The sequence below is a fragment of the Providencia burhodogranariea DSM 19968 genome, assembly GCF_000314855.2.
Taxonomy (GTDB): domain Bacteria; phylum Pseudomonadota; class Gammaproteobacteria; order Enterobacterales; family Enterobacteriaceae; genus Providencia; species Providencia burhodogranariea.
The window spans coordinates 1,866,445-1,981,787 of record NZ_KB233222.1 but is presented as its reverse complement, the minus strand read 5'-3'; the positions used below and the strand labels follow the sequence as shown (position 1 = coordinate 1,981,787).

The window sequence follows — 115,343 nt, the reverse complement described above, 5'->3', positions numbered from 1 at the left end:
ACAAGTCACTATTCGCCAAAACGGTTATGTAATTTATCAATCCTACGTTCCTCCGGGTGCATTTGAAATTAAAGATTTATACGCAACATCGAGCAGTGGTAATTTAGACGTAACGGTCAGTGAAAATAATGGCACTATCAATCAATTTACTGTCCCATATTCTGCTGTACCAATGTTACAACGAGAAGGTCGTATAAAATATGAAGTAACAGCGGCTAAATATCGCTCAGGTTCTTCATTGCAAACTGAACCTGATTTTTGGCAAGGCACTTTAAGTTGGGGATTACCAGAGAGTGTTACTGTTTATGGTGGTTCACAGTTATCTGATAATTATCGTGCTTTTGCAATTGGAGCCGGGAAAAACTTAGGCGCATGGGGAGCTATTTCAACAGATATTACACATGCGAATAGTCGATTGCCAAATGGTGAGCATAAAGACGGTCAATCAATACGTTTTTTATATGCAAAATCACTTAACCAATTAGGTACAAATTTTCAGCTTATGGGATATCGTTATTCCACTGCTGGATACTATACATTAAGTGAAACAAGTTACCGTGAAATGAGTGGTTATATTCTAAAAACCCAAGATGGGCCGATAGAAACAAAACCAGAAATATTTGATTATCATAATCTCTATTATACTAAAAAAGGCCGCTTTCAAGCTAATATTAGCCAACAAATTGAAGGTTATGGCTCAATATATATAAGTGCAAACCATCAAACCTATTGGGGTACTGATGAAACGGATCAATCTTTACAATTGGGTTATAACGGTAACTGGGAAGACATTAATTATGGTATCAATTGGTCGCAAAACAAATCAGTAGGTTTAAAAGAAACAGATAAAAGAATAGCAATAAATATTTCTATTCCTTTAACCAGATGGTTTGGTGGTGGCAAAGGCTTAGATATAACAAACTCGAGTAATAGTATTTACTCAACTTACACAATGACACGTGATAATAATAATAAAATGTCTCAGCAATTAGGTGTATCGGGTACCCTGCTAGAAAGCAATAATTTAAATTATAATATTATGCAGGGATATACGAATAAAGGTGAGAGTGCGACAGGGAGTGCATCGGCTAACTATCGTGGAGGCTATGGCGAATTAGGTGCGGGTTATAGTTATGGCAAAAATTGGCAGCAAATTAATTATAATATTAGTGGCGGCGTTATTGCTCACGCAGATGGTGTCACGTTAAGCCAACCTCTTGGTCGAACAAATATATTAATTGAAGCTCCAGGCGCTGATCACGTAGGAATTGAGAATGAAACTGGCGTTTTAACGGATTGGAGAGGATATGCTGTTGTTCCTAATGCAACAGCTTACCGTAGTAATCGTGTTGCTTTAGATATTACAAAATTACCTGATAATGTTGAACTAGAGAATTCAGTTACGAATGTAGTTCCGACTGAAGGTGCTTTAGTTAAGGCTAGCTTTAAAACGAATATAGGGACAAAAGCTCTTCTAACATTAATACAGCAAACCGGGGGAGTTGTACCTTTTGGGGCGATAGCTAAAGATGAAGCCACTGGTTCAGTTAGTATTGTTGCCGATGATGGCGCAGTTTATATGCCAAGTTTAGCTAACCACGGGAAAATAAAAGTTCAATGGGGTAACAATGAAACTCAACAGTGCTACGTTAACTACGCAATAGATGCCAGTAAGGTTAGTGGTATATTTAATGGCATTTTAAAATGTAAATAAAGCGAAAGGGTTTTTAGATGAAATTATATAATATTATTGTTATGTTGTTAATTATTTTTGGAATAAACAATAATGCAAATTCAGCCGCTTCATGTATTCAATGTGGCACAGTTACTAATACATTATCAACTACTTTAGTCAGTTCGGAAAATAATATAGGACAAGTTAAATTAACAAATAACATTGCAACCGGAGGGGCTAAATATAGCACAACAATTAATAAGGGAGGAGTGCAGTGGTGGTTGTCTTATAAAGATGAAGCTGTTATTCGGGCAGGAACGGCTACTTCTAATTGGAGCTATAGAGCTATTGATGAATATATTTCGTTAGCAGTAAGAGGTGTACACCCCGAATGTAATCGGACGTTTTATGCTCCCTTTAACGTTGAATTACTTACTAATGAAGAGTGTGCGGCAAGCCAGTATCCGCCAGGTGAAAGAGAATTTACCAGCATTAATTTACAAGCTCAAATTAAAATTACAAAAAAAATAGTAACAGGAGTATATACGAAAAATATTTATTATGCTGATATGGGAGTGTGTGAACCTCTTGGTTGTCAATCTAAACAAGCAATATTACAAAATCTATATATAAACTTAAATATTACCGTACCACAAACATGTTCAATTAATGCAGGGCAAACATTGACGATTGATTTCGGAAATATCTCTGTTGCTGCATTTAAAACAGCAGGAGCCAAAGCTGAGGGCGTTAATCCCAAAATAAGTACTTTAGCCATTACTTGCGATAATATTGCAGCGGGTACGAATTTAAATATGCGCTTACAGGCAAATAATGTTTCAGGTAATGTTGTTGTATCGAATAATAATGATGTGGGATTTATTGTAACTGATGCTAACGACAAACCATTAATACCAAATAATTTATCAAGCGTTATTCCATTTTATTTAGATAATAATGTCAAGGCTAATGCGACAATAAAAGTTTTTCCTGCAAGTGTCACTGGAATAAAACCTTCTGAGGGGGCAGTAACATCACAAGCTTTTTTACGAATTGATTTTCCTTAATTATTTTGGAGAGCAGTAATAATGCTAAATACAATAGGTAATAATCTCATCGGAATTAAACTGATGCCTAAGTTTTTTTGTTGTCCTTAATAATGTTATCGTTTTTGAGTAAAGCGGATATTGGGCAAATAAATTTAGTTATGAAAGCTAATTTAGTCTCGAATGCCTGCACTATTAGCCCTGAAACTGTAAATCAAACTGTTAATTTAGGCACATGGGCAACAAGGCAATTTAAAGAGACATATAAAGGTGTTCCACCCAAAAGATTTATTATTAATTTAATTGATTGTGGCCCCGCGGCCACAGGTCTGAAAGTGACCTTTTCTGGTGTTGTCGACCCGAATAATAATATGCTCTTAAAGTTAGATGCTGCAAGCACGGCCACTAATTTAGGTATTTCTATCTTAGATAGAAATAGAAATATGATAAAACCAGGCGTTGAAACGATAATTTATCCCGTACGTGCAAATTCAACAAATATACCACTTGAGTTTTATGCGCAGTATGTAGCAACGAATAAAAATGTTACAGCTGGAACTGCTAATTCTCAAGCTACGTTTGTACTTGAGTATCTTTAATTTTTTATATAGAACAAACTATAAAGGAATGTGTTAATGAAATTAAAATTATCAATAGGGTTAATCCCTTTAATTATTTCAGTTAATGCCTTTTCTGCTGAAGGTTCCGGAGTTTATATTTCAGCTAAAACAGGTATTTCTTTATTTAGATCGTTAGATAATCATGTATATGGCTCAGGTAATATCGCAAATGCTTTGTCATATGATGTAGAAAAAGAAAACCTAAAAAACTCATCAACGACAAATTTTTCACCTAATATTGCTATCGGATATAAATTCGCGAACGAGTTTCAACAGCCAGTTAGAGTCGAGTTAGCTTATCAATACTTTGGTAGTGATAAATCAAGTGCTAATATAGAACCATCGGCGGTAGGGTATTGGTCACCACAACAAAATGATTCTTTTCCATTACCAGCAAAAACTTCATTTTCTAAAAAAACAACAGTTAATACTTTAATGGTTAATACTTACTATGATATGCCAGTTAATGAATATGTGAGCCCGTATATTATGGCGGGAGTTGGCGCGGCTTTTCTTAAAAATTCGGCTAATATGCAAAGTAATGTCGCGGGGCAAGATATACAAAGTCATTCTACCAGTAATAAAACTAACCTCGCTTGGGCGCTAGGAACTGGAGTTTCTTGGAAAGTGAATGAAAATATTTCAATTGAAACTGGCTATACTTATACAGATGTGGGTAATATCAAAAATAGCCTAACAGGCCATAATGGTATTAATGCTAATCAATTTAATAGCAATACAAAACCTCAATTGCACACTCTTTTTGCTGGAGCATCGTATTATTTTAAATGATAAATTATACTGATACTAATATTTTATAGTATGTAGGTAAGAAATAGCTAAATCTACCTATGTTAAGGGAAATTAGTCATTATTCTTTCCTATTATTTGAAGTGTTATTATTTACATCCCCAAAAATTAGCAAGCATATCGACTAAAAGTGCATTTTATCTATTAATACATTGGATCCTGCATAAATAAAGAAACTTGTTGGTAACTGATGAGGCTATCCATATCAAACGCCGATGAACATAGATAGCTGTGTTCATCGGGGCGTTAATTTTATCTACACCTCAATCCAATCCATAATTTGAAATATATCAATTATATTGAATACATACTTAGTCAATAATGAAATCAATGACTCATTCGGAATTTTGTTTGAATTAATGAGCGTTTTCTATGACTACTGGAGGGTTATAGGGAGAGCGATGTATCTAGATTAATTAATATATATTTGAAACTATAGATAGCAAAAAGCCTGCTATATAAGCAGGCTTTTTAAATTTGGCTCCTCCAGCTGGACTCGAACCAGCGACATACGGATTAACAGTCCGCCGTTCTACCGACTGAACTATGGAGGAATTGATTGTTCCTGAGAACGATGCGAATATTAACGATATCGCCTCATGCTGTCAACGATAAAAACAGAAAAACAATGCGTTTGCTTAATCACTGCGCATTATGATTAACTTTTACTCTACCTTATTGATATTGCGCTTTATTCTGTGTTGTTAAGTGTGTTTTAGCTGGTGTCGGCACTTCGGGAAATGCAATGTGATAAATATCATAAAATGAAAGCATGCCTTTAAGATCCATTAAACGGGTAATTTCTTCTTTTATCGCACTATTAACATCTTTAGAATCAAGTATTTTCTGAATTGAAGAGCCAGAAACCAGTTCAGTAACAAACCATTCTCCGTTATAGCAAACACGTAAATCCAGTACCCCAATATCTTCAAATCGGTAAATAGGTTTGATATCAAATAGCAACACTCCAGCTAAGATGACAAATAATGCAGTAAAACCAATCATCCAGTAGAAGCCAAAGTAAGGAGCGTATAAGACTAAAATGGCTAAAGGGATATAAGCAGCAATCATACCAATACATAGGTAAGGATGATTGGCAATGAACTGGCTGTTAAAGTAAGGCTTACCATCACGTTTCTCATTTTTATTGATGGTGTCCAAATCTTCGATAAGTATTTGTTTGATAATATCCATGATGTGATAGCTCTCTGTAAGACATCTATATAATCAAGAGTATCATGCGTAAGTTGAATTGTTATATATCAGTTGTGAAAAAAAATGAGTGTAATTGTCACTATATCAGAATTTCCCCACTGAAAATTATGCGTATGTTTATCAATAAATTCTTTAAATTATCAATAAAATGCGAAATTTTTGTTAACCTTGTAAACTGAAAAGTGACGTAACCGAAAAAACGACATTTTTTTGGAGTTAATCCATATAAAATAGTTGCTATTATTCGTAACTCGTGAGTTAATGACTATCGGCCTGTGTAGCAGTCCTATTTGATGTACGATTACTAAGTTAGTGAGTTATAAGAATAAAGTTATCCCAGATAGCCTTTGACCTTAGTACTTCTCTTGGTGTTTCCCTGATTAAATAGTTGACTCCGGCCCATATATGCCGAAAAGGCAGTTTTTTTTGATGTTATATAGGAAAAGTCAAATGTCCGACAAAATGAAAGGTCAAGTTAAGTGGTTCAACGAGTCTAAAGGCTTCGGTTTCATCACTCCTGCTGATGGTAGCAAAGACGTTTTCGTTCACTTCTCTGCCATTCAGGGCGCTGGTTTCAAAACTCTGGCAGAAGGCCAGCAAGTTGAATTCACCATTGAAAATGGTGCAAAAGGCCCAGCAGCTGCTAACGTAACTGCAATCTAAGCTTAATTGCTTAACAAATTTTCTAAAGCCCGTCATTAATATGACGGGCTTTTTCGTTTACGTTAAACTACACTTCAGTATCCTATTTTTGCTGGAGATCCACCTGATGAAAATTCACGATCGTGTTTATGTAAAAACCGATGGTCAAGAACGCCGCGAAGGAAAAATCTTGCTTATTGAACCCTTTAATGAAGGAACGATGTATTTAGTTTCTCTACCGGATTACCCCGGAGGCATCTGGTTTTTTAATGAAAAAGAGGGTGAAAATGGAATTTTTGTTAGCCCAGTAGAAAGCGAAGCTTTTAAATAAAAGGATTATTTAAAAATAGTTTAAGCTTTACATCAAGATTTGCTCAATCTATACTCGACTCAAATTTTCTTAGAGGATAATTACTTGGATAGCCAGAGTTGTAATAAAAATCAAATTGTTTTGGCAAGTAATTAAGCATCTATTCTATTAACTGCTTGCCTCCATGGCGGGCAGTATCTAGTATTTTTTTCGTGATACTCCCTAATATAGAAATTGTATAACTATTGTTTATCAATGGTTTACTGTTGTTTTTTTGGGTGAGTATTATGCTGTTTTATATCTATTCATTATTCCCTCCCGGCAACAGCCTATAGCTTCTGAATATTTATTTATTCAGATTTAAGGCTATGTGCATTTTATATAGCACATTTTTTGTTATCCAGTTTATTAATTGGAGGGGCAATTATGTTATTTACTCCTGATATTTTGAATCTTGTTTCCGCGATGTGCTTAGGTGCATTGATTGGTGCGGAACGTCAATGGCGTCAACGAATGGCGGGGTTACGTACTAATGCATTGGTAGCAACCGGGGCAGCTGTTTTTATTCTCAGTTCTGTTGCGACTTCACCAGATAGTCCCGGGCGTATTGCTGCGCAAGTTGTCTCGGGGATTGGGTTTTTAGGTGCTGGAGTGATCATGCGAGAAGGCATGAATATTCGAGGATTAAATACTGCAGCTACGCTGTGGTGCTCCGCAGGCATTGGTGTGTTATGTGGCCTTGGTCAATATTCTTTAGCAACTATGGCTGCACTCCTTATTCTTTGCGCCAATATTTTACTGCGTGAAGCGGCACAACGTATTAACAAACAGCCTCAACAACAGGCGCTTGATATTGAACAACGTTATAAAATTAGCGTGATGTGCCATCAGGGCGATGAAATTTTAGTTAGAACACTGATTTTGCAAGCTATAAACGGCTTACATATTCGCCTGCAATCGTTAAGTAGTGCGGATACGCTTAAACCAGAACAGTTAGAGGTTTTCGCCGAGTTCTTAGCGACACCAGCGGAACAAAAAGAAATTGAAGCTTTGGTTTGCCGAATTAGCCTTGAACAAAGTGTCAGTGCTATTAATTGGAAAGTTGCATCAGAGCTACCCGCCTGAATGCTAATAATCATTAACTATAGGAGTTGAAATGAACGATCACCCTCCGTCATGGAGTCATAAACAGGAGCTATCTAACGATGAGTAAATAACTTTATTTTCAGTTGGATAGCGTTTAAATAAGCACTGTAAGTGCCGCATAGAGATAAACGTCATGGCTGAAATAAAGCATCAGCGTAAACCCGCAAACACGCCAGCTCGTCAAGAATTCATTGTTGGTGTACAAGCGAGTAAAACAATAGAGCAAGTACTCAATGAATATCAAACTAATCTATTAGGTTTAACGGATAACGAAGCATTAGACCGATTAGTAGATCAGGGCGAAAATGAAGTCGCTCACGAAAAAGCGCCTCCTGCTTGGAAGCAACTCCTTTCATCATTCAAAAACCCTTTTATTTTTGTCTTAATGACCTTAGCTATTGTTAGTTTCGTCACTGATTATGTTATTCCTAAGGAACAAGGTGAAGAAACTGATTTAAAAGCCGTCATTATTATTATTACGATGGTTTTGCTCAGTGGATTGTTACGATTCTGGCAAGAGTACCGAACTAATAAAGCGGCTGAAGCATTAAAATCATTAGTTCGTACAACCGCTACAGCTTATCGTCGGGATAATAAAACTGGGCGTTCAGTGCGCAAAGAAGTGCCGATAAAATGTCTAGTTCCTGGTGATATTGTGTTGTTATCTGCTGGCGATATGGTACCTGCAGATCTTAAGATTATTGAATCGCGTGATTTATTTATCAGCCAAGCCATATTAACAGGAGAATCTATTCCGGTTGAAAAATATGACACATTAGGTGATGTTAGCGCTAAAGGAATAGAACCTGTTTCAGCGACTGAAAATGAATTATTAGAAATGTCTAATATTTGTCTAATGGGGACTAACGTTACCAGTGGAACCGCAAGAGGTATTGTGGTTGCAACGGGTTCAAAAACTTACTTGGGATCACTTGCTAAATCCATTGTAGGGAGCCGTGCAAAAACTGCATTTGATCGTGGTGTTAACGGCGTAAGTTGGCTACTTATTCGTTTTATGTTGGTCATGGTACCGATTGTCTTATTGATTAATGGTTTTACAAAAGGAGATTGGTTCGAAGCCACTTTATTTTCTCTTGCAGTTGCAGTTGGTCTTACTCCTGAAATGTTACCTATGATAGTGAGTTCTAATTTAGCCAAAGGTGCAATCGCCATGTCGAAACACAAGGTTATTGTTAAAAGGCTCAATGCGATTCAAAATCTTGGTGCGATGGATGTGTTATGCACGGATAAAACAGGTACATTGACGCAAGATCGGATCATCTTGGAACATTATCTTGATAGTCATGGCAAAGTAGATAATACAATTTTACAGTTATCTTGGTTAAATAGCTTCCACCAAAGTGGTACAAAAAACTTGATGGATCAAGCTATTATTCGTCGTGGAAGAGGGAAGGATGAAATAAAACATTTACAGGCTTATCAAAAGATTGATGAGCTACCGTTTGATTTTATACGTCGAAAATTATCTATTACAGTGAGAACACCTGAAGGGAGCGCATTGCTTATTTGTAAAGGCGCCGCTGAGGAAATGTTAGCGATATGTACAAGTTACCAGCAAGGTGGTGAATCACAAACTCTAGATGTACAAGCGCGGGAGCGAATTACTGAATTAGTGAGCGATTATAACCGTCAAGGTTTCCGAGTATTACTTCTTGCAACCCGTTCGCTGAACAATGACGAAGCATGTTTACCACTTTCTGCATTATCGGAGCAGCATCTCGAATTAAAAGGAATTTTAACTTTCCTCGATCCTGCTAAGGAAAGTGCAATTTTAGCGATTGCAGCATTGCGTGAGAATGGTGTAGCTGTAAAAGTGCTTACCGGTGATAATGCTATTATTACCGAGAAAATTTGCCATGATGTTGGACTGAATGTGAGTGAAATCATGACGGGCCTTGATGTTGAGGCAATGTCAGATGATGCGTTGAAACAAAAAGTCGAGCAAATTTCTATTTTTTGTAAGTTAACACCATTACAAAAATCAAGGATTTTAAAGCTGCTACAAGCTAATGGTCATACAGTAGGTTTTTTAGGAGATGGTATTAATGATGCACCTGCACTGAGAGATGCTGATGTTGGGATTTCGGTTGATACAGGAACTGACATTGCGAAGGAATCTGCGGATATTATTTTATTAGAAAAGGATTTGATGGTCCTAGAGCAGGGGGTTATTAAAGGAAGAGAAACTTTTGGTAATATTATTAAGTACTTGAATATGACTGCGAGTTCTAACTTTGGTAATGTTTTTTCAGTTTTGATTGCAAGTGCATTTATTCCTTTTTTACCTATGCTGGCTATTCATCTATTAGTACAGAACTTACTATACGATATGTCCCAACTTGCATTACCTTGGGATAAAATGGATAAAGAGTTTTTAAAACGCCCACGTAAATGGGATGCTAAAAATATTGGCCGCTTTATGGTATGGATTGGTCCAACATCGTCGATATTTGATATCACGACTTTTGCACTAATGTGGTATGTATTCAAAGCTAATAGTATACAGCATGAAGCATTATTTCAATCAGGTTGGTTTGTTGAAGGATTATTGTCACAAACTTTAGTTGTTCATATGTTACGAACTCAAAAAATTCCTTTTATACAAAGCACAGCTGCATTACCAGTATTATTAACAACTGGATTGATAATGGCACTCGGTTTGTATATCCCGTTTTCATCACTTGGTGAAATGATTGGTTTACAGCCTTTGCCACTTGAATATTTTCCATGGTTAGTTTTAACATTGTTTAGCTACTGTGTTGTGGCGCAGTTGATGAAACAAGTTTATATAAAACGTTTTGGAACGTGGCTATAAAACGTGTTAATACTATCGTCAAAGTAAGTAGGGAGGTTAGTCTATCTCCTTACTTATATACTGTTGTTTGTTTACTACATATATGATTTAGCTTAAAACCAAAAAAGTTAATTATATTTAACTAAGTGTGTTTGTGACTTATTTGTTAAATGATAAATCTATAATGTTTAACCCACCAATTTAACATTGTAAAAATAATATGGTTTTTATTTTTAATAAAATATTAATAATTATTTAGTGGGTTTTAGAAGGGGGGATTAGGCTCAGGGGGATGCTGGCTTATAATATTACTTTCATTTCGAGGATACTAAATAAAATGTAAATAAGCAGTTGAAATTAAAAATATGTTTATTCAGAAGAGTTATTTACTATAGGAATAATTTTTTTGATATAAATGCCATATATAAAGTATGACATTTATATCATTTAAATGAAAAATGCTAGGCGATTATTGTAAGCCTAATGCTGTTTTCATCTGTTTCATTGCATCAATACCTTGTTGACAAGCTTTATCTTGCTCATCTTTAGGTAATGCAGCAACTTGTTTCTTACCTTCTTCCAGTTGACCTTTCATTGCATCTAACTGAGCTTTAGCTTGCGGGTTCTCAGATGCTTTTGCAATCAGACCATCAACTTCTGCAAAATATGCATTACAAGTTTCAGTTGCACCTGCAACTTGTGTTTTTTTATCTTCTTCTGAGCAGGCCGTTATTGCTAATGCAATGATACCCATACCACAAGCTAAAATTAACTTTTTCATAATTAACCTTAAAATTATTAGTTATTGAAGTAGCAAGTTGAGTATATAAGAGTTCGTTTTAATATCAAATGTAACAATTCCTAAAAACATGCTTTATGGGCCATAAGTTCCTACATTTCAATTTAGAATACTGACTTGTATCGTTGATAAAACGTATTGAATTTGGATATAGGGTTGAATATTCAGTGGCATTGCATTAATCACTGAAATGGTAAATCTAACAGGCAATGACCTAGTTCCAGCTATTTAAATAGTGATTCTTTTAAGTTTATACTCATCATATTTAAAGTGATATCTGACAAGCTAGCCTTATCACCTTTATTGTCTAGGAGGAATTGATCTTTGAAGATCAATTTTTATTCGGTTTAAAAGTCCTTACGTAAGGTAAATAGTAAGGTGAGTAATTCATCACTTAGTAGGTCAGATAAAAGACTTAACATAAGGAAAGTATGTTTAGTCGAATCCGAAGAGTGTTTTTATTTACTGTTTTTGGCTACAGAAATTTTTTAATTACCTTCGTAAATATTATGTTTAAATTGTGTTAAATTACTGGTATTTAATGTTATTTATATCATTTTTCTTCCTTTTGATAGTTCTGTTTATTTCTTATATATCACGCTAATTATTTTGTAGAACTATCAAAAATACGTTTAGGTTGTTTTGTGTGCAAGTCAATCAATGCGCCAGCACATCAACATCAGAGAAAGTTATCCACAGATTGATGGGGGTATTACCCACAGAAAATGTGGATGGCGTCAGTATTTGTATTACATACATCTATCATTTAGTAAGACGGTTTTGGTTTGAAGGGTTTGAAGGGTTTGAAGGGTTTGAAGAGCATATAGGGCAGAGTAATTACCCAAATTATAATTATTTTGCATTCGATGTTTTTCTCGAGGTGCATCTTTTATTTCAATTTTTTTGATTTAAATATTATTTAAAATAATAAAATATATTCTTATTTTATTAATTAAGTGTTTTTACTTAATTCATTTCGATGGGAAAGATAGTGAAGGAATTATTGAAATCATTATATGAAGAGATAACGGGTGTAAAGAGTTAAGTACATATAACTAGTTATAGTGAATAAAAAAAAGAGATGGCATAAAAGCTAATATAAATATGATTTTTGCTATAAACTATAACTAGTTTGCATATAATAAAAAAATAAATTTATAGCTTGAATTTGGCAATTATCGTAAATAATAGTTTACGATTATGAGTGAATAACAGCTTATCGTATATTTTAACTATTATGTCCTACGCAACAGACAGTTAAATTTTGGTTATGTTAAGTGAGTTAGGTCACATTTTTGCTATTTTAATTCATATTAAGCTATGAGTCTGATTTTTAAATCAAATTTTTATTGAATGAAGTTATGTTTATCAGGTAAAGTCTGTGACCTAGCGATTGATATAGTTGGTATCACATAATATTTTACGTTGTTTTAATTCCATATAAAGTCAATAAATGATTGGTTTATTAGGTTGACGCTAAATGAAATTAGTACCAGACTCTAGTCTTCGCAGAAATTCGCCAAAGAGTGATAGACGCGATAGAATGATATTCACAGAGGGAAAGAAGTTCTTACAACGTATTATCAGTATTAACTAACCCCTTAAGCGAAAGCAAAAGCGCTTGATACAGATTTATCCGTATCGTTATGCAACATGGCTGAAAATAATAATGCCATGGGCAAACTCAGTATGTAACGTGATTTACTATGTTACAATTTTATTTTTAGACTTACACACAGGGCTTATAATCATGTCTGCTTCTATTGTTAAGAAACGGCCGTTGAGTCGTTACATTAAAGATTTTAAACACAGCCAAACGCATTGTGCACATTGCCATAAAACACTGGATCGCATATCTCTTGTCTTTAACGATGCTATCTTAAATAAAGAAGCTATCGCTGAGATGACTCAACTTGTTGATGAAAGTGAATGGTTAGAGTTACAAGATAAATTTACTGCGCTTTGCCGTTTTTGTAGTGAAATTTACTGCAATAGCAATACTGAATTTTTTGACATTATGTCATTTAAACAGTATCTGTTTTTACAGACTGAAATGAGCCACAGCACAGTTCGTGAATATGTCGTCCGTTTGCGTCGTCTCGATGAGCTTTTATCGTCATCTAATTTCTCAATGAAAGAGTTTACGCCGGCTAAAATTCAAGAACAATTAAGTGACAAAATGACTGAATCTGCTTTCAGTAACTATAATATTGCTTTGCGTAAATATGAGCAATATTTGTCCTGGCAAGCGGAACAAAATTAATAATCGATATCCTCGAATAAGGAAATTACTTATTCAAAGCATAGCGATAATATCTATATCAGGTGTCCGTTGAGGGCACCTTTTTGTTTTGATGATCTACTATATTTAAATTACTGTTGATTATACATTCAGGTAAAGCCTGACAACGAAATCACAAAATTATCTATACCCTTCGAATTCTCTTCATTTGTTGTCGACATATAACTCTAATTATTTCAGAGGTAGCTTCGTTTGGTGTTTATATATGGTTGGATTATGATAATCGTATTGGCTTGATCTTTATTAGGCTAGGGGAAGTTACCTGAACCCAATATGGAATTGGGTTCAGTATAGTTGGTTAGCCTATTGTCATAAGACTAGCATTACCACCAGCCGCTGCGGTGTTAATGCTTAATGATCTTTCATGTACCAATCTCTCTAGCAGTAAATTAGTTTCATTACGCTCGAATCCTTGAACTGAAATAATAGGTCCTTTACGCTGAGCAACTACTTCACAAACTAGTTTGAGTTGGTCACTGTCACCGTGGTGGATAACAGCTTCGATATGTCCGGTATATTCCTGCCAGTTTTTTGTTATTAAAACTGCATTGCGTACTCTTTCGGGTAATGTTTGGTACAGTTTTTGGTGCATTTCACTTTCAGACCACAATGCTTGGCAGCCACTTGAAAGAACTCCAGCCAGTTGTACCAAGCAATCTTTTTCATTATCACTGATACATAAAATAGTTCCTCGAGGGTAAAGAGTATAAGTATTTTTTTCACCCGTCGGGCCTGGTAATAAACGCGAAGTCCCAGCCTGGCCATGGCGAGCAAACTTATCAAGAACTACAGGTTCAATGTATTCATTTTGCTTTTCCAACCAAGTAATTAAGGCATCAAAAGGTTCAAGCAAGGCTGGACGCGAACTTGCATCCATTGGCAGTTCATTATCTTGTCTTTCGAGTGTACGGCATACGGCATTGTCGGGACGTTCGCTAAGTAGTCTGTATAAATAAAGTGGTCCACCTGCTTTAGGACCCGTACCGGAAAGGCCTTCGCCACCAAATGGTTGAACACCAACAACAGCACCAACCATATTGCGATTCACATATAAGTTGCCAACTTTTGCTTTACTAATAACTTGATTGATAGTCTCATCAATACGTGTATGAACGCCAAGTGTAAGCCCATATCCTGCGGCATTTATTTGGTCGATAATTGAAGTAAGTTCTTCACGTTTGTAACGTACAACGTGTAATACGGGACCAAAAATCTCTTTTTTCAATTCACTAACATTACTCAATTCGATTAATGTTGGTTTTATATAAGTCCCTTCGGATTGTTCATTTAAATCTTCAATATTATTGAAAACTGCTTGGAATACATCTTTACCTTTACTACGCATTTGTTGAATGTGTTGTTCAATATTCTCTTTAGCTTCATTATCGATTACTGGACCAATATCGGTTGAAAGATGTTCTGGATTGCCCATTCGACATTCTTCCATCGCACCTTTTAACATACGGATAGTACGATCCGCCACATCATCTTGAATACAAAGAATACGTAAGGCAGAGCAACGTTGACCTGCACTATCAAATGCAGAAGCAACTACATCAGTCACAACTTGTTCTGTCAATGCCGATGAATCTACAATCATGGCATTTAGCCCACCCGTTTCTGCAACCAACGGTGTAGGGCGGCCTTGAGCATCTAGTCTTCCTGCTATGTTACGCTGGAGTAACCCTGCAACTGCTGTCGAACCAGTGAACATAACACCTCGAACTCTGGCGTCTCCTACTAATTTCGCTCCAATAGTTTCTCCTTTACCCGGAAGTAGCTGTAAAGCTTCATGTGGAATACCCGCTTGATGCATTATTGATACTGCAATGGAAGCGATTAGTGGCGTTTGCTCTGCGGGTTTAGCGAGAACGGTATTACCAGCGGCGAGTGCGGCGGCAATTTGTCCGGTAAAAATTGCCAGTGGAAAGTTCCAAGGACTAATACAGACGACAGGACCTAATGGACGGTGGGTATTATTATCAAAATCATCTCTGACTTGGGTTGCATAGTAGTTGAGGAAATCTACTGTCTCACGAACTTCTGCAATTGCATTTGCATAAGTTTTTCCAGCCTCACGTACTAATACATCGAGTAACGGTTGTAATTGTTGCTCCATAATATCGGCTGCACGCAATAGAATTGCAGCACGTTCTGATGGCGGAGTAGCAAACCAAATTGCGCCGGCATCGCTAGCGATATTCAATGCATAGTCAGTTTCTTCTAATGTTGCTTCACGAACATATCCGACAATATCTTTGTGGCGGGCTGGATTCACAATAGGTGTTGCAATAGGTGCAGTTTCTATTGCTTGATAATGGCCACCAAGTAATGGTTCAGCTAACTTTTCTTGCATAGCAGCAGTCAGAAGAGCACTAGAAAGTGAAGCTAAACGGTGCTCGTTTGACATATCTAATCCGATTGAATTCACTCGACGCTTACCGTAAAGGTCGCGCGGTAATGCAATTTTCGGGTGAGGCAAACCAATTTGACCTTCTACTTTTGAGAGTTCCAATACATCTTTAACTGGATCAGCGACGAGCTCATCGAGTGGTATGGTTGCATCTGCAATTCGATTAACAAATGAAGTATTCGCACCATTTTCTAATAAGCGGCGGACCAAGTAAGCGAGTAAGGTTTCATGAGTACCAACAGGAGCATAGATACGGCAAGGGCGATTAAGTTTACCATCTGCTACTTTTCCAACAACTTGGTCATATAGTGGCTCACCCATGCCATGTAAACATTGAAATTCATATTGGCCAGGGTAATAGTTTTTACCTGCAATTTGATAAATAGCGGCTAATGTGTGCGCGTTATGAGTCGCAAATTGTGGGTAAATAAGATTAGGAACTGACAATAATTTGCGAGCACAGGCAATGTAGGAAACGTCGGTATATATCTTACGAGTATAGACAGGGTAGCCTTCGAGCCCGTCCATTTGCGCACGTTTTATCTCACTATCCCAATAAGCGCCTTTTACTAGACGGATCATCAGTCGACGCTTGCTGCGTTCGGCAAGTTCAATAATTGAGTCAATCACAAATGGACAGCGTTTTTGATAGGCTTGAATAACAAAGCCAATACCATTCCAGCCTGCAAGTTGTGGTTCGAAGCAAAGTTTTTCAAGCAAATCGAGTGAAATTTCTAAGCGATCAGCTTCTTCAGCATCAATATTTATACCCACATCATACTGATGAGCTTGTAAAACTAATGATAACAAGCGTGGATAAAGTTCATCCATAACTCTTGAGTATTGCGCTCGACTATAGCGAGGATGCAAAGCCGATAGCTTGATAGAAATACCGGGGCCTTCGTAGATACCTCTGCCATTAGATGCTTTACCAATAGCATGGATAGCTTGTTGATAAGACACCATATAATCTTGGGCGTCTTTTTCAGTTAGTGCTGCTTCTCCAAGCATATCATAAGAGTAACGGAATCCTTTTTCTTCGAGTTTACGTGCGTTGGCTAATGCTTGCGCAATAGTTTCACCTGTGACGAATTGCTCCCCCATCAAGCGCATTGCCATATCAACGCCTTTGCGGACTAATGGTTCACCGCTTTTACTCAAAATACGGTTCAATGAGGTAGATAGCTTAGCTTCGTTGTGAGTTGAAACTAATTTTCCGGTGAAAAGTAATCCCCATGTTGCAGCATTGACAAACATTGAGCTGCTTTGTCCTAAATGAGACTGCCAGTTACCGCTACTGATTTTGTCGCGAATAAGTGCATCACGAGTTGCTTTATCAGGGATACGCAATAGGGCTTCAGCAAGGCACATAAGAGCAACCCCCTCTTGAGATGAGAGAGAGAACTCTTGCAGAAGTCCTTGAACTAGGCCTGCACGGCCAATTCCATTTTTTTGATTACGCAATTTTTCAGCAATAGAATAAGCCAGCTTATGTGCAGCATCTGCTTGCTCAGAAGGCAGTTGAGCTTGCTGTAATAGCATCGGAAGTGCTTGCGTTTCCGGAATACGGTAAGCAGATGTGATCGCTGAACGTTTAACTGATTGAGGTAAAATATGCTCTGCAAAATCCAAAAATGGTTGATAATTCGATTCAGTTAATGATTCTTCTTCTGATATTTGGCCATTTTTGCTATCTTGTCCTGCGGAAATTTCAGGGATAAATTGCTCATTATCAAGCTGTTCAAGATAATTAAATATGGCTTGCTTAATTAACCAATGTGACGTGCGATTAAGACGTTGAGCAGCAATTTTAATGCGTTCACGAGTCGCTTCATCAAGTCTCACACCCATAGTTGTCGTACTACTCATCCCATTTCCTCTAAATAATTAGGACTAAAAACAAAAAAGTTACACATCAATAGCATGATGTTGCAACTTTGTGCAACATAGTTGCAAGCAATTCTATATGAATTGTGAATGATATCTTACTTTTATTTGTTAATTAGCATGATTAAAAAACAAAGTAATTTTTATCTTTATTATTCATGCTGTTAATGGTTTTTTGTGATAATTGTTAAGTATTAATTACTTAATCAAATTATTGATTTCATATATTAATAATTTAACATTTGTGATATGGGTATCGTTTATAGAACAAAATAACGTTAATTTCTTGTTAAATACAAATGAGTTTGTCTAGCATACTAAAGTGATATCTTTAAATAAGTGCAACGTAACATAATTAAAATATACAAAAAAATTATTATTTAATCTGCACATGTGCAATTAATTGCAACAAATCTGAACGTGCAAGTTATTTAATAAATAAAAAATAACATTTAATAAATATAACTATTTTATGGAGAAGGTGGATGACTGCAAGCACACCGATGATTATCACGTTCGTGATATATATTACTGGTATGTTACTTATTGGCTATTTAGCATACCGCTCAACAAAAAACTTTGATGACTATATTCTCGGAGGACGAAGTTTAGGTAGTGTGGTAACCGCATTATCTGCTGGAGCCTCGGATATGAGTGGTTGGTTATTAATGGGTCTACCGGGTGCAATTTTCATCGCGGGAATTTCAGAAAGCTGGATTGCGATAGGGCTGACATTAGGTGCCTATCTAAACTGGCTTTTCGTAGCGGGGCGTTTACGGGTACAGACTGAAAAGAATAATAATGCATTAACATTACCTGATTATTTTACCAGTCGTTTTGAAGATAATAGTAAAATATTACGTATTATATCTGCCGTTGTTATTCTAGTATTCTTTACTATTTATTGTGCCTCTGGGGTTGTTGCAGGTGGATTACTCTTTGAAAGCACCTTTAATATCAGCTATGAAAAAGCAATGTGGTTAGGGGCACTAGCTACTATCGCTTATACCTTCCTTGGCGGTTTCCTTGCAGTAAGCTGGACTGATACTGTACAAGCATCATTAATGATATTTGCCCTGATCCTAACACCTGTTGTGATTATTCTTTCACTTGGCGGTTTTGATACCGCGGTTGATGTGATTAAAGCCAAAAATCCTGAATATCTCGACATGTTTAAGGGATTGAATTTTGTGGCGATTATTTCATTGTTAGGTTGGGGGCTCGGATATTTTGGTCAACCACATATATTAGCGCGTTTTATGGCTGCTGATTCACATCATACTATTCGTTCAGCTCGACGTATTAGCATGACATGGATGATACTTTGTCTTGGTGGAACTACCGCTGTTGGTTTCTTCGGTATTGCTTATTTTGAATTAAATCCGGCATTATCGGCATCCGTAATGGCTAATAACGAGCGCATTTTTATGGAGCTAGCGGGAATATTATTTAATCCATGGATTGCAGGTATTTTATTATCTGCGATTTTAGCCGCCGTGATGAGTACATTAAGTTGTCAATTATTAGTATGCGCGAGTGCCTTAACTGAAGATTTATATAAGCCTTTTATTCGTAAAACTGCTAGTCAAAAAGAATTAGTTTGGGTTGGGCGCTTCATGGTTCTATTGGTTGCTGCTATAGCTATCTATATTGCACGTGATCCTAATAGCAAAGTTTTAGCGCTAGTCAGTAATGCTTGGGCAGGCTTTGGTGCGGCATTTGGTCCAGTTGTCTTGATGTCCGTCATGTGGAAGCGAATGACGAGAACTGGAGCACTTGCAGGCATGCTGGTTGGTGCAGTGACTGTCCTTATTTGGATGAAATACAAATGGTTTGGTCTGTATGAAATTATTCCAGGATTTATTTTGGCTGCTCTTGCTATTTTGATCGTAAGTTTAATAACAAAAGCCCCAAGTGCTGCTGCTCAGATTCGTTTTGAAGAAGCGGAAGCAGAATACAAAACGAAATAAAATAGTGACTTGCAATAAAAACAGTAAAGGCCGAATAGTGATAGCTATTCGGCCTTTATTTTTATATAAAATCTATGATTTTATTGTTGTTTTTTACGTCTCTTCACAACGTTATAGCCAATAAATAAGATAATGAACCAAACTGGGGTCGCGATGAGAGCTTGTCTAGTGTCGTGTTGAAAGGCCAGTATAACAACCATAAAGGCAAAGAATGCTAGACAAATCCAAGACATCACGATACCTGCTGGCATTTTATAGTGAGATGCCTTATGTAATTGTGGACGATTTTTCCTAAATTTTAGGTAACTACATAAGATCATACTCCAGATAAACATGAATAGAATTGCCGATACGGTGGTGACAAGTGTAAAAGCATGCATGATATCTGGTATAAAGTAGATAAGTACAATACCAAAACTTAAACAAATACAAGTAAATATCAAGCCTGTTGCTGGCACTGCTTTTTTTGACAAACGGCTAAATTGCTTTGGCGCATTACCTTCTTTTGATAAACCGAATAGCATACGGCTGGTTGAAAATACCCCACTATTAGCCGAAGAAGCAGCTGATGTTAATACCACAAAGTTAACAATACTAGCTGCAGCTGGAAGGCTGATTAAAACAAACATCTCTACGAATGGGCTTTTATCGGCCAAAATAGTTCGCCATGGAGTGACTGCCATAATCACGATTAATGACAACACATAAAAAGTGATGATCCGAAAAGGGATAGCATTGATAGCTTTCGGTAAAGATTTTTCTGGGTCGCGAGTTTCAGCCGCCGCGGTTCCCACTAATTCAATACCGACGAAAGCAAATATGGCGATTTGAAAACCCGCAAAGAAACCACTGATCCCCATTGGGAACATACCACCATCATTCCATATATTGCTTAACGATGCAGTATGGCCTGCTGGAGATTGGAAATTCATCGCGATAAGTGTGCCTCCTACCGCAATTAAAGCAATAATGGCGACAATCTTTATCATCGCAAACCAAAATTCCATTTCACCGAAAAGTTTAACCGAAACTAAGTTAAGTGCTAATAGAGTGACAACGCAGATAAATGAAGTTATCCATTCAGGGTAACCTGGCGCCCAGAAGCTTACATAGGAAGTGATCGCGACTATATCTGCAATTCCTGTAATAACCCAACAAAACCAGTAGGTCCAGCCAACAAAAAAACCGGCCCATGGACCAATAAGGTCAGCAGAGAAATCACTGAAAGATTTGTAATTAAGGTTTGAAAGCAGCAGTTCTCCCATTGCGCGCATGACAAAAAATAACATGAACCCAATGATCATATAAACAAAGATGATAGAGGGACCCGCAAGGGAGATAGTTTTACCTGATCCCATAAATAGGCCAGTACCGATAGCGCCACCAATAGCAATAAGCTGAATATGGCGATTGCTCAGACTGCGTTTTAACTGATTTCTGTCCGCAGAAGAATTGATCTGCGTTGAGGGTTGGTTTTCTTCCATATCTTATCTGTCCAAGAAGGTTGGTAATGTGCAGTCACAGTGTATTTTTAGTTGTGTGACAGTGTTTGCATGAAATATTGTGACATAAATATCAATCGGAGTAAGTAAAACTTAACTTACTGTCATCGAAGTGGCGATTACTTAATCCAATGATAACATTTAATTAACATTGATAACTAAATTTTAATTATCTTAATAAAAATAGCAGAATAATATTGATTGCGCTAAATCTTAGGCGTTAAATAAAATTCATTAGGTTGTTAGGCCTAGTTGGTAGAATTTTCTGAGGATTAAATAAAAAAGTGGGGCATAGGCTCATCAGCGATGATTTTCTTCATATCTATTCAGTTTGAGCAACGCCGATATGAAGAATAAAAATTACCCGTAAAGCTTCAATGATTTCTACCAAGAAACTATTCTTTCGTATCTTTTAGAAGCGAGTGTACTAGGTAGAAAATACATTCTAGTTTTAATCGAGCCGCTTAACTAGATAAGGATATTAGAGGCAGATTGAAAAGCAAAAATCATCTTATGCCATTAAGTAGAACAGGAAAAAAACCGTCGTCACTCACTATAGTCTCTTTTCGATAACAAATTTAAAGAATGGACTCTACACTATTGTATAGACTGAGCCATAACAGCAATTGGAGAGTGTTGTGCATTTCGCTGTTATAAAAAATAGAAATTAAACTGGGTAAGTAGTCGAAAAATAGCAGCGTATTATCTGGCCTATAGTTAATTGAGTGGGGCTTTTATTTATTTTAAAAGTTGAAAATAGTGGTGTTATATTGAACTCTAAGTTAAATTTAAACGATATGGTATTTGTCGGTAAGTTGATTTTAAAAGGATTACGATTGTTTTTAATTGAAATAAATAAAAATCAATATCATTGAATTAAGAACTTTTTAAATTGTTAAATTCACAATATCTTATGCTTATTTATTTCATCTAAAATTAAATATTATTTAAAAGTAAAATAACAAATATTAAAATAAAGTTGGGCTTTATTTTTTAAAATAAAAACATCTTAAACTTTTAATTTTCGGCTGTTTTATTATGAAATAAAAAATAAAGTACGGACATGATTTTATATTTTGTTATATAAATGTCATAAATGAGCGTGGAATCACAGTAATTAATTCTCATTTAAGATTAGAATCGTTTTAATCTTCAGGAGGAATTCTATGATCTCAGGTTTTGCATCATTAATAAAAATAAGCTTTCTATTTTTGCTCTCTTTTGATTGCAAAGCTAGAGCTATTTTGAGCAAAATCTGTTGGTTTGTTCCTATTTCTTCTTTAGAAAACGATGAATCAACTAATGACCAACAGTTAGATATTGATATTTCAACTAATTGGTCTCAGTTATGGCTGAGTGCTCAAAAACTTTGTGTTTCATTGTGTTCAAATACAGTTGAAATTATTGAAAATAAAGTTTCATCTAAACAATTAACGTCGCTGAAAACTCGCAAACGTTATGAGTTATTATTTTTATCTCTTGTTTCAAGTTTACGCCAACTGATGGCTTGCCGTCACTCAAGTGGTGCACCTGGAAATATTGACTGTCCACTATCGAAGCTTTTAAAAGCACAATGCGCATTTTTGCCATTGTGCTTTTTTATTACCTAAATTAAATTTTTCAAGGAGTTGTTATGTTTATAGTTTGTGTCGCGGCATGCCCTACAGGAGTTGCTCATACTTATATGGCTGCGGAATCTCTTGATATTATAGGAAAAAAAAGAGGGCATGAAGTAAAGGTAGAAACCCAAGGAAGCATGGGTGTTGAAAATGAAATTACAGATGAGGATTTAGCGCGTGCAGATGCTGTTGTGCTCGCCGCAGATGTCGCCATTATTAATAGAGAGCGCTTTGATGGCATGATCAAACTTGAATGCAGTGTGGCAGACCCGATTAAACATGGAGATGCCATTTTTGATGCAATAGAGCAGGAGATCAATAATGGTGAAATTTAAAGGGGACTCAACACCAGGTATTGGTACTGAGATCAAAAATGCCATTATGACCGGTGTATCATGGATGCTGCCATTCGTGATTGCAGGGGCGGTGATTATGGGGATTTCTCGTATCGGCGCATCTATGTATGGCATTGATAATATTTGGGATTCAAGTCATGCAGAAGCAACCAATGTTATCATTCAGATGCTGCATAAATTTGATGGCTTTGGTGGATTAGCATTGTCATTAATGTTACCTATTGTCGCGGGTTACATCAGTTTTGCGATAGCCAATAAGCCAGGTTTAGCGCCAGGTATGGTTGGGGGATTACTGGCAAGCAATCTAGGAACCGGCTTTCTTGGGGCGCTAGCGGCTGGTTTTATTGCGGGATATATGGTTCGATTACTGGCTAAATATATCAAATTGCCAAAATCACTGGCCTCAGCAGGACCAATCTTTATCTTACCCGTGGGTGGAACATTATTAACCTGTAGTATCATGGCATTTGTGATTGGCGCTCCTTTAGCTGCGCTTAACCATGGGATGGAAAATTGGTTATTATCCATGTCTGGTTCTAACAAGATTATTTTAGCGATGGTTATTGGTGCTATGGTAGGTTTTGACCTTGGTGGGCCTATAAATAAAGCAGCCGTCACCACTGCTATGGCATTGCTAGCATCGGGAATTTATGAACCTAATACAGCGGCTCAAGTCGCCATTATTATTCCGCCGATTGGTATTGGTGTAGCAACTTTAATATGGGCAAAACGCTTCCCAGAATCTTTACGTGAAGCAGGAAAAGCATCGACATTAATGGGATTGATTGGTGTTTCAGAAGGTGCAATACCCTTTGCTTTAGCGAATCCAAAAATTATCATAATTAATATTATTGGTTCTGCAACTGGTGCTGCAATGGCAGTAGGCCTTGGTACATTAAATCATGCACCTATTTCTGGGTTTTATGGATGGCTAGCGGTAGATAAATGGCCGATATATGTATTATCAGTAGCCGTTGGCTCTGCAATTATTACAGTTGGATCATTATTAATTTTCCGTGGAGCTGAACCCGTTGAGACTAAAAAAACAGAAGCTGTTCCTAAATTTAAAGTAGGGCGTTAATCGCGTCATTATATTATTAAATTAATAATATGTTAATTAGCGTTTATAGCGTTATGAATCCGTTCATCCTAAAAAAAGATTATTTAAAGGTTATATAAATGAAAACCGTACATTTAATTCAACATACACACTGGGATCGTGAATGGTATTTCACAGAAAATGATTCTAAAGTTATTCTTTATTATTTTATGAATGATTTAATGAATCATTTAGAAAAAGACCTTTCCCTCGGTCCTTTTATTCTCGATGGACAAACGGTGGTATTGGAAGATTATTTACAAATTGCACCAGAACAGCGTGAGCGCTTACAACAATTAATTAAACAAGGTCGAATTATTATTGGGCCTTGGTATACCCAAACAGATTTTTTAGTTGTTGGTGCGGAGTCTATTGTACGTAATTTACTTTTAGGTCGAGCAGATTGTGAAGCTTGGGGCAGTTACATGCCTGTGGGCTATGTACCTGACTCATTCGGACAAAGTGCTCAGCTTCCTTTATTTTTAAATGAATTTGGCATTAAGCATGCTGTCGTATGGCGTGGATGGTGCGAACATGATGTTGCAAATAGTGAATTTATCTGGAAATCCCATTCAGGGCATCATGTTACGACAGCAGTATTACCCTGGGGATATGGTTGTGCCAAATGGTTGCCAGATAACACAGAAAAAGCATTAACCGTGCTACCAACGATCCTTGAAAAACAAGCTCGTTTTGTGTATTCAGACCAAATTTTATTACCAAATGGCAATGACCAATCGCCATTTGAATATGCGGTCCCCGCTATGTTAGAGCGCTTGAACGCAGAGCAAAAAGAGTATTATTTTGTGAAAAGTAGCTTCAGTACTTTCTTCGAAGCTTTACAAGCAAAAGGTCAACAACTGCCTGAATTTAGTGGGGAGTTGCTTAGCCCTAAATATATGCGCGTACATCGTGGAATTTTCTCCACCCGTATGGATATTAAATTACTCAATGCTCAGCTAGAGCAATTTGTGAGCCAGCAACTAGAGCCATTATTATCAATCAATTGGCGATTAGGGTTACCTTACCCTCATACAGTAGTGGAAAATATCTGGCGTGAAGCGATGCAATCCCATGCACATGACAGCATTGGTGGATGTAACTCAGATAGAGTCAACAGTATGGTTAAAGGGCGATTAAAAGATGGGTTAGAAAGCGCAAACCAATTGTATGATCTCAATATGAAAATGTTAGCGAGAGGGGTTGAAGCAACACAAGAAGGAAAAAAAATCATTGTTTTCAACTCACTGCCTCATAAGCGTGATGCTCAGGTTCAAATTACCTTATATACACCAGAAACTGATTTCTGCATCAAAGATCACAATGGTAAAGCATGTCGTTGGCAGTTAATTAAAGAACAACCACAAGATATGTCATTGATAGTTCAAGAACTAGCGAATAGCACGACAACAACGTGGTATCGCAAATGTGAAATCTTACTTGAAGTAACGGATTTACCTTCTTGTGGCTATCGCACGTTTTACCTTCAAGAAGGGCAAGCAGCTGGCTTTGAATTTGAGCCTCAAATACAAGAGCAAACCATATTAGAAAACCAATGGTTAAAACTCGAAATTAATCAAGGCGAACTGACATTGATTGATAAACGCAACAAGCAGTGTTATCCGCATATTTTACGTTTAATCGATGGTGGGGATTCTGGAGATAATTACAATTATTCACCTCCAGAAGAAGATTGGTTAATTAGTAGTGATGGGCATTTACATCAATTTGAATGTATTAGAGCACCATTAATGGATAGCTTTATCTTGAGCTGGAAAATGCCAGTACCACAAAATGCTCAGGCTCGCCAAGAACGCCAGTTAAATGCAATTTTAGAAACGACTATGAAGCTATCTTTACCACATAATAATCCGTGGTTAGATGTTGAAGTTATAGTCAATAACACGACCCAAGATCACCGCTTACAAGTTGAAATACCAACCGAAATCCAACAAGAGTTCCATTTTGCCGATCAACCATTTGGTTTGATTCAGAGGGAAAATCAGCCAGCAGCATTAGCGCTTTGGCAAGATGAAAATTGGACCGAAGCTCCGACAGCGCTATATCCAATGCAAAGTCTGGTTATGCAGCACAATGATCAACATGGCATTTGTATTGTCACCGAAGGCTTGCGTGAGTATGAAATTCCAGCCTCTCGTACAGATGTAATTGGATTAACCTTATTCCGTAGTGTTGGCTGGTTAGGTCAAGCAAATCTAACTTGGCGTCCGGGGCGGGCATCAGGCATGGTTTTACCATCACCGGATTCACAAATTCAGGGTATTCATCATTTTCATTTTGCTGTGTTGCCAATGCATCAAGGTCAACATACTGATTTTTGGCGCGATGTCGAACATTGGCGTTTGCCTGCTTTTGGTTATTTGGATTCAGGTTGGTCACAATTTAAGATGAATCCTCATGGCATTGTTTTTCCAGAAAATTATAGCCTTTTGACTTGGGATTGTGATTTACATTTTAGTACGCTAAAAAAAGCTCAAAATGAAGATGCACTAATATTACGCAGCTGGAACCCTAGTTTCGAGCTAATAACGTATGAGTCACCTAAGTTCAACACAAAGATTCAACAAGTTACGTTAGCTGAATCTGTGTGTACTAATACGGGTAGTGCAGCACCTTGTGCACCAGTGTCTTGGCTAATTAGTTAATTATTAAAGGTATCATTTATGCAAACATTTTCTTTTCGTTGCGAACTTCCCAATGGTATCCATGCTAGGCCTGCTAATGCATTGGAGCAACAGATCGCGAATTTTCAATCAGAAATAACATTATTTAATAAAAGTAAATCTCGTCAAGCTAATGCCAAAAGTGTTTTGGCATTAGTTGGTGCCGATGTCACGATGGGTGATGAATGTTATTTCCAAATAGAAGGAGCCGATGAAACTATTGCTTATGACGAGCTTAAATTATTTATTGAACAAGAGTTTATGCATTGTGACTCGCCAATAGTTCATGAACAGGCTACAGAGCAACAAGTACTTCCTATTTTTTTAAGTCGTTCAACATCACCTATTTTACGTGGGAAAGGTGTTAGTAAAGGGATAGCAAAAGGTCAGGTTGTCTTTATTCGTTCGCCAGACTTACAACATTTGGCTCAAGCTGAATCTGACGGTTCGTTAATACAGCAATCTGCAGCACTTAAAAATGCATTACATCTTGCACGCGAAAAACTTCGCCTTGATATTCAAAGTGTTGAAGGTGAGATTGCCAATATATTAGAGGCGCAAAGTCAGTTACTTGATGATGAAGACGTTGAAGCATGCTTACTTGGGCAAAATCAAGCACGTAATGAAGTAGAAGCATTGGCAATGGCAATTGAAGAGTTAAGCCTGCCATTCCGTGAAAGTAGTAGCGAATATTTACGCCAACGTGAATTGGATATTAAAGATTTAGGATTACGGATTGCAATAAATTTAAGTATTAAGGACATGATTCAACTGCCTGAATTAAAAGAAAATTCTATCGTTGTATGCCAAGGGCTGCTAACACCGGGGCAGCTATTGACATTGCAGAGTCATTATTTACAAGGTGTGGTAATGGCTCAAGGAGCAGAAAAGTCACATACTGTTATTTTAGCTCAAACAAATGCAATTCCGCTCTTATGTGCTAGTGGTGATGTAATTGAAACGCTAAAAAATGCACATTCCTTATTGTTGGATTCACGTTATGACGCGTTAGTTGTTGAGCCGGACACTCGTGCAGAAAATTGGTTAACGATTGAAAAAGAAAAGCAGTCTTGTTTGTTACTCTTAAATGAACAAAATGATCCTGATATATCGGTGTTAACTCCATCATTGGTTTTATTGGATAAAACGATGATGAGTAAAGATGACGTTATCAAGGCACTAACTGATAACTTAGAAATTAATGGTCGTACAGATTCAGGTTCACAAGTTGAATCGGCTATTTGGCAGCGTGAAGAAATTTTCAGTACTGCATTAGGGTTTTCCATTGCGATCCCTCATTGCAAATCATTAGCAGTTAAGCACAGCAGTATTTCTGTATTGAGATTATCTGAAGAATTGGCTTGGGGAGATAATGTTGATGTCAAATTAATCATTATGTTGACGATTAATGGAAATGAAGAAAATCAACATATGCGAATTTTTTCTTCGCTAGCTCGAAAATTAATGCACGAATCATTTCGTGAGCAAATAATGACAGCAGAAAGCCCAACCACAGTGGTTACTTTATTAAAAGAAGAACTAGAGTTATAGCAGGTTTATTTAAATAATAACCTTTTAAGATAAATATAAAAATATTGCTAAAGAAATTTGCAATTAAAAAAATGGCAATATTTAACTAATGAGTGATTCTTTTAAATTTAAAAATTAAAAGAATAGGAATGACTTTGTCAAAAAAATAAACTTAGTCATATGTCAATTAATAAAAAAGAGGAGTTTTAAATTAATTAACTAACCATAGTTCAAGCACACAGAAACAATATCATTATTAAAAACTACAACATATAAATTTATTATAGGAACAAATTAATGAAACATTTAGCCCTTGGTATCTCTACACTACTGATTTGCTCTACTGCTAACGCAACTTATATTGACTATCGCCATGAATGGTTAGGTGATGAACATCGTCATGAAGACCGAGTTAAAATTGGTCATAGTATGCAAAATGGTATCTATTTTAGCCTTGAAGGAAAATGGAGAAGTAAAGATGGTGGTTTCATGGAAAATTTATCTTCAAAAGGCAATGAGGTTGAGGTTGGTTATAAATATAAAGTTACAAAGGACTTTGTATTAACACCATCATTTGCACTAGACTCTGGTGAAAAAGATACAGCGTATAAATTCAGCGTTAAGGCTGCTTATAACCTGACGGATGATTTCAATATTGGAACACGTTTACGTTACGGTGAAAGACATTTTGATAATTCATATAAGCCTAAGAGAGATAACCAACATTATTGGCAAAGTAATTTCTATTTGGGTTATAAAATAAAAGATGTATCAATTAGCTATGATTTCGAATATAAATTTGATACAGATTATCCTGCATATAAAGGCAAAGAAAAAGATTACGCTCATAACGTGAATTTCTCTTGGGTTGGAAATAAAACCTGGGTACCTTATTTTGAGCTAGGATATGTATCCTATGATGATGGATCTTACGTGAAGAATGGGCAAACCTATCGCGATGCATGGCAAATGCGTTATCGCGTCGGTATTTCATATAACTTCTAATAGAAAGAGCGAACTATTTAAAGAGAATAAACATGAATAATAAAATTAAATACGGTCTTGCTTTTGCATTAATGTCGACAGGAAATATGGCGATAGCAGAGAATGCCGATAGTAAAACATATAACTATAGCGTTGCATTTATGCCTGATATTCACTTTCATGATGTTTATGGGCAATTTTCGGATGGATCATTCGAAGGATTAAAAAATAGTAAAAGTGGTCAAAATGCTGTTATTCGTTCTATGTATGCACAATTGACTTCAACACGTTTGTTTAATGAAAATTATTTTGCATTACGTGCCGCACTTGAAGATGCGGGTAGTAAAGGTATTAAACTGATCGCTTTACCGGGTGACTTTACAGATGACGGTCAACCAATTCATTTACGTGGTTTGGTCAAAGTATTACAAGAATATGAGCAAAAATATGGTATGCGTTTCTTTGCTACTCCAGGGAATCATGATCCTAACAGGCCTTTTGACATGCCAGCAGGAAAAGAAGACTTCCTTGGTGCCGATGGTAAAACTCAGCGTATTTTCAGTTTAGGTGCGAGTGAATGTACCGGTTATCAGGGCAATACCGCAGTTATTGATACTGGTGCAGAGCTGCCAACCATTTGTACTGAGGAAATGGTTTATAGTGGTTATGGGCGAGTGATGGATGCAATGAAATCCTTTGGTATCAATCCATTGCCTGAAGATATTTATTGGGAAACGCCATATTCTGATTATGGCTCAAAAGGTTATAGCTATGACGAAGCTGTCAAAGCCAGTGATTTTAACCAACGTCAGTATGAGATTTGTACTCAAGGAACCGGTGGTGAGTATAAACAAGAAGGCTACGGCCCATGCTTTAATGTTGCCGATAGTAGCTATCTTGTAGAGCCAGTTCCCGGTCTTTGGTTAATGGCAGTTGATGCCAATGTTTATGTTCCTTCTGAAAAAGCGGATATAAACAATCCTAAAGCACCGAAGAACTTTGCTGGTTCAGGTAACGCGGGTTATAACAAAATGCTAACGCATAAACAGCAAACTGTTGAGTGGATGACATCTGTTGCAAAACGTGCAAAAGAGCAAAATAAAACACTCATAACATTTAGCCATTTCCCAATGGTCGAATTTGATAATGGTGCTGCGGATGACCTCGAAACAATTTTTGGTAAAGGTAAATTTCAGCTAGAAAGAGCGCCAAAAGAAGATACCAGCCATGCAATGGCAAAAACAGGTATTGGTGTGCATGTTGGCGGTCATATGCATTTTAATGATACTGGTGTGCGTAAATATGATGATGGCAGCTTGTTGTTTAATATCCAAGCTCCATCAATGGCTGCTTATGTACCTGCATATAAAATTCTTAATTTTAAAAATGCTAATGAAATTGATGTGCAAACCATAGTGATCGAAGACGTACCACGTTTTGATGAGTTGTTTGAACACTATCAACAAGAGTGGGATCATTTAAAACGTACAAACTCTCCACATCTTTGGAATAGTGATATTCTTAAAGCCAATAATTATTATGATTTTACCAACTGGCATATTACTGAATTAACGCGTTTACGCTTTATTCCTGAAGAGTGGCCATGCGAAATACGTCAAATGCTATTTAGCCTCAATGGCGAGGAAATGTTGATCCTCAGCCAACTAAATAGTCAAACCGCATATAGTGAAGTATTGACTGCGCCACTAAGTGAAAATCATGACATATGCGCTAAAGGTGTTGATCCGAATGCAGTCGATGTCACCAAAATTTATCTGCAAAAAAATTCAAAAGCATGGAAAGCTGCAAGTAAGAAAGCTGCACTCGTGGCTAAAAATGCAGGGTTTAAGTTAGACGATTTTGCTAAATGGAATGGATTTGATCTCGCTGTTGATTTCTATCGCTTACGCAATGCGGATGAATTAGCATTTCAAGACATTCCTACTGAGCGATTAAATCAGTACCAAGTCCTGACTAGTACGCTGTATGAGGCATTACCAAGCTCGACCAATAAAATTACGGCAGATAGTTCATTTGATAGTATATTTAAATTAAGATTTGGCAGTATTTTCACCGTAATAGATAAATATTTACAAGGAAATCCTAGCCGTGATTTTTACATCAACGTAGAAACTGGTGAAATCAAACCAACCAATGCTGATGTAGTAAAAAAATAATTTAAGATAAGTTGTTTTTTTTGAAATAAACAATTATCCAAAATATTTCGAGTTGCATGTAGTCAACATCCATGCAACTTGAAGTATGGCGGGTATACTGAATCACTGGCTGCAATGTGTGGTTAGTGATTTTTTATTTTTATTGTTTGTTAACAGTGAGTTTGACTTCGTGACCCAATAAATAAAGTGCTTGCTCAAGTGTATCAACCTTAGATGCATGCTCAATATCGAGTAATCGGTCGATCTGCTGTGAATTTAAGTTTAATTTACGTGCTAAATCTGCTTTGCGAGTATCAGTTTGGATAATTGCATTATGTAGTGCAATTTTTAGGCAGCTCAATATAGGTAAATGAACTTCAATTGTCCCATTATCATTTTTTGTTGGCTCTGGAATTAATGTTCTTGAAGAAATAAAGTCAGCAAGCCCTGTTGTTAATGTATCAGCGGCTTCGAGTTCAATATCTTCCTCGCAGTAGGCAACACCTTGTATATCTGGAAAATCAACAAAAGAGATTTCATAACTGTTAGTTTCTTCGTCAAAATCAACGGTAGCTAAATAGTTGAACATGTATCACCCTATAAATATGATGTGTATGCTCATGATACTTCAAGTTGTATGGAGGAAGCTGCTCTTAATAGAGTGTTACTGTAGATCTAAGAGATATCTTCGCTGACTACCAGCCCACATCTTGAAATATTTTGAGTATAAGTGGTAAAGGTTTGCCTAATAACTAACCTAACGAAGATCAGCTTAACAGCAAAGGCCTCGATTCAGTAGAACATTAATCGAGTATTAATGTGTTACTTGATGGTCATTGTATCAATATAGTTTCTAGAAGTGTCATAAATAAGAAACCTCATTCTATTAACCGAATTTCCACATCATCGTCGATTCAATTTTTATCATAGAAGATTAGATACTCACCTAAATGCACCTTAAATGATTTTAGTGATAAATAAATTAGGTTAAATTTATCAAAATCTATCTAATATGAGCTGACACTGCTACTCCCTACATATCAAATTAGTCAGAAAATTTTCAGAAAGTTAAGTATTAAATGTGATATTAATCTCATTTTTAAGCATCAATCACGACGATAAAAAGTTACGAATTCAATTAGTACTCTTAAAATGAATTATTTTAAATAAGAATTGTTACTTACTCGTGATTTTTACCTATAGATAAGTGTTTCTACTTATTTCTGTGAGTGGGTTCTATCAATTTGTTAAAATAAAAACACATAGTGCAAATGGGTGATAATACCATTAGTTACTATATTTAATGTCTGATAATTGAAAGATTCATATTATTAAGATAGCACCTGTTACTAGAGATAGTCTGGAAATTATGATTAAAATTTAATCTTTACAAATAAATAATATCTGAAAAATAAAAAAATAAATGCAACCATGATTATGATTATGTTTTCCGGATCTTCGTTTTGAGTAGTGTTACAGGCTGGTAGGTTGATCATTTTATTTAAAAAAAAACACCTATTTGTTATTTCAACTACTAATAAAATATTTTCTAATAATAAAATAAACGCTCTGTCAATTAATGATAAAATAATGAATAACTATTATTAAAATAATTATTTTTTATAGTTTAATATGATTGGATATTAAAAAAATTAAGTGATATTTATTTTGTGATAAATAAAATAATTAAGTATTAATTATCTTCAACTTACGATGAATCATTAGAAAAATTAATTAAAATGAAAAATTAGTTTTGGTTAAGTAGGTTTCTTATGGCATAAAAAATGATGCAATAAAGTTGAGGAATTTTGAATAAGTAAGATATTTTGCATTGAACTTATTGAAAATCAATGGGTAAAATTTAAGTGTTATACCTCATTAATCTTTAATTTCACTTATTGCAGGTTGTGTTTTCCAAAAATATTTATTGATATGGATCAATATTCTGCTTTTAATCTAATAAGTGGTTATTTAAGTCGCTTGATTGGTGTATCGGTGTATGTTTTCTGGTTAAAATCCTGACATTTGATTTAGGTTGATCTTATCTATTGTGATTATTTTGGATATGTAAATACAAGATATAGTTATAATGCAGAATGATTAATGAATGGGTGGATAATCATCTATCGTAATAAAAAGAAACATAAGAGTCTTGAATAGTTAATTTTGTGGTGCATAATAAATGACGACTAGAATTGACATTAAATAAAAATTGACATTTCCCCTAATCTTTTTTTAGTCATAACATTATTGTTTGTAAGTATTCAGGAAATATATTTAATTTAAGTTTTTACTTTTGTATATTTTATACTCCTTACTAGGTATTTGCTTAATAAGTAACATGTAAAAGCAATTGAGGTTGTTATCTAGTGTATTTTTTTATTAAAAATTAGGTTACTGCAAGGCATACAAACTTCATGTTTGTTCTATTTGCTAACAAGATGTAGATAATACTCAAAAAAAGGAAAAAAAATGAGTTCAACGACTGATTTTCTGAAGCATATATACGATATTAATCTTTCATATTTGCTACTCGCTCAAAAACTTATATCCCAAGAAAAAGCTTCCGCCATGTTTCGTCTCGGTATTTCTGAAGCTATGGCAACTGCGCTAGGCGATCTTTCTCTTCCTCAATTAGTTAAATTAGCGGAAACAAACCAGCTTATTTGCCAATTTAGATTTGAAAATTGCCAGACAATAGAAACCTTAACTCGCGACTCAAGAGTAGATGAATTACAACAAATTCATACGGGTATCTTACTGTCAACACACTTGTTACAAATGCACAAAATAAATGATAAAGAAACAGTGAGAAAATGATGAGTACGATTGCTGGGAAAAGTATTGTTAAAGAAGCGAGTGATATTCGTCTTGCAATAGAACTCATTTCTTTAGGGGCTCGTCTCCAAATGCTAGAAAGTGAGACTCAAATTAGCCGCGGTAGGCTAATTCGTTTATATAAAGAATTACGAGGGTGCCCGCCACCTAAAGGAATGCTGCCATTTTCAACAGATTGGTTTATGACTTGGGAACAAAATATTCATTCATCCATGTTTTATAATGCTTATCGATTTTTGGCCAACACTGGGTATTGCAAAGGCATCGATGCTATCCTAAAAGCTTATCGGCTTTATTTAGAGCAATGTATCCCGCCGTCAGGGGAAAAACCATTATTAGCATTGACTCGCGCATGGACACTTGTGCGTTTTGTCGAAAGTGGCATGTTACAAAGCTCAGAATGTCATAGTTGCAATGGTTCTTTTATCACTTATGCCCATATTCCAGAAAATAGCTTTATTTGTAGTTTGTGTCAGCCACCATCTCGGGCGATAAAAAAACGTAAACTTTCCGACCATCTCGCCGATATAACGCTATATCGACAGGATGGCATTACCAAAGCGGTAATGTAGTTGAATTGATTGAGTAAACAGGTAACAAGGTTGCCTGTCCTTTCTCATAATTCTCTTTGACTGCCATCTGTTACATAACTGAGTTGAAGGGAATACGTGTGTTAATACTCATTGGATACATCATTGTTACAGGCACAGTCATCGGTGGTTATTTAATGCTTGGCGGTCATTTAGGTGCACTTTATCAACCCGCTGAATTTTTGATTATTTTAGGTGCAGGTTTCGGTGCATTTATTGTTGGTAACAGTGGTAAATCTATTCTGGCCTTATGCAAAGTATTACCGCTTTTATTTCGCCAATCTTCTTATAGTAAAGTGATGTCCATGGATCTTATGGCATTACTCTTTCAACTCTTGAATAAATCGCGTCAAGAAGGGTTGCTTGCCCTTGAGAAAGACATTGAAAATCCAAAAGAAAGTGACATTTTTTCGCAGTATCCACGGGTGATGAAAGATGATACCACATTAATGTTTGTGGTGGATTATTTACGATTAATGGTCTCAAGTAATCTGCAAAGTTATGAAATTGAAGCTTTGATGGATGAGGAATTAGAAACCTTTCGCCAGGAAAATGAAGTACCTGCATCTGGACTGAATATGGTTGGGGATTCTATGCCTGCATTTGGTATCGTTGCTGCTGTTTTGGGCGTCGTTAATGCATTGGGTTCAGCAGATAAACCCGCAGGTGAACTTGGGGCTTTAATTGCGCATGCGATGGTTGGAACTTTTTTAGGTATTTTAGTGGCTTATGGATTTATTTTGCCTCTAGCTGCATTGATTCGTTTGCGTAGTAATGAGCAACTGAAAATGATGGAATGTATTAAAGTGACATTCCTCTCTGCTTTACAAGGGTATGCACCTCAAATTGCCGTTGAATTTGGCCGCAAAGTATTATACAGCGCAGATCGGCCTTCTTTTTTAGAGCTCGAAGCTCGAGTTCGCGAAGTTAAAATCGGCAATCGGTCACAATCGCAAGACGAGGAATGATCGGTTAATGAGAGCAAATAACACCCAGATTATTCGTGTCAAAAAGCGTGTTGCAGCCCACGCAAATGGGCATAGCGGCTCTTGGAAAATCGCTTATGCAGATTTTATGACGGCGATGATGGCATTCTTTTTAGTGATGTGGTTGATTTCTATTTCGAGCCCACAAGAGTTAACACAGATTGCTGAATATTTTCGAACCCCTCTGAAAACGGCGATTAATCACGGTACAAAAAGTGGCGATGCCACTAATCCTATTCCTGGAGGCGGGAAAGATGTCATTTTTCGTGAGGGTGATATTTTACCGGAACCCAATAATAAAATAGAAGATCATGCAAATTATCGTTTTGAAAAACTTAGACAATCACTTGAACAAGCCATTCTCAAAGACCCCAGATTAAATGAACTCAAACCTCATCTGCTGATCGATATGCGTGATGAAGGTCTACGTATTCAAATTGTTGATAGTGCTAATCGACCTATGTTCATGGTTGGTTCGGCACATGTGGGATCTTATATGCGCGATATTTTGCATACGATAGCGCCATTGCTTAATGACGTTCCTAATAAAATAAGCATTTCAGGTCACACCGATGATTTACCGTATGCTAATGATGCCAATTATAACAACTGGGAATTGTCTGCGGATAGAGCAAATGCATCTCGCCGTGAACTAATTTCAGGAGGACTAAATCAAGAGAAAGTTCTCCGAGTTATCGGAATGGCATCCAGTATTCATATAGATAAACAGGATGGTTTAGCGCCAATCAATCGTCGCATTAGCATCATTGTGTTAAATGAAATTGAGACTGAACAAATTTTGCATGAATACGATGGCGCAATACCAATTAATGAAGTGTTAAATAAATAGCAATGATAGGCAGAATTATCGATGTATAAACGTGAGTAAGTTTAAGTGAAAAGTAACAAAAGAGCGATAAATCCCTCCCTCACCGTTAGCCATTTTTTTAACGTCATTTTAACTGTATTGCTAGAGGAGATCTTTGAAGAACAAATTTTTATTCGAATATTTTAATCATATCACGCAGTAAAAATAAGTAGTAAAGATCAACCGCCTCTAGATAAGCTGGTAGGCAGCATTAAGTTAAATTGGATGGGAACTATGGATATTACCGAGTTTTATCAAACCTTTTTCGATGAAGCGTATGAGCTACTTAGAGACATGGAACAACATTTACTTGAGCTCGATCCGGCTGACCCGGATAGTGAACAATTAAATGCAATCTTCCGCAGTGCTCATTCGATAAAAGGAGGAGCTGCAACCTTTGGTTTCACTCAATTGCAAAATACCACACATACATTGGAAAACTTGCTCGATAAAGCGCGTCATAATGAATTAAAACTCACATCAGAGATTATTGATATTTTTCTTGATACTAAAGATGTGATGGCGGAGCAGCTCGATGCTTATAAAAATAGTTTGTTGCCTGATGAAGAAAGCTTTATGCATATATGTGAAGTGCTTGGCAAGGTTGAGCATATAACTGAAAACTTAATTATTGATACTGATTTAGAGGTAGCATGTGGGCAAACGAATGTTATTACTCCATCGCTCAGCGAGTTGTATTCACATTATATTGTCATCACACTTAGCCAACTAAAAACAAATGAAATTGACTTACTCGCAAATGAATTAGCGTTGTTCGGAACGTTGTATAACACAGAAAAAAAAAGTGATAGCTTAATGGTCTGGTTGGGAACAAATTCGAATATTGATGATATTTGTGGCGTGTTATGTTTTGTGGTTGAAGAGTCACAAATTACTTATCAACTTGTTGATGTAGAAACATGTTTAAATTATCTCTCATCAAACATTCTTCCTATTATAGTGCCAAATGATTCAGCCGCTGTCGTGGAATCAATAATTAAACAAGAAATAAATCCAGAATCTAAATCTAAGGCGGTCATTGCTGCGCAACCCAAAGTAGCACCTTCAAAAGTAAAAAGTGATTCGAATAGTATTCGTGTTGCAGTCGAAAAAGTCGATCATCTTATTAATTTGGTGGGTGAGTTAGTCATTATTCAGTCTATGCTGACTCAACATAGCCAGCAGCTCGACCACAATGAATATAGCGATTTACTTAGCTCAATAGTACAGATCGAGCGCAATTCTAGAGCATTACAGGAATCTGTAATGTCAATTCGCATGATGCCGATGGATTATGTATTTAGCCGTTTTCCGCGAATGGTGCGTGATATTGCAACAAAGCTCCATAAAAAAATTGAATTAAAAGTCGAAGGGAGTGCTACAGAGCTTGATAAGAGTTTGATTGAGCGGATTATCGATCCACTTAATCATTTAGTTCGTAATAGCCTAGATCACGGTATTGAAAAACCAGAAATACGATTGGCGAATGGAAAGTCTGAAACGGGAACATTGATTCTTTCGGCGTCTCATCAAAGTGGCAATATTTGTATTGAAGTACGTGATGATGGTGCAGGTCTTAATCGTGAACGTATTTTAGCAAAAGCATATTCTCAAGGTCTGAATGTGCATGAAGGAATGACTAACGAAGAAATCGGTATGTTAATTATGGCTCCGGGTTTCTCTACTGCGGAAGTTATCACTGATGTGTCAGGGCGTGGAGTGGGAATGGATGTGGTAAAACGAAATATTCAAGGTATGGGAGGGCGCATTCAAATAGGTTTTACTGAGGGAAAAGGGACTATTATCAGGATTTTATTACCACTCACTTTGGCCATTCTCGACGGCATGTCAGTCAAAGTATCGAACGATATTTTTATCGTACCGCTTAGCGCCATTGTTAGCACATTGCAACCTCGTAAAGAGGATGTCTACCGCCTAGCTGGTGAGGAAAAAATGTTACTGGTTCGTGGTGAGTATCTACCGTTAGTCGAGTTATATCAAGTGTTTAGCATTGTTGGGGCTGAGGATGATTTCACTAATAGTATTGTGTTGGTCATTCAACACGCCGGGCATCGCTTTGCATTATTGGTTGATAAGCTTGTCGGACAACAGCAAGTGGTTGTCAAAAATATTGAAAGCAATTATCGCAAAATTCCCGGTATTTCTGCCGCCACTATTATGGGGGATGGTTCTGTTGCTTTGATTTTAGATGTTGCGGAACTACAAAAAATGAATAACAGCATTTTGCTTAAAAAAAAGCAGAAAATTGCATAACGTGTTATGTGCTAAATAGAGGTTAAATATCATGTCAATGTTGGATAATGATTTAAACAAACGTAACGAAGAAAAACAAGGAGAAGGCTATCTCATCTTTACGTTAGGTGAAGAGGAGTATGGTATTGAGATTTTAAAAGTGCAGGAAATTAGGGGATACGAACAAGTTACTCGCATTGCTAATACCCCAGACTTTATTAAAGGTGTAACCAATTTACGCGGTGTGATTATTCCTATTATCGATTTACGCGTCAAATTCTCTCACCAAAATGTCATCTATAACGATAATACAGTAGTGATTGTTGTGAATTTAAAAGACAGAGTCGTTGGTATTGTCGTTGATGGTGTTTCTGATGTATTGGTTTTAAATGAAGAACAAATTGCCGCGCCACCTGATTTTGCGGTCACTTTATCGACTCAATATTTAACTGGACTTGGTACCGTGGGGGAACGCATGCTTATTTTAATTGATATCGAAAAACTACTCACAAGTGACGAAATGGCACTTATTGACAGCTTGGCTGAGTAATATGCCTAAGCGTTGTTGACCTTTGCTGTTTTATTTCCACCGTGCTAATAATTTGAAATAACAGTACAGCTATCTATAACATATCAAAAAGATATAAAAATATTGCGAAAAAATTAATTACAAATAAAGAGCGTTCTTTAGATGGTGATTAAACATGATTTTTTGTGTTTAGTTGCATTTGCCTAGCTCATTAGCTGGTGAGTGGCACTACTTACTTTTTTACCTTTAGCAAGGTGTTTTAATTCTCATTAAATTTGATATTTAAAGTTCAGCAACACTTAGGTATTAACTATCTATGCTCATTCGCTAAAGTTTTTAGCTATGTGACCGATACCCAAAATACAACAACATTATGTCAGTAAAACGTTATGTATAGCCGAATTAAAATTGTATCAGGACTTTTTTCCGTTATTTTTGTTTTTATTTTGTTGCAATTAATATCCAGTGGTTTGATGTTTAATAAACTTGGTGATAATAGCAATAGTATTAATTATTTGAATTCACTCCAACAGCAAAGACAGGTGTTAACCGAAAGTTGGGTTAACTTATTACAAGCTCGCGCTAACTTAAATAGAGCAGTTAATGCTTTTTTATTAGAAGGGCGTTCCTATCAAGATGATGCATCTTCCCAAGATTTAATTGAAGCTGCAAATCGTCATTTTCAAGCAGCAGATAACGCCTATGAGCAATATAACCAGCTCATGGGGTCGACTTATTATGATAAAGCAAAGTTTGAGAAACTTTTTTCAGCATATGAAACTTATCGTAATGCACTTATTCAACTCGCTGAATATGCGAAAAAAGGCCAACTAGAAAAATTTTATGCGCATCGAACATCTGGGCACCAAGTTAAGTTTGAAGAACAGTTTAATGCTTACTTTGCGAATATTGCTACTGATTTCCAAAATGAAGTTAAACGTGCAGAAAACAACTATCACCAATCTGTTTATTTGAACTTCATTTTATTTATTGGACTGATATTAATTAGTTTCACAAGTTATTGCTATGTACGAAAAGGGATTATTGAACCATTAGGGCAATTAATTCAACGTATTAATATTTTTGCAGCCGGTGATTTAACCCCAAAAATCGCCACTACCGCCAATAATGAAATTGGTGAATTGGCGCATGGCGTGGAATATATGCAACAAGAGCTGGTTAATACTGTGCGAGGAGTCCGCGATGGTAGTGAAACTATCTATCAAGGAACTAGTGAAATCGCAGCGGGCAATAATGATCTTTCTGCTCGTACTCAAGAACAAGTTGCATGTTTAGAAGAGACGGCTGCGAGTATGAGTCAATTGACGGCAACAGTTAAACAAAATACCGAATATGCACACCAAGCTAGTGAGTTTGCAAGTCAAGCCTCTGAAATCGCAAAAGAGGGCGGTAAAGTAGTATCTAATGTGGTGAGTACCATGTTGAATATCGCAGATAGCTCGCAAAAAATCTCAGATATTACCGCGGTTATCGATAGTATTGCCTTTCAAACTAATATTCTTGCGTTAAACGCAGCCGTCGAAGCCGCACGTGCTGGCGAACATGGTCGTGGATTTGCTGTTGTTGCAGATGAGGTTCGTAATCTTGCTCAACGCAGTGCGAATGCTGCCAAAGAGATCAAAATCTTAATCGAAGATTCTGTATTAAGAACAGATACTGGCGCTCGTCAGGCTGAAGATGCAGGAAAAACAATGACAAAAATTGTTGCATCTGTCACTCGAGTCACTGACATCATGACACATATAGCCACGGCTTCTGATGAGCAAAGTAAAGGAATATCACAAGTCAGTATTGCTGTGGCTGAGATGGATAAAGTGACTCAGCAAAACGCATCATTGGTCGAACAATCTGCGGTAGCAGCCAATCTATTAGAAGGACAGGTAGCAAAACTTGCTCAACTAATATCTATTTTTCGTTTGCCGGCTTTGAAACAGCAAGATATGCAAATGGCTGAGCCAGTAACAAGAACGATATCAAACGTTGTAAAAACGCCCGATCTGAAAAAAATGGCATCTCATAACCCTCAAAATGATGACAATTGGGAAACGTTCTAAAGGCTTAGAGTCGCGTTGCCGAATCTTATAATTGATTGTATTTCTGAACATTACGGTAATAGAGATAGTAAAGCATGATTGTTTTAGCTGACGTAAGTGGGGATAAAATATGTTTGGTAAAAGAATACGGATTTCAGTCAGTTTATATTTACTTTTGATGATGTTTTGTGGAATGCAGATAGTCTCTAGCGGCCTTTCATTGGGGATAGTTTCTAGTGAACTCTCTTCTTTAGAGAGTGTCGAGCTTAGTTCTAAAAAAGGCGATCTACTTGAAAAAACATATGAAGATTTGATGCAAGCACGTAACACACTGACACAAATTGCGCTACTTATTAAAGTTAATTCTGATACATCAAGTATTGAAGAAGCTAAAAATCAATATGATCATTTTGTACTTAAAGCTACAGAGGATTATAAAAAATTCACAGCCCAACCACTATTGAGTGAACAAGAAAACCTCACAATAATTGATGAAAAATATAACGACTTTTTAATCATTATTAAAGAGTTAAGAATACTTATCGGTAACAATAATATTTCTGCGTATATGGACTTATCTGCACAACAATATCAAGAGCAGATGGCAAACGTTATTAGTCAGTATCTCGAATTACTTAATTCAGACAGGCAGAACTCGCTAGAGTCAGCCAATTTTTATTACAACATTGCATGGATTATGTTTTTTGCAGTGATCTTCACCATTTTGGCTATTTCTGGTTTTGCTCATTTCTGGATGAAACGTAAGATAATTTTTCCACTCATTAGTATGAGTGATTATTTTATGAAGTTGGCACAAGGCAAGCTGAATCAAAATATTCAAGTAACTACCCGAGATGAAATTGGTGAGGTATTAGAGCAACTGAAGTTGATGCAAGGATCATTCGCAGCATCCGTTTCTAATTTGCGAGCGAATACAGGCCAAATGTATACCGAGATTCGTGAAATTTCCTTGGGAAATAATAACTTATCTTCACGAACTGAACAGCAAGCGGCTTCATTAGAAGAAACAGCTGCGAGCATGGAAGAGTTAACAGCAATCGTTAAACAAAATGCGGATAATGCTCATCAAGCGAGTGAATTAGCCGTTTACGCATCAAAAACAGCAACGAAAGGTGGAGCGCTTACGGGTGATGTGATTAATACCATGACTGCGATTTCGCATAGCTCACAAAAAATCAGTGCCATTATCAGTGTTATTGATGGAATTGCTTTCCAAACCAATATATTAGCACTCAATGCTGCTGTTGAAGCTGCACGTGCTGGCGAGCAAGGTCGTGGATTCTCGGTTGTTGCTGGTGAAGTTCGTGCACTAGCGCAGCGTAGTGCCGAAGCCGCAAAGGAGATAAAAGCATTAATTGATGAGTCTGTGAGTTGTGTTAATCAAGGTTCTCAGCTCGTTAATCTAGCAGGAGAAACCATGAGTGAGCTGGTGGCTTCAGTAAATCAGGTCACTGAGCTAATGAGCAATATAGCATCAGCATCTAATGAGCAAAGTCGTGGCATTGAACAAGTGGCGACGGCAGTAAGTCAGATGGATTTAGTGACTCAGCAAAATGCTACATTAGTCCAACAATCAACGAGTGCAACTACTGCGTTGGAAGATCAAGCCAATAATTTAGTTAACACAGTTGCCTTTTTTGAAATTCCAGACGTAAAAATTGCCCACGTTAATTAATTATATTTTTTTAGATTAGAGGCTGTTTATCTTTGAAGGTCAATTTTTATTCGAATTACAGGTCTTGAGTTAAGACAAAAAGAAGCAAGGCGAGTGGCTCGCCCCCTAGTGAACTCGGCAAGAGTCGCTCAACACAGCGAAAAATCACGTTTAATCGAACCCGAAGGGCGTTCTTCATCTACGGTTTAGTTTTTTTTGTGATGTTTTTTAGACCTCTAAGTACGTGACATGAGTATATTGCTGTTATTTAAACCGATTAGTCCGGTAAAAATCAGCGGCAAAGATCAACAGCCCCTAGTGCTTGATAAGTAATCTTTGAGCCGATGTACGCTAGCTCTCTAGGGTTTACCAAATAGGATAAAAGTACGATGCTTTTTGCACCACAAGTAGAGTCATTGACTGATGATGAATTTGGTCGAGTTTGTCGATTTATTCATAAAAAATCAGGCATCGTTCTTACGATGAATAAAAAAAACATGGTGTATAACCGGTTACTCAAAAGATTACGTGACTGCAAAGTAAATAATTTTTCTGAGTATTTACATCTGTTAGAACGCGAGCCTTTGCACTCTGAATGGCAAGAGTTTGTGAATGCTTTGACTACAAACTTAACTGCATTTTTTCGCGAGCCACATCATTTCACGACCTTAGCAGATTTTATTCGTTCAAAGCGAAATAGCAATATCAATATTTGGTGCGCGGCTTCCTCTACAGGTGAAGAACCTTATTCCATCGCGATGACATTAAGTGATGTATTGGGCATGCAAGCTGCCAATGCGAAAATTATTGCTAGTGATATCGACACCGAGGTATTGAATAAAGCAGAACAAGGTATTTATCGTGTTGAAGAATTGAAAATGCTCTCTGTATTACAACGTCAACGCTATTTTATGAAAGGAGTCGGAGATTTTGCAGGTCATGCCCGTGTAAAGCAAACTCTCAAAAAAATGATTGAGTTTCGTTATTTAAATCTCAGTGATAGTGATTGGCAAATGCAACATCACTTCGACGCTATTTTTTGTCGTAATGTCATGATCTATTTCGATAAAAACATGCAAATCAAGCTACTAGAACAATTCGCACAATTACTTAAACCTGATGGCTTACTCTTTGTTGGTCACTCAGAAAATTTATCTCAATTATCACAACGTTTTGTGACTAAAGGGCAAACCGTCTATAGCATACAGGCTTAAAGGAGGGGAGTGGTGAAACAAATTAAAGTGCTTTGTGTCGATGACTCGGCACTAATGCGTCAATTAATGCGCGAAATTATTAATAGTCACTCCGATATGGTTGTGATAGATACAGCTCCCGACCCGTATGTAGCTCGTGATTTAATTAAACAACATAAGCCAGATGTTGTGACACTCGATATTGAAATGCCACGGATGGATGGGATTGATTTTTTAGAAAAATTAATGCGTTTACACCCACTGCCTGTTGTGATGGTATCGACTTTAACCTCAAAAGGTTCTGAAGTTACGTTGAAGGCTTTAGAGCTAGGCGCCGTAGATTTTGTAACGAAACCACAAATTGGTATCCGTGAAACCATGATGAGTTATCGTGACATGATTGGTGAAAAAATCCGCGCAGCAGCAATATCGAAGATCACGGGGCGTAATCAATTTGCTCAAGCAAAAAATGCAGATGCAAAGTCTGTCAATCTTGTAAAACCTCTTTCTTCATATATTTGCCAAAATCGAGTGATTGCTGTTGGTGCCTCAACAGGAGGTACCGAAGCTATTCGACAATTTTTGGAGATGCTACCACAGGAATGCCCACCGATAGTGATCACCCAACATATGCCCGCGGGTTTTACTCATTCATTCGCTGAAAGACTCAATAAATTATGCGCATTAACGGTAAAAGAAGCTGAACACAATGAGCCATTACAAAAAGGTTATGCCTACATAGCGCCTGGAAGCTCACACATGTTAGTTATTGATGAAGGTCGAGGTTATCAAATTCGCTTACAGCAAACAGAGCCGGTGAATCGCCACCGACCTTCTGTTGATGTGTTGTTTGATTCTGTCGCTAAATGTGTTGGGCGCAAATGTGTTGGTGTTATCTTGACCGGAATGGGTGTAGATGGTGCTAAAGGAATGCTCAATTTGCGTCAACAAGGAGCAGTGACCTACGCACAAAACGAAAATAGTTGCGTAGTATTTGGTATGCCTCGTGCCGCTATTGAGCTTGATGCTGTTGATGAAGTGCAAGATATCGCCAAAATTGCCCCAAGTATATTAGCTAGATTTTCATCTGTGTCCGTTTAATGGTTGCAGATTCACAATTACATTTTTTAAGGAGTGGTTATGGCCGCTAAAGATCTCAGTTTTCTTGTTGTAGATGATTTTTCCACAATGCGTCGTATCGTTCGTAATTTATTAAAAGAGCTTGGCTTTAATAAAATTGACGAAGCAGAGGACGGACTAGATGCTCTAGAAAAAATTCGGTCAGGTCATATCGATTTTGTAGTAGCTGATTGGAATATGCCAAACATGGATGGGTTAGAATTACTTAAAACGATCCGAACTGATGAGGCATTAAAACATATCCCTGTTCTAATGGTGACCGCTGAAGCTAAAAAAGAAAATATCATTGCCGCCGCGCAAGCGGGAGCTAGTGGTTATGTTGTGAAGCCATTTACGGCTGCCATATTAGAAGAAAAATTAAATAAAGTATTCGAAAAGATGGGATTGCAATAAACGCACCTGCTAAAGGAGAGTGAGATGACAGAAAAAATATTAGTGGCAAGCAATTCATCAGGTAATGAAGATTTAAAACAGATTATTACTCGGATTGGCACTTTGATGAGAACACTGCGTGAAAGCATGCGTGAACTTGGGCTTGAAAAAAGTGTTCAACAGGCAGTAGCAAGCATCCCCGATGGTAAAGATCGCCTACGTTATATTGCCCAAATGACAGCCCAAGCCGCTGAAAAAACGCTTAACGGTATTGATATCATTAAGCCACTACAAGCCGAGATGCATGATGAGGCTATTGCTATTCAACAGCAGTGGAAAAATCTTGAGTTTGAGCAAATTACACCTGAACTGTATCAATCAACAGGTGATTTTTTGACTCGTGTTATTAATAACAGTAATACCACTAAAGCTGAATTACTTGAAATTATGATGGCTCAGGATTTTCAAGATTTGACAGGTCAAGTAATTAAAAAAATGATGGAAGTGGTTGAAGAAGCAGAAAAGCAGTTACTAGCATTGTTAATGGAAAATACACCATCAGAAATGCGTGCTAAACAGCAAAATGATAACTTACTTAATGGGCCGCAAATTAATAAAGAAGGTGTAAATGTAATGGCATCTCAGTCGCAAGTTGATGATTTATTGGATGAGTTAGGGTTTTAATTATTCAATGATCTCCCCTTGCAATGATTTTGCTTGGGGCTATTACTTCTAAGTGAACAATACCTGCTCTAAACCATAAGTGATACAAATATTAAAATGATTTTAATCGATACAATGGATTTATAGGTAAAAAATATTTCCCATACTTGATGTTGAATCATTATTAATTGTGCCAGAATGGATAATATAAAAACTCAATTTCGCTAATAAACGTGTTGCGTGACATGTCACGATTTATAATAACCAGCCATTTATCACACGAGAATAATTAAAATATTGTTATTAAACTTCAATGTATTACAATTATTTGTTGTTTTTTTTAACTTTCATTGTAATTAAATAATTATATTATAATTTAAACTTTAAAATCATTGAACAACATCCACTGCTATTCATGTTTTAATGGTTTCGTTTCATCTTAATTATTGGGGGGTAGCTTTCACTACTAAAATATAAATGATTAATTTAATCAATAATTCAATTGTTGTTATTAAACATTGAAGATAAATTAATATTAAAGTGAAAGTGAAAGTGAAAGTGAGTTATTTAATCATCATTTATTATAAAAAATAATGAAGTAAATGATTAACCAACTAATAAACTAAGAAAATACCGCTCAATACAGCGAAAAATTACTCTTAATTAAATGTAAGAGGCATTTTTTGTTTTTTTGTCTCTATTTTTTAAAATGAATAGAAAGCATAATTAAGATGCTATTATTCCAAGTGTTTAGTATGTGAATGCGACCAATTCACTAGAGCTGATTTATCTATAAGTTAGTTTTAATTATATTGATGTAGATTAATGATATGCATTGTACTAATTGCATCGTAATGGTTTTCTTCAGGCTGATTTGGGCTTAAACCGTAAATAGTCACTTCCATAGGACTGCTATCAAATAAGGCTTGACGAGGGTAATACGGCTATAGACCCAAGCGAAATTGTCAGTAACCTGATCGATTGGCGTATACAGTTTGTTATCTAAGGAGTGCTGCATTAATTGTTGTTCGACGTTCATTTTGTTTGCAATACAGTTCCTGATAACTTTCGATTATAAGTATTCATTTATTGCCTAATCTCGTTTGTTTTTTTCCTTTTATTTACTGTAACGCCATTTTTTGATGGTATCTCGATGTTTTTAACATAAAAAACGATTTTATCGATGCCTTTCGCAAAACAAATGACAAATTACTCAATGGTTAAATAACCTTTGCGAACCTTATCTAATTTCTAGCATTGAATTTTTTACACTCTGTCATGCTATAGCACAAACTCCTAATTTGCGGATGAGCAAGGAAACGGCGTGTCTGACGACAGTGATGTAGAAAAAACAGAAGATCCAACGACCCATAAAAAACAAAAAGCCAAAGACGATGGGCAGATAGTTCGTTCGAAAGAGTTGAACTCAATAATGATGATGTTGGCAGGTATTAGTTTGTTATGGCTTAGTGGAGGTCATCTTGCGAATAAACTGCATCATATTTTCCGCCAAGGTTTTATTTTTGATGGGCACTATATTCAAAATGCAATGCTAATGGTGAGTTATTTCGGACGAATGGTGAGTGAGGCTCTATTTGCTTTATTTCCGGTTATTGGGGGGCTAGCCTTCGTTGGAATTTCAGCTTCATCATTAATGGGCGGCTTAGTATTTAATAGTAAGCTGATTAAATTCGATTTAAAAAAGCTCAATCCAGTAAAAGGTTTGAAACGAATTTTTTCGATAAATGCACTTTCAGAGTTGTTTAAAGCTATTTTGAAATCATTATTTGTTGGGCTAGGGGCAACCATTTTTTTATGGCAAAACGGGTCATCATTGTTGCATTTAGTGAATGAATCGCCAGTTACGGCATTAGCAAATGCACTGCATAAAGTCCTTTTCGCCGGTTATTTGATTGTTTTTTTATTGATCCCAATGGTGGCATTTGATGTGTTTTATCAGTTTCATTCTCATTTAAAGAAATTGCGTATGAGTCGTCAAGAACTTAAGGATGAATTTAAACAGCAAGAAGGTGATCCACAAATAAAGGCAAAAATTCGTCAACAGCGGCGTGCAATCGCCCGTAATCGAATGATGTCTGATGTGCTACATGCTGATGTGATTGTGACCAATCCCACTCATTACGCTATTGCATTGAAATATGATGATAAAAAAATGGGAGCACCCAAAGTACTTGCAAAAGGAGCAGGGGTATTGGCTCTACGAATTAAGACAATAGGGCAAGAATATCGAATTTTACAGATAGAAGCCCCCCCACTTGCACGGGCATTATATCGCCATGCAGAAATAGGGCAAAGTATCCCAATTGCTTTGTATGCCGCGGTGGCTGAAGTATTAGCATGGGTTTATCAACTACGGCGCTGGCGGCATGAAGGTGGTTTAAAACCAAGAAGGCCGAAAAATTTACCTGTGCCATTGGCACTAGATTTTGCTGGAGAAAATAATCACGATGGCTAACTTGGTTGAACTATTAAAATTGCCGAAAAATTTACAGGGTACCCAATGGCAGCTCCTCGCTGGACCGGTTCTAATATTACTTATCTTATCGATGATGGTACTACCATTACCTGCTTTTATATTGGATTTATTGTTCACGTTTAATATCGCTTTATCCATCATGGTGCTACTAGTTGCGATGTTCACAAAGCACACTTTAGAATTTGCGGCATTTCCAACTATTTTACTTTTTGCAACGTTATTACGTTTATCTTTAAACATTGCATCAACACGTATTATTTTACTCGACGGGCATACAGGACCTGATGCTGCTGGAAAGGTTGTCGAAGCTTTTGGTCACTTCCTTGTTGGTGGTAATTTTGCCATCGGTATTGTGATTTTCATTATTTTAATTTTGATTAACTTTATGGTCATCACTAAAGGTGCTGGGCGTATCGCCGAAGTAGGGGCGCGGTTTGTATTAGATGGAATGCCGGGCAAGCAAATGGCGATAGATGCCGATTTGAATGCAGGCGTTATTAATGATGAGGAGGCTAAAAAACGCCGTGCAGAAGTGACTCAAGAAGCTGATTTTTATGGTTCTATGGATGGTGCCAGTAAATTTGTGCGAGGTGATGCTATCGCGGGGATTATGATTATGGTGATCAACGTAATCGGAGGGCTGATTATCGGTGTTGGTCAGCACGATATGACACTCAGTGATGCTGCTAGCGTTTATACATTACTGACGATCGGTGATGGGTTAGTTGCTCAAATTCCAGCTTTAATAATATCAACAGCGGCAGGTGTCATTGTTACTAGAGTTGCAACTGACGAAGATGTGGGAGAACAAATGGTCTCCCAACTATTTAATAATCCAAGAGTTATGTGGTTAAGTGCTAGCGTATTAGGTCTTATTGGCTTAATTCCAGGTATGCCAAATTTTGTGTTTTTATTATTTACCGCAGCCTTAGCTGGCCTGGGTTGGTATTTAGTTCACAAAGAGAAACAGCCGGGGAGCCTATCTGATGATAGTCAGATGAAGCATTTCCAAGATGCAAATAAAGTCGTTGAAGCTACATGGGATGATGTCCAACTCGAAGATCTATTAGCCATGGAAGTTGGTTATCGTTTGATTCCACTTGTGGATAATGAGCAGCAAGGCGAGTTACTTGGGCGGATCCGCGGTCTTCGTAAAAAATTTGCACAAGAGGTTGGATATTTACCTCCTGTGGTGCATATTTGCGATAATTTAGAACTGTCCCCTTGTGAATACCGAATTCTCATTAAAGGTGCTGAAGTTGGTCGCGGTGAAGCACAGCCGGGGCGCTGTTTGGCTATTGATCCAGGAAATGTTGTTGGTACATTGCAAGGTGATATGACCAAGGAACCTGCTTTTGGTTTACCGGCAATTTGGGTCGATGATGATCTGCGTGAACAGGCACAAATTCAAGGTTATACCGTTGTTTCCGCGAGCACGGCAGTAGCAACTCATTTTAATCAAATTTTATTGCAAAATTCGAGTACACTATTTGGTCGCCAAGAAGCTCAAATGCTCTATGAGCGAGTGAAAAAAGAGATGCCAAAACTGGCTGATAATCTTATACCAGACACGATTTCACTCACTATTTTGCATCGAGTATTACAGAATTTATTATTAGAAGACGTAATGATCCGTGATATGCGCTCCATAGTTGAAACCCTAGCTGAAATGGTGGGAGAAAATGGCGAGCAAAAAGATACAGATTATTTGACCTCGCAGGTACGTATTGCATTAGGAAGAGCAATTACTCAGCAATGGTTTGGAAATTCAGAGGAAATTCAAGTCATTGGACTTGATGCTAATCTTGAACAAATTTTATTACAAACGGCTAAAAATGGCGGTGGTTTAGAGCCAAACTTGGCACAATTTATTCAAATACAAGCTGAAGAGGCAATAGGGCATCAAGAAGCTATGGGGTCACCAACAGTGTTATTGGTTAATCATGGATTGCGTTTAATTTTATCTCGTTTCCTGCGTCGAAGTTTGCCTCAATTAGTTGTGATGTCGAACCTTGAACTGAATGACTCCCGTAAAATTCGAATGACGTCGATGATAAGCGGAAGCTAGGAAAAATTGTTCTTTTAAGGTCAATTTTTATTCGAATTAAAAACCGAAGCTTGCGGCTTAGTGAACTAGGCTGCATTGCTCAATACAGCAAAAAATCGCTTTTAATCGAGATTGAAAGAGGCTTTTCATTTATGAGTTGAATTGTGATGAGATTTTTAAATTACTTCAAGACGTGACATGATGAAATTAATACTACTCTAATCAATATTGCAGTAAAACTAAGTAGCAAAGGTCAATAGTCAATAGGTAAAGTATTTTAATAGTGGAATAGTGGAATAGTGGAATAGTGGAATAGTGGAATAGTGGAATAGTGGAATAGTGGAATATAAGGGAATGACATGAATGTATTCTCATATTATTTACTCATATAATAGTTTAATTGCTAGGGGGAATTTGTCGATACCATTAGGTAATTAGCGACTAAAATTGCAGTAATTGTTGTGGCTAAAAAGATAGTTTTACTCGGCACTTACAAGCCATTTTATTAAAGCCTAGTGCGAAATGGCCAATAATTATAGTTGGATAAGTTTGGTGATAATAAATTTATTAATTGTTAATGAGGTATTCAATAAGATATATAAATTCAAATCGAGATTTTTTTGCCCAATATAAGATGTTTTTGTTCTAAACCATCCGCGCCATAGGTTGATTGATTATTATGCTTTTTCATAAAGAGAATGCGTTGGTTATTGAGTTCGATGTGCAATTGTAACATTTGGAGATTTCGGTAATTCAGTTCTTTCAGAGTTGAGGTTAGCTCTTTTATAGCAACCCATAGAGGAAATAACGTAAGGTTATTGTCATAGGGCGCTGTAATTTGGTTATCTTGTTCGAGACGTAATCGATGTGTCTCACCATGACTAATCGTCGCTACCAAAAAACGTTTTTGTTCAGTTGTTTCCTGAAAAGGTGATGCTGGGACACGATGGTAACTTAACAATAATTCTTCATTTTTCATGACGATTTGTAATGACTGTAGATGTGTCAGCTGTTGCTCTAACAATGTGAGTAATTCGTTGTTCATTTTAATTATCTGATTTAATGGATAACATAACTTCGTAAGCATCGCGTAAAATGCCATCTGCAATTTTGTCTACATCCTTTTGTAACGTACTGTGTTTAATCGCAAGCTTAATCTTTTCAACTTTTTTGGCATTAATATCACTTGCTTGAGGTTGTAATAGTTTTTTTTGCAACTCACTTGGTGAGAATGAACTTTCTTTGACCGATTCTGGAGTTGATATATTTTTATCGCGAAGAGACGTCGCCGCATCGTTAGGATCACGAGTGCTAATTTGAGTTAATGCTGAGATTGCAGGTGTTTGTTCAATGGCCATGATGTTTTTCCTATTCCGATGTTTTTCAAACCATATATCGGCTTTGTTTTGTCTTTCTTTAATTTGTTCATCATTTGTTCGTCATCTTTCGAATTCTCACGTTGTAGCTGCGTTCACGTATCCTAGTCACATACTTATGTATGCTCCTAGGATCCGTTCAGTTGCCGCCTAGTGACTATCCGAAATCTTTAGAACAAAGTCTGCGTATTATCTTTTATTCAAAAACGACAGAATTCAAAAATGACAGAATTCAAAAACGATAGAACTCAATTTTCAGAATAACGTTGTAATACAACTAGATAATAGACGATGAAACGCGACCATTGAAATCGTTTTGCTATTTAAGAGCTATCTGTACACTGCCATTCTCTAAAGCTTCGCCATTAACGACTTGGCCATTGACTAAACGAACTCGTGTATTTTCACCTGTGATTGCATTATTAATGGCTCGTCCTTCATATTTCACTGAAAAATTATCACCATTGGCAAATACATGTACAGTTTGCCCAGCCTTAATAGCCCATGGGCGACGTAACATAGCGCTGGTAATCGTCTGGCCAGCCCTAATATCACGCAATGTAATATTTCCACGCAGTGTAACTTTATCGCGTACTGCACCTGTTGGTAATTTATGTAATAACCCTTTCTTCGTGCCGATATCGACAAATTCAATCTTTTCACCACGAGTGATGTTTCGTGTCGCGACAAAGTATTGCCCAATGACATTGATGGTTAATTGAATAAATTGTTTTTTCTTACCGCATTGAACGGGTAGCGATACATTACCCATATTACGGCCATTAATAGGAGAATATATTTGCGGCTTATCACAGGTAGGCCAGCGCTCAATCGGTGTTTTGATTTCAATAGAAACCTGATAGGGCTTGGGATAAATCTTACGAAAATAATTATTGATATCTTGTGGCAAAGCAGCCTGCGCAGTCGTCGTCAATAAAACTAAAATACTCAATAGTGTGGTACGAAAACCGTTCATTCGATTGCCTTTTCCATCAAAATAAACTTTCACAGGCTCGGAGTTTACGCATGTCACCAATAATGAATGAGCCAAATAAGTTAATTATTTTGCCTTTATCCTACCATTAGATTTTTTGTAAGCCGTTAATATACGTCCGTCGAATTTCTATATTGTCATTTCATTAATTGGATGACTGTCAGCAAATCATCAGGCATGTAGCAGCTTATTCTATCGAGTGATTGATAAGTGCAAATTCATTGAGGGTACATATGATTGATAAATTAAATACCACGTTTGCTTTTCAGCAACAGGCTTTATCAATGCGCGAAGCAAGACAAACCGTATTGGCATCAAATATTGCCAATGCAGATACACCGGGGTATCAAGCTCGTGATATCGATTTTAACCGACAATTGCAACAGGCCACGAACAGTGGCGTCGCCAAAGGTAAAGGTATTGCGCTTGCCGTGACGTCAAAAAGTCATATTGAAGGGCGGGGAATGAAACAATCCGCTCTTGATCTCAAATATCGCGTTCCTTACCAAACCTCAATGGATGGCAATACTGTCGATATGGATATTGAACGTAGCCAATTTGCTGATAATACCTTGAAATACCAAGCCGATCTTACATTCATCAATAGCCGCGTTAAAAGCATGTTGGCGGTATTACAGCAAGGGTAATCATTATGGCATTACTAAGTATTTTTGATATTTCTGCATCAGCACTTACTGCGCAATCACAGCGTCTTAACGTCAGCGCAAGTAACATGGCGAATGCGGAAAGTGTCGCAGGCCCTGACGGTGAACCATACCGTGCGAAACAAGTGATATTCCAAATGTCCCCACAAGGTCGCCATGAAGTGGGAGGTGTGCGTGTTAGCCAACTAATTGAAGATCCTGCGGCACCACGTTTGGAATATAAACCGGGTCATCCGCTGGCAAATGAAAAAGGCTATGTGCGTATGCCGAATGTCGACATGGTTGGTGAAATGGTCAATACCATATCGGCTTCGCGCAGCTATCAAGCCAACTTAGAAGTGATGAATACAGCAAAAACGCTGCTTCAAAAAACCTTAACACTCGGTCAGTAACGGAGGCGAGAAATGGGGATTGCCGCCACAATGTATGACTCTTTGGATAATACAACCGCCGGTCCTGAGGCGTTGAAAAGTAATATTCCAAAGAAAAGTCAAAATGATGATATGCGCGATACATTTTTAAAAATGATTGTCACGCAGATGCAAAATCAAGATCCCACCAAGCCGATGGATAATACAGACTTAACCAGTCAACTAGCTCAAATAGCCACACTCGAGAGTATGAATAAACTCGGTGATAGTGTCGGTGGAATATCACGACAAATTGGTTCTGGTCAATCATTACAAGCGACTCAATTAGTGGGGAAAGGGGTATTGATCCCGCGAAATGAAATTATTTTCGCGCCAGTGAAGATAGAGAAGAGCGATGGTAAAGAGGCAATAATATCCAAGCCAACTAACCCGTTACCTGAAGATGAGAGCATCAGCGGCAATGAGGCGCCAAAGGAAGAGTCTCAAGGAGATTATATCTCCTCACCATTTGGTTTTTTTCTGCCTAAAAATGCCGATAGCGTCGAAATTACCATTCGTGACAAAAATAGGGCAGTGGTTCGAACTATTGCCTACGCGACCAAAGTTAACCCCGATATTTATGATATGTCATGGGATGGTCGCGACAATAATGGCAATCTCGTTTTAGATACTAAAAGTAAATATTTCTTTGATGTGAAGGCCATCAGTAACGGCGCTGAAATTGAAGTCACCAAATTAGGATACACCCGAGTCAATGGTGTGACGCCGGGTACAGATGCGCCTTTATTAGATGTTGGAATTGGGCAAAGCGCTCCCTTGAGCAGCATTTTTAAAGTCTACTCAACACCTTAATTTTATTCCCCCAACCGTCATGGAGAAAACATGTCATTTTCACAAGCAGTTAGTGGCTTAAATGCTGCCTCAGCGGGACTTGATTCGATTGGCAATAATATTGCCAACTCTGCTACCAACGGATTTAAAGGTGCCACAGCTTCCTTTGCCGATATGTTTGCTGGTTCAGGCGTCGGTCTCGGCGTTAATGTCGCTGCGGTGACACAAAACTTTAAAGATGGCCCTATTACACGTACTGATAGACCAACAGATGTTGCGGTTTCAGGTAACGGTTTTTTCCGCGTTCAAGATAAAAATGGCGACATTTATTACAGTCGTGATGGGCAATTCACTCGCGATAAAAGCGGTAACCTTGTCAATAATCAGGAAATGATTATCACGGGTTTTCCTGCGGGCATTGATGAAAAAGGCAATGTCACGATTCAAAGTGGTGGTGTGCCTGCTGGATTGAATATTCCAACAGATATGATGGATGCAAAAGCCTCTGACATGGGAAAATTGACGATCAACCTGAACTCAGAAGACCAAGTTAAGCCAAAGCCTTTTGATGTGAATAACCCTGGTGATAAGGGGAGTTACAACTTTAGTACCACAATGACCGCCTTTGATAGTCAAGGTAATACCCACGAAATTTCAATTTATTTTGTCAAAACAGCTGACAATAAATGGTCGGCTTATGGCAAAGATTCAAGCGACCAAGTCGCGACAAAACTCGGCGATATGGAGTTTGATGGGAACGGTCGTTTAAGTAATCCTGCGAATGCTGTATTTGGCTTTGCTTACACCGGAGTCAATGGTGCCAATAACGGCATTTTGCAAGTTGACCTGAATAAAATACGCCAACAAAAAGTGAGTGAATCTTCTGTCAGCGGTATCGATGTTAATGGATATCCCGCAGGTGAATACACCAAATTCAAAATTGAAGATAACGGTCTAATTTTTGCCAACTATTCAAACCAACAAAAACGGGTAGTTGGGCAAGTTGCTCTTTCTGCATTTGCGAATCCAAATGGATTGGTGTCTCAGGGGGGCAACGTTTGGGCCTCATCAAATGCGTCGGGTAATCCAATGGATGGTATACCGGGCGTGGGTCAATTCGGTAAATTAACCAGCGGTGCACTTGAATCTTCTAATGTGGATATGAGCCAAGAGCTGATCAGCATGATAGTGATGCAACGTAATTACCAATCAAATGCCCAGACGATCAAAACACAAGATCAGATGCTACAAACGATGGTTAACTTACGCTAAGTATAGAGGATGTCCATGGATCACGTTATTTATACTGCTATGGGAGGCGCGAGGCATGCGCTTGAAAACCAAGCAATTGTGTCGAATAACATTGCGAACGTTTCGACATCAGGTTTTAAAGCTCAACTATCCGCAATGCGAGCGGTACCCGTTAAAGGTGATAGCGAGCAAACCCGTACATTAGTTGTAGCCTCGACACCAGGTGCCGATATGAGCCGAGGGCCGCTTAACTATACGGGCAGGCCGCTAGATGTGGCACTTAGCGATAAACATTTTTTAACGGTTGAACTTGCGGAGGGTGGGGAAGCCTATACCCGTAACGGCAGCATTCAAATCTCATCTGAAGGCGAGCTGATGATTGGTAAGCATCGTCTGCAAGGGGATGGTGGGCCAATTAATGTGCCACCAAATACCGATCTCACCATTGCCGCCGATGGAACTGTGACAGCGTTATTGGCAACTGATCCGCCGACCATGTTGGGCCAAATTGGCCGCCTAAAAGTTGTTGAAGCACAGTCACAAGATTTGATACGCGGTGAAGATGGGCTATTTCATTTATCAGCACAAGCACAAGCCATTAATGGCAATCTCCTCCCGCAAAGTGAACGCGCGTCAATAACCTCAGGAGTAATTGAAGGAAGTAATGTGAGTGCCGCTGAAGCAATGGTATCAATGATTGCTAACGCAAGGCATTTTGAAATGCAAATGAAGGTAGTTCACAGTGCAGATGAAAATGCACAAAGGGCAAACCAGTTGCTTACCGTCAGCTAATTTTCAGTAAGGAATAATGATGATCCGCTCTTTATGGATTGCTAAAACAGGGCTTGATACCCAACAAACTAACCTTGATGTTATTTCAAATAACTTGGCAAACGTCAGCACCAATGGTTTCAAACGCCAACGTGCGGTATTTGAAGATTTATTGTATCAAAACATTCGGCAACCGGGCGCAATGAGTTCGGAGCAAACATCATTGCCATCAGGGTTACAGATGGGAACAGGATCGCGACCTGTTGCCACGATGCGTATTCATAGCCAAGGTAATTTAAACCAAACGGGCACAACAACGGATATTGCCATCAAAGGGCAAGGTTTTTTGCATGTGCAAATGCCGGATGGCACGGATGCTTATACTCGTGATGGCGCACTACAACCCAACCAAGATGGGCAATTGGTGACGTCGAGCGGCTATCAAATCGTACCTGTGATTATTATTCCTGATAATGCGAGCAGCTTAACCATCGCGCGTGATGGGACAGTTTCGGTAACCGTTTTTGGTGATAATCAACCTCAACAGATTGGTCAAATTACCCTGACTACATTTATCAATGATTCTGGTTTAGAAAGCATGGGTGAGAACCTTTATATGGAAACGGCAAGTTCAGGTGCACCAAATGAAACTGCGCCGGGTACTAATGGCGCTGGATTGTTGTATCAAAATATGCTTGAAACCTCGAACGTTAATGTTGCAGAAGAGCTGGTCAATATGATCCAAACTCAACGAGCTTACGAAATTAACAGCAAAGCCATTTCAGCATCGGATCAAATGTTGCAACGATTAGCTCAACTGTAATTCAATACTCAGTGGCAGCTTGTTGATGTCGAGACGAGTTGTCATTTGGTGGGTGAGAAGACAATTCATGTGATGACAAAACATACACAGCAGCAAAAGAGTACCCTAATGACGAAACGTGGTATTGCCCTTCAAAATCGAGAAAATTTATTATTTTCAACTCGTAAGGCTCTCGTGATGGTTTTGGCATTAGCCATCAGTGGCTGTGCATATATTAAACCTCGTCCACTGGTTGATACTCAAACCAGCGCGTTACCCAATCCGCCAACAGCACCTGCGCCGAATGGCGCAATTTTTCAAAGCGCACAACCTGCTTATTATGGTTATCAGCCACTTTTTGAAGACAGACGGCCACGCAATATTGGTGATATTTTGACAATCAACTTGCAAGAAAATGTCAGTGCCAGCAAAAACTCATCTGCAAATGCGAAGCGCAGCGGAAAAACAGGATTTTTGGCCGCGATCTTACCCGGTTTTATGCAAGGTTGGTTAGGTGGAAGTAATAGCGAGTTAGAAGTGAAAGGCAACAGTGATTTCACGGGCAAAGGAGGCGCAAATGCCAACAACACCTTTAAAGGCACCATTACCGTAACTGTCGACCAACTTTTAGCTAATGGCAATTTACATGTCGTGGGTGAAAAGCGCATTGCTATCAATCAAGGAACTGAATCTATTCGTTTTTCTGGAGTGGTTAATCCACGTACGATTGGTGCAGACAATAATGTTAGCTCAACGCAAGTTGCTGATGCGCGTATTGAATACGTCGGTGATGGTTATATCAATGAGTCACAGAACATGGGTTGGTTGCAACGCTTTTTTCTAAATGTTTCGCCTTATTAAGTAAAGTGAAGATTAGGTTGGAAATCTGTAGAGAGACTCGAATGAATAAATTAGTGGCACTTTTTCTAACCTTACTTTGTGCTTTTGTTGCACCAGCACACAGTGAACGTATCAAAGATTTGACAACAGTGCAGGGGGTTCGTGATAACGCCTTAATTGGTTATGGGCTGGTCGTGGGGCTAGATGGCTCGGGTGATCAGACTATGCAGACCCCTTTTACCACCCAAAGTCTGAGCAACATGCTGTCTCAGATGGGAGTAACAGTGCCTCCCGGTACAAATATGCAATTGAAAAACGTTGCAGCAGTGATGGTAACGGCCAAGTTGCCCCCCTTCGCTCGTTCAGGCCAATCAGTGGATATTGTTGTTTCCTCCATGGGGAATGCTAAAAGCCTTCGAGGCGGTACTTTGCTAATGACACCATTAAAGGGTGTTGATGGGCAAATTTATGCGATGGCACAAGGCAATATTTTAGTAGGGGGTACAGGTGCAAGTGCGGGAGGTAGCAGGATAAAAGTCAACCAACTAACGGGAGGACGGATCACCAGTGGTGCGACGATTGAGCGTGAATTACCAACAAACTTCGGTCAAAACGGTGTAATTAACCTGCAACTCAACGATGATAGCTTCACATTAGCCCAAGATATGAGTGACGCCATTAACCGTTTACGTGGCGCAGGCACTGCGACACCTTTGGATTCACGAACAGTCCAATTGCGAGTTCCAATGAATAATAGCGATCAAGTCCGCTTCCTAGCTCAGATCCAAGAATTGAATGTTCGATTACCGATTGCCGAAGCGAAAGTGATCTTTAATTCACGTACCGGTTCAGTCGTGATTAACCGCAGCGTGGCACTCGAAAGTTGTGCGGTGGCACAGGGTAGTTTATCGGTAACGGTTGAGAGGCAAACACAAGTCAATCAACCAGATACACCATTTGCTGGTGGCCAAACGGTCGTTACACGAAACACGAATATTGGTATTCGTGAACAAAGTGGAACGCTCCAAAAAGTGAACGCTAGTGTGCAGCTTAATCAAGTTATACAAGCCCTTAATACGTTAGGTGCGACGCCGACAGATTTAATGTCTATTTTGCAAGCAATGGAAAGTGCAGGGTGCTTGCGTGCCAAGTTGGAGATCATCTAATGAATGATATGCAGCTGATGCAAAGTGCTGCTTTTGATGTGCAGTCGCTTAGTGGTTTAAAACTCAAGTTATCTGGCTCGCCAGAAAAAGGGTTACGCCAAGTAACTCAACAACTGGAAGCCACTTTTGTTCAGATGATGCTGAAAAGCATGCGCTCAGCATTGCCTCAAGATGGCTTATTTTCGAGTGAACAAACTCAGATGTTGACCAGTATGTATGATCAACAAATTGCCCAAGACTTAGCGCAAAAAGGTCTTGGTTTTGGTGACATGATGTATCAGCAATTAGCACAAAGCCAAGGGTTATCTGTGGAAGGTGCGTTAAAACCCTTGGATTCAACATTGATGGGCGCTTTACCGACTCCAGCTATGGCTCAGATTGTGCGACGTTTTGCTCCACTGGGTGATGCAGTATTAGCGCCTTTGCAGAAGGTCAAAGCTCTCTCATCAAATAACCAAGACTTTATTAGCAAACTGATAGAACCCGCAAAAGCAGCAAGTCAAAAAAGTGGCATATCACATTTTCTTATTTTAGCGCAGGCAGCCTTAGAGAGTGGCTGGGGTCGTCGTGAAATATTAACGACCGAGGGGGAAAACAGTCATAACGTATTTGGTATTAAAGCAAGTAAAAGCTGGGAAGGGCCTATAACGAACATTATGACCACAGAAGTTATCAATGGAAAAAGCGTCAAGATGCGCGATAACTTTCGGGTTTATGGCTCTTATGAGGAAGCAATTGCTGATTACATCAATTTACTAACTGAAAACCCGCGCTATCAAAAAGTAAAACAAGCGCAATCACCAGAGATAGCGGCTCGCCGTCTGCACCAAGCTGGCTATGCGACAGATCCTAGTTACTCAGACAAACTGGTTAGCTTAATTAATCAAATTCGCGGAGATCATTCTGTGGAAAAAACAATATCGAGAGTGATTAAAGCTTACACCGTCGATCTCAATGATATTTTTTAATTTTTAGCGGCTAGTAGCAAAAAACGATGTAATTGCTAAATATTCATCTCATCTTTCCGATAACTAAGTGAATAAATTCAGGCTGATATTGCACAGGTTGCATCAATAAGCCATGGCAATAAGCAACACAAAAGGAAAAGCTTATGCTGAATAATGTAATGAATAATGCGCTAAGTGGTGTGAATACAGCGCAGGGCGGGTTAAGTGTCATTTCAAATAACTTAGCTAACGCTGGCGTTGGTTATTATCATCGTCAAACTGCTGTTTTTGGGGAAAACCCGGGCACAATGACACCTAATGGCTATTTTGGTAATGGCACCTATTTTAGCCATGTGCGCCGCGAGTTTGATGAATTTATTAGTCAACAATATAGCCAGTCCCGCGCACGCAGTGGTGATTATCAGGCATATGCGAAAAATAGCAGCCAAGTTGATGATTTACTAACTCATGATATTGAAGATCTTTCGAGCAATATTGGTGGTTTTTTTGCCGCGTTGGATGCGGCTGCGAGTGATGTGAGTGATAAAACCTTAATAGATGTTTTTTTGGGTAAATCAAACTCATTAGTTAATCAGTTCAAAGAAGCGGATCGACGGCTGCAAGAGATGGAGCGTGATGTTAATCGCCAAATTGAAACAAAAGTGAAAGACATCAATACTTATGCAGAGAAAATCGCAGGTCTTAACCAGCAGATTGCCAGAATGCGTTCTGTTAGTGGCTCAGAACCCAATGATTTACTTGATGTACGAGATCGCTTAGTTAATGAAATTAACTCGTTAATTGGCATAAAAACTATCGAAAAAAATGGTAACTATAACGTCACGTTTGCTAATGGCTTACCACTGGTGACTGGGGAAAAAGCCAATCGTCTTGAAGCCGTGCCATCTTCACAAGATGATAGCCGTCTTAGTGTAGGTTTTGTTGGCGCAAATGGGCAAACACGTGAAATCGCTGATGATGCGTTTCGTGGTGGTGAGCTTAGTGGCATCCTACGTTCACGCCAAGAAGTCATTGATCCTTCCTATCAAAAACTCAATAAATTAGCCCTTATTTTTTCTAATAAATTCAATGAAATGTACTGTAAAGGCTTCGATGCCACTGGGAATACAGGTAAAGATTTTTTTGAGATTGGCAAAGGTTGTGTGGTGAGTAATACATTTAACCGCGGTAAAGCTGAATTTGATTTAGGTTATGATGATGTTTCGCAAGTAACAGAAAGCAATTATGAAATACGTTTCGATGGCACGGATTGGAATATCACGCGGCTCCCTGAAGGAACTAAGATTGATGTGGATAGTTCAAGAGTGAGCACACTTAAGTTTGCTGGCATTGAATTGAAAATCACTAACAATAATGCACAAAGTGGCGATTCATTTTTAGTGAAACCCGTGAGTGGCGTAATTAATGGCATGCAAACTCTGATTAGTGAGGCGGGTAAATTTGCGGCTGCGGGTACAAAAGATAGTGGCTCAGGTGATAACGAAAACTTAAAGGAATTAGTGAAATTACAAGATCAAAAGCTGGTGGGGGGGACTTCTACATTTTCTGATTATTACGCCAAAATAGTCAATGATGTTGGAAGCAAGACCAAGCAAGCGCAAATTGACTCTGAAACACAAAATAAAATGACTGAAAGTTTTTATCAGCAAGAACAAGCGATTTCAGGCGTCAACATGAATGAAGAAAGTATTCAAATGCAAAAAATTCAACAGTTTTTTAATGCGAATGCTCAGGTGCTTAAAACTGTTGATGACCTGTTCAATGCCTTGATGAGAGCTTTCTAAGTTTCAGAGATTAAAAAAGGATCCTATTATGCGTTTAAGTACCAATATGATTTACCACCAGCGATTACAAGATATGAATAATGCACAATCACGGCTTATGGATGTGGGCAGCCAATTAGCATCCGGTAAACGAGTCAGTAAACCTTCTGATGACCCACAAGCCTCATCCCAAGCAGTACGCATTAATCAGTCAGAAAATCGGAATCAGCAATATGTTGCTAGCCGTGGTTTTGCTAAGACAGGAATGACGTTACAAATGAGCATTCTGACCCAAATGACGGATGTGACAACACAAATTGATACAACGATTATTCAAGCATCGAATCAAGCTGGTTTGAGTGACAAAGATAGAAATTCGCTGGCTAATCAATTAACGGGTTTAAAAGATCAGTTAGTTGCGTTGGGAAACACCACCGATGGCAATGGACGATATATCTTTGCCGGTTTTCAATCGGATAACCCCCCTTTTGAAATCAATGCAGAAGGCGAAGTGCTATATAACGGTGGGAATAAAGCGATTACGCAAAATGTGTCTAACGACCGTGAAATGACCACCTATTTTACGGGGGCACAGGTTTTCCCGACTGATAGGAATAATGTGGTTGAAGTATTTAAAGCGCTTAATGTGGGAATTGCTACATTGAGAGTTCCGCAAGATAACGCCGATCCAGATGTGCTAGAAGCCGCTAACAAAGACCTTGGAATAGCCAATAGCGCGATTAAATCTGCATTAGATCAGGTCTCAAATATTGAAGCGAAACAAGGGTTACAATTACAGGAAATTGATAAGTTAAATTTCCTAGCTGATACTCGCAGTATTCAAAATGCGCAGAGAGCCAGTGAGTTACTTGATACAAACTGGATTGGCGCGACAACGGATTATTATAAAGAGAAGGCGATGTTCCAAGCATCGCAAGATATTTTCAAAGATCTCAATAGTATGTCGCTATTTGGTGGACGGTAAGTTTTCACCCGCTAACTTAGCGAGATCATTCGAGATGTTTATAGCGAGTCAGTGATACCACCTTGATAAGAAAACCCGATGAACAGAGATAAACACTGTGATTCGGGTTGTTATTCGAGGTAATTACCCGTGCTATATTCCTGTATTTTCCTGCATACTGAAGTGCCAAAATGAACATTTTAAATTAATTATGTTTCTTCTCTCTTTTGTTTTTCTTGTTGAGTTGCATTTTCCCACCGGTGTTTTAACCTTATTTTACCCTTCTATTTTTGCTCTTTAAAAATTTACCATAAAAACAATAGATTAGAGATGCCGCGAAAAAACAAGGTATTTTTATAAAAATCATCGTAATTTATTGTTGTGTTAAGCGTTTTATTTGATAATTTATAGTTCACTGCCACACAGGCAGCTTAGAAATCTGGATGTGCGAAACCCTCACTTATCGATTGGTTCACTGCCACACAGGCAGCTTAGAAATCTTATTAGTTGACGCTCACAGTCAAGGTTATGTTCACTGCCACACAGGCAGCTTAGAAAGCTAACGCCACTGGTGCGCAGCAGACAGAGTCGTTCACTGCCACACAGGCAGCTTAGAAATGTGTGCACATCGATGCACTTGCGCTTACATCGGTTCACTGCCACACAGGCAGCTTAGAAAGCATTACGCTCACCATTATTCAAAAAGCAGTAGTTCACTGCCACACAGGCAGCTTAGAAAGGATAACTCATTGGCAGGACGAGCGGCGGACGGTTCACTGCCACACAGGCAGCTTAGAAATGTATCTGAGCAAATATACACACAGCAAGAATGTTCACTGCCACACAGGCAGCTTAGAAAACTTTAAAACCTGAGTCCTTCGGGTCCCATTTGTTCACTGCCACACAGGCAGCTTAGAAATCGCCAGTTCTGGCGTGATTATTTCAATTTCCGGTTCACTGCCACACAGGCAGCTTAGAAAAAGCTCAATCATTTCTTTAGTTGAAAAAAATAGTTCACTGCCACACAGGCAGCTTAGAAAATCAGCAAAAGACGCCCCCTGTAAAAAATCATGTTCACTGCCACACAGGCAGCTTAGAAAATCCCAATCGCCTTTCACGTAACCAACATAATGTTCACTGCCACACAGGCAGCTTAGAAATGCACCAGTAGCCCCCAATATGAGCGCGTGACGTTCACTGCCACACAGGCAGCTTAGAAATCGAACATCAATAATGCCGTCGGAGGGGTAGAGTTCACTGCCACACAGGCAGCTTAGAAACGAAATGAAATTACTCGAACTGTCTATACAAAGTTCACTGCCACACAGGCAGCTTAGAAAAAAATAAACGGGGCAAGTTCTATCATGCGCGGGTTCACTGCCACACAGGCAGCTTAGAAAAATGAAGAGTTATTTAGCTTACGAGCGAACAATAACTAGTTTCCATCAGCAATAATAATTCGTCTCACTCCCATTATCTATACAAAATAACCCCTTATTTGGGGTTTATTTGTATAGATATTAAGTCTATTATATATCTGTACAAAACCACCCCACAGAAAGGGTGATTTAGTGGAGATAATATAATGGATCAAATTACAGCTATTCACACACTGGATGACTTTAGTAAAAAGGGAAAAAATATTTTCTTGACCCAAGATTTGGCGACCATTTTCCCTAATGAATCTCCGAAAACATTACAAAAATCAGTTGATCGCTTAGTTGCTGCGGGTATTTTGAAGCGAGCAGCGAAAGGAGTTTATGTCAATGCCAGAGCTTCGTTAGGTGTATATCCATTGGATAGCCTTGCGGTTAATATTCGACGGGGTGAATACAACTACATCAGCTTAGAATCAGCTTTATCTCAGTATGGAGTGATTTCACAGATACTCATCGATAGGCTAACCATCATGTCTACGGGACGATCTGGAGAGTTCGTGACGCCATGGGGGGTCATTGAAATCACGCATACAAATAAAAAACCGTCAGAAATTATTCGAAACACGATAGAAGGCAGGGGTCCATTGCGTATTGCAACAAAAGAAACAGCAATCAAAGATCTTCTTCGAGTTGGCAGGAATACACACCTAATTCAAAAGGAGGAGCTTATTGATGAGTGATTTAGTCGATTTCAATGTACTGGTCGATGACATCGTTACAGCGAATAACCTTACTTTAAACCGCCCAGTCGTTGAGAAAGAATTACTGCACTATGACATTTTGTACTGTTTATCTATTGCAGGGATTCTGAAGACAATTACATTTCAGGGGGGAACCTCCTTACGCCTATGTTATGGTTCTAACAGATTCAGTGAAGATCTGGATTTTGCTGGCGGCCATGAATTCTGCTCCGCAAATATAAAAAAAATTAAAGACTGCATTCAAGACTATGTCGGGGGGCGATACGGTCTGGAGGTTATTGTTAAGGAGCCTGCGGAACTGCGATTGGAGCCAGACTATGCTGATGTTACGGTAGATAAATGGCAAATATCTGTTACAACTTTCCCCGAACGCAAAGACTTGCCTAAGCAACGCATCAAGATCGAAATAGCAAACATTCCTGCGTATACCAGTGTACCTAGAATGCTCAGCAAAAATTATCCCCAACTACCCGATGGATATTCTGATCTAATAGTACGGGTTGAGGAGTTGAATGAAATTATGGCTGACAAATTGGTATCTTTTCCTGGGACAAAGAAATACATCCGTTACAGAGATATATGGGACCTGGTCTGGCTGAAACAGCAAGGCGCTGAATTTGATGCGAAATTAGTCAGAAAAAAGCTAACAGACTATGGTTATGGCCTTGAGTTCAGAGACTTACTAATTAAAAGAATTCACTCTCTCAATGAGATTGTGACAAGTGAAAAATTCAAAAATGAAATGAAAAGATTCTTGCCAGTAACTGTCACGGAACGAACTATCAGTCAGCCGGATTTTCTTAAATATCTTGAGGTTACCTTAAGAGAATTACTGTTAGCGCTTCAGCTGAGTTTATATGGTAAACATGCAGATAAATTACTATTCAAGATGTAATACGCTAAGGTAAATTGTTCAGCCTCCCCAATCAATAGCACAATATAGGTCTGACAAACAGGAAGTGGTTTAACGGCTTATTGGGAGAAAGAGTTAATGTCACTAACAGCCAATATTAGTACGAAGCTCTGAGAAGTAGATAGGAATAGATATTGACTCGAATTCACTGCTGAACAGTCTGCTTAGAAACAACTGAGACGGCGAAAAACGGCAAGCTGTACGCAGAATTGAAAGCGGGTATAGCAAAAGAAGGCGATAATATTGTTGCTGATGCACCAATATTTAAACAATAAAACAAAAAGGTATAATCATTCTTTGAAAAAGAAAGCTTAACAAATCAATCCGAAGATTAAACGTTATCAGTGTTCATATGGGATATAGAACATTTAAATACATAATAATTGACGTTGGTACTAAATATGAAGTTGAAGGAAGAAATGTGCAGCGCTACTACTATTAATAGAGAGATAAAATGGAACATACATTACACAAGAATCATGGCAACGTCGGTAATGGTAACGCAAAAAAAGAGGTAACTAATGACGCACAACTATACATTAGATGTCAGTCTGAATTTAAAAATGCACTCGTAAAAAAAGCTCAATCAAAAGAGATGAAACTATCTGATTGGATAATAGAAGTTTTAAAAAAAGAATTAAGGAAATGATATGAACTAATTTAATAATTTTAGAAATTCGTTTTCTGATGACATACAGTACGACATTGACAATATTGTCGAAAGATTCATTAGACAGGCATGTTCACTGCCACACAGGCAGCTTAGAAATAATCGGATTGTGCTAACTAAATCATTAATAAATGAATCTAAGACTTAATTCGATAATTAAAATGTAATCAATAAGTTGCTCTTGGTAATAAAATCTGCGAAGGCACTCCCAAAATAGCATTGTAATACTGATATTTTATCGATACAGATAGACATTCTATAAGTTAAATTGTATTAATTTAAATTAACTATCAGTTTGCTTGGGGTTATGGTTGATTGCTTAAGCTAAATAAATCTAATCACATAAATATTTACGAGTATCAAGATTCTTCATCAAAATAGCCTCAATTTTCGCTGAAATATAACGCCAATAAGTTGCACACAGATTTAGCTTGATTAATGAGATGGAATACTTGATATGGATGACTTTTCACCTTCAGATCTAAAAACAATTCTTCATTCCAAACGCGCCAATATGTATTACCTCGAACACTGCCGTGTTATGCAAAAAGACGGTCGCGTACTCTATTTTACTGAAGCTAAAAACGAAAACCTCTACTTTAATATTCCAATTGCCAATACAACCGTTTTATTGCTCGGGAATGGCACATCCATTACCCAAGCTGCCATGCGCATGCTTTCACAAGCTGGGGTACTGGTTGGTTTTTGTGGTGGAGGGGGAACCCCACTCTATATGGCAACCGAAGTAGAGTGGTTTACACCGCAGAGTGAGTATCGTCCTACCGAGTATTTACAAGGTTGGATGGGATTTTGGTTTGATGATGAAAAGCGCTTAGCAGCCGCAAAAACATTGCAGCAAGCCCGCATAAGTTATTTGCAAAAAGTGTGGCAAGGCTCGCGAGAATTACAAAATGAAGGGTTTATTTATGATGACAATACTGTCCAAGGGGCATTGAAAACCTTTCATAAACGTACAGACGCTGCGGATAACTCACAAGAATTACTACTTACAGAGGCACAACTAACCAAAGTCCTTTATAAGTATGCTGCAAATAATACCGACAAAAAGAACTTCACTCGGCAGCATCAAGCTATCGATAAAGCAAATGCATTTTTGAACCATGGCAATTATCTGGCTTATGGTTTAGCGGCGAGTTGTTTGTGGGTACTCGGCATTCCGCATGGTTTTGCAGTGATGCATGGAAAAACGCGGCGTGGTGCTTTGGTCTTTGATGTGGCGGATTTAATCAAAGATGCCATTGTGCTGCCATGGGCCTTTATTTGTAGTAAGGAAGATGCGACGGAACAAGAGTTTCGCCAACAAGTTTTACAATCTTTTGTTGATAATCATGCGCTGGATTTTCTGTTCGATACCGTTAAGCAGATTGCATTGAAAACTGGCTCTGAGCAGCAGAATCAGGAGCCGAAATCATGATCGTTACCTTCGTCTCACAATGTGAAAAACATGCATTGAAAAGGACTCGGCGCGTGTTAGATGCTTTTGCGAATCGAATTGGTGATAACACATGGCAAACATTGATCACTGCTGAAGGTTTGCAGACAGTAAAAAAAATGTTGCGTCAAAGTGCAAGCCGAAGCACCGCAGTGAGTTGCCATTGGATACGCTCTCGTTCACGAACTCAATTATTATGGGTTGTCGGTAATAAAAAGAAATTTAACGCAGAAGGGTATGTCCCCGTGAACCGAACTGAAAAATCATTTCTGGGCAGTGAGCATGAAAATGATTGGAAATACCTTTCCCTAATTGGAGCCTTTGCTCGACTTGCGGCGTTATTGCATGATTGGGGCAAAGCATCACGATTATTCCAAGATAAACTTAATCCAGCAATCAAATCTCCCTTTAAAGGCGACCCATTACGGCATGAGTGGATCTCCGCACTACTATTTAGTTCACTGGTTAAAAGCCAATCCGCGGCTGACAGTGATGAAAAATGGCTAGAGATAATCGCTAATCAGCAATGGAATGAACCTCAATTACAACAATGGACAAAAGAAAACGGTTTATTATCAGCGCCTTTAAGTGGTTTGCCTGATGCAGCCTCGTTACTAATTTGGCTAATCGTTTCTCATCATAGGCTGCCTTTTTTGAATAAAAAAGAAAACAGAGATAATTACTGTGATCAAGCTCGTAACTCGTTAGCCAATTTATTAAAAACGATTGAACAAAAGTGGGGCTATGAAAATAGGCAAGATGAAGATGAGTTCAAAAAACGCCTTGGCATGTGCTTTGAATTCCCAAACGGCCTATTAAGCGAGTCGATGACATGGAGCCATGCGGTTCAGCAAGCCGCAATTGATTTGAAACATCAACTGCCTCTGTTCCAAGAAGCCATGAACGAGGGCAGTTGGCGTATTATTGCGCATTATGCACGCCTTTGCTTAATGTTGGGCGATCATAATTACTCATCAAAAGATAATGATCCTCAATGGAAAAGTGATATTCCACTTTATGCGAATACCAAGCGGTATTTTGGTCTTATGCAGTTTAAGCAAAAATTAGATGAACATCTGGTTAATGTCGCCGAAATAGCGCGTAATGTAGCAGAAACATTGCCTTTCTTTGAAAGTGAACCGCCTACTGCTAGCGATATCCCAGATTTAACTCACGATAAAAATAGCCAAGGAAAATTTAGCTGGCAGGAAGATGCGGTTAATACGCTTTATAAGTATCGTGAAGAGCATGAAGACGGCGTAAAAGGCTATTTCATTGTCAATATGGCGAGCACAGGCTGTGGAAAAACATTGGCTAACGCGAAGATTATGCAGGCGTTATCAGAAGATAAACAAAGTTTACGCTATATTCTGGCATTAGGGCTACGAACATTGACCCTGCAAACCGGTGATGAATATCGCGATCGTATCGGGCTTGATGACAGTCAATTAGCGGTTTTAGTCGGCTCTAAAGCAGTAACTCAATTGCATCTGGATTCAAAACAAAAGCAAGAGGACATATCAGCGGAAAGTACCCCAGAAGCTAGCGGTTCTGCATCACAAGAAAGTTTATTTGATGACGACGAATTACATTGGCCTGAAGATAAGTGGCAAGGAATATTACCAGAAGAATCCCTTTCGACTGTACTCACCAGAGCCAAAGATAGAGCCTTACTGTATGCGCCAGTTCTGGCTTGTACCATCGACCATATGATGGGGGCAACAGAAACAATCCGTGGCGGACGCTACATTCTGCCTTGCTTACGTTTGATGTCATCAGATCTGGTTATCGATGAAGTGGATGACTTTACTGATCATGATTCAATAGCGATAGGGCGCTTAGTGCACATGGCGGGGCTGCTGGGGCGTAAGGTGATGATCTCTTCGGCGACCATTCCACCTGATTTAGCGTTAGCCTACTTTCATGCTTATCAGGCGGGTTGGCATGTACATGCTAAAAGTCGACAACAGTCAGCCCAGATTGGGTGTATTTGGGTCGATGAAGGCAAATATGATGCAGTTAAAGATAAATGTAAGTCCACGACCCATACAGCGACAATCATTGCCAATGAGGCTAATGCGCCTTCTCTTTATCAGCAATATCATGATGCTTTTATTGATAAGCGCGCCAAAATATTACAAGCGCAGCCAGCTCGCCGTAAAGCCTGTATTGTGCCAATGTCATTGGATAAAGGTCAAAATAGCCAGCCGCATTTTTTTGAACATATTCAACAAGCGATTCTAGCACAACATTCAGCGCATTCTTTTATCGATAGCCAAACAGGGATCCACATTTCATTTGGTGTTGTGCGTATGGCCAATATTCGCCCCTGTGTGGAACTAACGCATTTTTTACTTGCATGTGAATGGCCTGAAAATGTTGAAATTCGCACGATGGCGTACCATAGCCAACAGGTTTTATTGTTGCGCCATGAGCAAGAAAAACACCTTGATAGCGTTTTAAAGCGTAAAGAAAAAAACGGAGAACTTCCAGTCGCCTTAGAGAATTCAATTATCCGCGGGCACTTGGAACAAGTGAAAAATGAAGGTAAGGCAAACAACCTTATTTTTATTCTTGTTGCCACGCCAGTCGAAGAGGTCGGGCGTGATCATGATTTTGATTGGGCGGTAGTTGAACCTTCTTCTTATCGTTCTATTATTCAGATGGCGGGGCGTGTACGTCGACATCGGGAAGGTGCTGTTGAACATCCGAATATGGCTTTACTTCAATACAATTGGAAAGGGTTTCAGGAAGGCGGCAAAGAGGTGACAAAAGATGTGTTTAGATGGCCGGGTTATGAAAACGAGAATTTAAGCCTAAGATTAGTGACTCACAACTTAAGTGCGTTGGTTGATGAGCAACAGTTACTTCAATCCGTAGATTCAATCCCAAGAATTACAAAACAGCTCGATTATGAAAGTAGAAAACACCGTGATTTAGCCTGTTTAGAGCATGCTGCCATTAAAAAAACTCTGGCAACGGGGGCTGTTTTTGCGGCTAAAACAGAGGTTAAACAAAATAATTCTTCTCGGCGCTCAAATCAACCAAAGCCACCACTACCGACTAATACAGCATTTCATTTGTGGGGCTATACCCATGGTTGCTGGTGGATGACTGGACTACCTCAACAATTAACGCCATTTCGGCACAGTACACCTTCTATTCGACTGTCATTAGTCATTAACAATAATGGCAAGTTAGAATTTAGTCAGTATCAACAAGATCAATGGATTTTTATTGAATCGAAATATGGAATTAAGCATCAACCATTTGAACCAGTATTAACCAAAAGGCTTTGGCTATTTCGAGATTACGAGCAATCTATTAACTCTTTCGAGCAAGCAGACCTACAAGTTATTTCACTTTCTCGACTATATGGTGAAATTAGTTTGCAGTTAAGAGATAAGCAAGATGTTGAATATCACTATAACGACCAAATGGGAATATATGTTGTAAAACGATAATTTTGTTTTGAATGGTGAAGCTGAGTAGAGAGCCGATTAGTTTGATACACTCGGATCATCTCTTAGTCATCGAAATAGTTAATTTTCGATTCAATAAGTTAGTGATTTGATGCATATATCGAAAAGGATATGAAATGCTTGTAGATTTTGAATCAAGATGGCTTGTAGGATCACTGAAAACGTTGTGCTCGGCTAGCCGAGCAGATACTGATATTTCAATACAAGCCGAGTAACGTAATAAATGTATAAATTGAGCCACAAGGACCCTGAAATATGTTAGATCCAGCAATAGAAGATTTCTTTGCGGAACGTAAAGACGGCTGGCTTAAAAAGAATTTAAAAGCCTCCATGAGTGACGCTGAAATTAGCGAAAAACAGCAGGAATGTGAAAATACGTTTGCTTTAGCGCAGTGGATACCTAACGCGGCAAAGCGAGCAGGGCAAATCTCACTGTCGACTCACCCCTGTACCTTTAGTCACCCCAGTGCTCGTAAAAACAAAAATGGTTCTGTTAGTGCGACTATTGCCAATGCCAAACAGGCAAATGATGGTTTTTTACGTTCGGGTAATGTGGCTGCTGAACCCGATGCATTAGGAAATGCCGCCGCGCTTGATGTCTACAAGTTTTTGACATTAGAAATGCAAGATAAACAAACGTTACTAGAGCATATCAATGCAGAAACGGAGCTTGCAAAAACATTATTGACGATCAGCAATGAACCATATCAAACATTGCGAGATGGTTTTTTAGAAATGGCAGCAGTGGATGATACGGTTGTCACTAGCTCAAAAATAAAACAAGTCTATTTTCCTATTTTTTATGATGATGAAGATTATCATTTACTTTCGTTGTTAACACCTTCTGGCCTGTTGTTTGAAATGCGCCGCCGAATTGACGTCATCCGCTTTTCAGAACAGACCAAAGCATTACGTGAATTAAGGCGTAAAGGGGAATACAGCGAGGTTGGCTATCAAGAAATTTATGATATCACTTCTATTGGTTTTGGTGGGACTAAACCTCAGAATATCTCAGTATTAAACAACCAAAATGCGGGTAGGGCATATCTATTGCCTTCATTACCACCGGTTATAAATATCCGAGAAATGCGATTACCGAAAACCAATTTTTTTGCTGATACCCAAAACCCGTGGCATGCCAAAGAGACATTTAAAGCATTTCATGGGTTAATTTCATTACCAAAAGATAAACGGGGCAGTCGTTTTATCGAGTATCGCGATAACCTTATTCAAGAATATGTTGATTACATATTAGTGATGATGTGGAAAGTGCGACGTGCATTTGAACTAGAAAATAGCGTCTTACCAACAGGGCTTTCGAAGTATCAACAAACGTGGTTATTTCCAAATGAGCAAACTCAGCGAGATAACATGGATGACTGGCTGCTCGTATTAATTCCTGAAATTGCCCGCTGCTTTATTGAGGGATATAAAAAAATCAATGGCAATAAAGCATTATCGTTAGGTAATGATGAATTCAGCGCTATTGCGGATGTGGTGGCAATAAATAAGGAGCTTTTGCGATGAATCCAACTCACTTTATTAAGTTGTCCCATCTGAAAGTGCAAAATGCCAACGCCTTATCAAGCCCTTTTACGATCGGGTTTCCTGCAATGACCGCATGGCTAGGTTTTATGCATGCACTTGAGCGTAAGCTAAAGTATCAGCTAAAAGCAGATGATCTGGACAGTTTAGAATTTGCGTCAGTAGCGGTGATCAGCCATGAGTGCAATCTACAAACCTATAAAGGTCCTGGCGATTTTGTGAGTTCCATTATTGGTACAGGTAATCCATTAGATAAAGAAGGTAATCGTTCTGCCTTTATCGAAGAAGCTCGTTGTCACTTGGATGTCTCATTACTGATTGAGTACTCCGTTGCAGCGAAAGATGAGGATGGGGATACTGACTTACCTGAAGGGCATCCTATCTTTAGCACTCTTCGTGAGATTATCCCGACGATGAAATTAGCGGGGGGCGATATTTTATCTGTCGATGTGCCACAGCGATGTACGCTGCCAGCGAATGAGCTCGATGGAAGTAGTAAACGAAAATTATTGAATAGCATGATGCCTGGCTATGCACTAATTGAGCGTCGCGATCTCATGATAGGTGCGATGGAAGAGGGGCAAGATGCGATGGATGCCCTATTAGATCATGTTGCTGTGAATAATCAATGCGTAGAAATAGAAACAGACAGTGAGCAGAAAAAAAATCAGTTTGAATGGAAAGCACAGCGTAAAACATCAGGCTGGGTTGTACCGATAGCCACGGGTTTCCAAGGAATATCCCCATTAGGTGAAGCAAAAAATCAGCGAGACCCTGATGTTCCTCATCGATTTGCAGAAAGTGTCGTAACACTAGGGCAATTTGTGATGGTTAACAAGATAGGTCATCCTGAGGAAATGCTATGGAAACATCACTATGATTTAGAAAATAACCTCTATTTGTGCCAACAAGTTGAATCTAAATATTTTACGAGCGGAGAGTAAATAATGGCGAAGAAAGATGATGTAGCATCAGTATTGGCGTTTGAAAAAAAATTGGTTCCATCTGATGGGTATTTCTATGGCACAAGCTGGGAGAATAAAGCACAATTTACGCCATTAGCTCTGCAAGAAAAATCTGTTCGCGGTACGATTTCGAACCGTTTAAAAGGCCCAGTTAAGAATGATCCACTAAAACTGAATGCCGAAGTAGAAAAAGCCAACTTACAAACGGTTGATGCCTGTGCGCTAGGCCCTCAGCAAGACACATTAAAGCATCAGTTTACCCTTAAAGTTTTAGGTGGCGTCGAATCGCCATCGGCTTGTAATAATGCCCTTTTCAAAGAAAGCTATTCTAAGGCTGCGAAGGAATATATTGAGAAAGAAGGATTCCGTGAGCTTGGTCGTCGCTATGCACATAATATTGCAAATGCTCGTTTTTTATGGCGTAACCGTGTTGGCGCTGAAAAAATTGAAGTCATCGTTAAAATACTCAATACCGGACAAGAGCAGCAGTGGACTTTTGATGCGACTCAATACAGTATCCGCAGCTTTGATCAACAAGATGAAAAAGTACTGACATTAGGCGACAAAATAGCGGCGGCATTAGCTAACAGCCAAGGCGCATTACTGCTTGAAATTACCACTTATGCCTTGTTAGGGCAGGCACAAGAAGTATATCCGAGTGAAGAGTTAGTCCTTGATAAAAGCAAAGGTAAAGGCAGTAAAAGTAAGATCCTTTATCATGTTAATGGTCATGCGGCGATGCACTCACAAAAAGTGGGTAATGCATTACGTTCCATTGATACTTGGTATCCAGCCTATGATGATGAAATCAATAGTGCGGGTGCCATTGCGATTGAGCCATATGGTGCAGTGACTAATCTTGGTACAGCGTATAGAACACCTAGCGCAAAACAGGATTTTTATACTTATTTCGATAAGTGGGCACGAGGTGACAAATTGGCACGTATTGAAGATGAACACTATGTGATGGCGGTATTGGTTCGTGGTGGTGTCTTTGGTGAAAGTGACAAATAAGGTGGACTATGAATTATTATCAGGAGATCACATTACTGCCTGACCCAACTATCCCGTTGGACTTTTTATGGCAAAAGGTCTACCAACAAATTCATATTGCGCTGGTGGAAAATAAATCGAGTGATGGGCACAGTGCTATCGCCGTCGCGTTTCCTGAGTATGGCAGTGTCGGGTTCCGCTTAGGCAGAAAAATTCGTTTATTTGCCATGACAGAAGGGGAGCTTACCCAGCTGAATATGACTAAATGGTTATCGCGGTTGGCGGATTATGTCCATATTAAGTCGATTCAATCTGTACCTGAACATACAAGAGCTGTGAGTTATGTCCGCCAACATGTTAAGGGGGAGCGACGAATCGAATCTGATATGCACAAAAAAGCCCAGCTATGGGCGGAGAAGACAGGGCAATCGAAGGACGTTTGTTTAGCGGTATTGAAAAAAAATCGGCCTGAGGCGCATAACCGTCTGCCTTTTTTATGGATGGAAAGTCAGCAAACTAAAGCTCAAAGTGGAGAGGGTGTTCATCGCCCATTTCCTTTATTTATTAAACGGATATCAGCAGAGCAAGCCCAAGTAGGATTATTTAATTGTTATGGGTTAAGCCAAATAACAGGCGGTGAGGCTAACTTGGCAACTGTTCCTCATTTTTAACCTTTATTTTTAGCTCCTTAAAAATAAAATTATAAAACAATAGGTTACAATAAGTGATGAAAAAGAAGGTATTTTGGTAAGAATTACCTTAACTATTTGTTGTAACTTATTTTTTGTTAAATGTGGTCTAGTTCACTGCCGCATAGGCAGCTTAGAAACAGCAACATTGCTTTTGCTTCATCCCTGATACGTTCACTGCCGCATAGGCAGCTTAGAAAGCAGGGTGATCGACTGATAGAGCCGTTTGTGGGTTCACTGCCGCATAGGCAGCTTAGAAATTATGTGCGTATTCCTCACTATTAATAGCGATGTTCACTGCCGCATAGGCAGCTTAGAAAATTTAAAGACGAGCCCGTGGACTGCGTTATATGTTCACTGCCGCATAGGCAGCTTAGAAAGTGCCGCCGTCTAAATTGTTATCACTCACTGTGTTCACTGCCGCATAGGCAGCTTAGAAATCATGCAGTGTACCAAACTCAAAACAACAAAAGTTCACTGCCGCATAGGCAGCTTAGAAAAAATTGCAAAGGTGGGTAAATGAACATTAGAGGTTCACTGCCGCATAGGCAGCTTAGAAAGTGATGCCGAGTACAAACGCAAGTATTTTGAGGTTCACTGCCGTATAGGTAGCTTAGAAAGGTCAGCGTTATGCAGATGATCGAGACAAATAGTTCACTGCCGTATAGGCAGCTTAGAAATGATAAGTATTGCTAATTTGCTATAACATGTCGTTCACTGCCGTATAGGCAGCTTAGAAAAACAGTTTATTGAAAACCTGCGTGACCAAAGTGTTCACTGCCGCATAGGCAGCTTAGAAACCTCCAGATTTTCTGAATATTAAGTTTTTCCTGTTCACTGCTGCATAGGCAGTTTACAAAGCTACATTCGATGTTTGCAGGGGACGCCAAGAGTACACTGGCTCACAGGCCTTACTGGTAATCAACATTTGATGATTTTGATCATTATTTTGACCGTCTACAGCCCCACAGGCAGGTGCTATTTTCAGTAATATCGTGTTAGTATTTACCTTAATTAGTTGAAATAAAACAAATATTGGTATGATAACCTAAAACACTAAATTATATTTCGGATACACTCTTAGGTTTAATTGAATATGGATAACAAGCATGCCAATAAGTACTATAAATATAAATTCTCCACGTCAAAATACTCGAGAAAATAATACAGGTATTAGCGACAACATAAAGCTGGAATTCTCATCAAATATTGTCGCTATTAAGCCAGTTAACAAAGCTACTAAATTGAGAAAAGTTTCAAATAATTTTTTGGAAAGAATTTTTAATAATTTAAATACTAATGCAATAAATATTCAAAAAGAAATACATACAGTTTGGCTAGGTAATACAAAAATATCCAATAATGAAATGACCGATAGTGATTTTAAAGATGTGATAAGAATTAAAGATGCGCTCTGTGTTAAACGGAAAGAAAAAAAATTATATCCACAAACTTTGAGAAAAAATGATTTAGAAAAAATGGCAAAATATGTCAATAAGCCATTCATTCATTATTCTGGAAATTGTGCCATATTATCAGCGTGTTTACATTACAACATCCATTACCGGCAAGATATATACAGTGTAAAAAACACAAAATCACCGACAGTTGGATTAGAAAGTACCCTTGTTGATCGAGTCATTTTTGGTCAAAAACTTAAATTAAGTTATTTTTATTCTATTGATGATGTAAAAAATGAAGTTTTAAGACGTTATAACCTTAATAAGGAAGACTTCTCTTTTATCATTAGCGCAGAAAATTATATCCTCCCAGTAATTGGTGAGTGTGCACATGATTTTAATGCGGTAATTATACAGGAGAAAAATAAAGAGCCATGCGTACAGTTTATCGATGCATGGAAAACATTCAATAAATTGCCTACGTTTGGAGAATTAAAATCTTACTTCCCTCCATCAACGCTTTTTTTTATCAGAGCTTATTATGAAAATAAACAATAGCTGCTTGATGAAATTTAACGCTAGGCTGAGCGAAAACGTACTATAAGTGTGGAATGACGGTGTTGGTCAAAAATGCTGCGTCACTCAGAACCTTGGCTCACAAGGTGGCTTCGGTAAATAAAGGTTGTAATTTTTTGGTTATAGGCTGCTTAAAAATCCCGGATAACATAAAGCTGAGTGATATGAGGTTCACTGTCATATAGGTAGCTTAGAAAAGCTGTACCGTTCTGTTTATTCGCTCATCATCCATTCACAGCTATACCCGCCGCTTCAAAAACAAAAACGTTTTCATCATTATATGAAGGTGATTTATCTGGATCATTCAACAGATAAATTATTATAATAACGCTTAAATTCAAATTATAACTATAGCGATTATAATTTTGGTTATTTTTATTGAATTGATGAACTTACGTTTCTAATCCTTGAAAGGGCTAGGTAGATAATCATGCAAGTAATTTAATTCATATAATGAATTCTGGGGTATTGGGATATTTTCACGATTTAAGATGGTGATAAAAACACATCATATGTAATTTCCAAAAATCCTGAAATGCTATTAAAAAAACAAATTTTAACATATAAAACAATAGATTATTGTATTGGCAAAATAACTGCGGATACAAGGAATTAAATAATTATGACAATCACTCGAAGAGATTTTTTAAATGGTGTTGCTGTTACTATTGCCGCCGCTATTTCCCCGATATCACTTATTCAAGCTAGTATAAACCCAACTTTAGCGACTAAAACGCTTTATTATCCACCAGCCCTGACAGGGTTGCGAGGTAATCATGATGGTTCATTCGAGAATGCGCACCGTTTAGCGCGCAAAGGCGATAAATTTAACCTTCAAAATACGCCAGTGAAAGAAAATTATGATTTAGTTATCGTAGGGGCTGGTATTAGTGGGTTAGCTGCTGCGTGGTTTTATCGTAAGCAAATGGGCCCTGATAAAAAGATTTTGCTGATAGATAATCATAACGATTTTGGTGGTCATGCAATTCGCAATGAATTTTCTACACCCGCAGGCCAAATTATTGGTTATGGTGGTAGTGAATCATTTCAATCGCCACATTATATATATAGCGACCATGCTAAACAGTTACTCGATGATATGGGAGTGAGTGTTGATAAATTAGGTGCCCATTTTGATGTTGATTTTTATCCTAACAGGGGGCTTGCTAAGGCGACTTTCTTTGATAAAGCAAACTTTGGTGTTGATAAGTTAGTTGTAGGTGATCCTAGCCGTGGGGTTGCTGATGATATCCCTGAGGGGCGCTTAAATGGTCGAAGTTATCGTGAATTTGTTGGGGATTTTCCACTCTCTAAACAGGATAGAGAAGATTTGATTGAACTGTTTGAGGAACAGGTTGATTACCTTGCGGGAATGTCTTTAGAAGAAAAAATTGAATATGTCGACAAAACGAGTTACTCACAATTTTTACAAGATAAAGTCAAATTGAATCCTTTAGCCATTAAATACTTTCAGCAGATCACCAATGATTTTCAAGCCGTGGGTATTGATGCAACGGCTTGTTCTGACGCACGGTTATGTGCTTTGCCCGGATTTGCGACGGCAGGTTTGCCGCCTTTGGATGCTGATGAACAGGCTGAACTTGACGACCCATATATCTATCATTTCCCTGATGGGAACGCGAGTGTGGCACGCCTTTTAGTGCAAAAGTTAATTCCTGAGGTATCGGATAAATCAGGAATGGAAGATATTGTTCTCGCAAAATTTGACTATAGCAAACTTGACGAAGAAGGAGCGCCAACGCGCTTACGCTTAAATAGTACAGCCATTCATGCCACCAATGTTGAAAATGGTGGAGCAGAGCTGGTCTATGTAACAGCAGATGGTCAAATGGAAAAAGTCGCTTCTAAAAAAATCATTATGGCTGGGTATAACATGATGATCCCCTATATTGTGCCTTCAATGTCGGAAGAACAAAAAGAGGCTTTGAAAGAAAATGTCAAAGCGCCTTTAGTCTATTCAAAAGTTGTATTAAGTAACTGGCGTTGTTTTGACAAACTCGGTGTTCATAAAATTTATTCTCCAGCTGCGCCGTATAGCGTTGTTAAACTTGACTATCCGGTGAGCATCGGAGGATATCGGCATTCAAGTACGCCTGATGATCCTATTTGTTTACATATGATATATGTGCCAACTATTTCTGGTAGCGGGCTTTCGCCAAGAGAGCAATCGCGAATGGGGCGAGCGAGATTACTATCAATGCCATTTGCTGAGCATGAACAACAAATTCGAGATCAATTACAGGCCATGTTAGGGCCAGCTGGGTTTGATCATCAAAAAGATATTTTAGGCATTACAGTCAATCGTTGGTCACACGGTTACTCGTATGCTTCCAGTACAATGTGGGATACAGAAGATAACGAAAAGCAATTGATTGAAACAGCAAGGCGACCATTCGGCCATATTCATATTGCCAACTCTGATTCGGGCTGGAGTCCATATATGCACTCTGCGATTGATCAGGGATGGCGCGCTGTTAATGAAATCATTTCTGCTTAAAGACAAAGAAGGCCTTATGTTAAAACAAATAAAACATCTCTTTGCGCGAACTTTTCGTTATGTTGCATTTTACCTGTTAACAATCTCGACAGTTTATGCGCAAGAACAATCTCATTCAGATAAGGATTTACACATAGCGCGAGGTGCTTATCTTGTTCAAAGCCTTGGGCATTGTGGTGCTTGCCATACTCCAAGAGGGATCGGTATGCAGGAAGTCGCTTATAATGACAGCAGCCCTGAATACCTATCAGGCGCAATTATTGAGGGGTGGCTGGCGCCGAGCTTACGCGCATCAACGTTATCTCATCATGAAATAGTGTCTTTACTAAAACAGGGTATTTCACCAAGTAAAGGCATTAGTGGTCCCATGAAAGAAGTCGTTACACTCAGTACGCAGTATGCTACAGATGAGGATTTGAACAGTATGGCGGCATATTTAGTGTCTATTCAAAATCCTATTTCACCACTTGAAGAACATGTATTGGCAAAGCAAGATCCCGAAGGGAAATTTTTGTATTACACCTATTGCAGTGCTTGCCACGGTGAATCTGGTCAAGGAATACCTCCAGCGGCACCACGCCTAGTCGGTAATAGTACAGTTATTGCAAGTGATCCACGCAATTTAATACACATTATTGCCAATGGTGAACAAACTTCGGTGACTGAAGCACACCCACCTTATGTTATGCCTGCTTATAAAGAAACTTTAACAGATGAACAAATTGTATCCATTATCAACTATTTACGTTCATCGTGGGGCAATCAAGCAAAACCTATTACAGATACGCAATATCGTAGTGTCTTAAAATAATTGAGTAAAATGGTAAAAGATCATGAAAAAATTGAAGTTTTTTATTATTTTAGGTATCTCGGTGCTGCTATTAGTTATGATATTTTTTGGCTTTATCTATAAAGGGTCACTATCAACAATAAAAGCATCATCCTCATTAACGCAAGATGAATTGGTCGAGCGAGGTGCTTATTTAGCACGGATGGGAAATTGCTTAGCTTGCCACTCTGACCCTAGCGATCAAGGGCCTCTCACCTTTGCCGGTGGGCATGGGCTTCCGTTACCTATCGGGATGGTTTACGGCACTAACATCACTCCCGATAAAACGACGGGTATCGGGCAATACAGTTTGCGTGACTTTGATAACGCGGTGCGTTATGGAGTGCGCAAAGATGGAGATTCGTTGTATCCGGCGATGCCTTATCCCGCTTATGCGGCGATCAAGGATGATGATATCGAGGCCTTGTATGCTTATTTTATGCATGGTGTTACGCCAATGATAAAAGAGAATAAACAGGTTGATGTTAGATGGCCTTTATCCATGCGCTGGCCTTTAGCTGCATGGCGAATGATGTTTGCACCAAAAGTTGAATCACAAGCAATGAACTAATCATTTTTGGCGAAATGGAGTTTGCCACAACAATAAATTTAATGATGAAAGTGAGATCATTTATCCGCTTTTTGTGATTCTGAACGTTGCTTAACCATACCATATAGAGATTTTTCGGCCTGACGATTTTTCTATGATATTTGTGTTGGTTTGGTTCACGTTTATGAGTCACGTTCATCAAATTGATGGTAATTTTTAAACGAAGTACAGCAAAGTAAGGTAATGACTTGCTGGCCTAGCTGTTGCCAATGCAGTGTGAATTTTGCTCCCACAGGGAAGATAGCGAGCGTTTCTGTTAGTTTTAGTGTTAAGGTATTTTGAGTAATTTGAATGACCTCTGCACTGAAAAAATCAAAAAAGCGATTTACATGGCAGTGTAATGCTTTATATAAGCTCTCTTTGGCGCTAAACGCTAAGATCACACCCAGTGAAAAAGGAAGGTCACCAAACTGTTTTTGTTCATCAAGGGTGATAACTTCTTGCCATATTTGCTTGGCACCAAATTCATTTAAAATCGTTTCAATATCAATCCCGACTAATGCATCTCTATTATTCAGTGCGATTGATAATGCTAAGTTATTATCGTGACTAATGCTTCCTCTTATTCCGGATGGCCATATAGGCTCATTTTGGTCGCCCATTTTTAGGACTTCTATACAACCTGTTAATTGTTTGATGGCATACGATGCCGCAATACGTCCTGCCAAGTGTTCAGCTTGTCGTTTAACAATAGCGCGATTAAGCTTTTCATGGTGAGGGATCCATAATAAATCGTCAGGCGAAAAAGTGATGGGATCATAGCGGATACTGTGAAGTGTATGGTTAGCGAGACTCAATGTGGAGTAATGTGTTTCCATATGCGGTTATCCTTTTTATTTGAAATACAATTATAAATAATTAGATTTGTATCTAGGCGACGAGTATAGAGTCCACGTTTAATGTGCATAATGTCCTATTATTTGAGTGAGGGTAGTGGTGTTCTGCTAATGCTTTATCATTAAGTAAAGTTACTGGTCGCTTGAGTTATCTTGGATATTTGATTGGTTATTTTTTGATATGCGCGCTACTCTTTTTTTACTTAGGATAAAAGAATTCTTTATTTGAAGTTAGGCTATTTTTTGTTATTTGTCGCTTTACTTCTAATACGTTTCGACTGGATGTTAGAAGGTTCTTTAAAAATTTGATGCTGATTAATGATGATATTGATCGCTGAAATTTGTTGTCATTCATTAAAGGTATATTCATATTGATGGCGACAAATTGGTGTGTTTGCTACGAGCGATGTTTTACCTTAATTTTACCCTTTGTTTTTAAAATTAAAATTAAACACTTTTAAAACAATAAGTTAAGATGCTCGATAAAAAAGAAGGTATTTTAAAGGAATTAGGCCTAAATTATTGTTGTCTGGGATTTTTTTCCTGATAATTTATAGTTCACTGACGCATAGGCAGCTTAGAAATCTTGAGCGGTTTTGGCTGCTTAGCAGAAACAGTTCACTGACGCATAGGCAGCTTAGAAATTTTCATCGTGCCTTACACCGTCCGCAACAAAGTTCACTGCCGCATAGGCAGCTTAGAAATACAACTGGAGCGTAGCTAAGATTGCTGAAGCGTTCACTGCCGCATAGGCAGCTTAGAAACGTTTTTATTTGTAGCGCACGGGCAGTTAAAAGTTCACTGCCGCATAGGCAGCTTAGAAATGATCCAGTCGACATAAATGGCGATAAATTTGTGTTCACTGCCGCATAGGCAGCTTAGAAAATTTGCTGAGGATGGACAAAAAGACGAAATACGTTCACTGCCGCATAGGCAGCTTAGAAAGCCACAGAATCACTATCATCACTCACTTTCACGTTCACTGCCGCATAGGCAGCTTAGAAATTGCCCTCAACCCCCCACGCATCACTAAACTCGTTCACTGCCGCATAGGCAGCTTAGAAATCAAATAAAAATAGTGTATTAGCTAAGCAGTAATAATTTATTCCCTGCATAAATATAATCATAATCCAGAGCGTGACATGTCACGTTAAATGATTTGATCATCAAATGATCTTTTAATATAGCCTCGATTGGGGTCGTTAAATAAACAATCCAAACATCAACGATAATTGTTCGAAAGCTTGGTTAATCAGGCGCTCAGTGTAACGGGGTAGGATAGAGATTATCAATCCTAACATACTGATGCCGATGGTTAATGTCAGCGGAAATCCGACGACAAAAACAGATAGCTGAGGGGTCATGCGGTTAAGAATACCGAGTGCGAGGTTGAGGATCAAAAATAAGGTAATAAAAGGCAGAGCAAGCATTAACCCATTAATAAAAATAGAATTTGCAAATTGCACTAATGACCAAAAACCATCACGATTGATGGGAGAAACTTGAATTGGAATGAGATCGAATGAATTAATTAAAATATAAATTAACCACAAATGTCCATCGAATGATAGGAATAATAACAGCATTATTAAGTTCAAAATGCGGCCTAAGATTGGCATGTTTGGACCGCCCGTTGGGTCGAAAAATGTCGCAAACGATAATCCCATTTGTAACCCAATAACTTCACCAGCATGGCGCACCGCGGCAAATGCAATTTGCATTGTTAATCCAATCGCTGCACCAATCACCATTTGTTGTACGATCACCCATCGTCCCATTGCCGAAAATAGTGGAATATTTATCACAGGTAATTGCGGTGAAACAATCAGTATCACAAAGAATGCTAACATCACTCTTGCTTTAGTAATCGACTGTTTTTCATTAAAAAAAGGCGCTGTGCTAAACAGCGCTAAAAGGCGTATGAAAGGGTAAAATCCTTGGCTGAGCCAGAGTGTGAGTGTCTCACTGGTGATGGTTAACATGACTAACCAATAATAAAGGGCAGGTTACTAAGTAGCGTGCGCATGTAATCGGTCAGAAGATTGAGCATCCATGGACCCGCAATGACTAAAACTGCAATCACCGATAAGATCTTAGGAATAAATGATAATGTCATTTCATTCACTTGGGTGGCGGCTTGTAGCAAACTGATAATTAAACCTGCTGTTAATGCGGCAAGCAATAGCGGTGCTGCTAACATCAAGGCAATTTTCATCGCCTCTGTGGACATGGACATAATTGATTCTGGGGTCATTACATATTCCTCGCTACCCGGCTACCCGTCATACTTCGAGCCGCAGCGTTGTTGACTGCACTCAGCTACTCGAGTCACATACTTATGTATGCTCCCCGAGATATCTTCGTTTGTCGCCTAGCTGCAATTCGAATTATTTAGGGTAGCATCTAGATTTTTTTAGGCTGCAATTCGAATTATTTAGGCTAGCATCTCAGTTTATTTACATAGGTAATCGAATTATTTAGGGTAGCCTCTAGATTTTTTTAGGCTGAAATTCAAATTATTTCTGATAACAGCTCGTTTTTTCGACTACATTCGTATTATTTCCGGCGGTAACTCGAATTATTTAGGGCATATTCGCTATATTCTCAGCTCAAATTTCTTAGTTAGAATCTATAAATAAAATAAGGCTAAAAGTGCCAAAATGGCACTTTTTACTATGATTAAATTATCATTTGTAACGATTCACTCACTTGTTGCTTAGCTGTAACTCGCATTATTTACGGTCGATGCGTTAATTTTTATATTTTGAGTGACAATATTGTTGAGCATATTCTGCAATCTCAATCTAATTAAAAAAACTTTGTGACAATGAACCTAGTAACAATTGCCAACCATCGACGAGAACAAATAACATCAATTTAAACGGCAAAGAAACGGTTGCGGGTGGCACCATCATCATGCCGAGAGCCATCAATACACTCGCAACTACAAGATCAACGATCAAAAATGGAATAAAAACTGTAAAACCAATTTGAAATGCGGTCTTGAGTTCGCTGGTAATAAATGCAGGAACTAAAATTCGCATCGGCACATCTTTAGCTTCTTGAATATCACCAACCTTGGCAATACGCGCAAATAGCGCTAAATCAGATTCACGAGTTTGTCCTAACATAAAGGTGCGAAAAGGTGCCGTACCTCGCTCTAATGCAATTTCTAAACTAATTTTATCTTCACTAAATGGCTGATAAGCCTCGCGATAAGCTTGGTCAGCAACGGGAGACATCACAAAAAAAGTGAGAAACAATGCCAAACCTAATAATACTTGGTTTGGTGGTGCCGAAGGTGTGCCCAGTGCGTTCCGTAATAAACCTAATACAATGATAATGCGTGTAAAACTGGTCATCATTAGCAAAAGTGCAGGAATAAAACCGAGCAGCGTTAAAAACAGTAACGTCTGCACGGGTAATGACCAACTTTGTCCACCATTGGCTAATGTATGACTAATAATCGGTGGCAACGAAGCAATGGCTTTGGTGGGTAGCATTAACAATAAATAAGCTATCACAGTCGTAAATTTCAAAGGGAACATGTGTGCTTCCAGTTATTTATAAATCGGTATTTGTGAAGCCACTGTATAAGCGGCATCTTGTTTCTTTTTTAAAACGGACTGAAATGTTAATGGTTCAAGCTGTGATGTTAATGATGCCTTATTTTGCGCTGGGCATTGATGGAGTAGATTAATAGAGTGTGCCGTAACACCTAAAACTAGCCATTCTTGATTGATTTCAATCACCATAACCCGCTCTTTATTTCCCAGTGAACAACTCGCTTTCACTGCTAATAATTGACCTTTACCGATATTTTTTGGCGAAAGCCCCAATTTTTTTATTAACCAATAGCCCATCAAGATCAGCAGGATAATAGCGCCAAGTGCACCAGAAACCTGCATTAAGTTGTCGCTAGTACTAACAGCGGAGATTGCCTGCCCGCTAGGTTGCTCTGTTTGCACTATAAATGGCTTGGTTTGCATTTCAGTCAGTGTTGTCATATTAACGACTCAAACGGCGCATGCGCTCGGATGGCGTGATAATGTCAGTGATGCGAATACCGTAGTTATCCGAAACGACCACGACTTCACCTTGTGCAATTAAATAACCATTGATCAAGATATCCAATGGTTCACCCGCTAAGCCATCAAGCGAAACGACGGAACCTTGTGATAGGCTTAACAACTTTTTGATGGTCATTTTAGTGCGCCCCAATTCAACAGAAAGACGAACTGGGATATCCATGATCAAATTGATATCAGATAACTGATTTAATGTATTTTGTCCGTCGAGATTTGCGAACGCCTGTGCATCAGCAGAGGCAGATTCCGTTTTTTTCTGTTGTTCCATTGCCTCAGCCCATAAGTCCTCACTGCCTTGATTAGTCGATGCATCAGGAGAATTCTTCGCCTCACTCATTGGTACTTTCCTCATCTAGCGTGTTTAAAACAGGGTTAATCAAATGCTCAACGCGCAATGCATATTGGCCATTTTGAGTTCCATACTGACTGGTTAATACAGGAACGCCATCAACACTTATCATCAAGCGCTCAGGTTTCTCGATAGGGATAACATCCCCTTTTTGCAATTGCAGCAAGTGAGATATCCGCAGCGGAATATCAACAAAATTGGCGACGAGTTCTAACTCTGAACGTTTCACTTGTGTGACTAAATTGGTGACCCAAGCTTCGTTTTCTTGATGGCCTTGCTCCACGGGAGGATTAATCAATCGTTCACGCAGTGGTTCAATCATGGCAATGGGAATACAAATACTAAACTCACCAATGGTATTGCCGATTTCTATTAAGAAAGGCGTTGTAACAACAATGTCATTAGGGGAAGTCGTGATATTGGTAAATTTCACTTGAATTTCAGATCGCACATATTCCACATCAATGTCCGCAATTGGCTTCCAAGCATCACGGTAAGCGCCTAAAGCGAGTTTTAACATGCGGTTAATAATACGTTGTTCGGTATTGGTAAACTCTTTGCCTTCTGAACGGACAGGAAAGCGACCATCACCACCGAACAAATTATCAACAGCGATATACACCAATGCAGGCTCAAACGTGAAGAGTGCCGTACCACGTAATGGCGGCATATGAATAAGGTTCAGGTTAGTCGGAACGGGTAAATTTCTAGCAAATTCATGATAAGGCTCGATTTTTAATCCGCCAACTGTAATGTCAGGGCTACGGCGTAACATGTTAAACAACCCCATGCGGAATTGTCGGGCAAAACGTTCATTGATCATTTCGAGTGATTGCATGCGCTCGCGAATAACCCGGCGTTGTGTATTCGGGTTATAAGGACGAACCTGATCTTTTTCTGGAGTTGGTATTGCTGATCCACTCGTCGATGGCGCATCATCATTGAGCAGGGCATCGATTTCAGCTTGAGATAAAATATTATCGCTCATCTGCATTACCGCAAAATAAATGTCGTAAATAATACATCTGAAATATCCTGATCGTTTTCACCCGGGATCAACGTTGGGGATAGTGTGGTTTTAATGGATTGCATTAATTGCAATTTACCTTCATGGGTGCTGAGTGCTTTTGGCCTCTGCTCCGAAAGCAATAGAAGTAAACGACTCCGTACTTCTGGCAAATATTCATGAAGTTGCTTACGTGATTTTTCGTTCGCGAGTCGTAGTGTGATATTGATGTACAACACGCGGTCAGGTGATTCGTTAAGCCCCGGTAGGTTGATAGTAAAAGGGTCTAAATCCATAAAAATAGGCTGCGGCATGTTCAATCGTTTTTCTTCCACATCTGCCACATTTGTCGTCTTTTGTGCTTTCCACCAAGTATAACCACCAAAACCGGAACCGCCGATGGCAAGAAGCGCGAGCAGTACCAGTAATCCTTTGTTTGAATTTTTCGATCCATTGCGTGAAGACGACATGTTAACAAAATTCCTGTTTATGAAGATCAAACCCAAGCTGGGCCTTTTACTGTGTAATCTTAAACATTATGGATTGGTTGAGCTGGACTAAAGGGAGGAAAAACGAAACAAAAAGGGGCTAACTCGGCGCTTTAATTAAGAATCCCCCTAGATTGATTAAGAACTATGCGAATGTGTCGATGCCACCTCGTGCACGGATAGTCGATTGAGCTTGAGTGATAATACTGGCATCACCGCCAGCAATTCCACCAAGTGCAGATCCTGCATGAAGGTGATTTTCATGACCTTTGCCAGTTTGACCGTTCGAGTCTGATGAGTGATTGAGATTATCTTGTCCGACAGACCCTTGAGTAAGATTAATTCCACTCTCTTGTAAAGCATTGCGTAATATTGGCATCATCGTCTCCATCGCTGCTCGCACCTGACTATGAGGTGAAACAAAATGCATCACAGCCTGATTGTCTTCTATGCGCAAGTGAACATTAAGAGAACCCAACTCTTCCGGATGTAAGCGAATTTGGGCATGTGAAATACCTTGGCGCGAGAAAAATAATAAGTGCTGGTTCAATTGCTGTTGCCAAGCTTCATTACCAAGTGGGACACCCGGCTGCATCTGTGCAATTGGCGCATTGGCTATTGCAGCTTGAGTTATGGTGGGCGCTGGCATCATGCTGACTGTCTGTGTCGTGAACGAATGATTCGACATAACCTGTGATGCGTTACCGTCAATTGATGGAGTCAATGCGCTTTTCACATTGATTGAATTATGTGTTGTCGAGAGCATTTGCGCCACTGAAGGGGATTCTTTATCCGTCAACGTTTTATATAGTGGTATAAAGTCTTGAGATAATTTCTTTGTCGGAATTTCTCGGTCATTATTAAGCGAAAATAGTGGCTGATCACCGCGATCTTCTTGTTCATTTTGAATAAAAGTACTCAATATGGGAAGCTCTTCCTCACTTGCAAGTTGCATTGGGACACTCAGCTCAGGTTTCTTGCTATCCATCTCTGAAGGCATTGTTGAATGACCGTTAATCCGCTGTGTAGCTTGAACAAAAGGCACTAACACAGATTGTTGCTCATCAGAAAATTGTGTTAATCCGGATTGTTGAATTTGACTATCAATGGATTGATTGAGGTGAGTGAGTTTCTTTTGAACGCTGGGTTCACCATGGTTGAGCAATTGAGTTTGCAAAGTAGTCTGTTTGCCATCATGAAGTAAATTGCGGCTGTAGTTAAGTTGATCGATAGCGTGTTCTGAAGGCAGCATCTCACTGTCATTGGATTGTAGCGCGTCATTCTGTGTCAAAGAAACCCGTGTTTGATTGTCGGTATTTTCTATTGATTGATCATCAGCTTGGTTTTTTTTCGGTTTAGGTTGCTGATTTTCCAGTACGGCTTGAAAGGGAACGACAGCGATTTGGTCATCATCAGAACGGGCGTTTTTTTGTTGTGAGTTGGGACTCTTCACTCCATTTGTTGCCGAAATCGCTGGGGAGCTATTTGCGTTGATATCCATTTATTGGGTTCTCCGTAACGTTGCCCGTTGAGCAAATTCATCCATCTGCTTTTGCTCTAAACGGTTTAGGCGTTGGTTTTTGGTCTGTTCAGCGCGTTGGATTAGGGTATCGAAGGCATTGACTCGCTGTTGTTTTTCTTGCCAGTGGCGGTTCGCTTCACTGACACGTTGTGCCCACAATGAGAGCTGTTGTTGTTGTTGCTCAATGGTCAGTTCTAAAGTCACTAAAAATTGTTGATAGTTTTGCCATCTGCCGGATTCTATTCCGCTATGTAACGTCTGATTTAGCTTCTGCCGATATTCAGCCTGATAATTTTCAAGCATATCAAGTTGTTGAGACATTTGTGTTTGCGTTTGTTTAACCTGAGCTAACACTTTTGCCGCATCTTCTGATGCTTCTATCGCTAAATTCAATAATATGGCTAACGCATTGTTGTCACTCATTTAACCCTCATTATTCATTCGGCACGACATGAACAAGCTGTTCACAGGCACTTTGGTAATCGCAGCGCTCGTCGATATCTTGTTGTAAAAAAGTAGACATGCGTGGGTAGTATTGAATGGCCATATCGAGAAGTGGATCGCTACCTGCTGCATAGGCTCCGACATTAATCAGATCACGATTACGCTGATAACTGGACGTTAGCTGTTTAAATCGCTGAATTTTTCGATAATGGGGTTTATCGATCAGTTCTGTCATTGCTCGGCTAATTGAAGCTTCAATATCAATAGCGGGATAGTGACCGGATTCGGCTAATGTCCTCGATAAGACAATGTGACCATCAAGTATAGCTCGAGCTGAATCGGCAATAGGGTCTTGCTGATCATCTCCTTCAGTCAACACGGTATAAAATGCCGTAATAGAGCCGCCATTTTTCCCATTACCTGCGCGTTCGACGAGTGCAGGTAGTTTGGCAAAGACGGAAGGGAGATAACCCTTGGTTGCTGGTGGCTCGCCAATCGCTAAGGCAATTTCACGCTGCGCCATGCTATAGCGAGTGAGGGAGTCCATGATCAGCAAAACGTTCTTTCCAAGATCACGAAAATATTCAGCGATGCGGGTAGCATAAGATGCACCTTGCATTCGCAGCAATGGTGAGACATCAGCAGGAGCAGCTACTACCACCGCGCGTTTGAGTCCCTCGGAACCTAAAATATTTTCAATAAAGTCTTTAACTTCACGTCCACGTTCGCCAATCAAACCAACAACAATAATGTCTGCTTGAGTGAAGCGAGCCATCATACCAAGCAGAACACTTTTACCGACGCCAGAGCCTGCGAATAACCCCATTCGTTGGCCTCGTCCCACGGTGAGAAGGGCATTAATAGCCCGTACGCCAACATCTAACACGCTATTGATTGGTGAGCGTTCTAATGGATTGATGGGAGGAGTGACTAATGGTGCACGTTGTTTGGCTGCTAAAGGTCCTTTCCCGTCAAGGGGATTACCTTGTGCATCCAAAATTCGGCCTAATAGCTCATTCCCTAAAGGTAATAGCCGGCTAGTTTGACCTTTATCACCCGTAGTTTGTGCATAAACACGAGCGCCAGGCGCGATACCTTCGAGATCGGCGAGTGGCATTAATAACATTCGTGAGCCGTTAAATCCCACAACTTCGCAAACAACTTCGTCATGGCGACCATTGATATCTCGTTCAATGCAGCAGGTGGCACCCAATGGCATTTTAATACCTTCGGCTTCCATGACTAACCCAGTAATTTTAGTTAATCGCCCATAGTGACGCGTCATTGGGATCCCTTTCATTCGCGATCCAAAGCTATCAAGTGCAGCTATCCAACGTCCTATTCGCAGTGTCATGATATAGCCTCTGGAGCATAGAGACGGCATAGCTCCTGCCAGCGAGTTGCGACAGTCATATCGATTTCGCCATCTTCAGCGACGACTCGACATCCCCCTAGATGTAATTTGGGGTCGGTGACTAAACGCCAACCATTGAGACTGAGTAGGGAACCTAAATGCTGTTCAATCAGCTCTGCATGGGCAGGATTGACATGTAATTCGGGCTGACCTGCAAAAATGGGTTTTTGTTGTAATAAATGACTAATTTCTTCTAGTAATGCGGTGCCATCACTCACGGTTGATTGGCCAAGCACTTGTTTGGCCGCGGTTAGTGCGATTTGCAGTAGTTTGGTTGTGATAACGGTATCGATACTATCTAACGAATAATTGAAGTCGGATAGTAAACTTTGCCAAGTTTCAATGAGCGGTTGCTCTTGAGCTAAAGCCTGTTGGCGGCCTTGCTCTTCACCTGCGCTCAAGCCTTGTTCAAACCCAGCCTGATATCCCTCTTTTTGACCGAGTTCATAGCCTTGTTGATACCCTGTCTTCTGAGCGTTTTCTTTCAAGTCATCCAAAATATTAATTTGCTCGAGCACTTCTTGTGGCTCAAGACAAGGCACCTTTGGCTTATCCGGTGTAGGGATATCATCAAACGAGGGAATCGCCGAAGCATTAAGATCCCATTGATTCAATTCTCGTAATTGCCAAGGTTGCCATTCATCTTGGTTAATTGGGGATTTAGACATAGGCATCATCTCCACCACCAATGGCGATTTCGCCTTTTTCAACCAGACGACGAACAATGATTAGGATTGCTTTTTGCTCGTTTTCTACCTGTGACATGCGCACTGGCGAGTGAGATTCTAAATCGTCACGAACAATTTCTGCTGCGCGAACAGCCATATTGTTGAGGAAGTGGTCACGTAAGGCTTGGTTGCTGCCTTTAAGTGCAATAACCAGCGAATCGTTGGAGACCTCTTGTAATATTCGTTGGATACTACGATTGTCGACTTCAATCAGGTTTTCAAATAGGAACATTTCGTCGATGATACGTTGTGCCAGTTCGCCATCATAATCACGCATTGCGTCGATAACGCTCTCTTCTTGCTGATTTTTCATCAGGTTAATAATTTCAGCCGCTGTTCTTATGCCACCCATTTTGCTGCGTTTGAGATTCTGACCATCCAATAAATTATTTAAAACCTCGGTCAATTCTGCCAAGGCCGCGGGTTGAACACCGCCGAAGGTCGCAATACGCAGCATAATATCGTTACGTTGCCGCTCTTCAAATAGCGCCAAGACGTCGGCGGCAAGGTTACGTTTTAGATGAACTAATATGGTTGCGATAATCTGTGGATGTTCATCTCGAATAATATCGGCCACTGTTTGTGGTTCCATATAATTGAGGCTTTCGATACCGGATGTGCTCTCTTGTTTATCGAAAATATCTTCAAGTAGGCTAGCTGCACGCTCTTCACCAAGTGCTTTGATGAGTACAGAGCGCAGATAATCATTGGTATTAATATTTAATGCAGCAAACTGAATTGCCGATTCTTCAAACTCGGTAAGGACTTCAGCCAACTCATTATTGGAGATTTGGCGCATGTTTGATACAGCCATACTCAATTGCTGAACCTCTTTTGGGTTCAAGTGTTTGAAGACCTCAGCCGCTTGGTCTTCGCCGAGTGTCATTAGCATCACGGCACTTTTTTCGGTTCCACTTAACATTATTATGCCCTTCCTAACCATTGGCGAATGACCATTGCCACGACTTGTGGATCTTTTTCTGCCATTTCTCGAATACGTTGACTTTGAATTTCCGCACTGACGCGTTGGCGAGTTAGACGACGGCGAGTTTGTTCGTCCATTTCTTCATTAATTTCTTCATCCACCATAAGCGGCGTTTTTTGCTGTGTTGCCACAAAGACTTCTGCTTCTGCAGGTGTTTGCTGCGTTTTACGATATTTCATCCATTGTGGTTTGATACCGAAACGCCACATAAACCAAGTAATAATGGCAATCAGAATAATTTTGCCGTAATCCAAGACTTGAGCCATAAGTTGCGGGTTTTCAAGCATTGAAGGCTGTTCTTCAACAACGATGTCGGAGGTAAATAGTGAGTTAGTTATGTTTAGTGTGTCACCACGGTGGGTGGAATACCCCATTGCTTCGCGTGTTAATGCTTCAATCTGTTGCATTAATTCAGGCGGTAAAGGCTTCATCTGTGAACCATTTTCACCTTCTTGCGGTAAATAGCTGATGATAACGGCAACGGATAATCTATCGACAACGCCAATCTGACGTTGGGTATGACTGATTTTACGGTCGACTTCATAGTTAGTGGTTTCGTCACTTTGCGAATTGCTGGTGTTGTTACTTGAGTTTGTATTCTGTTGTGACGATTTTTCATTTTTATCGGTTGAAATCGGTGCAGTCGGTGGCGCCGGTGGTTGATTAGAAAGTGCCCCAGGAACACCACCTAGCCCTCCATTATTATTCTGCATGGTTTGGCTATTTTGGTGAGAACGAATCGCAGCGCTCTCAGGTGTTTGGTTTGGTTTATATTCTTCAGATGTTTGTTCGACTTTAGAAAAATCCATCTGTGCAGTAACTTGTGCATGTACATTGGCACGACCGACTAAGGGAGAAATAATATCCTCAATACGCTGCTTAAGATGGAATTCCATCTCTTTGGTCATTTTAATTTGTGCATTATTGGCAGATTGCTGGCTGTTATCATTGTTGCTCAACAAGCGGCCTGATTGATCGACAATTGTGACATTAGTTGCGGTTAAGCCCGTAACACTACTGGAAACCATATGAACGATGGCAGTGATTTGGCCTTCATCTAACATCCTACCGGGTAGTAAACCGACGGTCACAGAAGCGGTAGGTAATTTTTGTTCGCGGACAAATAACGTTGGCTTTGGAATAGCTAAGTGTACCCGTGCATTTTGAACAGGGCTTAATGATTCAATTGTACGAGATAATTCGCCCTCTAATGCCCGTTGATAGTTAATTTGCTCACTAAATTGGCTAATACCAAATTGTTCTTTATCTAGGAGTTCAAAACCTATGTTACCCCCTTTTGGCAAACCAGATTGCGCGAGTTTTAAGCGCAACTCATGAACTTTATCTGCGGGTACCAATATTGCACTCCCATTATCGGCAATTTGATACGGCACATTCATTTGTGTTAATTGACTAACAATATCACCGCCATCTTTTGCACTTAGGTTACTAAGAAGTACGCGATAATCGGGACTGCGTAGCCAAAGAAGTAGGGCGACAATAACGGCAATAGCCGAGGCACCAGCAATCATTAATGGGATTTTTGGGGAGTCTTTAAGGCGTGATGCGATTGATGCAAAACCTTTTGAATTATCTCCCGTATCTTGAGATGCGGCACTCATAAATATTCCTTGCCTTGCAGAATCAACAGATGAAAACACTTTGGGTAAAACAATGTTATTCCCTCTTCGTAACATCACTTTTTTACGTTGCTATTATTTATGAGCTTGGTGAATCTAATGACGGAATCAGCCTTTAATTTTGGTGTTATTTACCGGCTTCAAATTCAAAAGGCTGTGTTAGGGTGGGTATGCCAAATAACATTGCGATAATGACTCGCACTAATTCGATGAGATAAAAATGACAGTTCAAGTGATTGATGGGGTGTTATCGCAAATGCAGGTAACGGCCATGCAGGCAGCAAACCCCATTAAGCCAGTTATTGAGCCTGCTGGCTTTGCTGACCACCTAATTTCCGCTATTAATCAAATCAACACAGTGAGAAACCAATCCGCTAAACAAATAGAAGATTTTACCTTGGGGAAGCAAAATGTAGCATTAAATGATGTGATGGTGGATATGCAAAAGGCGAGTTTGAGTCTACAAATGGGGATTCAAGTGCGTAATAAGTTAGTTGCAGCATATCAAGAAATTATGTCTATGCCCGTGTGAATAAGATCTCTGTTTGAATGTTATAAATTTTGGAAGTAAGAATATATTTATTTTATATTTTTACTTTCGCTTATGGTTGAAAATAACGCTAAATCAGCTATGGCGTATTATATCATTCATGATTATATGTGTTAAATTGTAAGAAATTGTATTGTCTTATTACGTCACTATATTTGCTGAAAACTCATTTATCGGGTTTATCTCATTGCATGTAGATGATAATTCGTTTTTATCTCCATATACGCGATTGTTACCCTAGCTAAATGACTAATAATGATGATCTTTTGTTGATTAATGAAAATAATACTCATTTCACGATGATTGATGCGGTAGTTTGTTTTTTGGTATCGTCTCGGTACTAGAAGAATAAAGGTACCGAAAATGAATGAAGTTATTGATCCAAAGGCTAACCCTGAATTAGCGGCACAGCAAATTATCATTGAATTAATACGAGCGAAAAGCGTCGGTGAAATGTCAGGTACGACCTCTCATAAAAACGTCGATACCTTGTTAAGTATTCATTCGAAAATAGTCAGTCATTATAAAAATATGAAGTAATAAATATGGAAAAGTAGCTTTTATTTAAAGTTACTTTTCCATTATTAAATGTTGTTAGCTATTTAGTTTTTATTTCTTGACCATTAAATGGTCGAAATTATTTTTTCAAATTACCTAATCAGTAAATAAACTACACGCGTCTATAAAATCTAGCTAATTACCTCAGTTAACCTTATTCTTGGCTATTTAACAGCACTTGAGTTGTTGATTATTCGATATGCCAGTTCAGCAGGTAAGAATGAGGTAAAACGAGCGAAAAAACAACAAGTAGAGAGCTCAAAGGATGTTAAAACATCATCAATAGCTATTTGTTTCTGTTTAAGGTGTTTTTTTTTACGTTACATGCTATTTTCCTGTAAAATTTCATTGCCCGTTTCCTTATGTTGTTTTTTGAATTGTATCTTAACAAACAGCAACTGCATGGTATGCATTTAAAGATAGCGGACAGCTTAGTAACCTGAAGCATCGAAATATCAAATCTGCATCTGAGTTATTTGAAGTTTATAACGCAATGAATTAAATATTTAATTTTAGTATCAAGTAGACATGCCATTTTTTGCATCTTATCGTCAATTTAAAAGTACGATAATGCTTCATGCCTTAGTTAATTAGAATTATTTTTAGGCGTCGAATGAAGATAATCCAATGAGTGGCAGATATATCTGCTTGAGTAAAAAAGTGACTTTATAGGATTTTAGATATGGCAGTAAGAGATATTATTGAAATACCCGATGAAAGATTACGTGTCAAATGTGCGCCAGTAACTGATATCGCAGCAATTCAGACATTAATTGATGATTTATTGGATACCATGTATAGCACTGACAGTGGCATTGGTTTAGCGGCCCCTCAAGTTGGCGTAACACAATCGGTGATGGTTATTGATATTTCTGAAAATCGCAATGAACCTTTAGTCTTTGTTAATCCAGAAATTATTGAAAGTGAAGGTGAGACTAGCTACCAAGAAGGTTGTCTGTCTGTTCCTGAAATTTATGCAGATGTTGCGCGTTTTCAGCGAGTTAAAGTCAAAGCTCTCGATAGAGAAGGTAACGAGTTTATTACTGAGTCCGATGATTTTTTAGCTATTGTGATGCAGCATGAAATTGACCACTTGCACGGTAAAATTTTCCTCGACCATCTTTCAACATTAAAGCGTAATATGCTATTGAAAAAATTGAAGAAACAGCAGCGATTAAAACAGTGATTATTGAATAAGTGTCAGGTAGAAAGCCTGACACACAATGTTATTCGATAGCTTTTATTATCATTGGTAAAGCAGGTTCATTAAATTGACCGTAACTATTATTAAGTTCTCGTTTTTGGTCTAGTTGTTTCATTTCTTTACTTAAAAAATCTAAATGCTGCTGTAAATAGGTTTTAGTGATACGCTCATTTTCAATGATTTGATTGAGCAAACTGACGAACTTACTCGTAATAGCCTGCTGTATTTCCAGTTCATGGGATAATTGCGTTAGGTTTTCGACGGCATAGAGATATTCTATTTCGTAGGATACAAGTTGTTCCCAATCTCCTGATTGTGCCAGGTCAACTAAATTTTCGCTTAATACTAAAACATCGTAGTAAATATTATGTAAATCAATAGTTTTTTGATTTTTCACCTGTTTATCTTTCATCCATATATGCCCCAATTTGCTGCCAAGCTGACGCAATATCGGAGAGTAGTTGGTAAACTTCTTGGATATAAGCCACATTATTTTCAAGGTTTGCATTTAACAAACGCATGACCATATAATCATAGAGGTTGGCTAAATTGGCAGACAGTTCTCGTCCTTCATCATAATTGAGAGCTTGCTTTAGACCACTATCGATGATGTCGATAGCTTTCGATATCTCCTTACCTTTTTCACTGATCTTATTTTGCTGCATAAATATTTCACCCCGTTTTAGCGCGCTGAGCGCGGCTTTAAATAGGATCTCGATGAGCTGGTAAGGTGTTGCATTAGTAATTTCACTTTCTAAATTGACTTGTTGGTAAGTTTGATTTGCCTTTTGTTGATACATAATGTTTAACCTAATAGTCGGCTTAATGAGTTACTGGTGCTATTAAGTGAACTCATCATTTTATCGAGGTTTTGGAATTGACGACGGTGCAACTCCAGGGTGTTTTGAATTTGTTTATTCGTTTGCTCTATGCGCTTATCGAGACTTTTCTTTTTTTTCTGCACGCCATTAGTGGCGTTATGCAAAGTCCCTTCTCGGATATCAAGAGTCTCTTTTAAAAAGTTAAAATTCTCTGTTCCAAAACCTGTTTTATCACCATCACCAACAAAGAATACTTTGATGTTAGATGTATTTTCTTTTAGAACTTTCTCAAGTTTTTTATTATCAATTTCTAAAGTACCGTCGAGCTTTTGTTTAACTCCCATTTTATTAAGTAAATTAATGTTACCACTATCTTGCGGATTTCTTACTAAAGCACGTAGCTGGCTTTGAATACCACGTAATGCGGAATTCCCAATTAATGAGCCGTTGCTTTTATCTGGGGTAGTTCCTTTATTAGTCGGTGTATATTTAGTGAGTTCGCGAGCTAAGCTTTGGAATTCGTTATAGGCATCAATCCAAGCTTTAATTTTTACTTTAGCGGGTTCGATATCTTCGGAAATTATTAAGTGATCAGATTTTTTGTCTTCACTTTCTTTTTTGAGTGTTAATGTTAGGCTAGGAAATAGATCTTTTTCTTCATTAGTTTGAGATTCAAGTTCAAAACCGTCAATCGTGAGATGAGCATTTTGAGGTGCAACTTTTTGTTCCATACCAATGTTATCTGTATTTTTTAAGATAACATTACCGTGGCTGTCTACCTCTGATACGACATTCAGTATATTAGCGAGGGTGTCATCACCTTCGACATTAATGCTGATTCGACGATCAGTGCCTTCTTTTTTTGATGTTACAACTAAGTGATAATTACTTGTTTTATCTTTGATAATTGCAGCAGTTACGCTTTTATCTGTTTTGTTAATTGCATCCGCAATTTCAATCAGAGAGGTATGAGCATTATCTAGTTTCAGAATAGTCGGCTCTTTTTCGGCGGGTTGAGTAATTTTTATGGTACGTTCAGCATTACTATTACCGAGTAATTTTTTATCATCATCATGGCCTTTCGTCGCAAGAGTTTGTGCTTTAGCAAGCTGTGTCACTAATACATCATGGACACCAGCTACGGCTTTGCCATCAGTTTTCACATCAAAGCTTTTATACTCACCACTAACTTTGGTCGTACTGATATCACCATATTTTTTTAAGTCTTCAGCTGCATTTTTCAGCTTCGCCAAAGAGGTTTGTATCTTACCAAAAGCGCTAATCTGTGCATCATAGCTAATTTTTTGGATGGTTAATGGTTCTAAACGCCGTTTTTCCATTGCTTCTAACTGGTCCATTTGTTTATTTAAATCCAAATTTGCTCCGATACCAAGTGTCGCTATACCTGCCATTTAATTCTCCTAAACTTTGTTCTTGATTGTCTGGTTATCGGCGAGAAGCGAGGAAATATTAGACTAAGTCACGAGATAATGATGACGAGAGTTAGATGCGTAAAGGAGGGTATTTATCTCTATTGATGCGCAAGAAATTAAAAAATATTGTTATAAAATATTTTTTAATTAAGTGGTTGTACAAAGATTAATATCAACGAATTTTTTCGTAATAGGTTAAAAATTTTTTGCTGAAAGTCCTAAAGCCCCATTTTATAGCGCCGATAATGTTAATGCTGACAAGAATCGTAAAGCCTAACAGAACGGCTAACTTTATAATGGAATAACAAGGACATATATCATGGCACAAGTTATTAATACAAATATTCTGTCTCTCTCGACTCAAAACAATTTAAACCGCTCACAAGGTGTATTAGGCACTGCGATTGAGCGCCTTTCTTCTGGTTCACGCATCAATAGCGCAAAAGATGATGCTGCGGGCCAAGCTATTGCTAACCGTTTTACAGCTAATATTCGTGGTTTGACCCAAGCGGCTCGTAATGCTAATGACGGTATTTCTATCGCACAAACAGCTGAAGGAGCTGTTAACGAAATCAACGATAACTTGCAACGTATTCGCGAACTGACTGTTCAAGCTCAAAATGGTTCTAACTCAGAAACTGATATTAAATCTATCCAAGCCGAAGTTAAGCAGCGTATGGATGAAATCAATCGTATTTCTGAAGAAACTCAATTTAACGGCGTTAAAGTTCTGAGCAAAGATACTTCCATGTCTGTGCAAGTTGGTGCTAATGATGGCGAAAAAATTGATATTAAACTTCAGCAAATCGACAGTGGAACTTTGCAATTAGGTAAATTCAATTTAGAAACAGGTTCTGTTTTAGGTGCGAAATCGACAAAAATCACGACTAAAGATCAAGCAGCTGTACCAGAAAAACCAGCGGTTGGTAAACCCGGTGATCCAGATTATCAACCAGCAGTACCAGCAGTACCTGAAGCTAAAGGAAAAGAAACGGTGTTTGATTTAGACGCTGGGCAAACGATTCATCAAAAAATGAAAAATGGTAAAGCAGTTGAAGGTGAGTTTGTTCTAAAAACAGTTGTTGATGGTAAAGCAACTTATTCTGAAGCAAAAATTGCAGACTCGGGGAAAGTTACGGAAGGGGAAAAAGTTGAAATGGGTCTTAATGACCTGCCATTAGAAGCATTAGACAAAGCATTAGCACAAGTTGATAGCTTCCGTTCAGATTTGGGGGCTATCCAAAATCGGCTGCAATCGACTATTAATAACCTGAGTAATTCTACTACCAATCTGGACTCTGCTCGTAGTCGTATTAAAGATGCTGATTTTGCAACTGAAGTTTCGAATATGAGCCGCGGTCAAATCTTGCAACAAGCAGGTACAGCTGTTCTCGCACAGGCAAACCAAATTCCAAATGCTGTTCTTAGTCTATTACGTTAATTTATTTTATTTTTTATTAAGGCTAGAATTTTTCTGGCCTTTTTTATACTTATTATGCTTCGAACTCCAATATTTTTGAGTGAATTCATGCAGTAAAAACATCAATGAACCAATTATATAAACTGAATGTTTTTAGGCCAAGATAACAAGATAAATAGCGGTGATTTAGCTCATTACTCTTAGGATTGAATTATGTATCAACGAGGATAATGAGTCCCTTTAAATTAAGCTTAAAGGGTGATTCCGGTTGTGAGTGATTTATATACTGCCGACGGTGTGATTAATAAGAATAGCCTGTGGGAGCGTTATTATCCCTTAATACGACATGAGGCTTTAAAACTACAAGTGAGATTACCTGCAAGTGTAGATATTGACGATCTTATTCAAGCGGGTGGAATTGGTTTATTACATGCATTGGAACGTTATGATACAAGCCATGGGGCATCGTTTGCTACTTATGCAGTGCAGCGTGTTCGAGGCTCTATGCTCGATGAACTACGCAGTCGTGATTGGGCACCACGCAGTGTTCGTCGTCAAGCCCGTGAAATGTCTAAAGCTATTGGCGAACTTGAACAATCATTAGGTCGCAGCGCAACAGAAACTGAAATTTCTCAGGCACTGCAAATTGATATTGAGGAATATCGTCAAGTTTTGCTTGATACAAATAATAGCCAACTTTTTTCCTATGATGAATGGCACGAAATTTATGGTGAAAGTTGTGAGCCTTCAATGAACGAGATAGGTGGTGGTAATCCGCTGAGTTTGTTGCTGGAGTCAAGCTTACGTGATCAGGTAGTGAATGCGATTGATCAACTTCCTGAGCGTGAAAAATTGGTGTTGACCCTTTATTATCAAGAGGAACTAAATCTGAAAGAAATTGGTGCAGTGTTAGATGTGGGGGAATCGAGAGTCAGCCAGTTGCACAGCCAAGCCATTAAGCGGTTACGGGGACGTTTAAAAGCAGCAAGTGAATGATTTTATAACAACTGCAAGTAAAAAATGATGCTATCTTGCAGTTCGAATGACGGGTTGATGAATCGTTATCGGAATTGCTGAGTGATTTATCTAGAGGTTATTGATCTTTATACATTGAATTTTTATTCGAATCTAAAGCCCTTACTTACAGTAAAAAGAAGCAAAGGCGAGTGGTTCGCCTTGTGAATTAGGTTAGGGCTGTTCAATACAGCCGAACAGCCACTAGGCATGATAAAAATTCTGTTATTTAAACGGCATAAAAAATGAAAATAAGCAGTAAATAAAGGTCAATATTCTCTAGCGATAAAGCAATTTTTTGACCCATCATACTTTTAATTTTTATCGAAGATTACAGACTCGCCGCTTCTGAGATCAGCTTGCCTAGCTCATCCCATTTTTCGGCATCAATCAAATCATTTGGCACCATCCATGAACCACCACAAATCAATACGGAAGGTAGCGCAGTATACTCTTTGATGTTTTTTGGGCTAATACCACCTGTAGGCATGAAAGTCACAGGATACACTGCACTTAATGATTTAAGCATAGCGATACCACCAGATGCTTCAGCAGGGAAAAATTTAACTGTAGTTAAATTAAATTCTAGTGCTTGTTCTACGAGGCTCGGATTATTAATTCCTGGAATAATAATCACATTTTTTTGTTGGCAATAAGCAACAATTTTAGGATTGAAACCGGGGCTAACAATAAAATCAACACCAGCTTCAATTGCTTGGTCAACCTGTTGGGTGGTTAACACGGTTCCTGCGCCAATTAAAATGTCAGGGTAGGCAGCGCGCATATTTTTGATGGCTTGCAAAGCGGCTGGTGTACGAAATGTGACTTCTGCGCAAGGTAGGCCATTGTCCATCAATGCTTTTGCCAATGGCGCACCATGCTCTGCGTTATTAATGGTAATGACAGGAACAACATTGATTTTTTTTAGTTTTTCAATTAACTGATTCATGTTTAAACCCTTTTATATTTTGTATCGCATTATCAGGCATTGCGTCGGATGGAATAATGGCTCCCCGGTGTTGGATCACGGTTCCAGCGAGTAAATGTCCTGTTTGAGCGGCGTCAGTTGGCGAGCCGCCAAGAATACGGCAAGCAAGGTAGCCTGCGCTAAATGAATCACCAGCGGCTGTAGTATCAATGACGTTGCTGATTTTATTTGCCGGCACTTCAATTTGTTGTTTATCTATTACAACAAAACAGGCATTTGCGCCACGCTTGATCACAATTTCTTCGACGCCATTTTGTTGTGCGCGAGCAATAGATTGTGCTTCATCTTGATCGCCATAGAGGAGCTGTTCATCATCAAAGGTCAAAAAAGCCATATCAGTAAGTGATAACATTTTTTGATAGGCATTTTGAGCTGCATCAACGGAAGGCCACAATGCAGGGCGATAATTGTTGTCAAAAATGACTTTTGCACCAGCCTGTCGAGCATTTTTCAATAAACTAAATAGTATGTTGCGAGATAGCTCAGACAAAATAGCCAGGCTAATGCCACTTAAATAAATATATTGTTGCTGATTGAGTAATTGCTGTGTGCGCTCTGCACTGTGTTCATTCAACCAAAATTTTGCTGCGGCATTATCACGCCAATAAAAAAAGCGGCGCTCGCCATCATCAGAGGTTTCAATCAGGTACATACCGGGTAAATGTTTATCAGAGATAAACACATTATCAGTGTTAATCCCCTCTTTTTGCCAGCTTTCTAGCATTTGTTGGCTGAAAGGATCTTTTCCAAGGCCCGTTAAATAATGGGTTGTAACACCATATTCACGAGTTAAGCGCGCGAGGTATAAGGCTGTGTTTAGTGTGTCACCACCAAAAGTTTGTTTAAACAGCTCACCCGATTTTTGTAACTCGACCATACATTCGCCAATGACGGCAACTTGCAAAGCTGTAGCCATTTCTATCACCTACTATTTTTATTGCGACTGCGTGAAATTTTCACTTGATGATTTTATTAAAACCTATTTCTCAGCCAACTTCAATAAAAATGAAACGGCGTTTTAAAAATATCGAATCGCTATTCTTGTTTTTCATGAAGGTGAGCTTTATGCTGTTTGTCAGAAAAAACAAAAATGAAAAAAATGACTAGATTGGATGTATATTGGCTCTAGTAAACAGGAAGATGAATGATGGATAAAATAACGCAAGCGGATGCAGTATCTTCTGTCGTGAAAGTATTTAGTATTTTAAATGCGCTAGGTGAGCAAAAAGAAATAGGCGTTTCTGAATTATCGCAGCGCTTATTAATGTCGAAAGCGACAGCCTACCGTTTTTTGCAGACAATGAAACAGCTTGGTTATGTCGAGCAAGAAGGGGAAGCAGATAAATACGCCCTGACACTTAAACTCTTTGAGCTAGGCGCCAAATCCCTTGAATACGTTGATTTGATAGAAATAGCAGACAAAGAAATGCGTCGTGTGGGGCAGTTAACCCATGAAGCTTTGCACCTTGGTGCACTTGATGAAAACGCGATCATTTATATCCATAAAATTGATTCCAGTTATAACTTACGGATGTATTCACGAGTGGGTCGACGTAACCCGCTGTATTGCACTGCAATTGGTAAAATTTTATTAGCTTGGCAAGATGAAACGGCTATCAAGGAAACGTTAAGCCAGATTGAGTTTATTAAAAAAACCGAAACAACCTTATTGAGTATTGAACAATTGATGGCGGAATTAACCACAGTACGTGAGCAACATTTTGCGCAAGATAGGGAAGAACAAGAACTGGGTTTACGTTGTATTGCGGTGCCTGTATATGACCGTTTAGGGCATGTGATTGCCGGATTATCTATTTCGTTTCCAACAATTCGCTTTGATGAGCAGCAACTCGGTACTTATGTCACCTTATTAAAAGTGGCTGCTCGCAATATTTCTGAAAAAATGGGATATCATCATTATCCTCAATAAGTAAAAGGTCGATTTCATTCATCAGATTGTGAATATCGAATTACTATTGAAGGCAATAACACGTCGAGTTAATTTATTGATGAATGAAATTAAAGGATAATCGATGATTATTAAAAGTATAAAAAATACTCACTTAAATTGAATAAAATGATTGTTTGTCGATCAAAAATAACGCCATCAGAACTATCGGTTCAATCGTGCATATCAACATCGTAAAAATACATATGATTTTATAATGTATTATCGAGATATTATTTATATTTTTTTATTAGATTAACTTTGTTGGTAAATTAAAAATTCTAATAAAGTTAATCTAATGTTTTATTTTTATGTATTTGAAAAACAATATTTTTATTTTTTATTTTTGTGTTGCGTAGAGAGTGAAAATGTCTTTCTCTATAATCTCGTCGTTATATAAAATAAGGACATTGAAATGAGAAAGGTTATTCCCTTTTTTTTGACTTTTATCGCGGCTAATTCATGGGCAGTAGACTTTAGGTTGAATGAAAAACCACCAGTTGATCGTTACTATAATGAAAATTATCAAGGGATTGATAAAATCCATGAAAGTAAACGTTTTATTTTCGATCCAAATAAAGAAATTCCCGATGAGGATCTTAGCTATGCAGGACTACTAGCGCGAAAACAGGATAAAAGCAGGAAACAGGAAGAATGGAATAATTGGTATAAAGAAAAATGTGAGAGTGGAGTATTTAAGACTGGGTGTTCAGGTCAACCTACTTTTTTATATGGCGCAGAAAAAATGAAAGAGATATTAGAACAGTCAAGCAAATAATCAGGTCATTTGATAAAAAAGAGGCACAACTTTCTGTGCCTCTTTTTTAACCTATGCGTTAACTTGATTCAGGGAATGTTAATGTCGCTCCGGGGGCTTCGCGACTCAAGTGAATAAAGTTAAGGTGTTTTTCATATTGGTCTAATATATCGCTAATGACTTGCTCCTTTGTGAAATCCATTAAGTCATTACTTTGAGTTCCTTCCCAAAGAAACGTTTCTAATCGGTAATAGTGTGACTTACCTGAACGTGCGCGATAAGTGAAACCAGGCACTGAGTATCGTTGTGGCCAAATTTGGTAGATAAAGTTCTGCTCTTCAGCCAAGTCGACCACTAATTCTAAATGATTTAAACGTTCTTCATCTTCAGGTGGCAAACTATAGAATTCCACATTTGCACCGCGCAAGGACAGCTCTTTAGCAACTTCTTGCATGGCTGGCGCACAAACTAAATCTAACATGCGTTGAGTATAGGTTGTGCCGGGGAAATTCATGACACGGCCTAATCGTTGCTTCCAGTTTAATTTTCCATTGCCGTATAAAGGCGCAGGCGCATTGGTATTTAACGAACTTACACGTCTGAAATCTTCAAATTTTAATGATTTGTATAGTCCTGCCATAATAAAGAAAATAACAAAACTAAAAGGTAACCCCATGATCACGGTGGTATTTTGTAATGCTGAAACGCCATCTGTCATCAACATTCCTAGAGTTAGCAAGCCAATGGCCACTGACCAAAAAACACGTAACCAATTCGGTGCATCATTATTGATATCGCTAAGATTCGAGGTGAAATTACCGAGGACTAAAGACCCTGAATCAGCAGAGGTAACATAAAATAGTAATCCAGTAATGGTTGCAACGGAGGCGGTAAAGCCAAATCCAGGATAGAGCTCAAGTAATGAATAAAATCCTTTCTCTGGGGCTGCAAGTACCGTTTCCGCTAATTCTTTGTTGCCATGAATGATCTCATACAGTGCGCTATTACCAAAAATAGAGAGCCAAAGCAGAGTAAATACGAAAGGAATAATCAAGGTGCCAATGACAAATTGGCGAATTGTTCGTCCTCGAGAAATTCTCGCAAGAAATAAGCCAACAAATGGCGACCATGCAACCCACCATGCCCAGAAAAACAGTGTCCAGCTATTCATCCAATCGGTTGGACGATCAAAAGCAAAGCTGTTAAGCGTCATCCCCATAAAACGATTGATGTAATCACCTACGTTTAGTACTAAAGCATTGAGTAGAAACTCGGTATCACCGACAAATAAAATAAACAAAATTAAACCCAAGGCGAGTAACACGTTGAGTTCGGATAAAATACGGATCCCTTTATTGACACCTGAAGTGGCAGAAATCACGGCCATAATGACAGAAAGAAAGATTAACCCACTTTGGACAGCTAAGCCTTGAGGAAGGTCAAATAGGACTTTTAAGCCATAATTTAGCTGAACAACACCAATACCAAGTGTGGTTGCAATACCAAAGATAGTACCTAATACCGCAGCAATATCGACGGTATGGCCGATTGGCCCATAAATGCGTTTACCAAAAATGGGATAAAGAGCGGAGCGAATCGTTAATGGAAGATTATACCGGTAACTAAAATACCCGAGTGCAATACCCATTAATGCATACATAGACCAGCCCGTCAGGCCATAGTGGAAGAGCGTCCACACCATCGCCTGACGAGCTGCTTCTAGTGTTTCGCCTTCTCCTGTAGGAGGCAGCATATATTGTGTGACAGGTTCTGCGACAGAGAAAAACATCAGGTCGATGCCGATCCCTGCGGCAAATAGCATCGCAGACCAGCTCAACATACTGAATTCAGGCTTCGATTGTTCAGGGCCTAGTTTTATATTACCAAATCGAGATGTCGCGACAAATATCACAAATACGATATAGAGGGTTGCAGCTAATAAATAATACCAACCAAAGGTTTTTGATACCCATCCAAGTGCAACGACGATCCATTGATTTGCTGTTTCGGTCATGAGTATGGTGAAAAAAGAAAACGCTAGAATAAGACCAGCGGAGGTGAAAAAAACCACAGAATTTAATTTGTCTTTCTGCTGATTTTTTGGACTGTTTTGAATTGTCATCGGCAGTTCCACAATTTTATTTATTTAACAGTTAAAAGTTGTATTCCTTGCTAAATGTTTGATCCTTTAGCAAAGATTCAAGTTTTCACGCCTATCTCCCCCTTAAATTTGTGAATGAATTGTGATAAAATATAATTAATATTGATTGAATGTTCAATTAAAAAAAAGTTTAATGAAGGTGTTCACTGTATTTTTAGGTCTAGAGATAATGCCAAAGATAGGAATGCAATCGATACGTAAGCAGCAATTAATTCAAGCAACGCTTGAGGTCATTAACGAAGTGGGCATGCAAGAAGCGAGTATTGTTTTAATTGCCCGAAAAGCAGGGTTATCAACGGGGATCATTAGTCATTACTTTCGCGATAAAAATGGATTGTTAGAAGCAACCATGCGCCACATTCAATACCAATTAGGCTTTGCAGTGGCGATGCGTTTACGAATGCTAAGTGATGCTGAGCCTAAGTTGCGCATCCAAGCGATAGTTGAAGGCAACTTTGATTCATCACAAATCAGCGAAGCCGCCATGAAGACATGGTTAGCATTTTGGGCAAGTAGTATGCACCAACCTAATCTAAATCGATTACAGCAAGTGAATGATAGACGGTTGTATTCGAATCTTAGTTATGAGTTTTCCCGTGTGCTAGATAAACAATCAGCGCGTATGGCAGCGAAAGGGTTAGCGGCATTGATTGATGGCTTATGGCTGCGTAGTGCATTAAGTAATGAAGTTTTCCCATTAACTGACGCACTTACTATTACGAATGAATATATCGATATGCAACTGAATAGGCATGGGGAGCTTTAGACCACAGTATTTAATTGGAAGGAGAAATTATGCACAACCCACAATTACATAAGCTTTATATTCATGGTGGCTATGTTGACAGCTCAGAACCTGAAAGCGGTCAATTTGATGCAATTAATCCATCTAATGGTGAAGTAATTGCTCGCTTGCAGTCTGCAAGTCGCGAGGATATTAATTGGGCAGTGGAAAGCGCGAAACAAGGTCAAAAAATTTGGGCTGCAATGACCGCAATGGAGCGCTCACGTATTTTACGCCGAGCGGTAGATATTTTGCGTGAACGCAATGATGAATTAGCTCATCTTGAAACGCTTGATACAGGAAAGCCACTGTCTGAGACACGTTATGTCGATATTGTGACGGGTGCAGATGTGCTGGAATACTATGCTGGACTTATACCAGCACTTGAAGGAGAGCAAATTCCATTGCGCGATAGTGCATTCGTCTATACACGTCGCGAACCATTAGGTGTTGTTGCAGGTATTGGCGCGTGGAATTATCCAATTCAAATTGCCCTTTGGAAGTCAGCTCCCGCATTGGCTGCGGGTAATGCCATGCTATTTAAACCAAGTGAAGTCACATCACTAACAGCGCTTAAATTAGCAGAAATCTATCATGAGGCGGGTTTACCAGCCGGCGTATTTAACGTTGTAACAGGTAGTGGTAGCGAGGTCGGTCAGTGGTTAACTGAACATCCCGGTATCGCCAAAGTGTCATTTACGGGGGGAGTCGCAACCGGTAAAAAAGTCATGGCGAATGCGTCAAGTTCAACATTGAAAGACGTCACCATGGAATTAGGCGGTAAATCCCCGTTGATTATTTTTGATGATGCCGATCTCGATAAAGCTGCTGATATTGCCATGATGGCGAACTTCTATAGCTCAGGGCAAGTCTGTACCAATGGGACTCGAGTCTTTATTCCCGAAAGCTTAAAAGCGCAATTTGAAGAGAAAATAGCGCAACGAGTAGCTCGCATTAAAATTGGTTCGCCTGTCGATGCTGAAACCAACTTTGGTCCATTAGTCAGTTTTGCACATATGGAAAATGTACTGCGTTATATCGATATTGGTAAGCAGCAAGGTGCTAGATTGCTTTGTGGCGGCACGCGTTTAACTGAAGGTGACTTCGCTCAAGGGGCTTATGTATTACCGACGGTATTTACCGATTGCACAGATGATATGCAGATAACGCAAGAAGAGATCTTTGGTCCAGTGATGAGCATTTTAAGCTACCAGTCCGAAGATGAAGTTATCGACCGAGCAAATAATACAGTATACGGATTGGCTGCGGGAATTGTGACATGTGATATTTCACGTGCACATCGTGTCATTCACCAATTAGAAGCGGGTATCTGCTGGATCAATTCATGGGGCGAATCGCCTGCGCAAATGCCTGTTGGTGGTTATAAACATTCAGGAGTGGGTCGTGAAAATGGTTTGGTAACACTACAAAACTACACTCAAATAAAATCAGTCCAAGTTGAATTAGGAGAATTTACATCCGTTTTTTAATTTCATATTTTTAATTTGACTGAAACAGAGGAGATAACAATGGTCTATGACTACATTATTATCGGTGCTGGTTCAGCCGGTAACGTTCTTGCTACTCGCCTGACAGAAGATTCTGATGTTACTGTGCTGCTCCTTGAAGCTGGAGGACCGGACTACAGGTTCGATTTTCGCACACAAATGCCAGCCGCTTTAGCTTACCCGCTACAGGGTAAACGCTACAATTGGGCTTATGAAACAGAGCCTGAACCGCATATGAACAACCGCCGTATGGAATGTGGCCGAGGCAAAGGTCTTGGTGGTTCATCTTTAATCAATGGTATGTGCTACATCCGTGGCAATGCAATGGATTTTGATGGATGGGCGGAGGCTCCGGGCCTAGAAGATTGGAATTACCTCAATTGTTTACCGTATTTCCGAAAAGCGGAAACACGCGATATTGGTGAAAATGACTATCATGGTGGTCAAGGCCCTGTGAGTGTCACAACACCCAAAAATGGCAACAATGTGCTATTTCATGCCATGGTAGAGGCTGGTGTCCAAGCGGGTTACCCACAAACTGATGATCTTAATGGTTACCAGCAAGAAGGTTTTGGCCCAATGGACAGAACGGTTACGCCAAATGGGCGTCGCGCTAGCACAGCTCGAGGTTATTTGGATCAAGCTAAGCTGCGTAAAAACTTAACCATTGTGACGCATGCAACCACTGATGTGATTGAGTTTGAAGGCAAAAAAGCGATTGGTGTTAAGTTTTTTAAGGGCGATAGCCAAACGGCAACGCGGGCTAAAGTGCGGAAAGAAGTACTGTTATGTGCAGGGGCGATAGCCTCTCCTCAAATATTACAGCGTTCAGGCATTGGGCCTGAAGATGTACTTAGTGAGTTTAATATTCCGGCAGTACATGTATTACCTGGTGTGGGAAAGAACTTACAAGACCATCTTGAGATGTATTTACAATATGAGTGTAAGCAACCCGTCTCGCTCTATCCTGCACTAAAATGGTATAACCAGCCAATGATTGGTGCACAGTGGTTATTTAAAGGCACAGGCGTCGGTGCTAGCAACCAATTTGAAGCGGGTGGATTTATTCGCACAAGCGACAAATTTGCATGGCCAAATATTCAATTTCACTTTTTACCCGTTGCGATTAACTATAATGGAAGTAATGCAGTAAATTTACATGGTTTTCAAGCACATGTTGGGTCAATGCGTTCACCAAGTCGAGGGTGCGTAAGATTAAAATCAACCGACCCACGTCAGCACCCAAATATCTTGTTTAATTACATGTCTAGCCAACAGGATTGGGAAGAGTTCCGTGCTGGAATTCGCATTACGCGTGAAATTATGGCTCAACCAGCCCTTGATCCTTATCGCGGGGAAGAAATTAGCCCTGGTAAGCATATTCAGACAGATGAAGAGCTTGATACATTTGTGCGTGAACGTGCTGAAACAGCTTTCCATCCTTGTGGAACATGTAAGATGGGTAATGATGATCTGGCGGTGGTTGATGGTGCAGGGCGTGTGCACGGTATTGAAAATCTCAGAGTAATTGATGCTTCGATTATGCCTTTGATTATTACAGGTAATCTGAATGCCACGACGATTATGATAGCAGAAAAAATGGCGGATAAAATTCGTGGGCGAAAGCCGTTAGCGACAAGTAATGCCAGCTATTATACGGCGGGTGAAACGCCGGTGCGTCAAACATCAGTTCGGTAAGTTTTCGACTATTTAGCCCTCAGCGAATGAAAGTGAGGGTTAAATTATTTCGGGAATATAAACGACTCATAACACAATATCTAGAAGCTGTTAGTCAATAAGTTTAACAAACCAATGCATGATATTATTGTTATTGATTACAGTATATATGATATTTAAAACATTTGGTTTGTAATGAGATTGTTTTGTTAGTAGTTATTTGATTATTAATGGTTTTTTGTCTTTCAAATATAAAAGTCGTGACATGTCACGAAACGATTAAAACACCAGAATCAATCACTAATTTGCAAACCGGAACCGATACTGCAACCAAATAATAAGGCTTAGCTATCCGAATCACAACGTGACCTTTGTTCATCAGGATAGCTTCGCTGGCCGCTTATATGCACCTAAAATTATTTAGTATATAAGTAAATGTATATCAAAGATTATCTACTCTTTGCATTCATTATACTTTAATGCATATAAATCTGTTATGAAAATAGATTACATGACCCAGTATCTAGAGTCATTGTATCTTTTATCCTTCCTCTATTTTTTGGTAGCAATAGCTTCATTTGTCAGTGACATATACCACTCATTACTTTTGCTATAAATAGCAATTTTGCTCATTTCATCGATTTTATTAACCAGTCTAAATAACCTCCATCAACGTGTTCTAAATCAAGACTAATGAGTTCAGGTGTTTCATAAGGATGAATTTCTTTAATAGCGTCAAACAACTCAGTTTGATTTTTATGGATAGATTTAATTAATATCAAAATTTCTTTATCTTGAGTGATATCATCCTTCCACCGATAAATAGAAGTTAGCTCAGGTAACAAAGAAACACAGGCTGCAAGGTGTCTATCCAATAGCATTTGTGCGATTTTAATGGCGTTGTTTTGATTGTTTGTTGTGCATAAAACAAGGCAAGGTTGTTGTGCATTATCATTACTGCTACCACTTTTTTTCATCTATATTCCCTCAGGAAAAACATTTTATTTAGAGTACATCCACCGTTAAGATTAGATTAAATAATCATAATGTGTATGAAATTTAATCTAATGATAATTGTAGAGCACAATCAAATATTTTCGTCATTCTTCAAGCTACAGAGCTGTCGATTGTGCTGAGGGAGTCGAGCATCATTATTCTCTGCCTATCTTTTCTTATCGAATGAATGTCAATCGAATTTTGTAGAGTATTGTTTCTATAATTTCATGCCTGGCTTATTTAATCGAAGTCGCCGTATTATGATTTGCAGGGTGACGCTTAATAATTGATTATTTAAAAATTATTTTTATGGTCATAAAAACTTGTTATTTAATGCGGTATCAGATAATAAATCTTATTTATATGAATAATGCGATTCAGCCTTCATTTTTGTTAACTGCAATATAAAAAAACATAATTTTTTTGTATATTAGGGTTGTTAGGATGCATCTGATTTTTGGTGATTATTAAGTGTTAATTGATTTTTATATAAAAATGTATTTGAGAATAGCAATTCTAATTGGTAGTTACTTAAACAAATGACATGATTAATTAAATGCTAAATTTATGTTAAATTTTATAATTCAGTTACTGAAATAATTAATTACCTATTGTTATTAAACTAAATACATTTTTTATATGTAAATTTCCTTAACTTAATGATAACGATCAAAGTTTGTTGTCGATATTTAGCTAACATGTTTTTAAAGATAAAAAGATATCAATAATATTTGTTAATTTTTAAATTAAAAATGTGTATGGATACCTGATATGAATAAACTAACCCCGTTAAAGCCTGTACCTACATTAATCGCAGTTTTAATTACGTTGATTATTTGGTTTTTGATCCCTGTTCCTGAGGGGGTTAATCCTGACGCTTGGCATTTATTAGCACTTTTTGTTGGTACCATTGTCGCTATTATTGGTAAAGCGTTGCCTATCGGTGGTGTTGCCATTATCGCGATTGCTTTAGTTGCGGTCACGGGTGTCACTAATCCTGACTCAACAAAAGCTGCTATAGCAGACGCATTGAGTGGATTCTCCAATGACCTTATTTGGTTAATTGGTATTTCTATCATGGTCTCCATGAGCCTAAATAAAACCGGATTAGGCGCGCGCATTGGCTATTATGTTATTTCTTTATTTGGTAAAAAAACGTTAGGAATTGCTTATTCACTTGCAATTGCTGAGACT

The 115,343-nt window shown here is 38.6% G+C and carries 95 protein-coding genes, 1 tRNA gene and 3 CRISPR repeat arrays (2 of these 99 only partly in view); of the genes, 66 read left to right on the top strand and 30 right to left on the bottom strand.

What is annotated here, in order from left to right:
• The 4 genes from OOA_RS08480 to OOA_RS08465 all read left to right on the top strand — a co-directional run.
• A protein-coding gene (locus tag OOA_RS08480; RefSeq protein ID WP_008911730.1) for a fimbrial biogenesis usher protein crosses the window boundary here: on the top strand, window positions 1-1,714 show its 3' portion. 923 nt of this gene lie to the left of the window's left edge; 1,714 of the gene's 2,637 nt are visible here — the last part of the coding sequence; its start codon lies beyond the left edge, outside the window; it ends in the stop codon at window positions 1,712-1,714.
• Between the two features lie 17 nt (window positions 1,715-1,731).
• Window positions 1,732-2,742, top strand: a complete 1,011-nt coding sequence (locus OOA_RS08475) for a fimbrial protein (protein ID WP_008911729.1) — start codon at window positions 1,732-1,734, stop codon at window positions 2,740-2,742.
• A gap of 140 nt (window positions 2,743-2,882) precedes the next feature.
• Window positions 2,883-3,320 carry a fimbrial protein gene (locus OOA_RS08470; RefSeq protein ID WP_236611176.1) on the top strand — a complete coding sequence of 146 codons (438 nt, stop codon included), beginning with the start codon at window positions 2,883-2,885 and terminating at the stop codon, window positions 3,318-3,320.
• Window positions 3,321-3,356: 36 nt separating this feature from the next.
• A complete protein-coding gene (locus OOA_RS08465) occupies window positions 3,357-4,133 on the top strand; it encodes an outer membrane protein (RefSeq protein ID WP_008911727.1) in 777 nt (258 codons plus the stop codon).
• Between the two features lie 496 nt (window positions 4,134-4,629).
• Here OOA_RS08465 and OOA_RS08460 read toward each other — a convergent pair.
• Window positions 4,630-4,705 (bottom strand) — tRNA-Asn (locus tag OOA_RS08460).
• Window positions 4,706-4,826: 121 nt separating this feature from the next.
• On the bottom strand, window positions 4,827-5,345 hold the full coding sequence (locus OOA_RS08455) for a YlaC family protein (protein WP_008911726.1): 519 nt from the start codon (window positions 5,343-5,345) through the stop codon (window positions 4,827-4,829).
• Window positions 5,346-5,816: 471 nt separating this feature from the next.
• Here OOA_RS08455 and cspE point away from each other — a divergent pair, with 471 nt between their 5' ends.
• The 4 genes from cspE to mgtA all read left to right on the top strand — a co-directional run bounded on the left by cspE (window position 5,817) and on the right by mgtA (window position 10,300).
• Window positions 5,817-6,029, top strand: coding sequence for a transcription antiterminator/RNA stability regulator CspE (gene cspE / locus OOA_RS08450; protein WP_008911725.1), 213 nt, complete (start codon window positions 5,817-5,819; stop codon window positions 6,027-6,029).
• Window positions 6,030-6,135: 106 nt separating this feature from the next.
• Window positions 6,136-6,339: a protein DsrB gene (gene dsrB / locus OOA_RS08445; protein ID WP_008911724.1), complete on the top strand. Its 204-nt coding sequence runs from the start codon at window positions 6,136-6,138 to the stop codon at window positions 6,337-6,339.
• A gap of 405 nt (window positions 6,340-6,744) precedes the next feature.
• The gene (locus tag OOA_RS08440) at window positions 6,745-7,443 is read left to right on the top strand and encodes an MgtC family protein (protein WP_008911723.1); all 699 of its coding nucleotides are present in this window, start codon (window positions 6,745-6,747) and stop codon (window positions 7,441-7,443) included.
• Window positions 7,444-7,597: 154 nt separating this feature from the next.
• Window positions 7,598-10,300, top strand: a complete 2,703-nt coding sequence (mgtA, locus tag OOA_RS08435; protein ID WP_008911722.1) for a magnesium-translocating P-type ATPase — start codon at window positions 7,598-7,600, stop codon at window positions 10,298-10,300.
• Window positions 10,301-10,748: 448 nt separating this feature from the next.
• On the opposite strand, the gene OOA_RS08430 is transcribed toward mgtA, so the two are convergent.
• On the bottom strand, window positions 10,749-11,060 hold the full coding sequence (locus OOA_RS08430) for a DUF5339 domain-containing protein (RefSeq protein WP_008911721.1): 312 nt from the start codon (window positions 11,058-11,060) through the stop codon (window positions 10,749-10,751).
• A 1,768-nt stretch (window positions 11,061-12,828) separates the two neighbouring features.
• On the opposite strand from OOA_RS08430, the gene fliZ reads away from it, so the two are divergent.
• Window positions 12,829-13,341 (top strand): flagella biosynthesis regulatory protein FliZ, encoded by a 513-nt coding sequence (gene fliZ / locus OOA_RS08420; RefSeq protein ID WP_008911719.1) that lies wholly within the window; start codon window positions 12,829-12,831, stop codon window positions 13,339-13,341.
• Window positions 13,342-13,678: 337 nt separating this feature from the next.
• Here fliZ and putA read toward each other — a convergent pair whose 3' ends face one another.
• The gene (putA, locus tag OOA_RS08415; RefSeq protein WP_008911718.1) at window positions 13,679-17,662 is read right to left on the bottom strand and encodes a trifunctional transcriptional regulator/proline dehydrogenase/L-glutamate gamma-semialdehyde dehydrogenase; all 3,984 of its coding nucleotides are present in this window, start codon (window positions 17,660-17,662) and stop codon (window positions 13,679-13,681) included.
• 503 nt (window positions 17,663-18,165) lie between these two features.
• Here putA and putP point away from each other — a divergent pair.
• Window positions 18,166-19,650: a sodium/proline symporter PutP gene (putP, locus tag OOA_RS08410; protein ID WP_008911717.1), complete on the top strand. Its 1,485-nt coding sequence runs from the start codon at window positions 18,166-18,168 to the stop codon at window positions 19,648-19,650.
• An 80-nt stretch (window positions 19,651-19,730) separates the two neighbouring features.
• Here the strand turns inward: putP and cycA are convergent, their stop codons facing one another.
• Complete coding sequence (gene cycA, locus OOA_RS08405) at window positions 19,731-21,134, bottom strand: D-serine/D-alanine/glycine transporter (RefSeq protein ID WP_008911716.1); 1,404 nt, start codon at window positions 21,132-21,134, stop codon at window positions 19,731-19,733.
• Window positions 21,135-22,318: 1,184 nt separating this feature from the next.
• On the opposite strand from cycA, the gene OOA_RS08400 reads away from it, so the two are divergent.
• The 7 genes from OOA_RS08400 to OOA_RS08370 all read left to right on the top strand — a co-directional run bounded on the left by OOA_RS08400 (window position 22,319) and on the right by OOA_RS08370 (window position 31,601).
• Window positions 22,319-22,762 carry a hypothetical protein gene (locus OOA_RS08400; RefSeq protein ID WP_008911715.1) on the top strand — a complete coding sequence of 148 codons (444 nt, stop codon included), beginning with the start codon at window positions 22,319-22,321 and terminating at the stop codon, window positions 22,760-22,762.
• A 23-nt stretch (window positions 22,763-22,785) separates the two neighbouring features.
• Window positions 22,786-23,106 carry a PTS fructose transporter subunit IIB gene (locus OOA_RS08395; RefSeq protein WP_008911714.1) on the top strand — a complete coding sequence of 107 codons (321 nt, stop codon included), beginning with the start codon at window positions 22,786-22,788 and terminating at the stop codon, window positions 23,104-23,106.
• Window positions 23,093-24,208, top strand: coding sequence for a PTS fructose transporter subunit IIC (locus OOA_RS08390; RefSeq protein WP_008911713.1), 1,116 nt, complete (start codon window positions 23,093-23,095; stop codon window positions 24,206-24,208). The genes OOA_RS08395 and OOA_RS08390 overlap by 14 nt, the downstream gene beginning before the upstream one ends.
• Window positions 24,209-24,306: 98 nt before the next feature.
• Window positions 24,307-26,892 (top strand): glycoside hydrolase family 38 N-terminal domain-containing protein, encoded by a 2,586-nt coding sequence (locus tag OOA_RS08385; protein WP_008911712.1) that lies wholly within the window; start codon window positions 24,307-24,309, stop codon window positions 26,890-26,892.
• Between the two features lie 18 nt (window positions 26,893-26,910).
• Window positions 26,911-28,461, top strand: coding sequence for a fructose PTS transporter subunit IIA (locus OOA_RS08380; RefSeq protein ID WP_008911711.1), 1,551 nt, complete (start codon window positions 26,911-26,913; stop codon window positions 28,459-28,461).
• 276 nt (window positions 28,462-28,737) lie between these two features.
• Window positions 28,738-29,445 (top strand): oligogalacturonate-specific porin KdgM family protein, encoded by a 708-nt coding sequence (locus OOA_RS08375; protein WP_008911710.1) that lies wholly within the window; start codon window positions 28,738-28,740, stop codon window positions 29,443-29,445.
• Between the two features lie 32 nt (window positions 29,446-29,477).
• Window positions 29,478-31,601: a metallophosphoesterase family protein gene (locus tag OOA_RS08370; protein ID WP_008911709.1), complete on the top strand. Its 2,124-nt coding sequence runs from the start codon at window positions 29,478-29,480 to the stop codon at window positions 31,599-31,601.
• Window positions 31,602-31,740: 139 nt separating this feature from the next.
• Here OOA_RS08370 and OOA_RS08365 read toward each other — a convergent pair whose 3' ends face one another.
• Window positions 31,741-32,169, bottom strand: a complete 429-nt coding sequence (locus OOA_RS08365; protein WP_008911708.1) for a type II toxin-antitoxin system HicB family antitoxin — start codon at window positions 32,167-32,169, stop codon at window positions 31,741-31,743.
• A gap of 1,883 nt (window positions 32,170-34,052) precedes the next feature.
• On the opposite strand from OOA_RS08365, the gene flhD reads away from it, so the two are divergent.
• The 14 genes from flhD to flhA all read left to right on the top strand — a co-directional run bounded on the left by flhD (window position 34,053) and on the right by flhA (window position 51,306).
• A complete protein-coding gene (gene flhD, locus OOA_RS08360; RefSeq protein ID WP_008911707.1) occupies window positions 34,053-34,400 on the top strand; it encodes a flagellar transcriptional regulator FlhD in 348 nt (115 codons plus the stop codon).
• The gene (flhC, locus tag OOA_RS08355; protein ID WP_008911706.1) at window positions 34,400-34,990 is read left to right on the top strand and encodes a flagellar transcriptional regulator FlhC; all 591 of its coding nucleotides are present in this window, start codon (window positions 34,400-34,402) and stop codon (window positions 34,988-34,990) included. The genes flhD and flhC overlap by 1 nt, the downstream gene beginning before the upstream one ends.
• A gap of 98 nt (window positions 34,991-35,088) precedes the next feature.
• Window positions 35,089-35,976, top strand: a complete 888-nt coding sequence (motA, locus tag OOA_RS08350; protein ID WP_008911705.1) for a flagellar motor stator protein MotA — start codon at window positions 35,089-35,091, stop codon at window positions 35,974-35,976.
• 7 nt (window positions 35,977-35,983) lie between these two features.
• Entirely contained in the window at window positions 35,984-36,844 is an 861-nt protein-coding gene (gene motB / locus OOA_RS08345) for a flagellar motor protein MotB (protein WP_008911704.1), read from the top strand.
• A 252-nt stretch (window positions 36,845-37,096) separates the two neighbouring features.
• A complete protein-coding gene (gene cheA / locus OOA_RS08340) occupies window positions 37,097-39,136 on the top strand; it encodes a chemotaxis protein CheA (RefSeq protein WP_008911703.1) in 2,040 nt (679 codons plus the stop codon).
• A gap of 31 nt (window positions 39,137-39,167) precedes the next feature.
• Entirely contained in the window at window positions 39,168-39,665 is a 498-nt protein-coding gene (gene cheW, locus OOA_RS08335; protein ID WP_008911702.1) for a chemotaxis protein CheW, read from the top strand.
• A gap of 368 nt (window positions 39,666-40,033) precedes the next feature.
• Window positions 40,034-41,719, top strand: coding sequence for a methyl-accepting chemotaxis protein (locus tag OOA_RS08330; RefSeq protein WP_008911701.1), 1,686 nt, complete (start codon window positions 40,034-40,036; stop codon window positions 41,717-41,719).
• A 109-nt stretch (window positions 41,720-41,828) separates the two neighbouring features.
• Window positions 41,829-43,394 carry a methyl-accepting chemotaxis protein gene (locus OOA_RS08325; protein WP_008911700.1) on the top strand — a complete coding sequence of 522 codons (1,566 nt, stop codon included), beginning with the start codon at window positions 41,829-41,831 and terminating at the stop codon, window positions 43,392-43,394.
• Window positions 43,395-43,762: 368 nt separating this feature from the next.
• The gene (locus tag OOA_RS08320) at window positions 43,763-44,587 is read left to right on the top strand and encodes a chemotaxis protein-glutamate O-methyltransferase (protein WP_008911699.1); all 825 of its coding nucleotides are present in this window, start codon (window positions 43,763-43,765) and stop codon (window positions 44,585-44,587) included.
• Between the two features lie 12 nt (window positions 44,588-44,599).
• Window positions 44,600-45,667, top strand: coding sequence for a protein-glutamate methylesterase/protein-glutamine glutaminase (locus OOA_RS08315; protein WP_008911698.1), 1,068 nt, complete (start codon window positions 44,600-44,602; stop codon window positions 45,665-45,667).
• 39 nt (window positions 45,668-45,706) lie between these two features.
• A complete protein-coding gene (gene cheY / locus OOA_RS08310) occupies window positions 45,707-46,099 on the top strand; it encodes a chemotaxis response regulator CheY (protein ID WP_008911697.1) in 393 nt (130 codons plus the stop codon).
• A 24-nt stretch (window positions 46,100-46,123) separates the two neighbouring features.
• Entirely contained in the window at window positions 46,124-46,762 is a 639-nt protein-coding gene (locus tag OOA_RS08305; protein WP_008911696.1) for a protein phosphatase CheZ, read from the top strand.
• A 1,303-nt stretch (window positions 46,763-48,065) separates the two neighbouring features.
• Window positions 48,066-49,217, top strand: a complete 1,152-nt coding sequence (flhB, locus tag OOA_RS08300; protein WP_008911695.1) for a flagellar biosynthesis protein FlhB — start codon at window positions 48,066-48,068, stop codon at window positions 49,215-49,217.
• Complete coding sequence (gene flhA, locus OOA_RS08295) at window positions 49,210-51,306, top strand: flagellar biosynthesis protein FlhA (protein ID WP_008911694.1); 2,097 nt, start codon at window positions 49,210-49,212, stop codon at window positions 51,304-51,306. The genes flhB and flhA overlap by 8 nt, the downstream gene beginning before the upstream one ends.
• Before the next feature lie 583 nt (window positions 51,307-51,889).
• Here the strand turns inward: flhA and OOA_RS08290 are convergent.
• The 3 genes from OOA_RS08290 to flgA form a co-directional block, all read right to left on the bottom strand.
• Window positions 51,890-52,330 (bottom strand): flagella synthesis protein FlgN, encoded by a 441-nt coding sequence (locus tag OOA_RS08290; protein WP_008911693.1) that lies wholly within the window; start codon window positions 52,328-52,330, stop codon window positions 51,890-51,892.
• 1 nt (window position 52,331) lies between these two features.
• A complete protein-coding gene (locus OOA_RS08285) occupies window positions 52,332-52,643 on the bottom strand; it encodes a flagellar biosynthesis anti-sigma factor FlgM (RefSeq protein ID WP_008911692.1) in 312 nt (103 codons plus the stop codon).
• Window positions 52,644-52,980: 337 nt separating this feature from the next.
• Complete coding sequence (flgA, locus tag OOA_RS08280) at window positions 52,981-53,637, bottom strand: flagellar basal body P-ring formation chaperone FlgA (RefSeq protein WP_008911691.1); 657 nt, start codon at window positions 53,635-53,637, stop codon at window positions 52,981-52,983.
• 251 nt (window positions 53,638-53,888) lie between these two features.
• On the opposite strand from flgA, the gene flgB reads away from it, so the two are divergent.
• From flgB to OOA_RS08160, 24 genes are all read left to right on the top strand, one after another.
• The gene (gene flgB, locus OOA_RS08275; RefSeq protein ID WP_008911690.1) at window positions 53,889-54,302 is read left to right on the top strand and encodes a flagellar basal body rod protein FlgB; all 414 of its coding nucleotides are present in this window, start codon (window positions 53,889-53,891) and stop codon (window positions 54,300-54,302) included.
• A gap of 5 nt (window positions 54,303-54,307) precedes the next feature.
• Window positions 54,308-54,712, top strand: coding sequence for a flagellar basal body rod protein FlgC (gene flgC, locus OOA_RS08270; protein ID WP_008911689.1), 405 nt, complete (start codon window positions 54,308-54,310; stop codon window positions 54,710-54,712).
• Between the two features lie 12 nt (window positions 54,713-54,724).
• The gene (locus OOA_RS08265) at window positions 54,725-55,543 is read left to right on the top strand and encodes a flagellar hook assembly protein FlgD (RefSeq protein ID WP_008911688.1); all 819 of its coding nucleotides are present in this window, start codon (window positions 54,725-54,727) and stop codon (window positions 55,541-55,543) included.
• A 30-nt stretch (window positions 55,544-55,573) separates the two neighbouring features.
• Complete coding sequence (flgE, locus tag OOA_RS08260) at window positions 55,574-56,794, top strand: flagellar hook protein FlgE (protein WP_008911687.1); 1,221 nt, start codon at window positions 55,574-55,576, stop codon at window positions 56,792-56,794.
• Between the two features lie 15 nt (window positions 56,795-56,809).
• Window positions 56,810-57,565 (top strand): flagellar basal body rod protein FlgF, encoded by a 756-nt coding sequence (locus OOA_RS08255; RefSeq protein ID WP_008911686.1) that lies wholly within the window; start codon window positions 56,810-56,812, stop codon window positions 57,563-57,565.
• 19 nt (window positions 57,566-57,584) lie between these two features.
• On the top strand, window positions 57,585-58,367 hold the full coding sequence (gene flgG, locus OOA_RS08250; RefSeq protein WP_008911685.1) for a flagellar basal-body rod protein FlgG: 783 nt from the start codon (window positions 57,585-57,587) through the stop codon (window positions 58,365-58,367).
• Window positions 58,368-58,439: 72 nt separating this feature from the next.
• Window positions 58,440-59,207: a flagellar basal body L-ring protein FlgH gene (locus OOA_RS08245; protein ID WP_040690892.1), complete on the top strand. Its 768-nt coding sequence runs from the start codon at window positions 58,440-58,442 to the stop codon at window positions 59,205-59,207.
• 41 nt (window positions 59,208-59,248) lie between these two features.
• A complete protein-coding gene (locus OOA_RS08240; protein ID WP_008911683.1) occupies window positions 59,249-60,352 on the top strand; it encodes a flagellar basal body P-ring protein FlgI in 1,104 nt (367 codons plus the stop codon).
• Window positions 60,352-61,320: a flagellar assembly peptidoglycan hydrolase FlgJ gene (flgJ, locus tag OOA_RS08235; RefSeq protein WP_008911682.1), complete on the top strand. Its 969-nt coding sequence runs from the start codon at window positions 60,352-60,354 to the stop codon at window positions 61,318-61,320. Before OOA_RS08240 ends, flgJ begins: the two co-directional genes overlap by 1 nt.
• A gap of 143 nt (window positions 61,321-61,463) precedes the next feature.
• Window positions 61,464-63,104 (top strand): flagellar hook-associated protein FlgK, encoded by a 1,641-nt coding sequence (gene flgK / locus OOA_RS08230; RefSeq protein WP_008911681.1) that lies wholly within the window; start codon window positions 61,464-61,466, stop codon window positions 63,102-63,104.
• Window positions 63,105-63,132: 28 nt separating this feature from the next.
• Entirely contained in the window at window positions 63,133-64,068 is a 936-nt protein-coding gene (flgL, locus tag OOA_RS08225; protein WP_008911680.1) for a flagellar hook-associated protein FlgL, read from the top strand.
• 389 nt (window positions 64,069-64,457) lie between these two features.
• Window positions 64,458-65,447: direct repeats of the CRISPR family, unit length 28 nt; unit sequence GTTCACTGCCACACAGGCAGCTTAGAAA.
• A 185-nt stretch (window positions 65,448-65,632) separates the two neighbouring features.
• A complete protein-coding gene (abiEi, locus tag OOA_RS08220; protein ID WP_008911678.1) occupies window positions 65,633-66,166 on the top strand; it encodes a type IV toxin-antitoxin system AbiEi family antitoxin in 534 nt (177 codons plus the stop codon).
• Entirely contained in the window at window positions 66,159-67,082 is a 924-nt protein-coding gene (locus OOA_RS08215) for a nucleotidyl transferase AbiEii/AbiGii toxin family protein (RefSeq protein ID WP_008911677.1), read from the top strand. Before abiEi ends, OOA_RS08215 begins: the two co-directional genes overlap by 8 nt.
• 472 nt (window positions 67,083-67,554) lie before the next feature.
• On the top strand, window positions 67,555-67,749 hold the full coding sequence (locus tag OOA_RS08210) for a hypothetical protein (protein WP_008911676.1): 195 nt from the start codon (window positions 67,555-67,557) through the stop codon (window positions 67,747-67,749).
• A 478-nt stretch (window positions 67,750-68,227) separates the two neighbouring features.
• Window positions 68,228-69,205: a type I-F CRISPR-associated endonuclease Cas1f gene (gene cas1f, locus OOA_RS08205; RefSeq protein ID WP_008911675.1), complete on the top strand. Its 978-nt coding sequence runs from the start codon at window positions 68,228-68,230 to the stop codon at window positions 69,203-69,205.
• Window positions 69,202-72,687 carry a type I-F CRISPR-associated helicase Cas3f gene (gene cas3f / locus OOA_RS08200; RefSeq protein WP_008911674.1) on the top strand — a complete coding sequence of 1,162 codons (3,486 nt, stop codon included), beginning with the start codon at window positions 69,202-69,204 and terminating at the stop codon, window positions 72,685-72,687. The genes cas1f and cas3f overlap by 4 nt, the downstream gene beginning before the upstream one ends.
• A 273-nt stretch (window positions 72,688-72,960) precedes the next feature.
• A complete protein-coding gene (csy1, locus tag OOA_RS08195) occupies window positions 72,961-74,232 on the top strand; it encodes a type I-F CRISPR-associated protein Csy1 (RefSeq protein WP_008911673.1) in 1,272 nt (423 codons plus the stop codon).
• A complete protein-coding gene (csy2, locus tag OOA_RS08190) occupies window positions 74,229-75,194 on the top strand; it encodes a type I-F CRISPR-associated protein Csy2 (RefSeq protein WP_008911672.1) in 966 nt (321 codons plus the stop codon). The genes csy1 and csy2 overlap by 4 nt, the downstream gene beginning before the upstream one ends.
• Window positions 75,195-75,197: 3 nt before the next feature.
• The gene (csy3, locus tag OOA_RS08185) at window positions 75,198-76,229 is read left to right on the top strand and encodes a type I-F CRISPR-associated protein Csy3 (RefSeq protein WP_008911671.1); all 1,032 of its coding nucleotides are present in this window, start codon (window positions 75,198-75,200) and stop codon (window positions 76,227-76,229) included.
• Window positions 76,230-76,237: 8 nt separating this feature from the next.
• On the top strand, window positions 76,238-76,879 hold the full coding sequence (cas6f, locus tag OOA_RS08180; RefSeq protein ID WP_008911670.1) for a type I-F CRISPR-associated endoribonuclease Cas6/Csy4: 642 nt from the start codon (window positions 76,238-76,240) through the stop codon (window positions 76,877-76,879).
• 130 nt (window positions 76,880-77,009) lie between these two features.
• A CRISPR array of direct repeats spans window positions 77,010-77,757; the repeat unit is 28 nt; unit sequence GTTCACTGCCGCATAGGCAGCTTAGAAA.
• A gap of 249 nt (window positions 77,758-78,006) precedes the next feature.
• Window positions 78,007-78,855: a T3SS effector cysteine hydrolase SpvD family protein gene (locus OOA_RS08175; protein ID WP_008911669.1), complete on the top strand. Its 849-nt coding sequence runs from the start codon at window positions 78,007-78,009 to the stop codon at window positions 78,853-78,855.
• Between the two features lie 640 nt (window positions 78,856-79,495).
• Window positions 79,496-81,391, top strand: a complete 1,896-nt coding sequence (locus tag OOA_RS08170) for an NAD(P)-binding protein (RefSeq protein ID WP_008911668.1) — start codon at window positions 79,496-79,498, stop codon at window positions 81,389-81,391.
• A complete protein-coding gene (locus OOA_RS08165) occupies window positions 81,372-82,202 on the top strand; it encodes a c-type cytochrome (RefSeq protein ID WP_008911667.1) in 831 nt (276 codons plus the stop codon). The genes OOA_RS08170 and OOA_RS08165 overlap by 20 nt, the downstream gene beginning before the upstream one ends.
• Before the next feature lie 22 nt (window positions 82,203-82,224).
• On the top strand, window positions 82,225-82,791 hold the full coding sequence (locus OOA_RS08160) for a cytochrome c family protein (protein ID WP_008911666.1): 567 nt from the start codon (window positions 82,225-82,227) through the stop codon (window positions 82,789-82,791).
• 161 nt (window positions 82,792-82,952) lie between these two features.
• Here the strand turns inward: OOA_RS08160 and entD are convergent, their stop codons facing one another.
• From entD to fliF, 14 genes are all read right to left on the bottom strand, one after another.
• A complete protein-coding gene (entD, locus tag OOA_RS08155) occupies window positions 82,953-83,648 on the bottom strand; it encodes an enterobactin synthase subunit EntD (RefSeq protein WP_008911665.1) in 696 nt (231 codons plus the stop codon).
• Between the two features lie 574 nt (window positions 83,649-84,222).
• Window positions 84,223-84,731: direct repeats of the CRISPR family, unit length 28 nt; unit sequence GTTCACTGCCGCATAGGCAGCTTAGAAA.
• A gap of 137 nt (window positions 84,732-84,868) precedes the next feature.
• Window positions 84,869-85,648, bottom strand: coding sequence for a flagellar biosynthetic protein FliR (gene fliR, locus OOA_RS08150; RefSeq protein WP_008911664.1), 780 nt, complete (start codon window positions 85,646-85,648; stop codon window positions 84,869-84,871).
• 2 nt (window positions 85,649-85,650) lie between these two features.
• The gene (gene fliQ, locus OOA_RS08145) at window positions 85,651-85,920 is read right to left on the bottom strand and encodes a flagellar biosynthesis protein FliQ (RefSeq protein WP_008911663.1); all 270 of its coding nucleotides are present in this window, start codon (window positions 85,918-85,920) and stop codon (window positions 85,651-85,653) included.
• Between the two features lie 550 nt (window positions 85,921-86,470).
• Window positions 86,471-87,214 (bottom strand): flagellar type III secretion system pore protein FliP, encoded by a 744-nt coding sequence (gene fliP / locus OOA_RS08140; protein ID WP_008911662.1) that lies wholly within the window; start codon window positions 87,212-87,214, stop codon window positions 86,471-86,473.
• Between the two features lie 12 nt (window positions 87,215-87,226).
• Entirely contained in the window at window positions 87,227-87,673 is a 447-nt protein-coding gene (gene fliO, locus OOA_RS08135) for a flagellar biosynthetic protein FliO (protein ID WP_008911661.1), read from the bottom strand.
• Window position 87,674: 1 nt separating this feature from the next.
• Complete coding sequence (gene fliN / locus OOA_RS08130; protein ID WP_008911660.1) at window positions 87,675-88,091, bottom strand: flagellar motor switch protein FliN; 417 nt, start codon at window positions 88,089-88,091, stop codon at window positions 87,675-87,677.
• Window positions 88,084-89,091, bottom strand: coding sequence for a flagellar motor switch protein FliM (gene fliM / locus OOA_RS08125; protein WP_008911659.1), 1,008 nt, complete (start codon window positions 89,089-89,091; stop codon window positions 88,084-88,086). Before fliM ends, fliN begins: the two co-directional genes overlap by 8 nt.
• Window positions 89,092-89,096: 5 nt before the next feature.
• The gene (gene fliL, locus OOA_RS08120; RefSeq protein WP_008911658.1) at window positions 89,097-89,579 is read right to left on the bottom strand and encodes a flagellar basal body-associated protein FliL; all 483 of its coding nucleotides are present in this window, start codon (window positions 89,577-89,579) and stop codon (window positions 89,097-89,099) included.
• Window positions 89,580-89,742: 163 nt separating this feature from the next.
• Window positions 89,743-91,098 (bottom strand): flagellar hook-length control protein FliK, encoded by a 1,356-nt coding sequence (locus tag OOA_RS08115; RefSeq protein WP_008911657.1) that lies wholly within the window; start codon window positions 91,096-91,098, stop codon window positions 89,743-89,745.
• Window positions 91,099-91,542, bottom strand: a complete 444-nt coding sequence (gene fliJ / locus OOA_RS08110; protein ID WP_008911656.1) for a flagellar export protein FliJ — start codon at window positions 91,540-91,542, stop codon at window positions 91,099-91,101. It lies immediately after the preceding gene.
• 10 nt (window positions 91,543-91,552) lie between these two features.
• On the bottom strand, window positions 91,553-92,917 hold the full coding sequence (fliI, locus tag OOA_RS08105; protein ID WP_008911655.1) for a flagellar protein export ATPase FliI: 1,365 nt from the start codon (window positions 92,915-92,917) through the stop codon (window positions 91,553-91,555).
• Window positions 92,914-93,645, bottom strand: coding sequence for a flagellar assembly protein FliH (gene fliH / locus OOA_RS08100; protein ID WP_008911654.1), 732 nt, complete (start codon window positions 93,643-93,645; stop codon window positions 92,914-92,916). The genes fliI and fliH overlap by 4 nt, the downstream gene beginning before the upstream one ends.
• Entirely contained in the window at window positions 93,638-94,630 is a 993-nt protein-coding gene (gene fliG, locus OOA_RS08095; RefSeq protein ID WP_040691209.1) for a flagellar motor switch protein FliG, read from the bottom strand. The genes fliH and fliG overlap by 8 nt, the downstream gene beginning before the upstream one ends.
• Window positions 94,630-96,312 carry a flagellar basal-body MS-ring/collar protein FliF gene (fliF, locus tag OOA_RS08090; RefSeq protein ID WP_008911652.1) on the bottom strand — a complete coding sequence of 561 codons (1,683 nt, stop codon included), beginning with the start codon at window positions 96,310-96,312 and terminating at the stop codon, window positions 94,630-94,632. Before fliF ends, fliG begins: the two co-directional genes overlap by 1 nt.
• 238 nt (window positions 96,313-96,550) lie before the next feature.
• Between fliF and fliE the strand changes: the two genes are divergently transcribed.
• The 3 genes from fliE to def all read left to right on the top strand — a co-directional run bounded on the left by fliE (window position 96,551) and on the right by def (window position 98,624).
• Entirely contained in the window at window positions 96,551-96,862 is a 312-nt protein-coding gene (gene fliE / locus OOA_RS08085) for a flagellar hook-basal body complex protein FliE (protein WP_008911651.1), read from the top strand.
• A gap of 381 nt (window positions 96,863-97,243) precedes the next feature.
• Window positions 97,244-97,420, top strand: coding sequence for a hypothetical protein (locus OOA_RS20615; RefSeq protein ID WP_158467572.1), 177 nt, complete (start codon window positions 97,244-97,246; stop codon window positions 97,418-97,420).
• Between the two features lie 700 nt (window positions 97,421-98,120).
• The gene (gene def / locus OOA_RS08080) at window positions 98,121-98,624 is read left to right on the top strand and encodes a peptide deformylase (protein WP_008911650.1); all 504 of its coding nucleotides are present in this window, start codon (window positions 98,121-98,123) and stop codon (window positions 98,622-98,624) included.
• Between the two features lie 40 nt (window positions 98,625-98,664).
• Here def and fliT read toward each other — a convergent pair whose 3' ends face one another.
• Genes fliT through fliD form a run of 3 tightly spaced genes read right to left on the bottom strand, consistent with a single transcriptional unit; the run spans window position 98,665 to window position 100,875 of the window.
• Window positions 98,665-99,054, bottom strand: coding sequence for a flagellar protein FliT (fliT, locus tag OOA_RS08075; RefSeq protein WP_008911649.1), 390 nt, complete (start codon window positions 99,052-99,054; stop codon window positions 98,665-98,667).
• On the bottom strand, window positions 99,044-99,442 hold the full coding sequence (gene fliS, locus OOA_RS08070) for a flagellar export chaperone FliS (protein WP_008911648.1): 399 nt from the start codon (window positions 99,440-99,442) through the stop codon (window positions 99,044-99,046). Before fliS ends, fliT begins: the two co-directional genes overlap by 11 nt.
• A 5-nt stretch (window positions 99,443-99,447) precedes the next feature.
• Window positions 99,448-100,875: a flagellar filament capping protein FliD gene (gene fliD / locus OOA_RS08065; protein WP_008911647.1), complete on the bottom strand. Its 1,428-nt coding sequence runs from the start codon at window positions 100,873-100,875 to the stop codon at window positions 99,448-99,450.
• A gap of 340 nt (window positions 100,876-101,215) precedes the next feature.
• Here fliD and OOA_RS08060 point away from each other — a divergent pair, with 340 nt between their 5' ends.
• Both OOA_RS08060 and OOA_RS08055 read left to right on the top strand, forming a co-directional pair.
• Window positions 101,216-102,337, top strand: coding sequence for a flagellin FliC (locus tag OOA_RS08060; RefSeq protein WP_008911646.1), 1,122 nt, complete (start codon window positions 101,216-101,218; stop codon window positions 102,335-102,337).
• A 249-nt stretch (window positions 102,338-102,586) separates the two neighbouring features.
• Entirely contained in the window at window positions 102,587-103,312 is a 726-nt protein-coding gene (locus tag OOA_RS08055; RefSeq protein WP_008911645.1) for an RNA polymerase sigma factor FliA, read from the top strand.
• Window positions 103,313-103,661: 349 nt separating this feature from the next.
• Here the strand turns inward: OOA_RS08055 and OOA_RS08050 are convergent, their stop codons facing one another.
• Both OOA_RS08050 and kdgK read right to left on the bottom strand, forming a co-directional pair.
• Window positions 103,662-104,279 (bottom strand): bifunctional 4-hydroxy-2-oxoglutarate aldolase/2-dehydro-3-deoxy-phosphogluconate aldolase, encoded by a 618-nt coding sequence (locus OOA_RS08050; protein WP_008911644.1) that lies wholly within the window; start codon window positions 104,277-104,279, stop codon window positions 103,662-103,664.
• Window positions 104,263-105,234: a 2-dehydro-3-deoxygluconokinase gene (gene kdgK / locus OOA_RS08045; RefSeq protein ID WP_008911643.1), complete on the bottom strand. Its 972-nt coding sequence runs from the start codon at window positions 105,232-105,234 to the stop codon at window positions 104,263-104,265. Before kdgK ends, OOA_RS08050 begins: the two co-directional genes overlap by 17 nt.
• A 228-nt stretch (window positions 105,235-105,462) precedes the next feature.
• Between kdgK and kdgR the strand changes: the two genes are divergently transcribed.
• Together kdgR and OOA_RS19765 are read left to right on the top strand one after the other, a co-directional pair.
• A complete protein-coding gene (gene kdgR / locus OOA_RS08040; RefSeq protein WP_083880267.1) occupies window positions 105,463-106,248 on the top strand; it encodes a DNA-binding transcriptional regulator KdgR in 786 nt (261 codons plus the stop codon).
• Window positions 106,249-106,681: 433 nt separating this feature from the next.
• The gene (locus tag OOA_RS19765) at window positions 106,682-107,044 is read left to right on the top strand and encodes a hypothetical protein (protein WP_008911641.1); all 363 of its coding nucleotides are present in this window, start codon (window positions 106,682-106,684) and stop codon (window positions 107,042-107,044) included.
• Window positions 107,045-107,102: 58 nt separating this feature from the next.
• On the opposite strand, the gene OOA_RS08030 is transcribed toward OOA_RS19765, so the two are convergent.
• Window positions 107,103-109,145, bottom strand: a complete 2,043-nt coding sequence (locus OOA_RS08030) for a choline transporter (RefSeq protein ID WP_008911640.1) — start codon at window positions 109,143-109,145, stop codon at window positions 107,103-107,105.
• A 208-nt stretch (window positions 109,146-109,353) separates the two neighbouring features.
• Between OOA_RS08030 and betI the strand changes: the two genes are divergently transcribed.
• The 3 genes from betI to betA are packed head-to-tail and all read left to right on the top strand — an operon-like array spanning window position 109,354 to window position 113,174.
• The gene (gene betI / locus OOA_RS08025) at window positions 109,354-109,950 is read left to right on the top strand and encodes a transcriptional regulator BetI (RefSeq protein WP_008911639.1); all 597 of its coding nucleotides are present in this window, start codon (window positions 109,354-109,356) and stop codon (window positions 109,948-109,950) included.
• A gap of 29 nt (window positions 109,951-109,979) precedes the next feature.
• The gene (gene betB / locus OOA_RS08020; protein ID WP_008911638.1) at window positions 109,980-111,458 is read left to right on the top strand and encodes a betaine-aldehyde dehydrogenase; all 1,479 of its coding nucleotides are present in this window, start codon (window positions 109,980-109,982) and stop codon (window positions 111,456-111,458) included.
• Between the two features lie 39 nt (window positions 111,459-111,497).
• Window positions 111,498-113,174 carry a choline dehydrogenase gene (betA, locus tag OOA_RS08015; RefSeq protein WP_008911637.1) on the top strand — a complete coding sequence of 559 codons (1,677 nt, stop codon included), beginning with the start codon at window positions 111,498-111,500 and terminating at the stop codon, window positions 113,172-113,174.
• Between the two features lie 608 nt (window positions 113,175-113,782).
• Here betA and cutA read toward each other — a convergent pair.
• Complete coding sequence (cutA, locus tag OOA_RS08010) at window positions 113,783-114,130, bottom strand: divalent-cation tolerance protein CutA (protein WP_008911636.1); 348 nt, start codon at window positions 114,128-114,130, stop codon at window positions 113,783-113,785.
• A gap of 790 nt (window positions 114,131-114,920) precedes the next feature.
• On the opposite strand from cutA, the gene OOA_RS08005 reads away from it, so the two are divergent.
• Window positions 114,921-115,343, top strand: the 5' portion of a protein-coding gene (locus tag OOA_RS08005) for a DASS family sodium-coupled anion symporter (protein WP_008911635.1). The gene runs 1,050 nt beyond the window's last position; 423 of the gene's 1,473 nt are visible here — the first part of the coding sequence; the start codon lies at window positions 114,921-114,923; the stop codon falls past the right edge of the window.

Excerpts from the sequence above, each read along its gene's own strand:
- OOA_RS08475 (WP_008911729.1), top strand. The coding sequence starts at position 1,732 with ATGAAATTATATAATATTATTGTTATGTTGTTAATTATTTTTGGAATA.
- OOA_RS08470 (WP_236611176.1), top strand. The coding sequence starts at position 2,883 with ATGAAAGCTAATTTAGTCTCGAATGCCTGCACTATTAGCCCTGAAACT.
- OOA_RS08465 (WP_008911727.1), top strand. The coding sequence starts at position 3,357 with ATGAAATTAAAATTATCAATAGGGTTAATCCCTTTAATTATTTCAGTT.
- OOA_RS08455 (WP_008911726.1), bottom strand. The coding sequence starts at position 5,345 with ATGGATATTATCAAACAAATACTTATCGAAGATTTGGACACCATCAAT.
- cspE (WP_008911725.1), top strand. The coding sequence starts at position 5,817 with ATGTCCGACAAAATGAAAGGTCAAGTTAAGTGGTTCAACGAGTCTAAA.
- dsrB (WP_008911724.1), top strand. The coding sequence starts at position 6,136 with ATGAAAATTCACGATCGTGTTTATGTAAAAACCGATGGTCAAGAACGC.
- OOA_RS08440 (WP_008911723.1), top strand. The coding sequence starts at position 6,745 with ATGTTATTTACTCCTGATATTTTGAATCTTGTTTCCGCGATGTGCTTA.
- mgtA (WP_008911722.1), top strand. The coding sequence starts at position 7,598 with ATGGCTGAAATAAAGCATCAGCGTAAACCCGCAAACACGCCAGCTCGT.
- OOA_RS08430 (WP_008911721.1), bottom strand. The coding sequence starts at position 11,060 with ATGAAAAAGTTAATTTTAGCTTGTGGTATGGGTATCATTGCATTAGCA.
- fliZ (WP_008911719.1), top strand. The coding sequence starts at position 12,829 with ATGTCTGCTTCTATTGTTAAGAAACGGCCGTTGAGTCGTTACATTAAA.
- putA (WP_008911718.1), bottom strand. The coding sequence starts at position 17,662 with ATGAGTAGTACGACAACTATGGGTGTGAGACTTGATGAAGCGACTCGT.
- putP (WP_008911717.1), top strand. The coding sequence starts at position 18,166 with ATGACTGCAAGCACACCGATGATTATCACGTTCGTGATATATATTACT.
- cycA (WP_008911716.1), bottom strand. The coding sequence starts at position 21,134 with ATGGAAGAAAACCAACCCTCAACGCAGATCAATTCTTCTGCGGACAGA.
- OOA_RS08400 (WP_008911715.1), top strand. The coding sequence starts at position 22,319 with ATGATCTCAGGTTTTGCATCATTAATAAAAATAAGCTTTCTATTTTTG.
- OOA_RS08395 (WP_008911714.1), top strand. The coding sequence starts at position 22,786 with ATGTTTATAGTTTGTGTCGCGGCATGCCCTACAGGAGTTGCTCATACT.
- OOA_RS08390 (WP_008911713.1), top strand. The coding sequence starts at position 23,093 with ATGGTGAAATTTAAAGGGGACTCAACACCAGGTATTGGTACTGAGATC.
- OOA_RS08385 (WP_008911712.1), top strand. The coding sequence starts at position 24,307 with ATGAAAACCGTACATTTAATTCAACATACACACTGGGATCGTGAATGG.
- OOA_RS08380 (WP_008911711.1), top strand. The coding sequence starts at position 26,911 with ATGCAAACATTTTCTTTTCGTTGCGAACTTCCCAATGGTATCCATGCT.
- OOA_RS08375 (WP_008911710.1), top strand. The coding sequence starts at position 28,738 with ATGAAACATTTAGCCCTTGGTATCTCTACACTACTGATTTGCTCTACT.
- OOA_RS08370 (WP_008911709.1), top strand. The coding sequence starts at position 29,478 with ATGAATAATAAAATTAAATACGGTCTTGCTTTTGCATTAATGTCGACA.
- OOA_RS08365 (WP_008911708.1), bottom strand. The coding sequence starts at position 32,169 with ATGTTCAACTATTTAGCTACCGTTGATTTTGACGAAGAAACTAACAGT.
- flhD (WP_008911707.1), top strand. The coding sequence starts at position 34,053 with ATGAGTTCAACGACTGATTTTCTGAAGCATATATACGATATTAATCTT.
- flhC (WP_008911706.1), top strand. The coding sequence starts at position 34,400 with ATGAGTACGATTGCTGGGAAAAGTATTGTTAAAGAAGCGAGTGATATT.
- motB (WP_008911704.1), top strand. The coding sequence starts at position 35,984 with ATGAGAGCAAATAACACCCAGATTATTCGTGTCAAAAAGCGTGTTGCA.
- cheA (WP_008911703.1), top strand. The coding sequence starts at position 37,097 with ATGGATATTACCGAGTTTTATCAAACCTTTTTCGATGAAGCGTATGAG.
- cheW (WP_008911702.1), top strand. The coding sequence starts at position 39,168 with ATGTCAATGTTGGATAATGATTTAAACAAACGTAACGAAGAAAAACAA.
- OOA_RS08330 (WP_008911701.1), top strand. The coding sequence starts at position 40,034 with ATGTATAGCCGAATTAAAATTGTATCAGGACTTTTTTCCGTTATTTTT.
- OOA_RS08325 (WP_008911700.1), top strand. The coding sequence starts at position 41,829 with ATGTTTGGTAAAAGAATACGGATTTCAGTCAGTTTATATTTACTTTTG.
- OOA_RS08320 (WP_008911699.1), top strand. The coding sequence starts at position 43,763 with ATGCTTTTTGCACCACAAGTAGAGTCATTGACTGATGATGAATTTGGT.
- cheY (WP_008911697.1), top strand. The coding sequence starts at position 45,707 with ATGGCCGCTAAAGATCTCAGTTTTCTTGTTGTAGATGATTTTTCCACA.
- OOA_RS08305 (WP_008911696.1), top strand. The coding sequence starts at position 46,124 with ATGACAGAAAAAATATTAGTGGCAAGCAATTCATCAGGTAATGAAGAT.
- flhA (WP_008911694.1), top strand. The coding sequence starts at position 49,210 with ATGGCTAACTTGGTTGAACTATTAAAATTGCCGAAAAATTTACAGGGT.
- OOA_RS08290 (WP_008911693.1), bottom strand. The coding sequence starts at position 52,330 with ATGAACAACGAATTACTCACATTGTTAGAGCAACAGCTGACACATCTA.
- OOA_RS08285 (WP_008911692.1), bottom strand. The coding sequence starts at position 52,643 with ATGGCCATTGAACAAACACCTGCAATCTCAGCATTAACTCAAATTAGC.
- flgA (WP_008911691.1), bottom strand. The coding sequence starts at position 53,637 with ATGAACGGTTTTCGTACCACACTATTGAGTATTTTAGTTTTATTGACG.
- flgB (WP_008911690.1), top strand. The coding sequence starts at position 53,889 with ATGATTGATAAATTAAATACCACGTTTGCTTTTCAGCAACAGGCTTTA.
- flgC (WP_008911689.1), top strand. The coding sequence starts at position 54,308 with ATGGCATTACTAAGTATTTTTGATATTTCTGCATCAGCACTTACTGCG.
- OOA_RS08265 (WP_008911688.1), top strand. The coding sequence starts at position 54,725 with ATGGGGATTGCCGCCACAATGTATGACTCTTTGGATAATACAACCGCC.
- flgE (WP_008911687.1), top strand. The coding sequence starts at position 55,574 with ATGTCATTTTCACAAGCAGTTAGTGGCTTAAATGCTGCCTCAGCGGGA.
- OOA_RS08255 (WP_008911686.1), top strand. The coding sequence starts at position 56,810 with ATGGATCACGTTATTTATACTGCTATGGGAGGCGCGAGGCATGCGCTT.
- flgG (WP_008911685.1), top strand. The coding sequence starts at position 57,585 with ATGATCCGCTCTTTATGGATTGCTAAAACAGGGCTTGATACCCAACAA.
- OOA_RS08245 (WP_040690892.1), top strand. The coding sequence starts at position 58,440 with ATGACAAAACATACACAGCAGCAAAAGAGTACCCTAATGACGAAACGT.
- OOA_RS08240 (WP_008911683.1), top strand. The coding sequence starts at position 59,249 with ATGAATAAATTAGTGGCACTTTTTCTAACCTTACTTTGTGCTTTTGTT.
- flgJ (WP_008911682.1), top strand. The coding sequence starts at position 60,352 with ATGAATGATATGCAGCTGATGCAAAGTGCTGCTTTTGATGTGCAGTCG.
- flgK (WP_008911681.1), top strand. The coding sequence starts at position 61,464 with ATGCTGAATAATGTAATGAATAATGCGCTAAGTGGTGTGAATACAGCG.
- flgL (WP_008911680.1), top strand. The coding sequence starts at position 63,133 with ATGCGTTTAAGTACCAATATGATTTACCACCAGCGATTACAAGATATG.
- abiEi (WP_008911678.1), top strand. The coding sequence starts at position 65,633 with ATGGATCAAATTACAGCTATTCACACACTGGATGACTTTAGTAAAAAG.
- OOA_RS08215 (WP_008911677.1), top strand. The coding sequence starts at position 66,159 with ATGAGTGATTTAGTCGATTTCAATGTACTGGTCGATGACATCGTTACA.
- OOA_RS08210 (WP_008911676.1), top strand. The coding sequence starts at position 67,555 with ATGGAACATACATTACACAAGAATCATGGCAACGTCGGTAATGGTAAC.
- cas1f (WP_008911675.1), top strand. The coding sequence starts at position 68,228 with ATGGATGACTTTTCACCTTCAGATCTAAAAACAATTCTTCATTCCAAA.
- cas3f (WP_008911674.1), top strand. The coding sequence starts at position 69,202 with ATGATCGTTACCTTCGTCTCACAATGTGAAAAACATGCATTGAAAAGG.
- csy1 (WP_008911673.1), top strand. The coding sequence starts at position 72,961 with ATGTTAGATCCAGCAATAGAAGATTTCTTTGCGGAACGTAAAGACGGC.
- csy2 (WP_008911672.1), top strand. The coding sequence starts at position 74,229 with ATGAATCCAACTCACTTTATTAAGTTGTCCCATCTGAAAGTGCAAAAT.
- csy3 (WP_008911671.1), top strand. The coding sequence starts at position 75,198 with ATGGCGAAGAAAGATGATGTAGCATCAGTATTGGCGTTTGAAAAAAAA.
- cas6f (WP_008911670.1), top strand. The coding sequence starts at position 76,238 with ATGAATTATTATCAGGAGATCACATTACTGCCTGACCCAACTATCCCG.
- OOA_RS08175 (WP_008911669.1), top strand. The coding sequence starts at position 78,007 with ATGCCAATAAGTACTATAAATATAAATTCTCCACGTCAAAATACTCGA.
- OOA_RS08170 (WP_008911668.1), top strand. The coding sequence starts at position 79,496 with ATGACAATCACTCGAAGAGATTTTTTAAATGGTGTTGCTGTTACTATT.
- OOA_RS08165 (WP_008911667.1), top strand. The coding sequence starts at position 81,372 with ATGAAATCATTTCTGCTTAAAGACAAAGAAGGCCTTATGTTAAAACAA.
- OOA_RS08160 (WP_008911666.1), top strand. The coding sequence starts at position 82,225 with ATGAAAAAATTGAAGTTTTTTATTATTTTAGGTATCTCGGTGCTGCTA.
- entD (WP_008911665.1), bottom strand. The coding sequence starts at position 83,648 with ATGGAAACACATTACTCCACATTGAGTCTCGCTAACCATACACTTCAC.
- fliR (WP_008911664.1), bottom strand. The coding sequence starts at position 85,648 with ATGTTAACCATCACCAGTGAGACACTCACACTCTGGCTCAGCCAAGGA.
- fliQ (WP_008911663.1), bottom strand. The coding sequence starts at position 85,920 with ATGACCCCAGAATCAATTATGTCCATGTCCACAGAGGCGATGAAAATT.
- fliP (WP_008911662.1), bottom strand. The coding sequence starts at position 87,214 with ATGTTCCCTTTGAAATTTACGACTGTGATAGCTTATTTATTGTTAATG.
- fliO (WP_008911661.1), bottom strand. The coding sequence starts at position 87,673 with ATGACAACACTGACTGAAATGCAAACCAAGCCATTTATAGTGCAAACA.
- fliN (WP_008911660.1), bottom strand. The coding sequence starts at position 88,091 with ATGAGTGAGGCGAAGAATTCTCCTGATGCATCGACTAATCAAGGCAGT.
- fliM (WP_008911659.1), bottom strand. The coding sequence starts at position 89,091 with ATGAGCGATAATATTTTATCTCAAGCTGAAATCGATGCCCTGCTCAAT.
- fliL (WP_008911658.1), bottom strand. The coding sequence starts at position 89,579 with ATGTCGTCTTCACGCAATGGATCGAAAAATTCAAACAAAGGATTACTG.
- OOA_RS08115 (WP_008911657.1), bottom strand. The coding sequence starts at position 91,098 with ATGGATATCAACGCAAATAGCTCCCCAGCGATTTCGGCAACAAATGGA.
- fliJ (WP_008911656.1), bottom strand. The coding sequence starts at position 91,542 with ATGAGTGACAACAATGCGTTAGCCATATTATTGAATTTAGCGATAGAA.
- fliI (WP_008911655.1), bottom strand. The coding sequence starts at position 92,917 with ATGACACTGCGAATAGGACGTTGGATAGCTGCACTTGATAGCTTTGGA.
- fliH (WP_008911654.1), bottom strand. The coding sequence starts at position 93,645 with ATGTCTAAATCCCCAATTAACCAAGATGAATGGCAACCTTGGCAATTA.
- fliF (WP_008911652.1), bottom strand. The coding sequence starts at position 96,312 with ATGAGTGCCGCATCTCAAGATACGGGAGATAATTCAAAAGGTTTTGCA.
- fliE (WP_008911651.1), top strand. The coding sequence starts at position 96,551 with ATGACAGTTCAAGTGATTGATGGGGTGTTATCGCAAATGCAGGTAACG.
- OOA_RS20615 (WP_158467572.1), top strand. The coding sequence starts at position 97,244 with ATGAATGAAGTTATTGATCCAAAGGCTAACCCTGAATTAGCGGCACAG.
- def (WP_008911650.1), top strand. The coding sequence starts at position 98,121 with ATGGCAGTAAGAGATATTATTGAAATACCCGATGAAAGATTACGTGTC.
- fliT (WP_008911649.1), bottom strand. The coding sequence starts at position 99,054 with ATGAAAGATAAACAGGTGAAAAATCAAAAAACTATTGATTTACATAAT.
- fliS (WP_008911648.1), bottom strand. The coding sequence starts at position 99,442 with ATGTATCAACAAAAGGCAAATCAAACTTACCAACAAGTCAATTTAGAA.
- fliD (WP_008911647.1), bottom strand. The coding sequence starts at position 100,875 with ATGGCAGGTATAGCGACACTTGGTATCGGAGCAAATTTGGATTTAAAT.
- OOA_RS08060 (WP_008911646.1), top strand. The coding sequence starts at position 101,216 with ATGGCACAAGTTATTAATACAAATATTCTGTCTCTCTCGACTCAAAAC.
- OOA_RS08050 (WP_008911644.1), bottom strand. The coding sequence starts at position 104,279 with ATGAATCAGTTAATTGAAAAACTAAAAAAAATCAATGTTGTTCCTGTC.
- kdgK (WP_008911643.1), bottom strand. The coding sequence starts at position 105,234 with ATGGCTACAGCTTTGCAAGTTGCCGTCATTGGCGAATGTATGGTCGAG.
- kdgR (WP_083880267.1), top strand. The coding sequence starts at position 105,463 with ATGATGGATAAAATAACGCAAGCGGATGCAGTATCTTCTGTCGTGAAA.
- OOA_RS19765 (WP_008911641.1), top strand. The coding sequence starts at position 106,682 with ATGAGAAAGGTTATTCCCTTTTTTTTGACTTTTATCGCGGCTAATTCA.
- OOA_RS08030 (WP_008911640.1), bottom strand. The coding sequence starts at position 109,145 with ATGACAATTCAAAACAGTCCAAAAAATCAGCAGAAAGACAAATTAAAT.
- betI (WP_008911639.1), top strand. The coding sequence starts at position 109,354 with ATGCCAAAGATAGGAATGCAATCGATACGTAAGCAGCAATTAATTCAA.
- betB (WP_008911638.1), top strand. The coding sequence starts at position 109,980 with ATGCACAACCCACAATTACATAAGCTTTATATTCATGGTGGCTATGTT.
- betA (WP_008911637.1), top strand. The coding sequence starts at position 111,498 with ATGGTCTATGACTACATTATTATCGGTGCTGGTTCAGCCGGTAACGTT.
- cutA (WP_008911636.1), bottom strand. The coding sequence starts at position 114,130 with ATGAAAAAAAGTGGTAGCAGTAATGATAATGCACAACAACCTTGCCTT.